Here is a 115343-nt window from a genome sequence, read left to right on the forward strand (position 1 = left end):
CAACGTTAAGCGCAGACTGGGCCGAGGAAGTCCGCGACACGCTTCTTGGCAGCATGAAAGATGCGATCCCCGCAGATGTGATCGTTCTGAACGAAGAGCGCCAAGTTCTGTTCGGGCCCGACGACATCACCGGAAAAACACTCGATTTGCCGAGCATTCGCGCCGCCCGTCCAGGTCATGCCGGCTTTGCCGTCGAACGCTGGCCGGACAACCGTGCTTACGTCACCGGTTTTTCGAAAAGCGACGGCTATCGCTCGTATACGGGTTTGAACTGGATCGTCCTGGTACGCGAGAACCAGCGGCAGGCCTTTGCCCCCGTCCGCAGCCTCCAGCGCACGATTGCCATCTCCGGAACGATCTTTGCGCTTCTTGCAGCGGCGCTCGCCTGGGTCCTGGCCAGCAAACTATCACAACCATTGCTGCAGTTGGCCGACGTTGCCGAACGCCTGAGACGCGGCCAGAAACTCGAATTCCCGCAGGTCTCAGGCTATCAGGAAGCCCGCGTCCTCTCGCAATCGCTGCGATCCCTCGTGAAGGAATTGGACGCCCAGAGATCATCTCTCGCGGCCGCCAACCAATCGCTGGAAAGTCAGGTACGAGAACGCACACAGCGGCTCGCTGAGCAGAACATAGGTCTTGAACGAGCGAAGGCCGCCGCCGAAAGCGCGACCGAAGCCAAATCCCGCTTCCTCGCCGCTGCCAGCCATGACTTGCGCCAGCCCCTCCACGCCCTGACATTGTTCGCACGCGCCCTTTCTCGCCGTGTCAGCGGCAACGAGGCGACGACACTCGTGGCGCAAATGGAAGAAGGCCTGCGCGGGCTAAAAGGCATGTTCGATGCGCTGCTGAACGTATCCCGCCTTGACGCGAAACTCATCGAGCCTACGAAAACGCCAGTTTCCATGAGCGAGCTCATCGAACGCATCTCCGTCGGATCGCGCGTCGAAGCTGAGCAAAACGGCTTGAAATTCCTGAGCCGTGGTCGCGATTGGGTAATCGAGACCGACGCTGCCCTGCTCGAAACGATTATCCGCAATCTCGTCTCGAATGCGCTGAAATTTACCAAACACGGCGGCGTCATTCTGGCTGCCCGCTGCCGAGACGGACAGCGCGTCATCGATGTCTACGATACCGGCCCCGGCCTGTCGGATGATCGCCGAGAACAGATCTTCGAAGAATTCTCGCGTGCGGCCCATCGCGCTTACGGCGCAAACGACGGTCTTGGCCTGGGACTGTCCATCGCGCGCCGCTACGCTGAGCTGCTCGATATGCGAATCGCCGTCACTTCAAGACCCGGATACGGCTCGCGTTTCTCCATTGTTTTACCAAAAAACGCCGTCGAACATGTGCAGCGCCCGCCGGCCCTCACAGCGCTCGAGCCCAGCATCAGCGGCATGCGGATTTTGATATTGGACGACGACCCCCTGATCGTCGCTGCGCTGACGAAAGACTTGGAAGACCGCGGCAACGTTGCTTTCGGCTACCAACGCAACACCGACGCCGAGGCCGCGCTCGACAACGGCCTCGTCATTGACGCTGCCGTGCTTGACTTCGATTTGCGCGGCGCTGAAACCGGACTTGAATTCATCAGACGAATGGCAAAAAAAACGGGCGAAGAGATTCCAAGCATCCTGTTATCGGGAGGCACCGATTCTGCGACGCTGGCGATCCTTGCCAAAGCTGGGCTTCCGTGGCTAACGAAACCAGCCGATCCTGAGCTTATCGCAGCGACCCTCGGCGCTATCTTGAAAGCTCAAACGAATTCAAAGAACGGCTTTGATTCTGAGTTCGGAGCGGAAATGAATGTCGGTTAATCCAGAGAAACTCATGACAAACAATCAGCATGATACGGTTTTGGTCGCCGACGATCACGGACTCTACCGTTCGGGTTTCGGCTTCCTGCTTCGCGATCGCATGGGCTTTCGCTCGGTTATCGAAGCAGCAACCTTCGATGCCGCTTTGGATCGCCTGGCGGAAACACCGAACGTCGAGCTTGCCCTTTTCGATCTCGCGATGCCGGGAATTTCCGGCCCTGAGGGCTTGAGCGTCGTCAAAGAGACCTATCCCGGCATTCGTGTCGCCATCGTCTCGGGATCGGAAGAACGCAACGACGTCGTCAAAGCCGTCGCTATGGGCTTGAACGGCTACGTGCCAAAGTCGCTCGCCGATGACGAAATCGTCGGTGCACTGCAGGATATCCTGGACGGTCGCGTGTTCGTGCCGCGCTTCATGACATCGGGCGCCGCAGCGGCCGCGATTTCGTCCGCAAAACAGCAGATGCGCTCTGAATCGGCCGGAACCGGAAAGGTGGGGGACCCCGGCGGTGGAGCCACCTACAAATCCATCTCACCGCGCCAACGCGATGTGCTGGACTGCGTCCGCCGGGGCCTTTCGAACAAAGAGATTGCACGCGAGTTGGACATTGCCGAAGGTACGGTGAAGATCCATCTCGCGGCTCTCTTCTCGCATTACGGTGCCCGCAATCGCACCGAACTCGCGACGCGCAGCTAACCGCGCCGCGAAACACATCAGCATCGCCCACGCTCAACTCATTGCAGAGCCGACGCGATGCATCAGCCACCGATGCAGAATATCAGGATCGAATGGCTTCCGGATGACCGGAAAGGGCGAGGCGACGGCGGCGTAATCGGCATGCCCGGTCGTGATGATCGTCGGAACGGCATGGCCAATCGTAGCTGCGATCGCCTGCGCGTCACGAATGCCGCGCATCTGTCCGTCTATCTCGATATCCGTGATGATTGCCGCCACTTTGCCCAGCCGATGGCCGAGTGTCCGCACAGCCTCGCGCGAAGATCGTGCAGCTACGCAAGAATACCCCCAATCGTCGATCAGCATCGTCAGTGCCATGGACGACCGGTAATCGTCTTCTATGACGACGACCAACGGCCGCGCGCAAACATCAGATGTCAGCGAAGCACAATCGACTGCCATCTCCCGCATGGGGGTGGTCATCGAAGAGCCTCCTCGTTTTTTGCCTATCCTACAGTGTAATGTGAGGCTCTTTGCCAAGGCGTCGCCATTCAGCGTGAGGCTATAGGCCGCTCGACATAGCCGTGCAGGAGGGAAATTTTCAATGCGTAGAAAACGTTGGTAGTTCCCAGTCAGCTCCATGGTGGCCGTCGCAAAAAATGTTTAAATCGCGCCTCCAGAGCAAGACCTGAACGACATATGAGCGTGAGCGCGAGACATGGCTAACACATTAAAAGCCGGCCCACTGCCGAAGCCGACACGTCGCACTCGCTGGTACAATCCACGTTCGATCGGCCGCTCGATCGTTTTACGACCGCGCGTCGTAATCGGCGCCCTCGTAACAGTTACAGCGCTGTTTCTACTGCCGCCGTCTTTCCGTGGCTCGGTGCGCGAAGCGCTCGCCTGGTGTACTGGCGGCAGCGCCTATCTCGCCATGGCTTTCTATGTCATGCAGGGGTGTCACTCTGACAAAATCCGCACACGGGCCGCGCGTCAGGACGACAGCGGCGTCGTTATCCTTGTCATTGTGCTGATGGCCATGTTCTCAAGCTTCGCAGCGATATTCGGATTGCTCGTCGAGGCCAAAGCAGCATCCAACGAAGGTAAGCTGTTCTTTGCAGCCCTCGCCGCGGCGACCATCGTCATCTCATGGCTCGTGACGCAGGTCTCCTTCACGATGCATTATGCGCATGAGTATTATGCGCCGGACCACTTCATCGACAAGTCAGACGCCGAGAACTCCCTGACGTTTCCGGGGGACACAAGACCTGACTATTGGGACTTCTTCTATTTCGCGACCTCATTCGGCGCCGCATCGCAGACGTCGGATGTCGTCATCAACAGCAAGTCCATGCGCCGCCTGACGACGCTGCACGCCATCGTCTCGTTCTTTTTCAATACGATGGTTCTGGCGCTAACAATCAATCTCGCCGCGAGTCTGGCCTGATCGAAAGCTCCGCGCTTACCGTTTGCGAACGAACACGGTCCCTGCGGAATAACCGGCGCCGAACGAGCAGATCAACCCCGTCTCGCCCACCGCGAAGTCACCGTTCGCTTTATGGAAGGCGATGATGGAACCAGCCGAGCTGGTATTCGCAAACTCATCCAGAATGATGACGTTCTCTTGCGGTGTGGGCACGCGATCCAGAACTTTCCGGCCGATCATATCGTTCATATTGATGTTGGCCTGATGCAGCCATAGCCGCTTCAGTCCTTTCGGATCGACGTCCAGATCCGCAGCATGCGCGATGATCATATCGATCACCATCGGCACGACTTCACGAAAAACTTTGCGGCCTTCCTGCACGAACAATTTGTCGGCGGCGCCGATACCTTCCGGCGCACAGCGATTGAGAAAGCCGAAATTGTTTCGGATATTATTCGAAAACTGCGTCTTGAGACGTGTGCCGAGAACAGACCAGCCGCCCTCCGCTAGCGTTTCGTCCGTGACAACGAGGGCCGTCGCCACGTCACCGAAGATGAAATGGCTGTCTCGGTCGCAAAAATTGAGATGCCCCGAGCAGATTTCCGGATTGACGACGAGCACAGCCTTTGCCGAACCGCTGGATATAAAGTCAGCTGCCGTCTTGATGCCGAACGTCGCCGACGAGCACGCGACATTCATGTCGAAGGCAAAGCCCGACACGCCAAGCGCACTCTGCACTTCGATCGCGATGGCCGGATATGGCCTCTGCATATTCGAAGCCGCACAAATGACCGCCCCGATATCGCGGACATCGCCGCCCCAGCGAGCCAACGCATCCCGGGCGGCCAGGACGGCCATCTCGGCAAGCACGGAAAGCTCGTCATTCGAGCGCTCAGGAATCGCCGGGCGCATCACCTTAGGATCGAGAATACCAATCTTGTCGACGACGTGTCTCGATTTAATGCCAGAGGCTTTCTCGATAAAATCAGCCGACGACGGAAGCAGCGGCGTGAGCTTGCCAGCCGCGATGTCGGCCGCATGGTCCGCGTTGAAAGCTGCGACATAATCATTGAAGGCGGCCACGAGTTCATTGTTCGAAATGCTGTCCGGCGGCACATGAAGGCCCGTCGCAGCGATGACTGGTTGGCTCACGTTCGTTTCCAATGGCACTCCAGGACGCGCGTTGATCCGCACGCCTCTTATAAGTTATGGCGCGCTCGGTGCTGGCAACCGAGCGTCAGCTTGCGAGCGCTTCCCATAGCGCAGCTTGATGCGCTCGCCAATCTCGGCCACGAACTCCCCTCGGCCCGAATGTTCCGCAGGGAACTCAGCGAACAAAATCAAGGCTTAGCACCCATGCGTCTGTTGCAGACGGAACAGCCGTCTGGCATCTGCGAACCTAAAGCTCGTCTCCAGTCCAACGGGAGACGACGCCATGTCCGCAGCCATCTCACCACTTACGACGACGCCACTCCACGAAAACACCCCGACAAAAACCACGTTTCGGATCGCAGGCGGCCGCACGGGCGTACTGCTGATTCACGGCCTCTGTGGTACCCCCGCTGAAATGCGCTTCGTCGCCCTTGGTCTTGCCCGCGCCGGCTACACCGTACACTGCCCGACACTTGCCGGACACGGCGGCACGCGCGCCGATATCGTAGCAACGACGTGGCGCGATTGGCTTCGCAGCGCCGAATCCGCCCTCGAAGAGCTGCGCCGGGAATGCGAGACTGTCATCGTTGGAGGGCTCTGCCTTGGCAGCATCATTGCGCTACATCTGGCGGCAGACCATCCGGAAAAAGTGCAAGGCGTCGCGCTTTTCTCGCCGACGTTTCGGTTGAACGGCTGGGCAATGCCCTGGTACAGCCGATTGTTCTCGCTCGTGCGCAGCCGCCGCATCGCCAGCATGATGCAATTTCCCGACGCAGAGTCTCTCGGCATCAAATGCCCCCGCGTTCGCGATTTCGTCCGCGCAGCTCTTGCAGCGTCCGACGGCTCAGCCCTCGGCACCATTGGAACGCCGGGAGCCGCGCTCTACGAACACCGCCGCCTCGTATCGGCTGTGAAAAAACGAATTGGAAAAATTTGTCAGCCTGCGTTGATCGTGCATTCCCGCGAAGACGACTACGCCGATCTCAAAAATGCGACGTACCTTCAGGCGGCTCTGCATGGCGCCCCCGAACTTCTCGTCCTCGACGATAGCTACCACATGGTCACGCTCGACCGGCAGCGTCATATCGTGGTGGAAAAGACACGCGCCTTCATCGCACGCATCATTGCCGATCAAGCAGCCGTCGCAGGTGAAAGCAACTCAGTTCCTCTGCCCACCAAAGCCGCATAGTAAAATGACGCAAGACGCCAGCAAAACGCGAAACTATCGCTGCGCTGACATCACGACAAATACATCGCGGCCACGCACCGGACATATCGAACTCGAAGGAGCCCGTGCCATCCGCTCAGCGTAGCCGCGTGGGAAACTCCGAATACGCGAAACCTCATTCCGGAGCCCTTATCACCGTAGACGGAAATGGTTGCCATAATGCAAACATCGACAATTATCGTAAAAACGCGCTCCGATCTTAACGCCCGTTTAAGGTATCGGGACGGCGCAACAGCCAATACATCATCGGCACGGTGAGCATGTGAGGCAGAAGCCTCAACGCCACGTAGAAAAACAGATTGGGAATTCCCGGCACGATGACGCGGTTGCCCCACATGAAACCGCGATACGCACTGCGCGCCACGCCTTCAGGTGACATCGGTGGCAGGACATATCGATAAAGCGATCTCTCGGCACCCATCTCTTCATGAAACGCCGTATTCACCGGCCCCGGCAGCAGCGCGCTCATACGCACGCCCTGCCCGGCGATTTCACTCGCGATCGCTTCCGTCAGCGAAACGACATAGGCTTTGCTGGCATAATAAGCAGCTTGGTTGGGACCTGGAATGCTCGCCCCGAGCGAAGCGATATTCAGCACGCCTCCTTGCCCCCGCGCGAGCATGTCGGGAAGCGCCGAGCGCGTCAGTCGCGTCACGGTCTCAACATTGAGAGCGACGAGCTTCGATAGTTCTGCTTCCGACTGATCGACGAATGGCCCCGCGAGGCCTAAGCCTGCATTGTTCACCAAAACATCGAGATAGAAACCGGAACGAGCGAGCGTGGACGAAATCACGTTCATCGCGCTGGCTTCGCTGACGTCGCACAAGATCGCCACGACATCCGCGCCCGTCGCGGCTTTAAGCGCGGCGGAGGCTTCCTCCAGGCCAACTGCATTCCGCGCCACAATCGCTGTGTTGTGTCCGGCCTCGAGAAACCGCTGCGCGAGAGCAAGACCGATGCCGCGCGATCCCCCCGTAACGACGACAGCGGGCTCAAGGCCCGCCACCTCTTCTCGTGATTTGAGCATCTCCGCCCGTCTGCGCGAATGACGCCACGGCAACAGCCGCGTGTACCAGGGCGGCGACGTGTTGTGCATAGTCTGGATACGCTCCGCTGACGGCTCTCCCGACGCCAGCGAAACTACGGAATGGACCGGCGCCTCGCAAGACCGCGAGCCGCAGGACGCCTTCAGGTTGTTCGCACCGACGGCGACAGCACGTTGCGATCGTCCTTCGGTTGCAGCCTCTGCAAGAGATAGTCGAGAGAGATCGGTCCCGGCCCCGCAACGGCAAGCCAGCCGAACAGAGCCATGTATGACATCTCTTCAAACCCGGCGAGCGTTTCGAAGGAATCGACCTGATCCAATTTGGCGCTGATGATCGCGACGATCATGACGACCACGAGCGGCACGGCAGCGATCCGCGTAAAGAGCCCGAGCAGAAGAAAGAGGCCGCCGAAAAATTCCACGCCCGAAACGAATGGCGTCATGATCTCCGGAAACGGAATTCCCCATGACGCAAAATTTGCCGTTATTTGCGGCAGCGCATGCAGCTTCTCCCAGCCGCTCCACATGAAGACCCATCCCACCACGATGCGCGCAAAGAGCGGCGGCAGCCATAAGAAGACCCGAGAGAGCTTCTCCGGAACGTCTATCAACCAGTGCGTGAGAAATTTCATCGGTTTTGCCTTCAGTTGGAGGACGAGGCGGGATTTCCCGCGCAACTGAAAGGCACTTACGAGCCGCCTCGCTTGCTGGTTACAGCCAATCCGGAATAATTTGGCGCGTCGCTAGTGCACCCGTTGTCGTGCGCAAGGACGGGGCCTCAATTTTTTTTCCAAATCCGGAAACATCCCCCGCTGGGCAGCCGTAACCACCCTCGTGACTAGGTTTCGGCCCGGCACAAACGACAGCGTGGAAACACAATACCTTCCAAAGGGAAAACACCATGAAGATCAGTGTAAAGTCTGGTTCGGCCCTCGCAGCCGCAGCAGCATCTCTCATGCTCGCGAATGCCGTTGTCTCGACGGTTGCGTATGCCGATGAAGCGATGGGCCACTGCGTCGGCGCCAACGCCTGCAAGGGTCAGAGCGCCTGCAAGAGCGCAACGAACGCTTGCAAAGGCCAGAACGCCTGCAAGGGTCAGGGCTTCACCGAGACGACCAAGGAAGGCTGCACGACCGGCCATTTCGAACCGGCGAAGTAAGCACGCGAAGGTAAAAAACGCCGCCTCCAGCGCGGCGTTTTTTATCCCGCCGAGACGATCCTCCAAACCACATGACTATGAGAACGAGGCCGATAGATGTCGCTCAGATATATTGCGCAGGCTGCCTTGGCGCTGGCTATGATGACGCTGACCGCAGCCGGCGCGACAGCAGCCGAGCGCAAGACGTTCGATGAAAAAGATTTCGCCGCCGCGCAGGCACAGGGCAAGCCGATCCTCATCGATATCTCGGCGACATGGTGCCCGACATGTCAGGCGCAAAAGCCCATCATCCAAAAGCTGTCCGCCGAGCCGCAATACGAGAACCTCACAATTTTCGATGTCGATTTCGACACCCGCAAGGACGTTTTGCGAAAGTTCGGCGCCCAGGTTCAAAGCACGCTGATCGTTTTCAAGGGTGACAAGGAAACGGGCCGCTCCGTCGGCGCCACTAGTGAAAGCGCGATTGACGGCTTGATGCGCAAGGCTCTCTGAGGACCGTTCCAATGCTGGTATCCTTCGCCTTGGCCTTCGTCGCCGGAATTCTATCCGTCCTGTCGCCGTGCGTTCTGCCCCTCGTCCCGATCGTGATGGCGACAGCGGCCTCGGCCCATCGCCATGGGCCGTTCGCATTGGCTGCAGGCGTTGCGATCTCCTTTGTCGCGATCAGCCTTTTCGTTGCGACGGTCGGTTTCGCGGTCGGCCTGGACGGCACCTTCTTCCGTTTCATTGCCGCTTCGCTTTTGATCGTGATCGGCGCCGTTCTGGTGATCCCCGTCCTGCAGCAACGGTTCGCCGTTGCCGCTGGACCGATCTCGAACTGGGCGGATCAAACACTTGGCGGCTACGCCGGTCCCGGCATTCTTGGCCAGTTCGGCGTGGGCCTCGTTCTCGGCGCCGTCTGGAGCCCATGCGTCGGCCCGACGCTCGGCGCCGCCTCGCTGCTCGCGGCTCAGGGCAAGGACCTTGGCCAGGTCACCATCACGATGCTCGCATTCGGCTTTGGCGCCGTCGTCCCGCTGCTCGTCTTGGGCGCGTTGTCGCGTGAGATCCTCAATCGCTGGCGGGACACGCTGGCCTCCGCAGGCTCAGGCGGGAAATATGTTCTGGGCGGCGTCCTCATTCTAACTGGCCTCGCCATTTTGACGGGCTTTGATAAGACACTCGAAGCCCAGATCGTCGCTGCGTCCCCGGCCTGGCTGACGGCGCTGACCACCAGGTTCTAGGACAAAAGGATTTTTGTCATGCTCGGTGCAACGAAAGCAAAGGCCGCTGCCGATCTAAGGCCCGCGCCCGAGGGAAAGCCACGATACCTTGGCTACGGTCTTGGGCTGCGGTCCCAGCACTATGCCGACATCCTGAACGGCGACCCCGAGCTCGACTGGTTCGAGGTAATTTCGGAAAACTACATGGTGCCGGGCGGCCAACCGCTAAAAATTCTCGATCAAATCCGCGCTCGCTATCCGATCGTCATGCACGGCGTTTCGCTGTCGATCGCATCCACTGCGCCGTTCGACCCCAACTACCTGAAGCAGCTCAAAGCCCTCGCCGATCGTACCGAGCCGGTATTCGTCTCCGATCATCTCTGCTGGACGGGCGTACACGGCGTGAACCTGCATGACCTGCTACCGTTTCCGTATACGCGCGAAGCCCTCGACCACGTCGTCGCACGCATTCAGCACGTGCAGGACTATCTCAAACGGCCGCTGGCGCTTGAGAACGTCTCATCCTACGTCCAGTTCCGAAACTCCGAAATGCCTGAGTGGGAATTCATCGCCGAAATGACGAAACGGACCGGCTGCTGGCTCGTCTTCGACGTCAACAATGTCTACGTCAGCGCCTACAATCACGAATACGATCCGTATGAGTTCATGGCCGGAATTCCGGCCGATCGCGTCGTGCAGTTTCACTTGGCGGGCCATGAGCACAACATGACCCACATTATCGATACCCACGATGCACTCGTGTGCGACGAGGTTTGGACACTCTATAAGGCGGCACTCGAGCGTTTCGGCCCCGTCTCGACGATCATCGAACGCGATGACGACATTCCCCCACTCGACGTAATGCTGGAAGAACTCGGCAAGGCGCGCCTTCTTGCCGAAGACGTATTCTCTGCATAGCTGGAGCGATCGACATCCTCATGCCGCCAACCATCGCTCCAGAGAAACAAACCGAACCTGTTGAGCACGCACCTGCGCCGACGCTCAGCGAAATGCAGGCCGCATTCCAGCGCGCGGTCATGCACGGCGACGACACGGTGCTGAACGAACTCCTGGATAATTCGCGCACGAACCGCAATGTCCTGTTCGGCGTCTATCGCCACGCTTACGCTGCACGTCTTATTGAAGTGCTCCGCAACGATCATCCGCTATTGCACGCCTATCTGGGCGATGAGGCCTTCGTCGAGGTCGCAAAGGCCTACGTGGCGGCCTGCCCCTCACAAAACCAGAATGCGCGCTGGTTTTCTCATCGCCTGCCAGAGTTTCTTTCGGAAGCGCACCCTGATGCTCCCCAGCTCGGAGAACTCGCGGCTCTCGAACGTGCGCTGAACGATGCGTTCGATGCTCTCGACACTGAGCCTCTCGCGCTATCGGATCTCGCCGCAGTCCCGCCCGAACAGTGGTCGGACCTTGTCTTCAGCGCCCACCCTTCCGCCTGTCGCCTCGCCTTGTTCAGCAATGCGCACGCTCTGTGGATAGCGCTGAAAAATGACGAGACACCACCTCCGGTTGAGCTTCGCATGCGGCCAGAAAGCGTCATCGTCTGGCGTCACGAGACGACGCCCAAAGTCCGCCGCATGCCCGACGAAGAAGCCATGATGTGGACGGAAGCGATGAATGGCGTTCCGTTCGGCGGCTTGTGCGAACTCGTCGCCGTCTACGACGACCCTGACACCGCGCCCTTGCGGGCCGCCCAGCATCTTCAGGGCTGGATCCTATCCGGGCTCCTCGCGAAATCTCCGCGCGAAAATTAATTTCACCGGAATACGGCAAACAACCCTGAAGCCGCCTAATCCAAACCAAATTCTTTCGTTCTCTGGCCCGGACTTATAAAGGTCTCACGGGCACGAAACGTTTGAAATGCAGGGAGCCGGACGTCCGGAAGATATCCGGATGTTCCGATCTTATAAAATTGGGGTGGGCGACGTGACATTTGCGGGGTTGGGACTTTACGTGCGCGCATTGGGGCAGCGGCCACTGCAGCGCCTGGCTGGCATCATCGCGCTATTGCTTGTTCTGTGCGTCGGTCCCAGCACCGCGCCGGCAGCAGTGCAGGCCATCGATGACGCCGACGCCGCCCAGCGACCGCCGGTGGCCGTACCGATTTTCTTTTCATCGAACACTGACGATTGCTACAGCAGCGGCATCGTCACCGCGATCAAACGCATAGCAACGCTCGCGCAGAACTATATCAACCGTACCGGCGGCATCGCCGGACGAAAGCTCATCGTCTCCCTTTACGACGACAAAGGCGACACGCAGCGCGCCACCGCAAATCTTGCCGAAGCCATCTCTGATCCTCAAACCGTCGGCATGGTTGGCATGACGAACGCAACGCGCGCCAAGGCAGCGCTCGGCGCCGACGGAAAGGCTCTGAGCGCCAGCGGCATTCCGTTTTTGTCGGACATCTCGGTCACAAGCCTTATCGCCAATTACCCCTCCGTCTTCACGACCCGTCCGTCGGAAGACGAAGAGCGGATGCCGATCATCACTGCCTTCATTAAGGAGATGAAATACACGAAGGTCGCGTTCGTCGGTCTCGACGGGAACGTCTTCAGTGCCAACCTCGGGGATTCGGTGAAGAAGTTTCTTGGCGATGATGCTGTCGTTTCGGATCGCCGCCTCAAGCTCACCGATGACAAGCTCAACCCAGCCGACATCGCCGCAACCGTCGAAGAGCTGAAGGCCAAAGGCCCGGAGCTGGTTTTCCTTTCGGTCGGCGGCAAACGCCTGAAAGATGTTTTCAGCCAACTCAAGGCCGCCGGTTACACGCCGCCCCTCTTCGTCACCGGACGCGCCGACATGCTGACAGCCAAAGGCAACGGCAGCTATCCCAACGACATCTATTTGATGGCGTTCGATGGATTTCCCGACGTCTATAGTGAACGCCTCCGCGACCTGCTGTTGACGTCGATCCATCCCGAGTATTGGGTCTTCGAAGGCGCAAAGAACGACGCTGCGCCCGGTTGGAAGGATGGCACCTGCAAAGTTCGCGACGACGACCTCCCGCCCAATCCGCTTGAAGATGACAACATACGCGCCCTGCAAACAGCGATGCGCTACGCCGACATGATCCGGCTCATCGCCGAGGCTGGGCGCTCAGCGCCTGCGGCGGCCAACGTCTCCGATCTCCGCGAATTTATCGTCAATGAACTCGGCACGACGTATGCTGCCGGTAAGGGCGTTTTCAAAGGCAGGTTTGGCAACTGGTCGTTTAGGCCGGCATCGCGGGCTGCAGCGCGCGCGCCTCTCATCGTCATGTTGCCGCGCGGTCTCGGGCATGCCCAACTGGCCCCGTTCCAATTTCTGCGTCTGCGGAACAACACGATGAAGCGGATAGATACGCTGTACGCCGACATCGACCTTATTCACGCGGACCAGATCGACGACAACAATCAGACGTTCCTCGCCGATTTCTATATTTCGATGAATGACCGGAACGGCGCTTCGATCGACCAGATCGAATTTTCGAACGCCTATCTCGATCCGGGCTCGAACAATCGTGAGATCACGATTCAGCCCATTCATGACGGCGGCAAAAGCGACGCCTACCCGGACCACATGAAAATCTATCAGGTGACGGGCAAGTTCCTCTACTCGCCAAACTTGCGCAACTACCCGTTCGACACCCAGCGCTTTTCAATCGATATTCAGCCCAAGCACGGAAACGCCGCGTTCATCGTCCAGCCGCCACCAGCGAGCCTGCGTGACAAGTCGGTTACCGTCGACGGCTGGGACCCGAAAGATAACTATGTCGGCTATGACGAGGACTTTGTCCGCACCGTCGACGCGCAGACGTTGGAACCGAGCGTCGTGCCTTTCTACAAGGCGAGCTTCGTCTGGCTGATGAAACGGCAAACGACCGACTATGTTCTCCGCGTCGTCGTTCCGCTGGGCTTCATTCTGTTCATCGCCTATCTGTCGATCTTCATTTCGACGCACCACTTCGAGGCGATCGTGACAATCCAGGTGACAGCACTTCTTTCGGCCGTCGCGCTTTATCTGGCGTTGCCGAAACTTGACGCCAATATAGAAACCCTCTCCGACCGTTTGTTCCTATTCACGTACCTCGTGTTAAGCGTCATCATCGCCATCACCATCGCGCGGGTGAACAGACGCATCGAACCAATCGGCTGGCTCAAGAAAGGCTTAGCATTTCTGCACATTGCCCTTATCCCGGTGATGACGGCAGCCATGGCCTACTATGTGTATCAGGCGAGCATCGCCTGATGCTCAGGCCGCGATGGCGTCTGAGCGAATTTTTTCGACGAGCTTTGTAAAAGCGGCGACGGCCGGGTTGCGCGTCTGCGCAGCCCCTGCCCGCCCGCTGCATGCCGCGACGAGATCCCAGGCGATATGGGGCTTTTTCAAAGTCGCGACGCCAAGCTTCGGCGACTTCGCCGCCGCGATGCGCGCACAAGCAAACGTCTTGGGAACCAAGGCGATCCCAAAACCATACGCGACAAGATCGAGCAGCACCTGGATATCGCCGACTTCAAGCACCGACCTGCGTGAAACGTTGGTGCTCGCAAACGCCCGATCGACGATCTTGCGCGTCCCCTTGTCCGGCTGAAAATCGACGAATGTTTCCTCCGCCAGACTTTCGAGCGGCACGTTCTCACGCCCCGCGATCGGGTGCCCCATCGGGTGAACAACAACCAGATGATCCGACGCAATCGGGATGGTGACGATCTCGCGACTCTTCTCGTAGAGCGGAAAAAATCCGATATCGACGCTGCCGTCCTTGACCGACTCCATCAGCTTGGTCGCCGTGCCGTGGCAAAGCTTGATTTCGACGCTCGGATGCAGGGCATGAAATTCGCCAAGGAGCTGCGGCAGATCGAAGAAGGCATGAAGACTGCCGCACGTCCCGACGCTGAGCGTTCCCCGCTCCAGGCCATTGATCGCGGCAACGGCCCGCCGCGCCTCCTTGATCCCGGCAATGATCTCCTGCGCCTTCGCGTAAAGCACGCGGCCCGCGACGGTCAGCTCAACCTTGCGGGTGGTCCGCACGAACAACGGCGCCCCCATCTCCTGTTCCAGCGCGCGGATCGACGCAGACAAACCAGATTGAACAATGTTCACTTTACGTGCAGCGCGCGTAAAATGCTGTTCGTCCGCGGCTGCTACGAAATGTTCGAGCTGTCTGAGGTCCATGGTTCAGCACCATCCACGATTAATCGCTATCAAGAAATAATAGCATCCCAACATACTATTGGACAGATGGCTGGCAATCCCGCAAATCTTAAACTCGGCGTTTGATCGGGCGTCGCCGTGGGGGAGTGGAGTGGCGTCCCGAAGAAAGCGATCCAACCGCGCGACGTGCGGTTTCGTCGCGAGCAGATTTTGCGATCTTACAGACGGAAGCCGTCCGGTCCGACAGTTAAAGGCCGGGGCGACAGCTGGGCTCTACCGGTCAGAGCCAGCGATGTGGAGAATTCGGAACTATGGCTGCACTCGTACGAATCGCGTTGCGGTTGCCGTACACGTTCGTGGTGCTTGCACTGCTCATTCTTCTGACGGGCGGGCTGGCCGCGCTCCGCACGCCGATCGACATCTTTCCGGATATTCGCATCCCGGTCATTGCCACGGTGTGGCAGTATACGGGTCTGCCGCCGGATCAGTTGTCCGGACGCATGGTGACGCCCTTCCAGCGCGCGCTCACGACGACCGTCAACGACATCGATCACATCGAGGCGAATTCCTATAACGGTATCGGCGTCGTCAAAATCTTCTTCCACCCATCGGTCGATATCAGCGTCGCGAATGCGCAGGTGACGGCGATCTCGCAGACGATGCTGCGCCAGATGCCGCCGGGCACCAACCCGCCGCTCATCCTGAACTACAGCGCTTCGACAGTGCCGATCGTGCAGCTTGCGCTTGGCGGCGACGGCCTGACCGAGCAGCGCCTTTTCGATCTCGGCATGAACCAGGTCCGCATCCGTCTGGTGACGGTGCCGGGCGCCGCCATCCCGTTTCCCTACGGCGGCAAGACGCGCCAGATTCAAATCGACCTCGATAACGCGCTACTGCATGCGAAGGGCCTATCGGCGCAAGACGTGCAAGCTGCTCTGGCCGCGCAAAACCTGATCAATCCGGCCGGCACTCAGAAAATCGGCGCAACCGAATACGTGATGCAGCTCAATAACGCGCCGTCCGCACTTAAAGATTTGGGCGACCTACCGATCAAAACCGTCAACGGCGCGATGGTCTACATCCGTGATGTCGCCCACATCCGCGACGGCAACCCGCCGCAACAAAATATCGTGCACGTCGACGGCAATCGCTCAGTGTTGCTGACCGTTTTGAAGAACGGCGCGATTTCCACGCTCGATATTATCCAGGGCATCAAGGACAAGGTGAATGAAATCAAGCCGGGCCTGCCCGATGCTCTGACCTTTTCCTACCTTGGTGATCAATCGGTGTTCGTGCGCGGCGCCGTCACAAACGTTATCCACGAAGGCGTTCTTGCCGCCGTTTTGACAAGCATCATGATCCTGCTGTTTCTCGGCAGTATCCGATCCACGATCATCATCGCGACGTCCATTCCGCTCGCTGTCCTTTCGTCCATCGCCATGCTGTCCGCGCTTGGCGAAACGTTGAACATCATGACGCTCGGCGGCCTCGCACTCGCCGTCGGCATTCTGGTCGATGAAGCGACCGTGACGATCGAAAACATCAACTATCATCTGGAACAGGGAAAAGACGTCGAAACGGCCATTCTCGACGGCGCTGATCAGATCGCGACGCCGGCGTTCGTATCGATGCTTTGTATCTGTATCGTCTTCGTGCCGATGTTCTTCCTCGAAGGCATCGCGCGATTCTTATTCGTACCGATGGCCGAAGCGGTCATGTTCGCAATGGTCTCGTCTTTCATTCTATCGCGAACACTTGTGCCGACGATGGCCAAGTACCTCCTCAAACCGCATGATCACAACGCGCACGAAAGGCCGACGCGCAATCCATTCGTCCTCATTCAGCGCGGCTTCGAACATGGCTTCGAGAAATTCCGCGGGGCCTATCACGGCCTTTTGGAGGGCGCGCTCGCGCATCGCGTGATCGTTCTGATCGTTTCATTCGGCTTCATTGGGTCATCATTCCTGCTGGCCCCGTATTTGGGCAGGAATTTCTTCCCGGCGGTCGATGCCGGCCAGATCCTGATGCACGTTCGCCTCCCGATCGGAACGCGTGTCGAGGAAAGCGCCCATGAATTCGCAAAAATTCAGGATGCCATTCGCGACGTCATTCCTCCCGATCAGATCGAGGTGCTGGTCGACAACATTGGCATGCCCATCAGCGGCATCAACACGACATATAACAACACCGGCATGATCGGCGCTCAGGATGGTGACATCCAGATCGCGCTGAAGGAGGGTCACGGGCCGACGGCCGAATACGTGAAACAACTCCGCAGCGAGCTGCCAAAAGAGTTTCCCGGCGCCACGTTCTCATTCCTGCCGGCTGACATCGTTAGCCAAATTCTGAACTTCGGTGCGCCCACGCCGATCGATCTTCAGATCCGAGGCAAGGATCTCGACGGCGCGTTTGACTATGCGCAAAAAATCTTAAGGCAAATTAAGATGATCCCAGGCGTCGCCGACGCCCGAATTCAGCAGTCGCGCCGCAATCCGGGCTTCGACATCGACGTCGATCGCTCCCGCGCGCAATATGTCGGTGTGACCGAGCGCGACGTGACTGAGAGCCTCGGCGCGAGCCTTGCCGGAACGGGACAGGAAAATCCCGCCTACTGGCTCAACCCGAAAAATGGCGTCCAGTATCCGATCGTCATTCAGACCCCGCAGTACAAGCTTGATACGCTGACGTCGCTGCAAAATCTGCCGATCACCTCATCAAATGACAACGCCGCGCCCCAGATCCTGGGCGCCGTGGCAAATTTCAAACGCTCTGTCATGAATGCGGTCGTATCGCAGTACGACATCCAGCCCATGGTTCAGATTTTAACGACAACGGAGGGCCGTGACCTGGGAGCCGTCGCGAGCGACATCCAGAAAGTTCTCGACGCCACCAAGAGCGAGCTGCCCAAGGGCGCAAGCGCGGTCATGCTGGGCCAGGTTAAGACGATGAATAGCGCCTATGCCGGAATGTTGTTCGGCCTACTAGGCGCCATCGTGCTTATATACCTGTTGATCGTGGTCAACTTCCAATCGTGGGGCGACCCGTTGGTGATCATTATGGCGCTTCCCGCTGCTCTGGTCGGCATCATCTGGATGTTGTTCCTCACTGGAACGACTCTGTCGGTGCCTGCCCTCACCGGCGCGATCATGTGTATGGGCGTCGCGACCGCGAACGCCGTGCTCGTCGTGAGCTTTGCCCGAGAACGGTTGGCCGACCATGGCGATCCGATCCTCGCCGCCCTCGAATCCGGCTTCGTCCGTATCCGTCCCGTCTTGATGACCGCGCTCGCGATGGTCATCGGCATGGCGCCGATGGCGCTCGGACTGGGCGAAGGCGGCGAACAGAATGCGCCGCTCGGCCGCGCCGTCATCGGCGGCTTGATCTTCGCGACGGCCGCGACCCTCTTCATCGTACCGATCATATTTAGCCTGATGCACAAACGCCGGACGTCAAACGCGTCATCGCCGCAAGGCGCCATCCCTGGAGAATTCCATGCTGCCTGAAACGCCCGCGGAGCCGCGCCAGCGCTCACGCTGGAAGATGCCCTTGGCGGCGGTCATCTTCATTGGGGGCGCGGCGTTTCTCGCCTTCACGGGAATTGAGAGTCGCGAACAAAGCGTCGCGCAGCTGACAACCAAAGCCGCCGAACGCGCCGTACCGACGGTCGCTGCCGCCACGCCCGCGGTCGAGCAGAGTGTTGGCGTCCTCGATCTTCCGGGCCGTCTCGACGCCTATTACCAGGCTGCCCTCTTCGCACGCGTCAACGGCTACGTCGCCAGCCGCAACGCCGATATCGGCACGCGCGTGAAGACTGGCGACGTCCTTGCGACGATCGATGCTCCCGATCTCGATCAACAGCTGTCACAGGCTGAATCCGATCTGGTCAACGCCAAAGCCAACGCCGCGCTGGCTAAAGTCACGAATGGGCGATACCAGGCGCTTCTGCCGAGCAACTACGTCACGCATCAGGCGGCGGACGAAAAGAAGGCCGACCTCGACGCCAAGAACGCGCTCGTGAAGTCGGAGCAGGCAAACGTCGATCGGCTCAAGGCGCTAACGGAATATAAGCGCATCGTCGCTCCGTTTGACGGTATCGTGACGGTGCGCAACACCGATGTCGGCAACCTCATCAACACCGGCAGCGCCACGGGCTCAGAGATGTTCGTCGTCGCCGATGTGCACAAGCTGCGCCTCTACGTCAACGTACCCCAAGCTTACGTCCCGATGATCCCAACCGGGACCGTCGGCAGCCTGAGCGTGCCCGAGCGCCCCGGCAAAACGTACGAGGCCAAGGTCGAAGCCTCGTCCGGCGCCGTCGATGCCGCTTCCGGCACGACCCGCATGCAGCTCATCGTCGATAACGCGGCGGGAGAATTGATGCCGGGCGCCTACGCCAACGTCCGCCTGAAGGTCGGCAGCAAGCACAACGTCCTGGTCGTTCCATCAAGCGCCATCATCTTCGACAAGGAGGGTCTGCGCGTCGCAACAGTCGGAACCGACGACAAGGTGAACCTGAAGTCCATCACTATCGGTCGCGACCGCGGCGCCACCGTCGAGATTGCGTCCGGCCTCGCGCCTGAAGACCGTGTGATCGAAAGTCCGCCGGACGGCATCGACGACGGCGATAAAGTCAACGTCAAGGAAAAGCCCAATCCGGCGAACGCGCCCTCGACGTCGAATACCTCCGCGCCATCGAACAAAAAAGGCTGACGCTTAAAGCTCCGACGATCCTTGGGAACACCTTCGTTGCGCCATGCGTTTGACGCGCATGGAACAGCGGAAGGAAAATATATCCATGAGCACGAAACTTCTCATGGCCGCCGCGATCGCGGCGGCCGCGCTCGGAAGTTCGCTGCCGGCCTTCGCAGATGCAGCCAGCAATAGCGCACCGAACGCCGCAAAAACGATCGAGCCCGGCAAAGTCGGCCCCGGCAGCGAAAATAACGCCGTCGTATCGCCCACCTCTCCCGACGTGCCGATCAACAAACAGCCCCCGCCGGAGATCAGCTTGCCAGCTAATTCAGGCTCGGGCAGCAGCACGGGTGAAAAAGGCAGCGGACCGGAAGCGACGACACCGCCCCACAATCCAACGGCACCGGGGCTGCAATAGCCCCGGCTCCTATTCGCCGATCAGCTTGCAGCTTATCTCGACCTGTCCGGCTTGCGCCGCTGCACCTTGATAGATGCCGCAATCGAGCAGGTTGTCGGAAAACACCTTGCGGCTGGTGTAGACGTTGATCAGCAGCATCGGTTGGCCTTCGGATGCCTTGCGAACGTCTGCTTCGGCAATGGAAATCCCGCCGAGGTTGACCGCCGTCGTTCCGCTCGGCAGATCGACAGCTTCGTTCGCGAGCGCGATTTCGCCGTCGTCATCAGCGGAATGTTTCATCGCACTGCCATAGTAGAAAGCTGCAACCCGCACCGTTTCGCCGGATTGCGCGAGTTTGTTTTGGGCCGCTCGCGATAGCGTCAGTTGGACGACGTATTTCGGAACGACTCGGACACCACCGGGCGCGGGTCCCATGGCTGCGCCCATGATCCCGGACGGTATTGCGGCGCACCGCTGATGCGCCTCAACATCCTTGATCCGCTGAACATCGGCTTCTTCCGCGCGCGTAAGCTTGCCGTACGGCGGAAAGCAACCCTTTCCAAATGCAGCTTGTCCTTCGGGACTTTCGAAGCAATAGCCCTTATTGGCGAAAATGGCATTGCGCGCCCGCCAGAGCGCCTCGCAGACGTCGGCGGCTTTCGCGGCGCCGATCCATGCGAACGCCGTAAGCGAAACGGCCATCGCCGTAGCAAACGCTCCTCGCCCGCCAAGGATATAGCGCATCTCAGGACCTCGGAAAAACGCCTCTGCTCGTGACTCAAAAAAGGACACCGCCCCCTGTTTGTCAGGGAAATTTCACGATGTGATTAAAAACGTTCGCATTCACCGACACGGAATTTGCCAAAGCGGCAGTTCCCGATTGCGTTCCCGCGGCAGACGCGCGACTGAACGGCAGGCAACAAATCGAGAGGCTGCAAATGTTGAAGTTTGTAGGCGTCGCAGGCATCGCCTTGGGGCTCACGGCCCTGGCGCCCGCCGCCGAGGCACACCACTGGCATCATCGCCATGACGGATACTTCCGGCTCGGCTACCATCGCGCCGGTCCGCCCCACGGCTACCGCTTCGGCTTCTGGACGTATGCCGGCGACCCATTCGCCCGCGACGACTATTTCGACGGACGCCGCTGCTACTACCTACACCGCCGCGACTTCTGTCGTGGACCACGGGCGTGGGGTTGGATCCGCTAAGCGATAAAAAGAGACAAGGGGCCGAGATGGATCGGCCCCTTAATCGTTTCAGGTGATGCGTAGTCGGCGGCTGCCGCTCACCACGCCGGAGTGCAAACCGTACGCGGGCGCATGTCGTAACCGTTGTCGTAATAGCAGTATGACGACGGATATGCCGGGTAAGCCGGATAAATGGGCGGGGGCACCGCATAGACGGGATAGGCTGGCGGCGGCAGCGCATAATAGCTGCCTGCCGGATAGAACCCGTAAGCCGGATAAAAACCCCAGCCTTGGCGATAGGCGCGGCGGGCCGCACGCCGGACCGCCTTCGGACATCCACGCCAGCTCGGCGGATGATAGCCGTAGGGGTCGTAGCCGCAGCCACGATAAAATGTTGCATCAGCCTCTGACGAGAGTGCAACGAAACTCAATGCTGCGGCCAGAGCGCCGACAACGACCTTCAAACCCGACATGGGACGTCTCCCAAATGCATTCCCTGCCCTCGCGGGCAGGGTCACACTAGGAGACAAATCTTAAATTCGAGCATACCGCGCGAAGTTAGGGTTATCAAAGATTTGCTGGAGCCACTGGCTCCAACCCGTTATTTCGGCAGCTTCGGCGTCAGATTGATTTTTGTTGCAAGCGCCTGCATCTGAGCCAGCGCTTGTTCGTCGATTTCGATGAGCTTTGGCAGCCGCTTCGACATTTTATCCTTGAGGTCGGCCGGACATCCCGCCGGCAAGCTCGCCAGAGTTTTGTCGACCTCCGCTTTGGCCTTCGTCTCGACGTCGACGCGGTCCACCGTGGTGTCGACGCACTCGTAGAGGCTGATGACGTAAGGCGTCGTCTGGCTGTAGAATTTTTCGAGCTTATCGGCCTCGGCATTGAACCCGCAGCGCCGCGCCAGCGCGATCTGCTGGAATTGGTCAGCGACCTGCTCTTTCATCAGCAACGACGTACAGCCGAAGCCGGTGGCTATGCCCGGCTGCTGACGACAGACGCCGATGCGGGTGTTCGGCTTTTCAATCTCGTTCATCGTGCACTCGGCATTTGCCTCCGAGGCGGCGACGGTGAGACCCACGGCCAACAGAAATGAGATCAGTCGCGCATTCACGGCGTTTGGCTCCCCCAAATAACGATTGGTGCTCGGACCGTAGCAAAGAGAATGTGGCAGACCGAGTTCTTGAATAGCCAATGTGACTTTATGCGCGCTGAATCGGCGCCCCGAAGCCGCCACGAGCATTTTTTGTGCGAAGTGTTACGCTGCAGTCACGTTTACTTTCCGCGCCCAATGCTAGCCTCATTCCGAGTCTGTGGTTGGCGCGTAACGCGAGGAAACCGCACAAGAAAAACAGGCGGCATTGCGCACCGCCTTTCCCCGCGATTCAGCACATTGGGATGTGCGCAAACGGGAGCAACGCTTGAGGGCTTTTCTCATGGGGAGAAGCCAACATGGCGAAATTCAAAGTCGTTGTTTGGTGTGATCATTGCCGAAACGATGCCGAAGGCTGCTTCGGCGGCGGCACCGAAACCATCGGCAGTTCCTACGAGACGTGGGAAGATGCCCAGAAGGCCGCCGAGGAATATTGCGGCCACTTGCCTTACGGCTATCGCGTCGAAGAAGAAGACGACTACTAGACAGCGCAGCGAAAACAACGCGAAGGCGTTTTTGTTACGCGCTGTGACACGCTTTGTGAATTGTTCATGACAGCAGCATTAGCTATCGCTGCTGATCTCAGCGGGAAGTGCATCGCTGCCAATCAGGTCGGACGAGCGGGACCGAAACCGGTGGGCGCGAGGGCGGTGCGAATCCTGTAGGCCCTGCCAGTCACATGGCGGGGCCTTCCTGTTTTTCACTCACTCATTCATTCCAACACTCGCCGCTCCAAAGGTGTTGGCTTCAGTTTATTTTCTATACGCAATCATACTAAAACGTATGCTGACCGACGTCGCAGCGAATGGCAGTGTGCAAACTGTTCACTGGCCAAATAACGACGTGGTTTCGTGCAGAAATTTCAAACCCGCATTGCGTTTGTCGAGGCATTACGCTGGTCACCTAACGCCGATTTTCACCACTTGAACTTGGCCCAGAACGTCATTGCGCAACTGGACGCCCGCGCGTTCGTCATGACTCCGGAAGGTCAGCAGGAAATTCGTACGGGCGACTGGTTGGTCAAGGATTCGGCTGGTGCGTTCAGGCCCATGAGCGATGAAATGTTCAGGCAAAAATACGAGCCAATAAAACTGCCCTCCCCTGCAGTCTGACGGCCACCAACGTCCACTCAATCTTTTCTAGCGCGTTTTCCAAACGTTGCCTGTGGCCGCACTGAATGACCGAAACGCGTCGATTGTCCGTCGATGTATTCAACCCCTACCCGATTGGGCGCGGTCCAGGCTTTGCGCACTTCACGCCGCGCATCGGAGGCCATGTCAACGACATGAAAAATATTCGGCAGCGCATCGCCGTCCGGAAAAATCAGCAGCGCACCGCCCTGTGAGAGATTGGCGATCCGCGCCGAAAAGATATTCCCGTCCTCAAGCTCAATCCGCGCCGGATGGCTGACGGCCTGTCGCTCGGATTGTCTGCGCTCTTTTCCCATGCGCGGACCCTGAGGCTGCAAAATCTAACAGCAGGTTACTTCCGCTCATGCAATTGCGGCCTTTGCAAACTCGGCCGCAGCCCTCATCAAAACGCGTTCGACGCCGACAATCGCGCGCTGGTCAGCGAAGCTCCGTTTGACCAAGCAGCCAGCAACAAAAAGCGGCGCACAACCGCACGCGCGGCATCGGTTAGTCGGTTGTGGTGGGAAGAAACATGGTGCCGCTTGTGTGACTCGAACACACGACCCCGTCATTACGAATGACGTGCTCTACCGGCTGAGCTAAAGCGGCTTTTGTTCCGGCGGAGGGGCGTTCCCCCCGAGAAGGCGCGAGGGATACTCTGGGCGGCCGGGAATTGCAAGGGTCGTGGCGTCAAAAGTCATTCCTGCCGCAGAGGCCCGCGCAAACCCAGCACGAGCCAAGACCCTCAACCCGATCAGCGCCTTAGTTGACCGACCGGAAAGTCCGGCGTGCGACGGGTTGCTCAAGCTCTGGCTCCGGCGGCTCCGTGCCCGGATCGTCCGGCGCGCGCGGTGTGACGAAGACAGCCGAATCCCCCCGCCCGGACGGCGAGCGCTCCTGCGGCAACGTCTTGACCGTCGTTGCAACCTCATCGGCGCGTGCCACCGCCGCTGGATGCGCAGCCCCATTGGCGGCACTTGCTGCCGATGCCTTCGGAGCGCTGCCGGAATTCGGCGTCACCGGAACGGTGACTGGCTCGGCGGTCACGACCTCAGGCTCGGCAGCCGCCGTCGCCGTCACGGGCTGGCTTTCGGCGGGGACGGGCGTTGCAGCTTCGTCCTTGCGATCCGGAGCCGCTGGCGCTTCAGCATTGAGTTCCGTCGTCACCGGGGCAATAGCGATCAACTCGTCGATCTTGGTCGCCAGAATTTCACCGCCAGCACTATCGCTTGTTTCAACCGGCACGCGCCATTGGAAGGCATCGAGACGGCCATCGACCGGCGAGATCGGTTCCCAGTGATCGGAGATGACGCCGTCGGCCATCCACACCGGATCGCGCGCAGCGTTCATCGCCCGCGCCAGCCATTCGCGCACCCGGCCCTTCTCTCCGTTCTCGCCGGCTTCGATCCGAGCCATCAACAGCGCAACGCGTTGCGTCAAGCGGTCGGCGAGCAGCGGCTCCAGTGCCCGGCGGGCTTCGTCATACAGTCGGGCCTCCGCCGCGGTCGTCGCCACTGCGATCGGGCTTTCGATCGAATGCGGATTGAGAGCCGCGAGCTGGCGGACGCGATCGAGACGGTCCCGCGTGCTGTCGCCGACACGCGCATGCGCGTAAACTGTCGCGAGATCGGGATGCGGCGCCTTCGTCCAGGTCTTCTGGATGATCTTTGCCGCCTTCGAGGTGTTGCCGCGCGATGCCAGAATGCGACCCGCAACGACGGCAGCCGGCACGAGATCCGGCGCCAAGGCGTGCGCTTCGAGCGCCCAGGCGAGCGCCTTGTCGGGCGTATCGTCCTCGGCTGGGATCGCCTTTGCCGTCAACAGCACGGCGCGCTTGCGATCGGCAGCGGCTTTTGGAATGTGACCGCTCTTGCGCGCATGTTCGAGCGTCGCCAGCGCCGCCGTCCAGTCCTTCTGCTTGCACTGCTGCTCAAAGAGCGCCGTCGACGACCAACCGAGTTTCGGATTGGCCTTGAGCGCCCGCGCTGCAAACTGCCGCGCAGCTTCGCCCGCGCCTTCCCGCTGCGCTTCGAGGAACAGCCCGCGAAGCCCCAGCTGTTCGGTCTCGGGAGACGCCAACATCGCCTCATAAATGCGCCGCGCCGACGCGCGGTCGCCGGAAAGCTCCGCCGATTGCGCGCGCAACAGTTGCGTTAGCGGTTCATGCGGCAGACTCTTGCGTGCCTGCAGCGCATAGCGCGCCGCAAGCGAACTGTCACCCGCACCGATGGCGATCATGCCGCCGGAAAGCGCATCGAGCCCTTTGCGCTCGCGATGCCGCATCAGCCGGCTGCCGATTATCGCCGGGCTGTTCCACAGTGTCTTGAAGACCGACCACAGAAAGATCAGCGAAGCGACCAGCGCCGCCAGGATGACGACGGCACGAAACACCGAGGTCTCGATGTCGTAGCCCTGCCAGACGATTTGCAGCGTGCCGGGCCTGTCGGCAAGCCAGGCAAGGCCGGAGGCGATGAGGGCGATCGTGAGCAGATAAACGACGAGGCGCACCATGACGCAGACCCTTTATCGATTATGGCGACGGCTGTGCCGATTGCTGGGAGACGCCCGCAATGGAAGACTTCAGTTGTGAATTGAGGTTCTGAAGCGCGGTCTCGACGCTGACCCGCGCCGCAACCTTGTCGAGGAAGGGGCGCATCGCATCCTGCGCCTTCGGTGACAATTCCTTGCCCTGGTCGATGACCTCTCCGAGACGACCGTCTGCCAGCGCAACCTGCATGCGCCCGACGACGGCTTCCGTGCTCTTGTCATCGGATTTGAGATCGATCCGGCGAACGCGCACAACCGATTTCGCACCAGCCCAAAGCCGATCGACGACGCTCGCGTCCTGCGGCTCTGAATCGGCGTCGATTGCACGGTCTGCCGCCGTGCGGAATTCCTTGGTCAGCTCGGGCAACGTCGGCACACCCGTGTCCTGAAGCTTCTCCAGCGCTGACAGATCGAACGTCGGCCCCGCAACCTTCTTCACGTCGGCAAGCTGAGCCGAGAAACTCTGCCCGCTGTCGAGCGCGCGCTGCAGGTTCTGCAGTTCAAGCGCGAGGACAACGCGCTTCGCGCTTTCCTTGCGCGCCGCATCGCCTTCGACGACCGCCTGCACGCTTTTATCAAGCGCCGCGATCTTCTGGTCGATCGGCTGCACGGCGGCTGAAATGTCGGCAGGTTTCGCCGCAGCCGCACGCAAACCATCGAGCGCCGTCTTGAGACTTCCGAGCTGATCCTGCGTGACTTTGAGATCGGCGGCGACGTGATCGGTCGTCGACTTCAACGCCGCGATCTCTTCTTCCATCCGCACACCGTCGGTCTTGAGACCGGCGACATCCTTGTCGATACGCTGCGTGCCCGCGCGTGCCGTCTCGGCGGCTTCGGTCGCCGATTGAATGCGGCTCTCGACATCCTTCGTCACGTTCGTCCGCAGCGCGGTCAGCTGCGTCGCAAGGCTCGTTTCGAGATCGGACACTTTGCCCGTCAGCCCCGCGATTTGCTCGATACGCGTCGCATTGGGATCGTTGACGCCCGCATCCGCCATCGCCTTCAGCCGATCCTCGATCTTGCCGATGCGCTCGATAAGTTGCGGCTGCCCAGCGTCGGAGGCGGCCGAGGCCAGCGCCGCTTTCGTCTCGGCGACGAGGCGCGTCTGCCCTTCGATCAGCGACGGAATTTTCTGTGTCGCATTTTCGAGGCCTGCGATCTTCGCTTGAATTCCGCTGAGATCCGGTGGCGGCGGTGCTGCGCTTTCGTTCTTCTCGATCGTCGCGAGACGTTGCGAAAGATCGGCGATCTTTGCATCCGCGCCGTTCTGCATTTCAAGCTGAGGCAAGGCCCACAGCACGGCAGCGAACGCCAGCGCGCCGCCGGCAATCCCGGCCGCCAGATGACTGAAAACGCCGCCGCGTTTTTGCACGACGACGCTCGGCTCTTCCGACTTAGCCGCACGGGCGGCAGAGGCCGCCGACGACGCGGCCGATGCGCCAGGTTTATCGGAGCTGGGCTTATCGTATTTGCCGGCGCCGAACGTCGCCTTGGCGTCGCTCTTCTTCGGCTCCTCAGCATAAGATCCAGCCGCCGCCGGACGCGGAACCTCGCTGCCTGCCGCGCTCTGAGCCGCGGCGCTCGATTTGCCCGGCGACACCTTCACCTCGGTCGCTTTCAGGTCGAGCGTCGCGTAGGGCTTCTTTCCCGCTCCACCGCTTGATCCTGTACCCGATTTCTCATCTGCCATCGGAGCCTAAGCCTCCTTACGAAACTCGCATATGCCATCCGGTCCCGGTTCAGAATCCAGGTGCTCCGGAAAAATCTGTCTATTGAGAGGGCTCAATTGCCGGGGCGACCAGCCGGTCTGTTTTTACGCCTTGTTACTCCGCTTTCGAGCTTGCCGCGAGACGTTTTACGAGTGCAATCATTTCTTCGATGTTAGGTTGCGAAGAAACGAGAGTCATATCGGTTTTTGCAATCGGCCCCAAGGCTTCACCTACGCGCTCGGACAGGCATAAATACGTTATGCCTGAAAGTTGTACCGGCGGCGACAGCGCGGCAACCAACCGTGACCAGATCCGCGCCGTCCGCGGCGACATCAGCGTTACCGCATCGATGCCGCCCGTTTGGAGCGCTTTGATGACATCCGGCGGCAACGCTTCCGCTTCGACTGACCGATACGCCAGCACCGGCACAACGTTAACGCCACTTTCGGCCAACGCGCTTTCAAGATCGAACGCGACGACGTCGCCTCTGAGATAGATCAAACGTTGGCCCGCGGCCCGCGCCCTGAGCATCGGTGCAAGGTCTTCGGCTCGCCCCGGCCCTTCCACGATCCGCGCAAAACCGATGTCCCTCGCCGCAGCTGCAGTTGCCGGCCCGACGACGTAAAGCAGCAGCGGCGTCAGCGTGGCAAGTACAGGCGAAGCGGCAAGCGCCGTCAAAGCGTTACGGCTGGTCGCAACGATTGCCGTCGCATTGGCAAACGCGTCCGCCGGAACATCGTTCGCAACGGTTTCCATAAGTGGCGCCAGCATTACCTCGCACCCAAGCTCTTCGATGCGCGTTTTCAGCGGTTCGGCATCTTGAATTGGGCGCGTAATGATGACGTTCATCAGACGTTCGGCCGGACAAGCAACGCGGCATCCGCCTGGTTTAGAATTTCATCGGCCGCGGACAATCCGAGCTCGTGGGCATCTTTGACGTTTCCGATACGAGAAACGTCATAGCATTTCTTGCCATCCGGCGAGAGCAGTTGCCCGCGAAAGCGCACTTCATCCCCTGCGACGATGCCATGCCCCGCGATCGGCGTCCGGCATGACCCTTCGAGCCGCGCCAGGAACGCCCGCTCGGCAGCGACCGCCCAGGCCGTTGTCTCATCATTCAATGCTGCAACGATCGGCGTCACGAGTTCATCGCCATCGCGAATTTCAAGCCCGATCACGCCCTGCGCCACGGCCGGCAGCATATGCTCCATCGATACTGGCGATGTGATCCGCTCCGTCATTCCCAGCCTCTTGAGACCGGCGACCGCCAGAAAGGTTGCTTCCGCCACACCGTCTTCCAGCTTGCGCAACCGTGTCTGCACGTTGCCGCGGAAATCGACGACGCGCAGATCGGGGCGCGCATGCAGCACCTGCGCCTTCCGCCGAAGCGACGATGTCCCGACGACCGCATTCTGCGGCAGCTTCGAGAACGATTCATGCCGCAAAGAAATGAATGCGTCGCGCGGATCTTCTCGCGGCAGCACCGCGCCGGTCACCAGCCCGTCGGGCAGTACGGTCTGCATATCCTTCATCGAATGGACGGCAACATCGATCTCGTTGGTCAACAGCGCTTCTTCGATCTCTTTCGTAAAGAGACCCTTGCCGCCGATCTCCGACAGCGGCCGGTCGAGCACGCGGTCGCCCGTCGTCTTGATGACCTGAATGGTGACGGCCTCATCGGCCAGACCATGGGCGGCGATGATCCTATCTTTGACTTCGTGCGCCTGGGCGAGGGCCAAAGGCGAGCCTCGGGTCCCGATGCGGATGCGGGTCGCTTGCAAAAAGGTTTCTCCGGATGCTAGGCGGGGCGCTCGAGCCCAAATGCCGATAGATGAATGCCGGTAATTCGGGCGACAGGTATGCTCCAAAGAGGCGCGGATTCCAACCACGCGCCAGCAAGTTCTAAGTTAAGTTCCTGAACAGATGTCTGAGCCTTCCGATACTGCGCCTTCTGCCGCCCTTGTTCTCGGCATTGAGACGAGCTGCGACGAGACGGCCGCCGCCATTGTATCCCGCAACGCCGCGGGAGAAGGGCGAATTCTGTCCAACATCGTTCTGTCGCAGTTCGACAAGCACGCGATCTACGGCGGCGTCGTACCGGAAATTGCCGCCCGCGCCCATGCCGAAAGCCTCGATCTTTTGGTCAAGACCGCCCTCGATAAAGCGGGCGTAACGCTCGGCGACCTGACCGGAATTGCAGCGGCCACCGGCCCGGGACTGATCGGCGGCCTCGTCGTCGGCGCCACCACGGGCAAGGCGCTGGCCCTCGCGACCGGCCGCCCGTTTGTTGCGATCAATCATCTGGAAGCGCACGCCCTGACGGTCGGCCTGACCGATCGGGTCCGGCCGCCTTATCTGATGCTGCTGGTCTCCGGTGGCCATACGCAACTGCTGCTCGTTGAAGGCGTCGGCCAGTATCGCCGGCTTGCGACGACTATCGACGACGCCTTGGGCGAAGCCTTCGACAAAACGGCAAAGCTCCTCGGCCTGCCGATGCCCGGCGGCCCCGCCGTCGAAAAAGCCGCAGCGAACGGTAACGGCACGCGTTTCGACCTTCCGCGCCCAATGAAAGGCCGGAGCGACCCGCACTTTTCATTCGCCGGTTTAAAAACGGCGGTCAGACATGCGGCCATGCAAAGCGCGCCGCTATCCGAGCAAGATATCGCCGATCTCTGCGCCTCCTTTCAGGCGGCCGTGTGCGAGAGCGTCGCTGATCGCGTGCGGCTCGCGATGCGTACGGGCGCATCGCATTTTCCGGACGCCGGGCAGCGGCCATTCGTCGTCGCCGGTGGCGTCGCCGCCAACAAGGCGCTGCGTGCCACCCTTGTAGATGTCGCCCGAGCGCACGACTTCTCGTTCCACGCACCGCCGTTCGAACTTTGCGGCGACAATGGTGCCATGATTGCCTGGGCAGGCGCCGAACGCTTGGCCCGTGATCTTGCCGACCCGCTCGACGCGCCGGCAAGACCGCGCTGGCCGCTTGACGCCGAAGCGCCCAAAGCCATCGGCGCCGGTGTCAAAGCTTAAGCTCATTACGGCTTAAGCCGCCGAAGGCTAGTCTGAATGTGCCATTTGCATTCCAATCGAAGTGCCGTGCTAAGTTGAACGAATGACAGTCCCGGGGGCGGTTTTGCAGATACGTTCGATCAGTGTTGTCGGCGGCGGCGCCTGGGGCACAGCCCTCGCGCAGACGCTATCGCACGGCGGCACGGCGGTGACGCTTTGGGCGCGCGAGCCCGAGGTCGTCGACGACATCAACGCCCGCCATGTCAATCGCACGTTTTTGCCGGGCGTCGATCTCAATCCGGCAATCCGCGCGACCGGCGATCTCATGAGCGTTGCGCATGCTGATGCCATTCTCGCTGTCGTCCCGGCACAGCACCTGCGCGGCGTAATGGCGAAACTCGCGACGCAGATTGCACCCGATACCCCTGTCATCCTTTGTGCCAAAGGCATCGAGCAATCGACCGGCCGCTTCATGGGCGATGTTCTGGAAGAGGTCGCGCCGCGCTTGCTTCGCGTTGTGCTTTCCGGACCGAGCTTTGCCGCTGACGTGGCCCGCGGCCTGCCATCGGCGCTGACGCTCGCCTGTCGCAATGAAGCCGTCGGCCGCGCGCTCGCCGCAACGTTGTCTTCGCGCCAGATGCGCCTCTATTGGTCGAGCGACGTACTCGGAGCCGAGCTCGGCGGCGCCGTCAAAAATGTTCTCGCCATCGCGGCTGGCATCGTCGCCGGACGCGGCCTCGGCGCCAGCGCGCATGCGGCCCTCGTGACACGCGGCTTTGCGGAGCTGCGCCGGTTCGGCGAAGCCTTGGGCGCGCGTCCCGAAACACTTCTCGGACTATCCGGCCTGGGCGATCTCATCCTGACGTGTGGCAGTCCGCAGTCGCGAAACATGTCGCTTGGCCGCGCCCTCGGCGAGGGCCGCACGCTAGCTGAGATTCTGGGTGCCCGTGCCGCCGTCACGGAAGGCATCTATACCTGCAAGGCGCTTGTCCGCTTGGCGCACGAGCATGGCATTGACATGCCGATCGCCGAAGCCGTCAACGATATCATCGAAGGCCGCCTGATGGTCGATGAGGCGATCACGGCGTTGATGCAGCGGCCTTTAAAAGCTGAAGATTGAGCGCCGCGCGATCGACCTTCCAGACGTGATAGATCGCGTGCGGATCAGGTAGCGCCACCGGCACCAGGAAACGCGGCGCCTTGCCATTCGCAAGATCGACCTTCAGCGTTCCCTTCCAGTCCAGACTCGATGCAAGCGGCTTATCAAGACCATCGCAGATCGCAACGTAATCGACATCCTCCTGCTTCAACAGCGCAGCCGCAGTCTTGGCATCGTGCGCTGAAAAAATCAGATGATTGGCGATGATCGCATTCGCAATCCGATGATAGGGCGCCGAGAGCACGCGATGATGCGTTTCGGCGGCGATAAAAGCGCCAACGTCGATATGCGCAGCAACAAGCCCCGCAGGCAGGTCGGCCAATTCGCGGATCGCTTCGGGCTTGGAGCAGGCATCCGCGTCGGCGCGTACCTGTTCCGTCATGGCAGGCGGAGCACCGACCGCCGCATCGACACCACCCGATGCCCACAGCAGCACTGTCTGATTGAACAGCACGATCGCGCCCAATCGTATTGTCGACGCGCCGATATCTCCGACCGGACCCAGGCGGCTGACGACGAGCGCCATCGGCACGATCGAGATAAACGATGCGTAAGAAACATACTTGTATTGCCAGCAGGCTAAACCGATCAACGACACAACCGCGGCAAGCAAAAAGAGGTCAGCCGCGCTGCGCGTCTCTTTCAGTCGATGAACTTGCGCCCAGAGCGCAATGCCATAGAACGCGAGCAGACCGAACGACTGACTGAAATGGCGATGGAAGAAATCCGCAACAATGCTGTTGTTTTCGGCGACCTTGTCCAGCCAGATCTTGATTGCAAGCGGCGGCAGCTGTCCTAAGGGGCCCCCGAGACACTTCGGCTCAAGCCATCCATAGGCTGCAATGCCAACGCCCGCACAGGCCGCAATCGGGGCGATACGCGCATAAAGCTTCCACTCCCGGCCCGGCACAAGAGCGACCAGAACCCCCACGACCCCCGATGCGACCAGCACGACCATGTTGAGCGAAATGGCATCGCATTTGATATCCATCCAGCGCGACGGCGGAATGGTCGCGAAGAAAGCTGCTGCGAACGTCACCGCCAGCGCAATCGAAAACGCCGCCGCACCTTTCTCGACGCGCCGGTCGAAAAGCCCCCACGCAGCAACGAACGTTCCCAGCACAACCGCCGGAGCCAACGCCTCATAGCCAACGGCGAGCGCCAGGCCAACCAGCGCGCCAGCAAAGCGCCAAGCGGCCGTGCGCTGCGGATAGGCCCACATCAATAGGGTGGCGGAAACCGTACAGGCGATCATCACATTATGATGGTCGATGCGGCCAACAGCGAATTGATACCACCCAAGCGGCGTCAGCGCCGCAAATAGCAGTGTCAGACGGCCGATCATATCGCCGCCGACCTTCGCTGTGGTTTTGAACATGACCCACGTGAGGAACCCCAGCGTCAACAGCGGCCACGCAGCATGGGTCAAACGCTCCGCATCTTCGATGGGAAGGAAGAGATTGAAACCCGCGATTAGCGCTGCAATCGGTAGATCGACAAGGCGAGACCAATGCGACAGCATCCCGGCATCGCCGCCGAACTTCATCGTCGTCGTATCGAACCAGTGCCAGGAAGCCATCAGCTCCCGGACCTGAACAAGGCGCGTCGCGTCGTCCGGATCGCCAAAGAAACCGTAAATCCCGACGCCGGTGACATGCCAACTGCGAGCGCCGACGAATGCGAGCGCAATCAGCCACCAACCCCAATTCGGAACATCGCGTAAGCAGGCCCTAATCCCCTGCTCGACCGATACCTTCGATGTAGCGGAATGCATACGCTGGTCCCCGGAAAGGCCGCGAGCCTATCGGACGCCCATTAGGGGACCGTAAACTTCGGCCAGCCGCAGATAAAAAAGACCTGAAATTTTATATTCGGGCTTGCTTCGAATTCTTTGCAAATATCAGCCTTTGTTTACCCATCCTCCCTAGTCTTCCGCTCAAGCATATCCGGCTCCCGGTCGCGAGCTGCTGCCCAAAGCCGTTCTGTTCATGCGTAGGCGCGTTTCATGTCCCATAGCGAAGTGTTCGTCATCGGCGCGGGTCCGGCCGGTCTCACGGCGTCGTATCTTCTGACCAAGCAAGGTATTTCGACGACCGTCATCGAGGCCGATCCGCACTACGTTGGCGGCATCAGCAGAACCGTCAACTACAAGGATTTCCTGTTCGACATTGGCGGCCATCGCTTCTTTTCGAAGTCGAAAGAAGTCGTCGATTTGTGGAAGGAAATCCTGCCGCAGGATTTCATCAGCCGTCCGCGCATGAGCCGCATCTACTACGACGGCAAGTACTATTCTTACCCGCTGAAAGCCTTCGAAGCGCTCGGCAACCTCGGCGTCGTCGAAAGCGCCATGTGCGTGCTCTCGTTCATGTACAAACAAGCCTTCCCGAACGAAAAGCCGGAAACCTTTCACGACTGGGTCGCCAATCAGTTCGGCGAGCGCCTGTTCTCGATCTTCTTCAAGACCTACACGGAAAAAGTGTGGGGCATGAGTTGCGATGAAATCTCGGCCGATTGGGCTGCCCAGCGCATCAAAGGCCTCGATCTCTGGTCGGCGATGGCCAACGCGCTGCGCAACTCCGTCAAGCCGAAGGGCGTCAAGGACGGCACGGGCGCACACGACGGCGAAGTCATCAAGACGCTGATCGAAAGCTTCCAGTATCCGCGCAAGGGCCCCGGCATGATGTGGGATGCGGCAGCGGCCAAGACCCGCGCCCAAGGTGGCAAGATCCACATGGGCACCGAGCTGTCGACCCTCAGATACGACGCTCGCCAGAACCTCTGGACCATTAAGGCCCGCACACCATCGGGCGATCTCGCAACCTTCACCTCGCGCCACGTCATTTCATCGGCCCCGATCCGCGAACTGATGCACGCTTTCGCCGAGGCCCCGAACGCGCTGGCCGCCGCCGACAATCTGCGCTACCGCGACTTCATCACGGTTGCCCTCGTCGTGAATAAGCCGGACCTCTTCCCCGACAACTGGATCTATATCCATGAACCGAGCGTAAAGGTCGGCCGCATCCAAAACTTCCGTTCGTGGTCGCCGGAAATGGTGCCCGACAGCAAACTCGCCTGCCTTGGCCTCGAATACTTCTGCTTCGAGGGCGATGGTCTCTGGGCAGCAGAAGATAAAGACTTGCTGGCGCTCGCCCGCAAAGAGCTTGCGACGATCGGCCTGGCCACCGAAGACGAATGCGTCGACGGCTGCGTCGTCCGTCAGAAGAAGGCCTATCCGGTCTACGATGATGGCTACAAGCGCAACGTCGAAGCCATCCGCTCTGAGCTTGCCGAAAAATACCCGACGCTGCACCTCGTCGGCCGCAACGGCATGCACAAGTACAACAACCAAGACCACGCGATGATGACCTCGATGCTGACGGTCAAAAACATCGCTGCCGGCGAAATGCTCTACGACATCTGGAACGTCAACGAGGACGCCGAATATCACGAAGCCGGCGGCTCAGGCGCGGAAGAAGCGCTAAAGAGCGTCCGCATGGTTCCCGCCAAGCTGCGCAAGGCAGGCTGATCGCATGGCGCTCGCACCGGCTGATGACGTGACGATGCCCGAGAGCGGTCGCGGAGCGAGTCACACCGCCGCGGTCGTTCCGCAGCTATCGCGCTATTCCGTTGTCAGCGTCGCCGCGCTGGCGACCGATGTCGCCATCTACATGTCGCTCTGCGCGCTCGCCATTAACGCTCCGGTAGCAGGTGTCGTCGGATATGGAGTGGGCATGATCGCTCATTACGCATTATCGACCGCCTTCGTCTTCGACGTCGCCCACGCCCGAAAATCGGCGCCGCGACGCCTTGCGGAATTCGCGGCCTCAGGATTGCTCGGCTTGATGCTTACCGGCCTCGTCATTGCGGTGATGACTGACTACTTTGCCGCATCCGCTATTGCGGCCAAAGCCGTCGCGACGATCGCCAGCTTTCTCGTGGTCTTTCTCGTTCGCCGCTGCATCGTCTTCGCGCCGGCCGCCGACAAAAATATCTGGGACGCAAACCTCGTTTACTCAAAATCAGGGTCTTGCGACTAGGTTCAGTCGAACACGTCGTAAGCTGTACCTCCGGCAGCCCGGCGAATTGATTTTCAAGTAGTGTCGCGTCTGAACCTCCGCACTTCGGTGCGGAGGTTCTGTTTTTTCAGCCCTTGAGATCGATCTCGTTCCACGCTAGGCACGCTTATCTCGTGGAACGCGCTATCTCATGCAAACCTGGCTATTCAAATCCGAGCCCGACGTTTTTTCCTGGAGCGACTTAATCGCGCGTGGGACTAAAGGCGAAGCCTGGGACGGCGTCCGCAATTATCAGGCCCGCAACAATATGCGCGCTATGAAGATTGGCGATCTCGGGTTCTTCTACCATTCCAACGAAGGGAAGGAGATCGTCGGCATTGTGCGTGTCATCGCGTCCGCACATCCCGAAGCAAAAGACGAAACCGGCAAATGGGAATGCGTCGACGTCGCAGCTATGGTGCCGGTCCCCTCGCCCGTTGGCCTCGACGCGGTTAAGGCCAATCCGAAACTGTCCGGTATGGTTCTCGTTAACAATTCCCGGCTGTCGGTCCAGCCGGTCGCCGCCGACGAATGGAAAGAAATCTGCAAGATGGGCGGCGTCGACTTGAAGAAGCTTAAGGGATCATGACCGGCGGCAAACTCGATCTCACCGATCCGCGCGACGCCGAGCGTTTCATCCTTGAAAATACCAGACCGATCGCCCCGCCTCTGGTTCCCGAAATCACGCTGCGGCTCGCCGAAGAATCTTTGCCGATCTGGCAGAAGACCGAGGACGAACTGGGCGAATTGAACGTTCCGCCGCCCTATTGGGCGTTCGCGTGGGCCGGCGGCCAGGCCGTCAGCCGGTACCTTCTCGACAATCAGGACGTCTGCCGCGGTTTGCCCGTGCTCGATCTCGGTAGCGGGTCAGGCATCTCGGCGATCGCTGCCGCCAAAGCCGGGGCATCCCACGTCGTGGCAGCAGACATCGACCTGCTCGCGCTCGCGGCATGCGCCGTCAATGCCGCCGCCAATGCGGTGACGCTTTCTACCACCGATCGCGACATGCTGTCGGCGGCGCCGCCCAGAGAAAGCATCGTCATTGTCGGCGATCTTTTCTACGAGCGCGAACTGGCCAGCCGCGTACTGCGCTTCATCGATGACGCCAAGAACGAGGGATGCTCCGTCTACATCGGCGACCCTCGCCGCAGTTACTTTCCGGAAGGAAAGTTTACGCCGCTCGCCGAATACCAGGTACCGGTGACCCGCGAGCTTGAAGACTTCGAAATCAAACGGACCACCGTCTGGCGTGCTTAAGAAAATCATGTCGCGGTGCGAGATTGATTTCGATCATTTTGGTTGCGAACCCCCTTCCCCCACCATCGAGCATGTTGTGGAGCGGGGCTCGTCGCCGCATAATGGCAGTAAATGGCCGCAACTCAGATGGCCAAACGGAGGTGCGCTCTATGTCGGATAAAGTTTATGCCGTCCCCCAGGCGTGGGCGGAGCGGGCTTACGTCAATGATCAGTCTTATGACGCAATGTATCAGCGGTCGATCAGCGACCCTGAGGGCTTCTGGTCGGAAGCTGGTAAGCGGTTGCACTGGATCACACCCTATACGCGCGCCAAGAACACAAGCTTCGCGCCGGGCAACGTTGACATCCGCTGGTTCGAAGACGGGACGCTGAATGTCTCGGCGAACTGCATCGACCGTCACGTTGAATCGCGCGGCGATAAGGTTGCCATCATCTGGGAAGGCGACAACCCAAACGAGAGCGAGCAAATCACCTACCGTCAGCTCCACGAGCGGGTTCAGCGTTTCGCCAATGTCTTGAAGAAGCTCGGCGTCAAGAAAGGCGACCGCGTCACCATCTACCTGCCGATGATCCCTGAAGCAGCCTATGCCATGCTCGCCTGCACGCGGATCGGCGCCATCCATTCAATCGTGTTCGGCGGCTTCTCGCCCGACAGCCTTCAGAACCGGGTCGAAGACGCAGAATCGAAGCTCATCATCACGGCCGACGAAGGCCTCCGCGGTGGCAAGTCCGTTCCGCTCAAAAAGAATTGCGACGCGGCGCTGGCGAAATGCAAGGGTGACGAGAAAGTTCTCGTTGTCCGCCGCACCGGCAATCCCGTGCCTTGGACGCCGGGCCGCGATTTCTGGCTGCACGAAGAACTCATCACCGTCCCAGCCGAGTGCGAGCCGGAGGAAATGCGCGCCGAGGATCCGCTGTTCGTGCTTTACACGTCGGGCTCGACGGGTAAGCCGAAGGGCGTCGTCCACACGACGGGCGGCTATCTCGTCTACGCTTCGATGACGCATCAATATGTGTTCGATTGCCGCGACGACGACGTTTACTGGTGCACCGCCGACGTCGGCTGGGTCACCGGCCATAGCTACATCGTCTACGGCCCGCTCGCCAACGGCGCCACAACGCTGATGTTTGAAGGCATCCCGACCTACCCCTCGGCTTCCCGCTTCTGGGACGTTGTCGACAAGTGGAAGGTCTCGATCTTCTACACCGCGCCAACCGCTATTCGCTCGCTGATGGGCGCGGGCAACGATCTTGTAAACAAATCGAGCCGTGCCTCGCTGCGTCTGCTGGGATCGGTCGGCGAGCCTATCAACCCGGAAGCTTGGGAATGGTATCATAACGTCGTCGGCGAAGGCCGCTGCCCGATCGTCGATACGTGGTGGCAAACGGAAACCGGCGGCATTTTGATTGCGCCGCTTCCCGGCGCAACGCCGCTAAAACCTGGCTCCGCCACGAAGCCGTTCTTTGGTGTGAAACCGGCGCTTGTCGATGACAAAGGCAAGATCCTCGACGGCGACACGCAAGGAAACCTCGTCATCCTCGATAGCTGGCCGGGCCAATCGCGCACCGTCTACGGCGATCACGATCGCTTCGTGCAGACCTACTTCTCGGCTTATCCCGGCATGTACTTCACAGGCGACGGCTGTCGCCGCGACGCCGACGGCTATTATTGGATTACCGGCCGCGTCGACGACGTCATCAACGTGTCGGGCCATCGCATGGGCACGGCCGAAGTCGAAAGCGCACTCGTTTCGCATCCAAAGGTCGCCGAGGCGGCCGTCGTGGGCTACCCGCACGACCTCAAGGGCCAGGGCATCTACTGCTATGTCACGCTCAACACGGGCGAAAATGGCGATGACGCTTTGAAAAAGGATCTGGTCGCTCACGTTCGCCGGGAAATCGGCCCGATCGCATCGCCCGATCTCATCCAGTTCTCACCTGGTCTGCCGAAGACGCGCTCGGGCAAGATCATGCGGCGGATCCTCCGCAAGATCGCCGAAGACGATTACGGTAGCCTGGGAGACACATCGACCCTCGCCGATCCAGCCGTGGTCGACGACCTCATCACAAACCGTCAGAACCGGCGCATGATCTGACCGCGAACGTTAACCCTATCGTCCTGGGCTTCGGCGCTTTCCGGCGCCCAGGATGTTGTCGCGTTCGCCGGCACCTCGATTTCACTGACGCCGAACAAGCGGCTGACGGTCATCGCGACCGTCCCTTTCGCGCCCACTGTAACTGTATGAGCTTCACGGTCGATCCGGATGGTCGGCGGATCGATTGTCCCAACATGACGAGCGAACGTCACGTCCTTGTCGAAATGGGACAACGCCATTGTCTCGATCTGGACATCCTCCGGCGTGCCATCGCGCACCGCTCCGGCGCCTGCCTCGGACGCAGCCCGGACTGCACCTTCGACACCTTCCCGCATGTTCGCAACCCGCGCGTAGTCAAGCGCAGCGCCTGCTGCCAAGACCAGGGCGACGATCATCGATACGAAGATGACAATTGCTGAATATTGTTCACCGCGGTCGAACGGTAGAACGGCCGCGGTTCGTCGCTTGAGCATCTGTCCCTCCTTGAAACACCCCTTCCCGATTACGAGTGCGGTCATGCAACTCGGATGCCGGAATAAAGGCGTTCCGTGGGCGGACAGTTCGATCAACACGTAATTAAAAAACGCACCGCCCGGAACGGCGGTAGGGCCAGGGAAATCGCGCTCAGAAATCGGACGTAATGCCGCCCTTCTCCCAGTCGCCGAAACGCGTCGGTTCCGGCCCCTCGCGACCGCCGACTTCGGCAGGGCGTGCCTGCGCAGCCTTGCGCCCCTTTCGACGCGCCTCGGCCTCGGCAAGCGCCCGCTGTGCCTCCGGCGTCAGGACGCGCGGAAGAGGCTCGTTGTCGGTCACAGTGTCATCTTTGGCGGTCATCGCACGTCGGGGCTCCGGGAGGGCAATCGCTACCTTTTTCGGCGCGTCACCTTTATGAATGGTTGGGATACCATATATACGCGGCTGTAAGGTTGCAGACCAGTTGATGGACCACGTGTCGCGAGTAACCCCATGCCCATGAACTACCTCAAGACCGCAATGCTGCTTGCATTGCTGACCGGCATCTTCCTTGTGCTCGGTGCGCTTGTTGGCGGCAAGACCGGCCTCGTGTTCGCGTTTTTCATCGCGCTTGCGACGAACGCGTTCAGCCTCTGGAAGTCCGACAGCGTCGTCTTGCATATGTTCGGCGCGCAGGAAGTGACTGACGCCACTGCGCCCGAACTCGTCGGCATCGTCCGCGATTTGGCACTCCGGGCCGAACTACCGATGCCCCGCGTCTACATCATGAACAATCCGCAGCCGAACGCCTTTGCGACCGGCCGCAGCCCATCGCACGCCGCCGTCTGCGCCTCGACTGGCCTGCTGGAATCTCTCGACCGGCGAGAATTGTCCGGCGTCATCGCGCACGAACTCTCGCACATCAAAAATCGCGACACGCTGACAATGGCAGTTGCAGCGACCATCGGCGGCGCTGTTTCGATGTTTGCGCAATACATGCAGTTCGGCATGATTTTCGGTGGCAATCGCGATGGCGACCGCGGCGGTCTCGGCATGATCGGCACGCTTGCAGCGATCATCATCGCGCCGATGGCCGCAGGCCTCGTGCAGATGGCAATCAGCCGTTCACGCGAATATCAGGCCGACCACATGGGCGCGATGATCTGCGGTAATCCGCTTTGGCTTGCATCTGCGCTTCATCAGATTGATGGCGCCGCCCGCCGCATTCCGAACGAAGAAGCCGAAGCGATACCGGCCGCGGCGCATATGTTCATCATCAATCCGTTGAACGGCCACGGCGTCGATAACCTGTTCTCGACCCACCCGAACGTCGAAAACCGCATCGCGGCGCTCGAAGCGTTGGCGCGCGAGATGGGAGTCAGTAGCGGAAATTCCGGTATGACGAGTGCGCCGGGTTCCGCGCCAAGTGGCGGCGCGACAGGAGAAGTCTGGATCGGCGGCAAAAACTATACTAAGCCTCCGAGCCCCTGGGGCTAACGTGCAAGATCGTACAAAATCCAAAAATTCCGCGCCGCGACCGCCTCGTGCGCGCGCCGGCGGCCCGTCGTCTCCCCGAGGCGGCGCATCCCGTCCACGACCGGCGCAAAGCCCGGACGGGCTGAAAACGCGCGACGTCGCCGTCTCCGCGCTCTACACTGTGCTTGTCGAGCGGCGCCCGTTTGACGACGCCTTTGCGAGAGCCGCCGCCGCGCGCGATCTCCCGGGCCGCGACCGCGCTTTCGCGCGTCTCATCGCCACCACGGCGCTCCGGCATCGCGGATCGCTGCAAGCCGTCCTCAACACCTATCTCGCCAAGCCGCTGCCCGAACGCATGGGCCGCCTCGACGAGATTTTGCTCGCAGCCGTGGCGCAGCTTCTGCTGCTGCAGACGCCGCCGCACGCGGCAATCTCGCTCGCCGTCGATCAATGCCGTGCCGACAGCTCCGCCAAGCGCTTCGCCAACCTCGCCAACGCCGTTCTGCGCCGCGTCAGCGAAAGCGGACACGGCCGCTTGGCCGACCTCGATAATATCGCGCTGACCTTTCCCGATTGGCTGCTGTCGCGTTGGAGCGACGCCTATGGCGCGGCCGCCGCCCGCCAGATCGCCCGCGCGTCCCTCGCTGAGCCCGCCCTCGACCTGACGGTCAAATCCGATCCCGAACGGTGGGCAAAAGAGATTGGTGCCGTTGTCCTGCCGACCGGCTCGATCCGTTGCGCGCAGGCCGGACGCATCGAAGAGCTGCCCGGCTATCTCGACGGCGCCTGGTGGGTGCAGGACGCCGCCGCCGCGCTCCCCGTCAAGCTGATGGGCGACGTCGCCGGATTGTCGGTGCTCGATCTCTGCGCCGCGCCCGGAGGCAAAACGGCCCAGCTTGCGACCGCCGGGGCCAATGTCACCGCCGTCGATAAATCCGCGGGCCGTCTCGGCCGCTTGAGCGAAAATCTTACACGCCTCGGGCTGACCGCGACCACCGCCGTTTCCGACGCCTTGACCTTCAGCGCCGACCGGCAGTTCGACGCCGTCCTTCTCGATGCCCCCTGCACGGCGACCGGCACGATCCGTCGTCATCCCGATATTCTCTATCTGAAACGGCCCGAGGATGTCGGTGCCCTGGCAGCCCTCCAGAAACGGCTCCTCGACCACGCGGCTAGCCTTGTGAAACCCGGCGGCATACTCGTCTACTGCACTTGCTCGCTCGAACCGGAAGAGGGCGAAATGCAGGTCGAAGCCTTCCTCGAGAGCCACCCCGATTTCGCGCGTCGCCCGATTGCCCTCGACACCGACACGATCCCGATGACGTGGCGCACGCCCGCCGGCGACCTGCGGACGCTGCCGACGCAATTTGCCGATTTACCGGAAGGACTTCAGGGCCTTGACGGATTTTTCGCGGCATCTCTGGTGAAGACCTGTTGAGCGCCGGCGCGTGTGACGCCTGTCCGCCTTGTTTTGACTGAGGTCGGGGGCTAGTCCATTCTGAGGTGGTAAGACCATCTCTGGACGGGGAGCCAGACTTTGAGTCTCAATGTTTCGGAACGACTGAAAATCCGCTCGCTCTCGGTCGAGCGATTGCGTCGTCGCGCCGTGACGTTGACGCTCTCATCCCCGTTCCTGCGGTGGCGATACGCCGGCAACGGCGCCGATCAGATCCTGATCGTGCCCCAGGAACTGCGCGCTGCCGATCCAAGCTTCTGGACCGAGGTTTCACACGGTTACTTCGGACTTGCCGCCGAGATCGCCGATCTCAAAGGCGCATCCGTCTTTCGCGTCACGCCGCCCAGCGTCGCTTGGGAACGTGAACTGCATGGCTTCGGCTGGCTTCGTCACCTCGCCGCAACCGAAGAGGACGAAGCCGCAGCCGCCTCACGTGAGCTCGTCCTCGAATGGATCGCCCTCAAGCGCATCTCTCACGGCGTCGCCTACGAGCCCGAGGTCGTCGCTCGCCGTCTGATCTCCTGGATCTCGCAAGCGAACATGCTGCTCGAAGACCTCGACGCGCGCGCTTACACCCAGATCATGTCCAGCATCGGCCAACAGATCGGCGCGCTGCGGACGACGTGGCGCAACGCGCCTGACGGCGTACCGCGCATGGTCTGCCTGATCGCGCTCGTGCTGACAGGTCTCGCTGTCTCTGGTCACGACAAACAGTTGAAGGATGCCGAGGCCGCGCTCATCATCGAGTTGAAGCGACAAATCCTCGAAGACGGCGGCCACATCAGTCGCAGCGCCAGCGTGCTCGAAGATGTCGTTCTCGATCTACTGCCGCTCGGTCAGTGCTTCGGCTCGCGAGCCCTCGTCGCGCCGGACGAGATCAACGCAGCGGTACGAAAATCGCTGCGTTTCTTGCGTTTCATGCGTCTTGGAGATGGCATGCTGGCCCGCTTCAACGGCGTCAGCACGGGTTCACCAGCCGCGCTCGCTACGGTGCTGGGCTACGCCAGCGACGGCGATTTCGATATCATGCCGGTGGCCCGCGCCTCCGGTTACGCCCGCCTCGACCGCGGCACCACGATCGTTATGACTGATGTCGGCTCGCCGCCACCGCTCGAACTTTCAACGGAAGCGCAGGCAGGCGCGCTGTCTTTTGAAATGACGTCACGCCAGTACCTGATCTTTGCCAACGGTGGTTTTCCCGGTCCAGCCGATCACGACTGGGATTCGGTCGCCCGCGCCACCGCCAGCCACAACACACTCTGCCTCACCGAGACGTCATCCTCGCGCCTGATCCGCCACGAGCAATTGGAATCGATGGTCGCCGGCCTGCCGATCCGCGGCCCTGACGCCGTTTCATTCGAATTCCACGACGGCCCGACGCAGGCAGAAATCAACGCGACGCACGACGGCTATCTGAAACGCTTCGGCTTGATCCACGGCCGACGCTTGGCGCTTGCGCCCAAAGGCGACAAACTCGAAGGCGTCGATACGCTCGAACCGCCCAAGGGAACGCTGCGACTGAAGCAGGACCTCCCCTACGCCATCCATTTTCATCTGCATCCTGATTGTCGTTGTCAGTCCGCGGGCCACGGTCAATGCCGCCTCACCCTTCCCGACGGCGAGGTCTGGATTTTTGCCGCCGACGAGACGGCACAGATGTCGATTGAGGAAAGCCTTTACTTTGTCGACAGCGCCGGACCGCGTCCAAGCCTGCAAATCGTGCTGCGCGGCACGACATTCGGCGAGACGTCTGTTCACTGGTCCGTGCGAGCCGAAGCGGCTGAGTCCGCTCCGAATTCGTAAATAACAAATCTTGCGCGTCACAATCGCGCGCTCGTCCTGACGCGGGATGGCCACGCCCGGCGCGCCGTGATAACGGCCAAACCGAAAAAAGCTGGGGTGAACATGGCTGACCAACGCATACGCCGAGCGCTTCTCTCGGTCTCCGACAAAACCGGGCTCATCGACTTCGCCGCCGCGCTGAAAGGCCGTGGCATTGAACTCGTCTCGACCGGCGGCACCGCTGCGGCGCTGAAAGCCGCAGGCCTCTCGGTGATGGACGTCTCGGAACTGACCGGCTTCCCCGAAATGATGGACGGCCGTGTGAAAACGCTGCATCCAAAAGTCCACGGCGGGCTCCTCGCCATTCGCGGCAACGCGGTCCACGACAAGGCGGCAAGCGAGCACTGCATCCTGCCCATCGATCTGCTGGTCGTGAACCTCTACCCCTTCGAAGCAAGCGTCGCCAAAGGCGCAACGTATGACGATTGCGTCGAAAACATCGACGTCGGCGGCCCGGCGATGATCCGCGGCGCTGCGAAAAACCACGACAGCGTCACGGTGGTCGTCGAGCCTTCGGATTACGAACGTGTGCTGAGCGAAATTGCAGCTAACGATGGCGCAACGAAGCTCGCGACCCGCAAAGCGCTTGCCGCCAAGGCGTTCGCCCGCACCGCCGCTTACGATGCCGCAATCAGCAACTGGTTCGCCCGCGAGCTTGACAACAATGCTCCGGAATGGCGCGCCTTCGGCGGCCACCTGGGGCAAGCGCTGCGCTATGGCGAAAACGCCCACCAGACGGCGGCGCTTTACCTCTCAGCGGACACGCGCGTCGGCGTCGCGACAGCGAAACAGCTTCAGGGCAAGGAATTGTCCTATAACAACATCAACGACACCGACGCCGCTTTCGAGCTTGTCTCAGAATTCGATCCGAAGACGCCCGCGGTCGCCATCATCAAGCACGCCAATCCGTGCGGCGTCGCAGTGAATGCCTCTCTCGCCGAAGCCTACCGCCAGGCGCTCGCCTGCGATCCGGTCAGCGCCTTCGGCGGCATCATCGCGTTGAACAAAACGATCGACGCCGCAACCGCCGAGGAAATGACGAAGATCTTCACTGAGGTCGTCATTGCGCCCGACGCAACCGATGAAGCCAAAGCCGTCTTCGCCGCGAAGAAAAACCTGCGCCTTCTTCTGACGGGCGGGCTTGCCGATTCACGCGCACCGGGCCTCAACTTCAAATCGGTGGCGGGCGGCTTTCTCGTCCAGTCGCGCGACGCCAGCAACGCCGACGATCTCGATCTGAAGGTCGTCACCAAGCGCGCCCCGAGCGAGCAGGAACTGAAAGACCTGCGTTTTGCGTTCAAGGTCGCAAAGCACGTCAAGTCAAACGCCATCGTCTACGCCAAGAATGAATCAACCGTCGGCGTCGGCGCTGGCCAGATGAGCCGCGTGGAATCATCGCGCATCGCGGCGTGGAAAGCCACCGAAGCCGCCAAAGCGCTTGGCCTCGACAAGTCGCTGACGATCGGTTCTGTCGTCGCCTCCGACGCCTTCTTCCCGTTTGCCGACGGCTTGATTACGGCGGCGGAAGCAGGCGTTACGGCGGTCATTCAGCCGGGCGGTTCGATGCGCGACGACGAGGTCATCAAAGCCGCTGACGAACGCGGCCTCGCGATGGTCTTCACCGGCGTCCGCCACTTCCGCCACTGAGGCAGCCACCCGTCAGCGAGCCGGACGCGTCCGCACGAACATCATCATCACGACGCCGATAGCAAGGAAGGCGAGAACGGCGGCCATGCCGACCCGCTGGCTGCCGGTCTCCTGCGTGATGATCGCGACGCAGAACGGCGCCAGGAATGCCGTCACTTTGCCCGAAAAGGCAAACAGCCCGAAGAACTGCGTGATCTTGTCGGCAGGCGCGATGCGCGCCAGCAGCGACCGGCTGGCGGCCTGAACCGGGGCCGACACGACGCCGACCAAAATCGCAAACGCTAAAAATACCTGCTCGCCCGGCGCTGAGAACGGCTTCGACCCGACAATCTTTTCTGCCACCTCGGTCGTGAAAAAGATGTGCGTCTTGTCGACAGAAAGAATACCGAGCGCGCCGACAATCAAAGCCAGAAGCGCCAGGATGATCACCGCTTTCGGGCCGATGGCGTCGTCAAGCCAGCCGCCGAACAGCGCACCAAACGCGCCGACCAGAGTGAGGATGATGCCGAACATGCCGAGTTCGAGCGGCCCCCATCCGAACACCGATGCGCCGTAGATACCACCGAACGCGAAAATCGCCGACAACCCGTCCGTAAACAGCATCCGCGCGACGAGAAAGATCAACAGGCTCGGCATCGAAGGTAGCGACTTGATCGTCTCCCAAAGTTCCGCCGCCGCGGATCGCTCCGGGTGTGCCGTCGATGCGCGGTGCCGGTCCGGCACGAACAGGAAGAACGGAATAATGAAGATCGCAAACCAGATTGCCGCAAACGGCCCGGTGATGCGATCGCTCTGATGCGTCGCGCCGTCGAGATGCAGAAGCGGCTCAAGCCCCAGCAGAGTTTTTGGCTCACCCGGCATCGGCACCAATAGTCCCGCGACCACCGCCAAGCTGACAAGGCCGCCGAAATAGCCGACGGCCCATCCGGTGCCGGAAAGCCGCCCAAGTTCCTCCTTTGGCGCCAGACCCGTCATGATGGCGTTCGAGAAGACGCTCATCAATTCGGCGGCGAGCGTCGCACCGACGAACCCAGCAAGCACGATGAGGATCGTCGTCATGTTGGCATCGGGAACGCCCAGCCACAGGCTCGAAAGGCTTGCGAGAAAGAGCAGCGACAGCATCGCCATCCACGGCTTGCGCGATCCGCGTCCGTCGGCCGCCGCGCCAAGTAGCGGACTGATGATCGCAATCAGAAGGCCCGCCACCGCAGCCGCATAGCCCCACAGGGCCTGCCCGCAGGCTGCTTTCTCACTTCCGACAGCAAGTCCGCAAACCGAATTCTGGACGACGGCGTTGGCGAAGTAGGGGCCGAACAGAAAGGTCTGCACCAGCGTGTAGTGCGGCTGCACCGACCAGTCGAACAGCATCCACGAGACGCGAGCGCGGAGCGGCGCGCGCTTGACGGCGCCGTCGGTCGCCATCGCGGCCTGCTCGGCCCCCTCGCCGATGTCCAAGGTCGACATGCCTTCCCCCTTTTCGTGTGACCGTCTCGTCGCTCGCGCGAGATAATCAGCTTCGCAAGACGATAAGATGATCGGGCAATTCGTTGGGATCGACAGCGCCCGGCGGGAAGTGCTGCGCGAGCAAATCCCCGATCCGCGCAATCGCCCGCTCGAAACCGTCCGCCACTCGCCCCGCGCCGATATCGGCCGTAAAATCGTTGACGATCTTCTGCCAGACGCCTTTTTCAACGAGCGCGTCGATGCCGCTGTCGGCGATGATCTCGACGCGCTTTTCCGCAACGGAGACGAAAATCAACACGCCCGTTCGCCCGGTTGTCGTATGTAAATTCTGCGCAAGAAATTGCTCGCTGGCACGCCGCCGCGTGTTGGCATGAAGGATCGACTTCGGAACGAGAGACAGTCGCATCTTCGGATGCCAGGCGAGCGCCAACAGCCCGAGGAAGACCAAAAGCTGGATGAGAAAGATCCACTGCACTTTCATCCACGTGAAGTGGATGAGCGGCCACGGAATGACCAGCGCCAGCAATGCCGCCCACATAAACGGAATGTGCTGATACCGGCTGCTCTGATCGGCGACGACGGCCACGATCTCGCCTGAGGTATTGCGCTCGGCCTTCGTGATCGCCGCCGAAATCCGTTCGGCGTCCTTGGCGCTGATGAAGCTCATCGTTGCGTGCTGCCTGCTTGCGTTGATCTCGACATTGCTACCACCCTCCCGATGCGCCACCGCCGCCGAAGTCCCCGCCGCCGCCCGACCAGCCTCCGCCGCCGCTATCGCCGCCACCACCGGACCACCCACCGCCCCAGTCGCCCGATCCGCCCGGAATAACGACGATGCCACCCCGGCGTCGTGGCGCACCCGGCATGCCGGCCCGCATGGCCTGCGCATTGCGATAATTGACCCAGATGATGAAGGCCACGATCGCGAGAAACAGAATGATGTGAAAGATCACCGTCGGATCGTTTTCCGGCGTGCGCGGTCCGGCAGCGCGCCGCTTCACCTCCTCGGCATCGCCAAGCACCACCGACTTGATATCGCGGACGCCATCCTTGATACCGCCCGCATAATCGCCGCGCCGAAACTTCGGCAAAATGGCATTCTGAATGATGAGCGCCGCCATCGTATCGGTCATGAACGGCTCAAGCCGACGCCCGACTTCGATGCGCACCTTGCGATCGTTCGGCGCGACGATCAGCAGAATGCCGTTGTCCTTGCCCTTCTGACCGATGCCCCATTTGCGCGCGAGGCCGATGCCGTAATCCTCGATGGAATAGCCCTGCAGCGACTTGACGGTGACGACCGCAAGTTGATCGGTCGATGTCTGCTCAAGCGACGCAAGATCGCTTTCGATATCGGCCTTCTCGGCAGGCGTCAGCAGGCCCGCTTCATCCGTGATGCGGCCGGCCAATTCCGGATAGACGGGATCTGCAAAAGCTACTGAGAAATGCGCCGACAGCACAAGAACGAGCGCCGCCAGCAAGCCCGGCAGCGCCTGCACCATGCCACGCCATGGCGAAACCCGAGCGGCGTTGATGACGCCAGCCATTTCAAAGGCTCCCGGCCAAAAGCGATGCGCGCCGCGGTTCAAGGCTTGCTGAAATCGACTTTCGGCACCTTCTGCTCTTCAGGCGAAATGTCGAACGTCGCCATGTCTTTGGCCTGCGGATAAAGCACCATCTTCCAAAGCCGGCCAGGGAAGGTGTTGATCTCGGTATTATACGACTGCACCGCCGTGATGTAGTCGCGCCGCGCAATGGCGATGCGGTTCTCGGTGCCCGCAAGCTCACTTTGCAGCGCCAGGAAGTTCTGCCCGGACTTGATATCGGGATACCGCTCGACGACCGCCATCAACCGCCCGAGCGCGCCCGAAAGCGTCGCCTGCGCATCCTGGAATTTCTTCATCGCATCGGGGTTCGTCAGAATATCGGGCGGCAGTTGAATGTTCGTCGTCTGCTCGCGGGCTTTCGTAACTTCCGTCAGCACGCTTTTTTCCTGATCGGCAAAACCCTTCACCGTCTCGACGAGATTGGGAATGAGATCGGAGCGGCGCTTGTACTGATTCAGCACCTCGCTCCAAGCGGCTTTCGCCTGCTGCTCCTTCGTCGGAATTGTATTGACGCCGCAGCCCGCCATCGACAGGGCAGCGACGACGATCGCAAGAAATGCGATCGGGCGAACAATGAGAGTTTGCATGCTGGCGGTCATGGCGCTGGCGATCCTCATGTCTGGTCCGTAAGCGGTGCAGGATTGGAAAGCGAAGAGAGAGGCCTCAGGAATCGGACGTCTGTGGTATGATTTTCATCTGTGACGTTCAAGCGACGCCTTCGCCGTTCGTCGCAATTCGGGTGGCCAACCAACCGCGATCTCATGGCTGATCGATTTCGATCAGAGGAATTGCCGGCCGGAATTTTTCCGCGCGAAATGGAATTGTTGTGAAGAGATAAACGCCTCATTCACCTGGCGTTCATCTTGTCGGCAAGTGTTAAAAATTTCCGACTGCGAATTTGGTTTGCGCTGCGCATACAAACGTATCGAATCCGTTCGTATTCGTACTTACGATCTGACGCAAAACGTCCTTCCAAAGACCAAATCCCGGCGTGACCTCGCTTGCAAAATGCCGGGGCGAAAGCTGCCCCAAGTGCATAAAAATCCCATGAAATGCGGTCTTTTTTAAAAGACGGCCTACCGCTCCGCGATCAGTGTTTGCACCGCACACGCGGCCGACCAAGCGGCTGCAAAAGGGCTCGGGCCTGCCATGCGCAATTGACAGGATGACATTGGAAACGATGTTTAGTGACACCACGTTATAGCCACCGGCGGTCGCGCAGAGAGACGCGATTTTGTTTCGTATGGAGCACAAAATGCAGAAATGGAAAAATGCGGTGGTGGGCGCTCTCGCAGCCTTAGCCGTGGGCGGCTTCTCCGCAGCCGCTGAAGCTCATGGTGGCGGCGGCTTTCATGGTGGCGGCGGCTTCCACGGTGGCGGCGGCTTCCACGGAGGCGGCTTCCACGGTGGTGGTTTTCATGGTGGCTTTGGTGGTGGCGGCTTCCGCGGCGGTCACTGGGGTGGAGGCCACTTTGCGGGCGGTCACTGGGGTGGTCGCGGATGGCACGGCGGCGGATGGCATGGCCACGGTCGTCACTGGCGCGGCGGCGGCTACGGATGGGGCTGGGGTCCCGGCTTCTACTACGGCGGCCCGTACTATGATGATTACTACGCCTACGACGACGGCTACCTCTGCAACGACTATTGGTATCGCCGCCATCATCCCTATTGCTACTACTGACAAATGACCTGACACCGGCCCCGTGAGGGGCCGGCTTCGTTTTAAGATCACGGCAGGAGCGGTGCGGCCGTGCTGTCCGCATGCTGCGGCCCGGCTAGCAGACGGTCCGGATGAGAGAACGAAATGCCGAGGTGGATTGGCGTCGAAGCCATGACAACCGGAATGCTGAAGATCAGAGCTACCAGGATTGTGCAGGCAAGTGCCGCCTGAAGAAACTGCACGAAGCGTTTCAAGTGAGTTGCACCCTTTCAAAGTCCCAGCCGGGTGCAATTATTTTCCCTCCCGATGGCAGCATCGAGTCTGAAGCGCGGCGGCGCTGAGTCAAAGGCCGCAGAATGTGATACGGCGCCGCTTGGGCGCCGTAAGACACTTCACCACCAGCGGCAGAAGCGATGGCCGTGCCGCCACCAGCAATGGCGGTGACGATGATGCCAACGGCGCCAATAAACGTCCTGTGCTGCTGACGAATGAGCCGTAAGCAACTTCAGCGCATGCACGTCGCTGCTGACCGTTGCGGCGTTTGCGAAGCCAGCGCCGAGAACCACCGCCGCAGCGGCGATGGCCACTCTCAATGTCGTTTTCATGAGGTCTCCCCCCCTTGCTTGTGAGAACAAAAGTCACGCCAAGTGAGGGCACACCTATAATCGGGGCTAATCGGGCGCCGTCCATACCATTTCGTAAAGACTGGGGTCCACGCCATATAGGCGCGTCGAGTGTTGCGGAGAATCCGCCGCGTCACCGATCTTAAGAAGGAATGGCCAGCCCGCCGAAGCGGCTTTTGGCCGAGACGATTTCAGGAGGTAACTGAAATCCGATTGGTGCCTGGAGCGGGCGAAGGGATTCGAACCCTCGACCCCGACCTTGGCAAGGTCGTGCTCTACCCCTGAGCTACACCCGCATGTCCAGAAAGCTTACGCCGCCTTGCGGCGGCGGAAGACCCGCCTTATGGCGCAAGTGATCGCCCAATGCAAGCCCCTCAATCACAAAGGCGAAAATGTCCAATCGCCCTTATATATCAGGGGCGGCCAGGGTATGGATGCGCCGCCCCCGACAGGAAAGCCGGAGAAAAGCCTCGACCGATGCCCGTAACGCGCCAACAGCTCTTTCAGACCCTCGCCGATCTTGGAATTGAGACGGAAACGATCGACCATCCGGCCGTTTTTACCGTCGCGGAAAGCGACAAGGTCGAAATTTCCCTGCCGGGCGCCCACACCAAGAATTTGTTCTTAAAGGACGACAAGGGCGCGCTTTTCCTCGTCATCGCCAACACCGAAACCCGCGTCGATCTCAAAGCCTTGTCGAAACGCCTTGGCGCCGGGCGATTTTCCTTCGGCAAGCCCGAGTTGCTGATGGAATCGCTTGGTGTGACGCCGGGCTCCGTCACAGCCTTTGCAACGATCAACGACACCGGAAATCGCGTGAAGATCATCTTCGACGAGGCTCTGATGGCCGCCCCCTCGGTCAACTGTCATCCACTTGAAAACACAGCAACAACAAACATTGCACGTGACGGCCTTTTGCGGTTCATTCGGTCCACCGGCCATGAGCCTCAGGTCATGGTATTGACCGCATCTTGAGGTTCGAGCGGCGAGGAGATTGGTTCAATGGAATTTGGCGCTAAAGGCACGGAGTTCGGTGCACCCGGTGCCGCCGACATGATCAAGGACGCGACCACCGCATCGTTCAAGGCTGACGTTCTGGATGCCTCGAAGACGGTTCCCGTCATCGTCGATTTCTGGGCGGCCTGGTGCGGCCCCTGCAAGCAACTCACGCCCGTTATCGAAAAGGTCGTGCGCAGCTACAGCGGCAAGGTCCGCCTGGTGAAAGTCAACGTCGACGAGAATCAGGCGATCTCGGCACAACTTCGCATCCAGTCGCTGCCGACCGTCTACGCCTTCCGCGATGGCCAGCCGATCGACGGTTTCGTCGGCGTGCAGCCGGAAAGCGCGATCAAAGCTTTCGTTGATCGCCTCGTGGCCGACGATGCTGAGATGGGCATCGCCGAAGTTCTCAAAACCGGCGAAGAACTGCTGGAGCAGGATGACCTGCAAGGAGCAGCCGAAGTTTTCGCGAGCATCCTCCAGGAAGATCCGGCCAACGCCGAAGCCATCGCCGGTCTGACATCCTGTTACATGAAGAGCGGTGACATCGCCCGCGCCAAGCAGACACTGGCGCTCGTGCCGCCGGATAAGCGCGAGCTTGCTGCCGTCAAAAGCCTCGAAGCAGCGATCGAGCTTGCGGAAAAAGGCGCTGACACTGGCGAACTCGATGCGCTCCAAAAACGCGTCGCCGAAAACCCTCAGGATTTTCAAGCTCGTCTCGATCTCGCCGTCGGCCTCGGCGCGACCGGCGACCGGCAGGAGGCGCTCGAGCTTCTCCTCGATCTCATCAGGGCGGACCGCAAATGGAACGACGAAGCCGCACGCAAGCAGCTTCTGCAGTTCTTCGACGCCTGGGGCCCCAAGGAACCCCTGGTGGCCGAAGGGCGCCGGAGGCTATCATCCATCTTGTTCAGCTGATCCAGAAACGATCCTTAGCGGAGATTTTTTTTGATACTCACGGAGCGCTATCGACGCCCGGCCGATTTGCCCCCGAGGATTCCCGTTTTTCCTCTTCGCGGCGCGATTCTCTTGCCGCGCGCCACATTGCCCCTGAACATCTTCGAACCTCGCTATCTCGAAATGATCGATCATGCGATGTCAGGCGCGCGCATCATCGGCATTTTGCAACCTGTCGTATCGGGCGATGACGATCAGGAAAGCCCGATCGAAAAAACGGCCGAGTTGCGCTCCGTAGGCTGTGCCGGGCGCATCACATCATACCAGGAACTGGACGACGGCCGATTGATCATCACGTTGACGGGAGTCACGCGCTTCGAGTGCGTCGGCGAAGCCGAAACCGATATGCCTTACCGCATCATGACTGTGAGCTACGACAAATTCGCCAGCGATCTGACCGAAGGTCTCGGCGAAGAGCTGGTCGATCGGCAAAATCTCTTGCGCGTCTTGAAAACCTATCTCGAAGCCAACCGCCTGAAAACCGATTGGTCGACAATCCAGCGCGCATCGAACGAATTTCTCATCAACGCTCTGTCGGTGATGTGTCCTTACGGACCGGAAGAAAAGCAGGCACTGCTCGAAGCCAAGGATCTGCGGTCGCGCGCCGAAGTTCTCGTTGCGCTCGCCGAGATCGATCTGGCGTCGAACGGCAGCAGCGGCACGACACTTCAGTAATATCGGAAAAAGCCATGACCGATGACGCTGACGATAGCTCTCCAGACGACGCCAACGCCGTCGATCCGAAGCTGCTTGAGCTGCTCGTCTGTCCTTTCACCAAGACACGTCTGGTCTACGATGCGAGCAATCGCGAATTGTTGAGCAAAGCTGCAGGCTTGGCATTTCCGATCCGCAATGGCGTACCGTTGATGATCGAAGATGCAGCTCGAAAGCTGACCGACGAAGACCTACGCCGGCTGTAATGAACATCTGAGCGGCCTGCTATTGCGACAGTAGATTTGATCGACGCCGCTGTGCGCTTAACCACGTCTCTTTAGACTCTGTAAAAGTGCACTGGCCGACTGTGCCCCGGCATTTAGGGGCCAAAGAAATTGTTTCGAAAACTGATTTACTCGCGACCTGTCGGGGAGCGTATGGACATGCAGCCATCGCCCGGCGACAACAGGCGAGCGACTTGGACATGGCGCGTGTGCGCGTCAACGGCGGCTATCATCGGCACGCTTTTGCTTGTCCTTGGCCTTGTCTCGAGCGCCGTGACATTCGATAGCGGCCTCACTGCCGCTTTTGTTGGCGTCGCGGTGCTGACCGCGGCCACGATCTTTTGCGTCACGCCGCCCTGGAAATTGTGGCGTCAGAAAACGCCCGTCGCTCAACGTGATGCAAGGCGTGCTGACGATGACATCGAAGACCTCAAGGATGCGCATTGGCGCCTATCCGACAACGCCGTCCGCTATCGCCAATTTTTGGATTCGCAGCGCGACTTCATCGTCCGCCGCGCGAAAGACGGTCGTCTTGTCTTTGCGAATACGGCATTCCTTGAAGCCTTCGGGGTGCGAAGCGAGGACATTCTCGGCTCGCGCTTCCGGCCGCATATCCTGCGCAGCGAATCCACGGTCGGCATATCGGCCACCAACTTGCGAACGATTGAGCTTCTGCCGACGCGGCGCGGCAAACGCTGGATCGCCTGGGACGAAACGGAAGTCTTAACCCAGGACGGCGCCATCGAAATCCAGAGCGTCGGCCGCGACATCACCGTCGAGCGTGAAATCGAAGAGCGGCTGCGCGGCGCCCGCGATCGCGCCGAGACGGCCAACCGCGAGAAATCCCGCTTTCTCGCCGCCATGAGCCACGAAATCCGCACACCGATGAACGGCATCATCGGCATGATCAGCCTACTGCGCGATACTCAGCTTGATCCCGAGCAGAGAACCTATGCGCGCGTTGCGGAAGATTCCGCTCGCGCCCTTCTCGGTCTGATCGACGGCATTCTCGATCTCTCCAAAATCGAGGCGGGAAAATTCGAACTGGCGAACGAGATCTTTTCGCTCCGGAACTGCATGACCCAGATGATGCAGCTCATGGCGCCAGATGCTGCCGCCAAGAAGTTGACGTTGACTTTGGCGATATCTGACGCAGTGCCTGAGTGGGTTCGGGGGGACGAAATCCGTCTGCGCCAGATCATCCTCAACCTGTTGTCGAACGCCATAAAGTTTACCGACACGGGCGGCATCTCCGTCAGCATCTCCATTGCGAATGATCCCCCTGCCAATCCCGACGCCGTGCGCATCGCTATCGAAGTCGCCGATTCCGGCATCGGTTTCTCGCCCGACGCGGCCCGCCGCCTTTTCAACGAGTTCGAGCAAGACGCAAGCGCGATGAACCGCAATCCGGCAGGCACCGGCCTCGGCCTCGCGATTTCAAAACGCATCGCCCAGGCCATGTCCGGCGACATCGTCGCTTCGGCCGGCCCCGACAAGGGCGCCGTCTTCACCGCTCGGGTGGAACTCCATGCTGCCGGCGCGCCGCCGCTCACGGCCGGTTCGCTCGTGCCAGAGGAAAGCGGACGAGACGGCTCCGAAACTGCCCTCCGCCGCGCTCCTTGCCCGCCGTTTCGCGTTCTGGTCGCCGAGGACAACCAGATCAATGCCCTCCTCGCCTGCAAAATCATCGAACGCGCCGGCGGCACGGCGACCGTGGTCGAGGACGGACGTTCCGCAATCACGGTGATGTGGGAAGTGCTGGAGCGCAAACGTCCTGCTTTCGACCTCGTGCTGATGGACGTCCTGATGCCCGAGATCGACGGCATCATGGCCACCAAATCGATCAAAGCGCTCTATCGGGAACGCAAGGACGCGGCCCTTTCCTGTCCGCCGATCATCGCGCTGACGGCGAACGCCTTCGCCGAGGACCGCGACCGTTGCCACGCCGCCGGAATGGACGACTACCTCGCCAAACCCTTCGACGCCCGCAATCTCCACGACCTGCTTCTCAGGTGGGCACCCCAGCCCCTTCGCGCCGCCCCACCTGCGGCTTGATCAGCGGACGTTTCGATCTAAAAACTGTCACGGAATCGTGCTAGCGGCGTGTGCTAGAGCACCGTAGGGATTTCCATCCGATGTGGCAGGCAATTGCAGACCGAAGCAAACGTAAGCCCGGCCGTCTCGGAAAGCTCCCGGCGGGCCTTGCCGCCATTGAAGCGCTGAGCGCTCCCGCCCGCCGCCTCAAGGGCTTCGCCCGCGACATCGAGCCAAAGGTGTACGGCCGCGTCGGCAATCTGGAAGTGCGGTTGGCCCGCACCTGGACCGAGATCAAGCTTGCGCAACGTCTGCGCTATCAGGTCTTTTTCGAAGAAATGTCGGCGGTGCCGAGCCGCCTCGCGCAATTTCGACGTCGCGATGAGGACGCCTACGACGCGCTCTGCGATCATCTTCTTGTCGTCGATCTCGATAAGACAATGCCCGGACGCGCCGGTCGTCCTGAACGTCCGAAAGTCGTCGGCACTTACCGCATTCTTCGCCAGGAAATCGCCGAGCAAGGCCCCGGCTTTTATTCCGCCGGCGAATACGACATCGCCCCTCTTCTCAAAAGCAAGGCGGCGACCCACCGCTTCATGGAGCTTGGCCGCTCGTGCGTGCTCGCCCCCTATCGCAGCAAGCGATCGGTCGAACTGCTGTGGCACGGCCTTTGGACTTACGTCCGCGAAAATCGCATCGACGTGATGATCGGCTGCGCCAGCTTCGAAGGCATCGACCTCGAAGACCACAAGATGGCGCTGAGCTACTTGCATCACAAAGCCCTGGCGCCGCTCGAATGGCGCGCCAGTGCCCGCGATCCGCTCGGCGTCTCGATGAACCTGATGCCGATGGCCGACGTCGATCAGAAGGCAGCGCTGAAAGCCATGCCGCCGCTGATCAAGGCTTATCTGCGCTTAGGGGCCTATTTCGGGGACGGCGCCGTGATCGACCGGCAGTTCGGCACGACCGACGTGCTCGTCATCATGCCGGTCGCAAAAATCGATCCGCGCTACTTCGACCACTACGGCGCCCCGGCCGAAACCAAGAGCCGCATTGCCGTCGACGCCTGATCGCCTCCGACCTGAAAATTCCCTCGCCCTGTTGGGAGAGGATCAGTGTGAGCGGCCAGAAATAGCCCGCTATTCCTTCCCCGCACCATACGCGGCCAGCGCCGCCATGTTGACGATGTCCGCGTCCGTCGCACCGAACGTGCAGATCTGCACCGAATGCGACAGCCCGGTAACAATCGGCCCAATCAGCGTTGCACCCGCAAGCTCCTTGATCATCTTCGTCGAGATCGACGCGGCGTGGAACGCCGGCATCACCAGAACGTTTGCAGTGTCCGACAACCGGCAGAACGGATAGTGCTCCATCAGGCTGCGATTGAGCGCGACGTCGGCCGCCATGTCGCCGTCGTACTCGAAATCAACGAGACGCTCGTCGAGAAGCCGCACGGCTTGGCGCACCTGCTCCGAACGCTCGCTTTTCGGCTGCCCGAAGGTTGAGTAGGCAAGCAACGCCACTCGCGGCTCGATGCCGAAATAACGCGCAGCCCGCGCCGCTTCGACGGCGATATCTGCAATCTGCTCGCCTGTCGGCAAATCGTGAATGCTCGTGTCGGCGATGAGCACGGCGCGGCCGCGGATCAGCACCAGCGACACGCCGATCACATGGCGGCCGGGCTTCTCGTCCATGACCCGGTGGATGTCGGCATAGACGCTTGTCCAGTTGCGGGTCACGCCGGACACCAGCGCATCGGCATGCCCGTGCACGACCATCAGCGCGGCGAAAATATTTCGCTCATTGGTGACCAGACGCTCGCAGTCGCGCTTCAAATACCCGCGCCGCTGCAATCGCGCATAAAGAAACTCGGTAAACTCATCGAGGAACGGCGACTCGCTCGTGTCGATCAACTCGAATTCCCGGCGAAGCGGAATGCCGAGTTCGCGGAAGCGATCGGTGACGACTTTCTTCCGCCCGATCAGGATAGGCTGTCCATAGCCCTGCTGGAAGAACGTATGCGCCGCACGGATAACGGCAGGCTCCTCGCCTTCGGCAAACACCACGCGCTTGGGATCGTTACGAACTGCGTCGAACGTTGATTGCAACCAGCCCTGCACCGGATCGAGCCGCGCATTGAGGCGTGCAACGTAGCCTTCCATATCGACGATCGGATTGCGCGCAACGCCCGAATCCATTGCCGCTTTCGCGACAGCGGCGGAGACGTGCGGCAGCAGGCGCGGATCGAACGGCGCCGGAATGATGTATCCAGGACCGAACGTCGGGCGCTCGCCAAGAAACGCCGCCGCAACCTGATCGGGAACCTCGGCCCGCGCCAGCGCCGCAATCGCTTCGGCAGCCGCGATCTTCATCGCGTCGTTGATCGTCGTCGCATGCACGTCGAGCGCGCCGCGGAAGATGAATGGAAAGCACAGAACGTTATTGATCTGGTTCGGGTAGTCCGAACGGCCGGTCGCCATGATGGCATCGGTACGTACCGACCTCACCTCTTCCGGCGTGATCTCAGGATCCGGGTTGGCCATCGCAAAGATGAGCGGCTTTGGCCCCATCTGCGTAACCATCTCTCGCGACAGCACGCCGGCCGCCGACAGTCCGAGGAAAATATCGGCGCCGCCGATGACGTCACTCAACGTCCGAGCGTTCGTCTTCTGAGCGAAAGGCGCCTTATAGGGGTCCATCAGCTCCTTGCGACCCTCGTAGACGAGACCTTTGATATCGCAGACGTAGATGTTCTCGCGCTTGAGACCTATCTTCACGAGCAAATTGAGACAGGCGAGCGCCGCAGCACCCGCGCCGGCGCACACGAGCTTCACGTCGCCGATATCCTTTTCGACGACGCGCAATCCGTTCAGTACGCCTGCTGCAACGACGATGGCCGTCCCGTGCTGATCGTCATGAAAAACGGGAATATCGAGCAGCTCTTTGAGCTTCTCTTCAATCACGAAGCAATCGGGCGACTTGATATCTTCGAGGTTCATGCCGCCGAACGACGGCCCGAGATAACGCACCGAATTGATGAATGCATCCGGATCGGGCGTATCGACGAGCAGGTCGATGGAATCGATGTCAGCAAATCGCTTAAACAGCGCCGCCTTGCCTTCCATCACCGGCTTCGCTGCCAGCGCCCCGAGATTTCCAAGCCCCAGAATGGCGGTGCCATTCGACACCACGGCAACGAAATTGCCCTTGCTCGTGTAGGCGTAGGCATCGCGCGGATTTTCGGCGATGGCCTGAACTGGAATGGCAACGCCCGGAGAATATGCCAAAGACAAATCGCGCTGCGTCGCCAACGGCTTCGTTGGCGTAATTTCGAGCTTGCCGGGCTTGCCGTTGGCATGGAATGCAAGCGCTTCTTGAGCCGTCACGTGGGCTGCGCGGTGAAGGGAGGGCATGATGTTGACCGTTCAGGATTTCGTGCGCCAGGGCAGTGTTGCCCAAACACACATCAGGGGATAAGGGCCGGCACGATAGGTTGCGGGAGCCGGGACGGCAACCTATGCATATCCAGCGCTTGGATGGGGCGGCGAGACGTTCCTTTTCGCGCCTTTCGTAAAGCCGAACAGGGCAATTTGAAACGTAATCTCTTGATGTCCAGAACCGACGAGCCGCGCAAGAGCAGGCGGCCAGAATCGGCGCCGTCGGCGCCTGCCGAAGTGTCGCAGAGCAGCACTACGCCCGCGACGCCCGAGGCCACGCCCTCCATGGCCCAATACCTAGAAATCAAAGCGGCCAATCCCGATAGTCTCCTTTGGTATCGGATGGGCGATTTTTATGAGCTTTTCTTTGACGATGCGGTCATCGCCTCCGAGGCGCTTTCGATTGTTCTGACCAAGCGCGGCAAACATCGGGGCGAGGACATCCCAATGTGCGGCGTCCCCGTGCACCGCGCCGACGAATATCTGCAAAGGTTGATCAAGCAAGGGCACCGCGTCGCGGTTTGCGAGCAGCTCGAAGACCCAGCCGAGGCGCGGAAACGCGGCGCCAAGGCCGTCGTCAAACGTGACGTCGTCCGCCTCGTAACCCCCGGCACGCTGACCGAGGAAGCCCTGCTCGACGCCAAGGCGCGCAATTACCTGACGGCCGTTTTCCTCGCCACCCCGGCTGAGTTGGGTCTCGCATTCCCGGACGCCCGCGTCGCGCTCGCCTCGATCGATATTTCGACCGGCGAATTCGAGGTCTCGGAAGTGTCAGGCGTCGATCTTTCCGGCGAGCTGATCCGCCTGGCGTCGAGCGAAGTTCTCGCCGCTGACACGCTCATCGGCATGGAAACCTTCACACGGACGGTCGATTATTCCGGCGGCAAGACGACGCCCATTCCATCCGCCTATTTCGATAGCGCTTCCGGCGCACGCGATCTCAAAGAATGCCTTGGCGTCGCCGATCTCGCCGGTTTCGGTTCGTTTTCACGCAGCGAACTCGCCGCCGTCGGCGCCGTTCTGAAATACGTCGACCTGACGCAGATGGGGCGAAAGCCGCTGCTGCAAGCCCCGCGCCGGTCGGGGAGCGAGGCCCTCTTCATTGATGCCGCCAGCCGCGCCAGCCTCGAACTCGTGAAATCGACGTCGAGCGACAAATCCTCGACCTTGCTTGCCGCGATGGACCGCACCATTACCGGCGGCGGCGCACGTGAACTGCAAGCCCGAATTGCGAGCCCACTGATCGCGCCCGCGGCCATCGAAGCTCGGCTCGACGCTGTGTCCTTTCTCGTCGACAACCGGCGTCTGACGGACGAACTTCGTGACTGTCTGCGCGGCACGCCCGATCTCGCGCGTGCCCTTCCGCGACTGACGTTCGGCCGTGGCGGCCCGCGCGATCTTGCCGCCGTGCGCGACGCCATAGACGCAGCATCCAACGCCGCGAATATGCTGAACCGCGCCGCAACCCCGCTCCCGTTGCCGCCCGAGCTGCAATCCATCAGCACGCGTCTTGAGGCCGTTCCGGCAGCCCTTGCTCACGCGTTGAAGAATGCCCTTGTCGACGATCCGCCGCTGCTTCGCCGCGACGGCGGTTTCATCCGCGAAGGCTACAATTCCGATCTCGACGCGGCACGCGCTCTGCGTAACGACAGCCGCCGTGTCATGGCTGAGCTTGAGACCCGCTACATCGAGGAAACGGGCATCAAGACGCTCCGCGTGCGCCATAACAACATTCTCGGCTTCTACATCGAGGTGACGCAACTCAACGCCAAACCGCTGATGTCGCCGCCGCTATCCGAGCGATTCCGTCACCGCCAGACGATGGCAAATGCGGTACGCTTCGCGACCTCCGAACTGCTCGAAACCGAAGGCCAGATTGCATCCGCCAGCGAACGCGCACTCAATCTTGAGCAAGAAATCTTCACGTCGCTGACGGAAGACATCTCAACCGCAACAGACGCGCTTGGCGCAGCGGCCGCCGCGCTTGCCGAACTCGACGTTTACGCGTCTCTGGCATCGCTCGCGCTGGAACAGGGCTATGTGCGCCCATCCATCGACGAAACGTCCGCCTTCGAAATTCGCGGCGGCCGCCATCCCGTCGTCCAGCAGGCACTTGCGAAGCAAGGCGGATCGGCATTCATCGAAAACGATTGCATTCTCGGACGTAGCGGAACGCCGCAAGCACGGGACGACGAAAACGAACTCCCCGATGCCCGCATCTGGCTTGTAACCGGTCCGAACATGGCCGGCAAATCGACGTTCCTGCGCCAAAACGCACTCATAACTGTGATGGCGCAAATGGGCTCTTACGTGCCCGCGCGCGCAGCCCACATCGGCGTCGTCGACCGGCTGTTCTCGCGCGTCGGCGCCTCCGACGATCTGGCGCGCGGCCGATCGACTTTCATGGTCGAAATGGTCGAAACGGCTGCGATACTCAATCAGGCGACGAAACGCTCGCTCGTCATCCTGGACGAGATCGGCCGCGGCACCGCAACCTTCGATGGGCTTTCGATTGCGTGGGCGACAGTCGAATATCTCCACGGCGTAACGAAGGCCCGCGCCCTCTTTGCCACACACTACCATGAGCTGACCGTACTCGCCCGCCGTCTCGACGACATCGCCAACGTCACGATGGACGTCGCCGAATGGCACGACACCATCGTTTTCCTGCACAAAGTGAAGCCCGGCGCGGCCGACCGCTCCTACGGCATCCAGGTGGCAAAGCTCGCAGGCCTTCCCGATCCTGTCGTCGCCAGAGCGCGCCAAGTGCTCGCCCGCCTTGAAAAAGCCGACCGCCGGCCCAAAGCCGGGGACGAAAGCATCGATGATCTGCCGCTATTCTCCGTGGCGCGGCCCAAAGGCGCATCAGGCGGCGCGTCGGCCAATGATGAGCCTTCTGCCGTTGAAAAGCTGCTCTTGAACATGCATCCTGACGATCTCTCGCCCAAAGCGGCGCTCGAGAAGCTCTATGAACTCAAGGCTCTGGCCGAAAATTTGAAGAAGACGAAGCCTTGACCGACGATACCGTGAACGTCCTTACCCCGCCGCCCTATTTTGACCGGCTCGCCGCCCGCCGCGAGTTGACGGGGCATTTCAATGCCAGCAACGCCTCGCACGCGGAAGCGCGCCCCAAGGTGCTGGAAAGCCTCAAAGGCCTCGTCAAGAATGCGCGCGAATCTGCCCGCACGGCGCTTGAAGCCGACGGCAACGGTCGCCGCTGCGCCGCGGGCCTGAGCTTGTTTCAGGACGAGTTGCTGCGCCTCATTTACGATTACACGGTGACGCATGTTTATCGCGCCACCAATCCCTCCGACGCCGAACGTATGGCGATCGTGGCGACAGGCGGCTACGGCCGCGGACTGCTGGCGCCGGGCTCCGACATCGACCTGCTGTTTCTGCTTCCTTACAAGCAGACGCCGTGGGGCGAGAGTGTCGTCGAATACATGCTCCTGATGCTCTGGGATCTGGGCTTCAAGGTGGGGCATGCGACGCGTACGGTCGATCAATGCCTGAAGCTCAGCCAGGCCGACATTACCATCCGCACTGCACTGCTCGATTCCCGATTGATCCTCGGCGACACGCAACTCTTTGCCGAATTCGAGGATCGCTTCCGCGCCGAAGTCGTGAAAGGCACCGCGCGCCAATTCATCGACGCCAAGATGGCCGAGCGCGATGAGCGCACGCGCCGGGCCGGCGAAAGCCGCTACAAAGTCGAACCCAACATCAAGGACGGCAAGGGCGGCTTGCGCGATCTCCACACGCTGCAATGGCTGTCGAAATACATCTTCAACCAAGAAGTCGGCGCCGCCGCCGTCGAAGCTGGCATTTTCACGCCGGAAGAAGTCCAGACGTTTCGCCGCTGCGAAGATTTTCTGTGGCGCGTGCGCTGCTTTCTGCATTTCCTCACCGGCCGCGCCGAAGAGGTTTTGTCGTTCGAAGTTCAGCCCGCGATGGCGAAGAACCTCGGCTATACGTCGCGTGAAGGTCTCCGCGCTGTCGAACGCTTCATGAAGCATTACTTTCTGATCGCAAAGGACGTCGGTGACTTGACGACGATTCTATGCGGTGCGCTGGAAATGCAGCAGCTGAAAACATCGCCCGGCTACAAGCGCCTGTTGAGCCCGCTAAGCTGGAAAACGCGCCGCGAAGTCCGCGAAAAAACCGATTTCCGCATCGACAACGATCGGCTCAACGTCACCGACCGCGAGGTTTTCGCGCGCGATCCGGTCAATCTCATTCGCTTCTTTGCGCAGGCCGCGAACACCGGCGCGTATCTTCATCCCGACGCCATCCGGCTGCTGCGTAGTTCGCTGCGCCTGATCGACGACAAGCTGCGCCACGACCCCGAGGCCAACGCCATTTTCCTTTCGCTGCTGACGGCGAAGGGTAATCCCGAAGCCTCGCTCCGGCACATGAATGACGCTGGCGTCCTCGGCCGCTTCCTGCCGGAATTCGGTCGCATCGTCGCAATGATGCAGTTCAATATGTATCATCACTACACGGTCGATGAACATCTGCTGCGCACGCTCGGCAACATCGTTGCTATCGAGCGCGGAGAGCTTGCATCCGAACTGCCGCTTTGCACGGCCATCTTCTCGTCGATCCAAAACCGCCGCGCCTTGCTTGTCGCCGCGTTCATCCACGACATCGGCAAGGGCCGGAAGGAAAGCCACTCGATCGTCGGCGCCCGCATCGCGCGCAAGCTATGCCCGCGGCTCGGGCTGACGGCAGCCGAAACCGATCTCGTCGCCTGGCTGCTCGAAGAGCATCTGACGATGAGCAACTTTGCGCACTCACGCGACATTTCAGATCCCGACACCATCCGCGCGTTCGCCGACATCGTACAAAGCCCGGAGCGCTTGAAGCTTCTTCTGCTGCTGACCTGCGCCGACATTCGCGCCGTCGGCCCCGGCGTCTGGAACGGCTGGAAAGGCCAGCTTTTACGCACACTTTATCATGAAACCGAACCGCTCGTGGCGGGCGGCCACACCCAGATTCCGCGCGACGAACGCATCGACAAAGCGCAGGCGGCACTCCGTCAGGCACTCGTCGATTGGCCAGCAGACGTCGTCGACGACTTTATCGACCGGCATTATCCGAACTATTGGCTTCGCACCGATCTTTCGACGCAGATCGCGCATGCGAATGTCCTGCGCGATGCCATGCAATCGCGCGGCAAGTTCGCGACCAACATCAAGACCGATGCCTTCACTGCCATCACCGAGCTGACGGTCTTCGCGCCAAACCATCCCCGTCTTCTCTCGCTGTTTGCAGGTGCATGCGCCGCCGCGGGCGCCAACATCGCCGGCGCTCATATCACGACCACCCGCGACGGCTACGCGCTAGATACCTTCCTGCTCAATCGCGAATTCCAGGACGACGAGGATGAGCTGCGCCGATCTCGCCGCATCATCAACACCATCGAAAGCCTGCTCAACGGCAAAGAACGGCTATCGACGTTGCTCAAGAAAAAACGCATCGGCACGCGCGGCGTCGAAGCCTTCACGGTGGAACCCGAAGTCGTCATCAACAACGCGCTGTCGGATCGCCTGACCGTGCTCGAAGTGTCCGGGCGCGATCGCCCCGGTCTTCTCTATGAGTTGACGTCGGCACTGTCGGACCTTTCGCTCGACATTTCCTCCGCACACGTGACGACGTTCGGCGAAAAAGCTGTCGACGTCTTCTACGTCACTGACCTCCTCGGCAAGCAGGTCGTCAACGAGACCAGGCAGGCCACATTGCGGTCGCGCCTCAGATCAATCCTCGATCCGGCCCGCCCGAAAAGCGCGACCGAGCCCGCCAGAGTTTGATGCTTGTGCCGGCGCGTGACTTCACGGCCACGGCCCACAAGGCAGCCGCCGGGCCATCAAATTGCCGGATGTCTACGGCCTGAAGCCGGTTTAAGAGGGCAAATCTGCTTTGTGGCACGACGCGAACCTTTTCGATGAAACTTTATAAATCGTTTGCCACCGTCGGCGGCTTGACGCTGCTAAGCCGCGTCTTCGGCTTCATGCGCGATATCCTGATCGCCGCCACGCTTGGATCGGGCTGGGTCGCGGACGCCTTCGTCGTCGCCTTTCGTTTCCCCAATCTCTTTCGCCGCCTCTTCGGCGAGGGCGCATTCAATTCGGCGTTCGTGCCAATCTTCGCAAAAAAACTCGAAGGCGACAGCCCCGAAGCTGCCCGACGCTTCGCCGAAGACGCGATGGCGGGCCTCCTGTTCGTGCTGCTGATCGTTACCATCGTCGCTGAAATTGCGATGCCGTTTCTGATGTACGGGTTGGCGCCCGGCTTCGACGCCCGACCAGAGAAATTCGATCTCTCCGTGCTGCTGACCCGCATCACGATGCCGTACCTGCTCTGCATGTCGCTTGTCGCGCTGATGTCGGGTGCATTGAACTCGGTCGGCCGCTTCGTCGAAAGCGCATCCGTCTCGATCGTGCTCAACGGCGTGATGATGGTCGCGACGCTGGTCTCGATGTGGATGGGCTACAAGGCCGAACCGGAAGCCGGCATCATCCAGGCTTGGGCCGTCTTCGTCGCCGGTTTTCTGCAGCTCGCCGTGCTGATATGGGGCATGCACCGGGCTGGGATGCGTCTCGGCATCCGCCGGCCACGACTGACGAACGACGTTCGCCACCTTGTCCGGCTCGGCATCCCAGGCGTCATTTCCGGCGGCGTAACCCAACTCAACATCGCCATCGGAACGATCATCGCATCGCTTCAGCCGGGCGCCGTGTCCCACCTCTATTACGCCGATCGCATCTATGAATTGCCGCTCGCAATTGTCGGCATTGCGGTCGGCATCGTGCTGCTGCCCGACGTCGCGCGCCAACTCAGAGCCGGTAACACGGCGGCCGTAATGGACAGCCAAAACCGCTCGCTCGAATTCGCACTGCTGCTGACGGTACCCGCAGCATTTGCACTCGCCGCGATCCCGACCGACATCGTCCGCGTGCTGTTCGAGCGCGGCGCTTTCGGCCCGAAAGATACCCACGTCACGGCGTCTGTGCTGGCGATGTTTGCACTCGGCCTGCCCGCATTCGTGATGATCAAAGTATTTTCACCGGCCTATTACGCTCGCGAAGACACCAAGACGCCGATGCGCTACGCCGTGATCAGCCTGACGGCAAATACCATCGGCTCGATCGGACTGTTTTTCCTGTTCCGCCATCTCGGCATGCTGCCGCAGCTCGGCATCGCCATTGCAACGGCAATAGGTGGCTGGCTCAACGCCTATCTGCTGTGGGCCACACTGAGCCGCCACAGCGATTTCGTCGCCGACAGCCGCATCAAGCGCAACCTCCCCCTGATCCTGTTGGCCAGCGCGGTCATGGTGGCGGCCCTCCTCGCCATCAGCCACTGGCTGTCGCCCCATTACGGGCATGACACGGGGTTTTTGGTAAAAGCCTCGATTCTCGGGATCGAGATCGGCGCCGGCCTGATCATTTACGCCCTAATCATCTTGGCAACCGGCGTCATGACGGTCGGTCAACTCGGCCGTCTGGTGCGCAAGCAACGTTAGGCAATGCGCAAGACTTGCGCGGCGGCCGCATGCACGCGATAAGGCCGCCAAATCATTTCAACACCGGTACGGATCCCATGAAAATCACGCCGCGCGTCTTCTCGGGCATGCAGCCGACAGGCAGCCTGCATCTCGGCAACTATCTCGGCGCGATGGTCAACTGGATCAAAATGCAGGACACCCACGAGTGCATCTATTGCGTCGTCGATCTGCATGCGATCACGGTAGCGCAGGACCCCGCTGAGCTGAGAACGGCAATCCGTCAGGTCACGGCCGCCTACATCGCCGCCGGTCTCGATCCGAAGAAGAGCATCCTCTTCAACCAGTCGCAGGTCTCCGCCCACGCCGAACTCGCCTGGATCTTCAATTGCGTCGCCCGCTTGGGTTGGCTCAACCGCATGACGCAGTTCAAGGAGAAGGCCGGCAAGGATCGCGAGCAGGCCTCCGTCGGCCTGTATGCCTATCCCAACCTGATGGCCGCCGATATTCTCGCCTATCGGGCGACGCACGTTCCCGTCGGCGAAGACCAGAAGCAGCATTTGGAACTCGCTCGCGATATCGCACAAAAGTTCAACAACGACTATTCGGCTTCGATCATCGAGAACGGCTTCGCCGACGGCATTTTCTTCCCCCAGCCGGAGCCCGTCATCACCGGGTCGTCGACGCGCGTCATGAGCCTGCGCGACGGCACGAAAAAAATGTCGAAGTCCGACCCATCCGACCTCTCGCGCATCAACATAACGGATGACGCCGATACGATTGCGAAAAAGGTCCAGAAAGCCAAAACCGATCCCGAACCGCTGCCAAGCGACGAGACAGGTTTCGCAGGCCGCCCGGAAGCCGAAAACCTGATCGGCATCTACGCGACGCTTGTCGATAAGCCCGTTGATGCCGTTCTCGCCGAGTTCGGCGGTCAGCAGTTCTCGTCGTTCAAGAAGGTCCTGGCGGACGTGCTCGTCGCCCGCATCGAACCCATTGCTATCGAGATCAAGCGGCTGTCAGCCGATCCTGCCGAGATCGACCGCGTCCTGGGTAACGGCTCGGCGCGCGCCCGCGAAATCGCGTCGCCGATCATGGACAAGGTCAAGGATATCGTCGGCTTCATCCGCAGCTGATCGCTTACCCACACGTTCCCTGAAGTTGCATATGGCGGCAGCACTTGCCGCCATTGCGGCCGCAGGGCGGGAGTGGCAGCATCCGGACCATGAAACCGCGTCGCTCATTCGAAGAAGGCCATCGCCGCAAGTTCCTGATCGTCGTCGACGAGAGCCAGGAAGTCGAAAGCGCGCTCTATTACGCTGCGAGCCGCGTCCAGCGCTCTTCGGGCATGATCATCATGCTCTACGTCATCGAGCCGAGCGAGCTGCAGAACTGGGCGGGCGTCCGTCAGATGCAGATCGACGAAGAGACGACGAAAGCCAAGGCCCTGTTCCGCCTCTTCCGCCGCAAACTCGCCCACGCTGGTTTCGAGGCTGTCGAAACCGAAGATGTGATCCGCGAAGGCCGCACGCCCGAAGAGGTCAACAAGCTCATCGCCGAAGACGAAGACATCGCGATCCTGGTGCTCGGCGCGTCTATCGACGCCAAAGGCCCCGGACCCCTTGTCGCATCCCTGGCGGCAGGCCGTGCGGGCGGCGGATTTGCGGTTCCCGTAACGGTCGTGCCGGGCCAACTTTCACTCGCGGAAATCAAGGCATTGGCCTAAATTGGCCACAAATCCGAGCCGGGCGATAACCTCGACACGGCGATTTGGCGTACCTATATTAGAAGCGTTCCAATCACCCGCCGGCGGGCGATGCTCATTCGGCATCGGACACGAAGTGAGGCCAGCATGTTTATTCAGACCGAAGCGACGCCAAACCCGGCAACGCTGAAGTTCATCCCCGGCCGTGACGTCCTCGCTGACGGCACCGCCGATTTCCGCTCGAAAGGCGACGCTGTAGCCTCACCGCTTGCGGCCCGGCTTTTCGCGATCGACGGCGTCAACGGCGTGTTCCTTGGCTCAGACTTCATCTCGGTGACCAAAGGCAACATCGAGTGGCAGCACCTGAAGCCGATGGTCCTCGGCGCGATTATGGAACACTACATGTCCGGCGCCGCGGCAACGGACGAGGAAGACGCTAACGACAGCAGCGCCGAAAACTATGATCCGCAGGACGAATCGATCGTCGCCACGATCAAGGAGCTGCTCGAAACCCGTGTGCGCCCCGCTGTCGCACAGGACGGCGGCGACATCACCTTCTCAGGCTTCCGCGACGGTGTCGTCTACCTGCACATGCGCGGCGCCTGCTCAGGCTGTCCAAGCTCGACCGCGACCCTGCGGCACGGCATCGAAAATCTCCTGAAGCATTTCTTGCCGGAAGTGCAGGCCGTAGAACCGATCTAAACTGAGAATTTCTTCCTTTGAACCCCGCCTCGGCGGGGTTCTTCGTTTCTGGACCTAAAAACAACCACGGAAATGGAAATGACCACACCACTCGATCATGCCGCATTCGATCAATTGTTTGATAAGGCACGCACAAACAATAAATGGCAGCCGCGCGACGTGCCTGACGATCTATTGAAGCAGATTGTCGAGCATATGAGATGGGGTCCGACGAGCGCCAACTGTTCGCCCGCTCGAATTGTTTTCGTGAAATCGCCAGAAGCGAAAGAGCGTCTAAAACCGCACCTCAGCCCTGGAAATGTCGATAAAACAATGGCCGCACCCGCGACCGCGATTATCGCCTACGACTTGAAATTCTACGAATATCTGCCGCGCCTCTATCCGCCGGCAGACGCCAAAAGCTGGTTTGTCGGCAAAAAAGAGCACGCCGATACGACGGCATTTCGAAATGGCAGCCTGCAAGGCGGCTATTTTATTCTGGCGGCCCGCGCGCTTGGCTTGGATTGCGGGCCAATGTCAGGCTTTAACAATGCCGCCGTCGACGCCGAGTTCTTCGCTGGAACCGACATAAAGGCGAATTTCCTATGTAATCTGGGATATGGCGACCCGGCGGGTGTTTATCCACGTTCGCCACGATTTAGCTTCGACGAAATGGCATCAATCGTATAAAAAGCCGCCCGGAATGAATATTCTTTCGCTCGATACCTGTTTTGATGCCTGCTCCGTCGCGGCGGGCCGGGGGCTTCGTTCGCTCACCCCCGGCATTTCGTTCGCATTCGAGGGTATGCAGCGCGGCCATTCCGAGCGATTGATGCCCATGATCGAAATGGTCATGGCCGAAGCATGCCTGAAATTCAAATCGCTCGACCGCATTGCGGTCACGTTTGGACCGGGCACATTTACAGGCACGCGCATTTGCGTTTCTGCAGCGCGCGCGCTTGCTCTCGCGACGGACGCTCAATTCGTCGCGATTTCGAGCCTCAAGCTTATGGCGATGAGTCCGAGAATACCCGCAGCACCGACTCGCAATGTCGCTATCGCGACCGACGCTCGGCGTGACGAAGTTTATATTGAGGTTTTCGATCGCCATTCGCTGCAAAGCCTTGCCGCTCCGCAATGCCTTGCAATCACCGACGCGGTAAAAGCCTTAGGGACAGCGCCCATCGTCGTCGCCGGTTCCGGTGCTGAAGCGCTTGCCGCAGCCGCCAACCGCGAAGGCATCGAAGCAACGGCGATCCTGCCGGACCTGCTGCCCGATGCCCTCGATCTGCTGTTTCCGGCCTGCGAGATGCCGGTAACGGATAGCCTCCGCCCGCTTTATCTCCGCCCGCCCGATGCCAAGCCGCCTGCCCCAAGCCCGTTCCTCGGAGCCGGTGCATGACGAACGTCACGCCGTTTCGGAACGTGAAACACGCAAGCATGCTTTGGGCGTCGCCGGATCGAGCGGAGGAAATCGCGGCGCTGCACGCTAAACTCTTCAATCCGGCCTGGGACACCGATGCGATCAAGGGCCTGCTCGAACACCCCGCCGCCACTTCGTTGATCGCCGTCGCCGGCGGCCAGAAAAAATCCGTCATTGCCTTTGTCATCGGCCAGCTCGCCGCCGATGAAGCCGAAATCCTTTCCATTGGCGTCTCGCCCGATTGGCAGCGGGTCGGCCTTGCCACCGGTCTGCTGGAGGGCTTGAGCCGGGCGGCCCGCCGTGGCGGCGCCAAACGCATCTTCCTTGAAGTTGCAGAGGACAACGAAGGCGGCATCGCGCTTTATCGCAAACTCGGCTTTACCGAAGCCGGACGCCGCAAGCGTTATTACGAACGCCCCGGCAGCACAGCCGTCGATGCTTTGACGCTCGTTCTCGATCTCGACGCCGCGAAAGCCTAGCGTCGATATAGACGCGAAGCCTTGCCACAGCCTATATGGCCGCCATACTCGGGCGATGAGGAATCGTCTTCAGCCAAAGCTTGATCGTCATGACCGCACCTTCGGCGAAGTCCGAGACATCCATCGAAAAACGATGCACGGAGTATGGCCTGCGCATGACCGGCCAGCGGCGCGTCATCGCCCAGGTCTTATCGGCAGCAACTGATCATCCCGACGTCGAGGAGGTGCACCGGCGGGTCGTCGCCGTCGACGCACGCATTTCGCTTTCGACGGTCTACCGCACGCTGAAGCTTTTCTCGGAAAAGGGCATCCTGGAACGCCACGACTTCGGTCATGGCCGCGGCCGCTACGAACCGGCGCCCAGAGAGCACCACGACCATCTGGTCGATATCGAAACCGGCCGCGTGATCGAATTTTCCAACTCGGCGATAGAGGCGCTACAGGAGCGCGTCGCGCGTGAGCTGGGCTTCGAGCTTGTCGGCCATCGACTGGAGCTCTACGGCGTGCCGCTCGGAAAAAAGAAGTCGTCCGCCCGGAGAGGCTAGGCCAGATGGCACAGGGATCGCTCCGCGCTTCGGCTGTTCTTACAGGCTTCTTCGGCTTCACGCTGCCGCTGATGCCGGTGCAGGCGCTGCTGCTTAAGGTTTCGCCCGCCGCCGCCCGCCGCTTTCCCAATTGGTATCATCGCAACGTCTGTCGGATTCTCGGCGTCAAACTGAAAATCGAAGGACAGGTCGTTGACGACAAGCCGGTGCTGCTCGTCTGCAATCACACCTCCTGGCTCGATATTCCGGTGCTCTCTGCCGTCGCGCCGGTATCGTTCGTCGCCAAGCTCGAAGTCGGTAGCTGGCCGTTCGTCTCGGCGCTCGCGCGGCTTCAGCGCTCCGTCTTCGTCGATCGCACGCGACGACAAGCAACCGGCGACGCCGCAATCGAAATCATGAAACGGCTGAAACTCGGCGACACCATCGTACTGTTCGCCGAAGGCACATCGAGCGACGGCAATCGCGTACTGCCCTTCAAGACATCTCTGTTCGGTGCAGTCTCGGGCCAAGGCGCGACGGGCAACGGCGACGCCGTCGTACAGACCGCGGCCGTCGTCTACACCCACCTCCGCGGTGTCCCCCTGACCCGCGCCGACCGCCCGCGCATCGGTTGGTACGGTGACATGGAAATGACCTCGCATGCCTGGGGGGTGCTCAAATCCGGGCCGATCACGGCAACGATCAAGATCAGCCCGCCCGTCCCGCTTTCGGAATTCAAGGATCGCAAGGACCTGGCGCTGAAGACCGAACGCGCCGTACGTTCCGCCGTCCTCGGCATTCTCCGCGGCCGCCCCGGCGACCCCGGTCTCGTTCCCGTCGAGCCGAGCCAGGAAATCCGCCGCCAGAAACTGGGCTTGCCCGCGGCCCGCAGCGAGAAATGGACATAACCGGACTATTCTGTGCTATGCGCTTGCCTCTCAGGAAGCCTGAGGCAAAACCCCAATCCTAATTGGCATATCGACGTGCAGCGCCCGAACACCAAAAGCTATTTTCTGAAGACCTTCGGTTGCCAGATGAACGTCTACGACAGCGAGCGTATGACGGAGGCGCTGGCGCGCGACGGCTATGCCGCAACGGACGACATAGCTAGCGCCGATCTCGTCATCCTCAATACCTGCCACATCCGCGAGAAAGCCGCTGAGAAAGTCTATTCCGATCTCGGCCGCATTCGTGACATGAAGGATGCGCGAAAGCGCGACGGCAAGGAAACCGTGATCGCCGTGGCAGGCTGCGTGGCGCAAGCCGAAGGCCGCGAGATTACAACCCGTCAGCCTGCGGTTGATCTCGTCATCGGTCCGCAAAGCTATCATCGTTTGCCCGAACTGATCGAACGCACCGCGAATACCCGCGAGCACATCGTCGAAACCGAATTTCCCGGCGACGAAAAGTTCGAGCGCATGAAAGCGCCGCGCCGCGTGTCGTCGCCATCCGCATTTCTGACCGTGCAGGAAGGCTGCGATAAGTTCTGCACCTTCTGCGTCGTACCCTACACACGCGGCGCTGAGTTTTCGCGCTCTCTCGCGAAGCTCGAAGCCGAAGCCCGAGAGCTGATCGCGGCAGGAGCCAAAGAGCTTGTGCTGCTTGGCCAGAACGTCAACGCCTATCACGGCGAAGGCCCTGGCGGCCGCACGATCGGCCTCGCCGAATTGATCCGCAGGCTGGCGGATATCGAAGGCATCGAACGCATCCGCTACACCACAAGCCACCCGCGCGACATGGACGCCGATCTGATCGCCGCCCATACCGAAGTTCCCCAGTTGATGCCGTTCCTGCACTTGCCCGTGCAGTCGGGCTCCGACCGCATGCTCACTGCCATGAACCGCAAGCATCGCGCCGAGGAATATTTGGACCTCATCGGCCGCCTGCGCTCCGCCCGCCCCGACCTGGCCCTGTCGAGCGATTTCATCGTCGGCTTTCCCGGCGAAACCGACCAGGATGCCGAGGACACCCTTTCGCTCATCAGGGCAGTCGGTTTTGCTCAGGCCTTTTCTTTCAAATACAGCCCCCGCCCCGGAACCCCGGCTTCAACCCACGAGGATCAGGTCCCCGAAGAGGTCAAATCCGAACGTCTCCAGCGCCTTCAGGCGTTGCTGGACGACCAGCAGGCCGACTTCAACGCCCAGGCCCTCGGCACGATTGTTCCGGTGCTGTTTGAACGCCGTGGCCGCCAGCCGGGTGAATTTGTCGGCCGGACACCCTATCTACAGCTCGTTCACGTGGCCGCCGAGGGCGACCTCGTGGGGTCCACGGCAAACGTGGCCGTGACCGATGTTCGCCGCGTCAGCCTGTCGGGTGTCATCGCGGCAGCATAATCGGAAGATAGGGGTGAACCGCGCTTGTTGTGCGTTAACCACACCTCGCTGTGCCGAAGGCATATTCCGCATGCTAACGTTGCTTCTACGGTCGATTCGATTTTGACTTCTGCGCGTAGAAAAATCGCAACCAAAGGAGAGTCAGGATTGGCAGCATTCCGCGGGTCCTCCGCGTCAGCATCGAGACGGCCCAGCCCCGCCGGCAAGGCCGAACTTGAAACTGCTCGCGTCGTTGTACCCTTTGAAGACAACCGGCTGCTCACGCAGCTGCTTGGGGAATACGATAGCCACCTGGCCCTTATTGAAGATCGATTAGGCATTGATGCCCACGCTCACGGCAACGTCGTCATCCTGACTGGCCCGGCCGCCGCCTGTGACATCGCCCGAAACGTTCTGGAACGCCTCTACGCCCGCATCCGCAAAGGCGAGGCGGTCGGCGCCGGCGATATCGACGGCCTGATCCGCCACGCCCGGACCGAAGGCTCTGACAGCGACGGGCAGGCCCAGATCGCGACGCGCCGCAAGGTCGTTAAAGCCCGCACCCCGACGCAAAGCGAATACATGCGCGCGATCCAGAAGAAGGATCTCGTGTTCGGCGTCGGCCCTGCCGGTACCGGCAAAACCTATATCGCCGTGGCATTCGCCGCCCATTGCCTCGAGCGCGGTCTCGTCGAGCGCATCATCCTGTCTCGCCCCGCCGTTGAAGCCGGTGAGCGTCTGGGCTTCCTGCCCGGCGACATGCGCGACAAGGTCGACCCTTATCTTCGCCCGCTTTACGACGCCCTGTACGACGTCCTGCCGCCTGAAAAGGTCGAACGCGACATCGAAACCGGCGTCATCGAAGTGGCGCCTCTCGCCTTCATGCGCGGCCGTACGCTGTCGAATGCCTTCGTCATCCTCGATGAAGCGCAGAATACGACCAGCATGCAGATGAAGATGTTCCTGACCCGTATCGGCGAGGGCTCGAAAATGATCGTGACGGGCGACCCGTCCCAGGTCGACCTGCCGTTCGGCACCAAGTCCGGCCTCGTCGAAGCTGTCGAGCTGCTCGCAGGAGTTGACGATATTTCCATCATCAACTTCATGGCTGGCGACATCGTCCGCCGCGACCTCGTCGCCAAGATCGTCGACGCCTACGAAAAGCCGAAGTGAACCAATGCCTGCGTCACCAAATGCGGCTAAGCCCGTCTTCGAGGTCGAAATCGTTGAGGACGACGGGGACTGGTCGCAGATTTCTGATCTCGATCATTTGATCGAGACCGCTGCCCAAGCTGCCGTTGCGGCAGCCGAGGGACAAATACCGGGTTTTGTTTCCGTCGCCCTGTCTTCCGACGCGATCGTCACCGACCTCAACGGCCGCTTCCGCGGCAAGCCTAAACCCACGAATGTCTTATCTTTTCCGGCTGGGGACGGGGCGCCCGACGGTCAGATTGGCGACATAATCCTCGGGCTTGAAACGGTCGAGCGAGAAGCCGCCGAGCAAGGCGTCCCAATCGCGCATCATCTGCAGCATTTGGTCGTCCATGGCGTGCTGCATCTTTTAGGCTATGATCACGAAACCACGGCAGATGCGGAACGCATGGAAGCCATTGAAATAGATATACTTTCTAAATTAGGCATCGCAAATCCCTACACGGGCGAGCTGGAAACCGGTACAAGTGAGTGACCGGGTTTCAACCCATGACCATGACTGACAACACACAAGATAAGCCTCTGTCCGATAGTTTAGCCGATGAGGCGCGGGCATTCGGTTCCCTGGGCTGGCTTCACCTGCTGCGGTCGAAGCTGGGCTTGGTGGTCCCGCAGAACGTTCGCGACGCGCTCGAAGGCGCGTTGAAGACCGGCGGCACCGACAATTTCACGGAAGCCGAACGCAAGATGTTGGAGCGGCTGCTCCAGTTCGGCTCAAGCCGCGTCGCTTCACTGATGGTGCCGCGCGCCGACATCACGGCGCTCGATGAGAACGAGCCGATCTCGGAGCTGCTGCAGACCTTCAACGAGGCAGGTGTCTCGCGCATCCCGCTGTTCCGCGAAACGCTCGACGATCCGCGCGGCATGATCCACATCAAGGATGTGCTGCGCTGGCTGATGGCCGAAGCAACCGGCCAGTCGTCAAAAAACGGCAAAGTCGATCCCGACGCTCCGGCGCCGGTGAACCTGTTCGATCTGCGAGCGATCGACCTCAACAAGCCGATCACGACGGTGAAGATCCGTCGGCAGATCCTCTACGTGCCGCCCTCGATGCCGGCCGTGGATCTTCTCATCCGCATGCAGTCGACACGCATCCACATGGCGCTTGTCGTCGACGAATACGGTGGCACCGATGGCCTCGTCACCATTGAGGACCTAGTCGAGCAGGTCGTCGGCAACATCGAAGACGAACATGACGACGACGACGAAACGAACATCATCGTCGATCCGAAACTCGGCATCGTCGCCGTCGCCCGCACGCCCATCGAGGAACTCGAAAAACACCTTGGCGTGAAGCTTGTTCCGGACGACGAAGAAACCGACGTCGATACGATTGGCGGCCTCATCTTCTCGATGCTTGGCCGCGTACCGGCGCGCGGTGAGTTGATTCGCCACCCGACCGGCGTTGAGTTCGAAGTTCTCGACGCCGACCCGCGTCGCGTCAAAAAACTGAAAATCCATCCGCCGCGTCCGCCTCTGACCAACACCAAGTCGTTGCCCGAAGCGCCGAAGGCGTGATGGACGCCGTACCAGCCATCGCGCCGGAACAACCGCCGCTCATCGCGCGCATGCGCGTGAAAATCATCGCGCTCCGCGGCTGGCGGCGCGTGCTACTTGCAATAGCGGCAGGCGGCCTTTCGGCCTTGGCGTTCGCGCCGATGTTCGTGACGCCCATTCTATTTCTGACGCTTCCCGTCTTCATCTGGCTGATCGACGGCAGCGCGAATTGGCGACGTGCCTTTGGCGCCGGCTGGCTGTTCGGCTTCGGATATTTCTTCTGCAATCTCTTTTGGATTGGAGAAGCGTTCCTCGTCGAAGCCGATAAGTTTGCGTGGCTCTTGCCCTTCGCGATTACGCTCCTGCCTGCCGGGCTTGCGCTGTTCTGGGGCATTGGCGGTGCAGCGGCGCGACTGTTTTGGAGCGACGGCCTTTCGCGTGTTTTCGTCTTTGCCATCGCACTCTCAATCGTCGAATGGCTGCGCGGACATATCCTGACAGGCTTCCCCTGGGACCTGCCGGGCTACGCGCTGACCTATCCGTTGCCGCTGATGCAGGGCGCGGCACTGTTTGGCGCCTATGGATTGACGGCGATTGCGTTGTTTGTCTTTCCCGCCCCGCTCGTCGCCCTGAGCGACAAGCGCAAACGCCCGCCCCTGCGTACCGTCTCAACCGCCTTGCTTCTCGCCGTCGGGCCGATCGGCCTGCTGTGGGCTTACGGTGTCTGGCGTCTGCAATCGCCGCAAGAGTTCGTCCCGAATGTAAAAATGCGCATCGTACAGCCGAGCGTTCCCCAGCGCGAAAAATGGATGGCGGAGTACCAGCGCCGCATCTTCGATGATCACGTCGCGCTGTCGCTGACGAACCCCTCCGGCAAAATGGATTCGCTTCAGGGCATCACCCACGTCATTTGGCCCGAAGCGGCGATGCCGTTCTTCCCCCTTGAAGCCCCTGTCGCGCTCGACATTCTCGCGAATATCCTGCCTCCCGGCACGACGCTGATCACCGGTGCGCTCCGTCACGATCCGACGCTGCCTCCCGGTTCGCCAATCACGCCTGAGACGCGCACGCTCAACAGCATTCTGGTGCTGAACGAGAAGGCCCAGCCGATTGCGACCTACGACAAAACCCATTTGGTGCCGTTCGGCGAGTACCTGCCCTATGAGAAAACGCTCTCCGCCATCGGCATCGAAAAACTGACGCAGGGCCGCGGCTCCTTCGCCACCGGCCCCGAACCGCGCCCGCTGATGCACATTCCCGGCCTGCCCCCGGTTTTAGGCCTCGTTTGCTATGAAGCGCTCTTTCCCGGGAATGTCGTTCAGGGCCACGAGCATCCCGGCGTCATGATCAACGTGACCAACGACGGCTGGTTCGGCGAGACGACCGGGCCGTATCAGCATTTCCATCAGGCCCGCGTCCGAGCCGTCGAAGAAGGCGCTCCGCTCGTCAGGGCCGCCAATAATGGGATATCGGGCGTCGTCGATCCCTTCGGCCGTGTCCTGGCGTCCCTTGGCCTCGATGTCCGTGGCCAGATCGACAGCACCCTGCCCAAAGCCGTGCCGCTACCCCCCTATGCGCGCCTCGGTGACTGGCTCCTTGCCGCCATTCTCGCGCTTTTTGCCCTCTTGGCTGCCGGGCTCAGGAAAAAAGGCCGTTAATCAAAGTCTTGAAGTCAACTTGTCGCGGAAGCGCTCGGTCATTGACGCCTTGCGCCCGTGCACCTACGAAGTGCAAAGCCTTTGCCTTTGGAACTGCTGGCTGTACGAGTGATGGTGGATCAAATCTCTATCGAAGACGATTCGAGCGAAGAGGCCCCGAAGGGATCTCGCCGCGCTAACCCCATGGATGTCCATGTTGGATCACGCGTCAGGTTGCGGCGCATGCTTCTCGGCATGAGCCAGGAAAAGCTTGGCGAGCATCTGGGACTGACGTTCCAGCAGGTTCAGAAATACGAAAAAGGCGTCAATCGTATCGGCGCCAGCCGCCTCTTCGACCTCGCCAAGGTCTTGGGAGTTCCGGTTCAATTCTTCTACGACGAAGCCCCTTCCGGCGCCCAAAGCGCCGGCGCTGCAGCGCCGGGCTTCGCCGAGCAACCCGACGAAAGCTACGTCGTCGATTTTCTCGGCACCCGCGAAGGCCTCGAGTTGAACAAGGCTTTTGCCCGTGTCACCGATCCGAAAGTTCGCCGTTCGATTGTCGAACTCGTTCGCGCGCTTGCTGGCGAGGAAAGCTGAAGCCTTGCTGTTTTGTGACGGATTGGCTCGCCTCCGATAAAACGGAAGGGCGCTAGGTCGCGGCCCATTTCGCGTCTCTCGGCGCACCTCGGCTTGACCGGGCGCAACAAGATTGCGACAACCCGGCGCCTTTCGTCGGTTTGAAATCCGCACAGTGTTGCGGCGTTCGTCCCGCAAATCTTCAAAACATGGGGGCCAAAGTGGCGCGCAAGTCCTTCCTTTTCACAAGCGAATCCGTCTCCGAAGGCCATCCCGATAAAGTCTGCGATCGTATTTCCGATGAGGTCGTCGATGCGTTCTATCGCGAAGGCGCGAAGGAAGGGCTCGATCCCTGGACGATCCGCGCCGCTTGCGAAACGCTGGCAACGACCAACCGCGTCGTGATCGCCGGTGAATCGCGCGGCCCCAAGGGCATCACTGTCGCAGCCATCGAAGACCTGACCCGCAACGCGATCAAGGATATCGGCTACGAGCAGGACGGCTTCCACTGGGCCAACTGTAACATCGAAGTTCTGCTGCACTCGCAGTCGGCCGATATCGCAGCCGGCGTCGATGCCCAGCAGCCGACGAACCAGGAAGAAGGTGCGGGCGACCAGGGCATCATGTTCGGTTATGCCTGCAACGAGACGCCGGAACTGATGCCGGCGCCGATCTACTACGCGCACAAGATCCTGTTCGATCTTGCGGCCGCACGTAAAGGCAAGGTCGGCGACGCCGCAAAGCTCGGCCCCGACGCCAAGAGCCAGGTCACCGTCCGCTACGAAAACGGCAAGCCGGTCGGCGTGACGCAGATCGTCGTCTCACACCAGCACATCGTCGAAGACCTGAGCTCCCGCCAGGTTCGCGAGATCATCGAGCCCTACGTCCGCAAGGCACTTCCTGAGGGCTGGATCGGCAAAGACTGCATCTGGCACATCAACCCGACGGGTAAGTTCTTCATCGGCGGCCCTGACGGCGACACCGGTCTCACCGGCCGCAAGATCATCGTCGATACCTACGGCGGCGCGGCTCCCCACGGCGGCGGCGCGTTCTCCGGCAAGGACCCGACCAAGGTTGACCGCTCAGCAGCTTACGCAGCCCGCTATCTCGCCAAAAACGTTGTGGCGTCCGGCATTGCCGATCGTTGCACGATCCAGCTCTCTTACGCCATCGGCGTCGCCAAGCCGTTGTCGATCTACGTCGACACCTACGGCACCGGCAAAGTCGATGAAGCCGTCATCGAGAAGGCTCTCGGCGAGGTCATGGATCTGACGCCGCGCGGCATCCGCAATCAGCTCGACCTCAACAGGCCGATCTACGCGCGCACTGCGGCTTACGGTCATTTCGGCCGCCACGCCGAAGCTGACGGCGGCTTCTCGTGGGAGCGCACCGACCTCGCCGATAAGATCGCGAAGGCCGTCGGCTAAAGCCGCACGCACGAATTGAGTTTCGGAAAACGGCTGCGAAAGCGGCCGTTTTCTTTTATCGGATTTTGTTTCAACTAGCGCCCCATCGACGCGGAGTGCGTATCGCCAATGCCGACGCAAAAGCCCGCAAAACCCGCTGTTTTCTTCTGGTAACACATCATGTCTGACAGCGAACACGAGCTGAGATCGTTTGGACGGCGCCGCGGCCGCAAACCGAGCGCGCGTCAATCGGCACTGCTTCTCCATGATCTTCCGCGCCTCTCGTTCGATCCTGCAGCCCCGCCCGAAGGCTTCGCGCAAACATGGCTCGAAATCGGCTTCGGCGGCGGCGAACACTTGCTCTGGCAGGCGCGGCACAATCCGGGTGTTGCGCTGATCGGCTGCGAGCCGTTCGAAGACGGCATGATCAAAGTCCTGACGGCCGTCACCGAAGAGAATTTGAAAAATATTCGCCTGCACATGGACGACGTGCGCGACATCCTGCGCGCCGCTCAGTCAAACAGCATAGATCGCGCCTTTATCCTGTTTCCGGACCCTTGGCCGAAACGAAAGCACCGGAAGCGCCGCTTGGTTAATGCTTCGTTACTGGCGCTGCTCGCGAACGTGATGCGCCCCGGCGCTGAGCTGCGCATCGGCACGGACATTGGCGACTATGCCCGCACGATGCTTGAAGCTTTCGCCCACGAACCGCGCTTTCTCTGGCAGGCCGCAAGCCCCGAAGACTGGCGCATTCGCCCCGCCGACTGGCCCGAGACACGTTACGAAGCAAAGGCCGTTCGCGAAGGCCGCAAACGCTATTATTTCCGATTTCTGCGGGCCTGACGCCGCCGAAGCCTTGCGCAAAAGGCCAAAGTCGCCTATTTAGCTGCTATTCCAATAACACGACGCACTGATTGGAGAGTGGACCGCAGGGCCCGCTCCGAACGGACTTTAAACTCAGGAACGCCATTGCAAGACACGGTTGCCAACGATCAGGATCAGGCTTCGCCTGCAGAAAACGCCGATACGACGCGTTTTTTGCGCGAGACCGGCATTGCGGCTGAAATTGCTGCCATTGTCGAGCCGGTGCTTGCCGATCTCGGCTTTCGCTTGGTGCGCGTGAAAATTCAGGGCGACGGCCGCGACCGCATCGTGCAGTTGATGGCGGAACGGCCAGACGGCTCGATCACGGTCGATGATTGCGAGGCGATCTCCAAGGGCGTTTCTCCGGTCCTCGACGTCGCCGACCCGATCTCCGGCGCCTACCGGCTGGAAGTCTCCTCGCCTGGCATCGACCGACCGCTGGTCCGCCCGAGCGACTTTGAAGACTGGTCCGGCCACGAAGCCAAGATCGAGCTGAAAGAAGCCGTTGACGGCCGCAAGCGTTTCAAGGGCATCCTTGAAGGCTTCGAAGACGGTGAGGTCCGCATCAAAGCCGATACCGGCGAACAGGGCATTCAGCACTTAGGGCTGCCCGTTCATCTCATTTCGGATGCCAAGCTCGTTTTAACCGACGAATTGATCCGCGAAGCGCTGCAACGCGCCAAAGAGCGCCATTCAACCCGGCCCGGCGACGGCGCCGAACTCGACGAAGACGATCTGGAGGATTGATCCCATGGCCATGGCAGGCATCAGTGCCAACCGCCTTGAGCTTCTGCAAATTGCAGACGCCGTCGCCCGCGAAAAGACGATCGACAAGAAGATCGTTATCGAGGCGATGGAAGACGCCATCCAGAAAGCCGCGAAGTCGCGTTATGGCGCGGAAAACGACATCCGCTGCGAAATCGATCCGAAGACCGGCGAAGCCAAGCTCACGCGCGTGCTCGCCGTCGTCGATGAAGTCGAGAACGACGCCACACAGATTACCGTCGAAGACGCCAAGAAGCGCAACCCCGATGCTAAAGCCGGCGACATGATCGCCGAAACGCTGCCGCCTCTCGAATTCGGCCGCGTTGCCGCTCAGAACGCCAAGCAGGTTATTGTCCAGAAGGTGCGTGAAGCTGAGCGCGACCGCCAGTTCTCCGAATTTAAGGACCGCACCGGCGACGTCATCAACGGCACCGTGAAGCGCGTCGAATACGGCAACGTCATCGTCGATCTGGGCCGCGCCGAGGGCATTATCCGCCGCGATGAGATGATCCCGCGCGAAAACGTCCGCCTCGGCGATCGCATCCGCGCCTACATCTACGAAGTCCGCCGCGAACAGCGCGGACCGCAGATTTTCTTAACGCGCGCCCGCCCCGAATTCATGTCGATGCTGTTCCGCTCCGAAGTGCCGGAAATCTACGATGGCGTGGTCGAGATCAAATCGGTTGCCCGCGACCCTGGCTCCAGAGCGAAAATCGCCGTCATATCCAAGGATTCCTCGATTGATCCGGTCGGCGCCTGCGTCGGTATGCGCGGCGCTCGTGTCCAGGCCGTCGTCAACGAATTGCAGGGCGAGAAAGTCGACATCATCCAGTGGAACCCGGATGCTGCGAGCTTCATCGTCAACGCGCTTGCCCCGGCCGAAGTCACCAAGGTCGTGCTTGACGAAGATTCAAATCGCATTGAAGTCGTCGTTCCCGAAGCCCAGCTTTCGCTCGCGATCGGCCGTCGCGGCCAGAACGTGCGGCTGGCCTCTCAACTCACCGGCTGGGATATCGACATCCTGACCGAACAGGAAGAAAGCGAACGCCGCCAGAAGGAATTCGCCGAGCGCACGCAGCTTCTCATGGATTCGCTCGACGTCGACGAGGTCATCGCACAGCTTCTCGTCACCGAAGGCTTCGCGACGATCGAAGAAGTTGCCTACGTCGACATCGCGGAAATCGCACACATCGAAGGCTTCGACGAGAACACCGCCGAGCAGATCCAGAGCCGCGCCCGCGAATACCTCGAACAGCAGGAAGCCGAACGCGATGCCAAGCGCCGCGAGTTGGGCGTTGCCGACGACATGGCCGAGATTCCGGGCATCACGACCGCGATGATGGTTGCGCTCGGCGAGAACGGCGTCAAAACCGTCGAAGACTTTGCCGACTGCGCGACCGACGAACTGATCGGCTGGACCGAGCGCAAGAAGGAAAAAGATTCGGAGCCGGTTCGTCACAAGGGTTATCTCGACGGCTTCGAGCTGTCGCGGACCGACGTCGAAAGCATGATCATGGCGGCGCGCGTGCACGCGGGCTGGATCAAGGCCGAAGATCTCGAACAGCCTGCTGAGGCTGAAGGCGAAGCTGAAGCTGCTGATGCCTCCGGCGTCAGCGCCGAAGGCTAATAGGAATGACCGGAAGGACGACAAACGCGCGTGATGGCGAAGCGACAACAACGGTCGATGCTGGACGACACGGAACAGGGTTCCGGCGTTGGTCCCGAGCGCCTGTGCGCCGTCACGCGGGAAAGCCGTGATTCGAGCGAACTGATCCGGTTCGTCTTGTCGCCGGAAGGCATTGTCGTTCCTGATCTCGACCGGCGGTTACCCGGACGTGGCGTCTGGATCGGTTGCGACAGAAAGTTGGTGGAAAAGGCCATCTCGACGCAGGCCTTTTCAAAAAGCCTTAAAACGAAGGCCGAAGCACCCAAGGATCTTGCAGATCTCGTTGACGCTCTTATCCTTAAGCGCGTGGCGGGAACGCTGTCGCTGGCCAATAAGGCCGGTCTCGCAGTCGCCGGTTTCGAAAAGGTTTTTGCGGCTCTCGAGAAAGGGCCGGTCCGCGTCATCCTGCATGGCGCCGATGCTGCCGCCGACGGCTGCTCGAAAATTGATCGAAAATACAAGGCTATTCAGGCAGATCGTGGCCAACCGGCTGCCATCGTCAATGTTCTGACGATCGCGCAAATGAGCTTGGCCATTGGGCGCGGAAGTGTGGTACATGCTGCGCTCATACCCGGAGGACTGTCGGATCGGTTTCTGGAGGAAGCGGAGCGGCTTATCCGCTACCGGCGCTCCACGATTGAAGCCGCCCCCGAAACCGCCCCTGGGGCGGCCGATGATATTTCTGAACTTTCTAGTGAAGGCTGAACGGACAACGCATGACGGATTCGAACGACCAGACCGATAAGACCATCCGGGTCGGAGCGCGAAAGCCGCTATCGCTGCAGCGAACGGTCGAGTCTGGCCACGTGCGGCAGAACTTCAGCCACGGGCGATCCAAGTCCGTTGTGGTCGAGAAAAAGAAGACCAGGCGATTGGGATCCGAGGGCGAGGGCGCTGCGCCTCCCGCTCCGAGCGCCGTAACGATCGAGAAATCGCAGGCACCGCATCGCGTGCCCCCGGCACCGCCGAGTCAATCGTCAGGTGACCGTTCCGCTGGCCGCGTCCTTTCGAATGAGGAACGCGCCGCTCGCGAACGCGCGCTTGCTGCAGCCCGCGCCGAGGATACGAACCGTGCGCCGGAAGTCGAACCGGTTCGCTTCGAGCCTGTCGCTCGACCGCCCGAGCCGCAGCCGCGCGCTGAAGAACGGCCGCAGCCGACGGCAACGGAGCCTGCAGTTGCCGCAAGCGCTGCTCCCGCTGCGCAACCGCCCGAGCAAGCAGCGCCGCAGGCCTCGGCTCCGGCATCCGCTCAGCCTTCGTCTGCTCCGACACCGCCGCCTGCCGGACGTGGAAACGCCCCGCAGCGTGAGCCGCGCCACGAAGGACGCCATGAAGGCCGCCGTGATGGCGGTCGCGACGCCGGTCATGCGCCGCGCGGCGATGGCGGCCGTCCGCAATTCAACCGCGGTCCACGTCCGTCGGGCAACACTGCATTCATGCCGCGTGAAGCCGGTCGCCCGCGCGAGATCGAGCTGCCGATCCCGGCCCGCCGTGGCGCGTCCGCAGGACCGGCCGATGCGACGACGATTGAAAAGCCGTCCCGCCCGGTGCGTCCCCCGGTCGTTCGCGAGCAGGTCGAAGAGGATGATGCTCGCAAGCGCGGCCCCGGCGGCGTCAAGGTTCCGCGCCCGGCCGTCAAAACCAACGATGATGGCCGCCAGCGCCAGAAGCTGACGATCACGAACTTCGATCGCGAAGCTCAGGTCCGCTCGCTCGCATCCTTGAAGCGTAAGCGCGAGAAAGAAAAGCTGAAAGCCATGGGCATTCAGCAGACGCGCGAAAAGATCGCCCGCGAGGTCGTCATTCCTGAAGCCATCACGATTCAGGAACTCTCCAACCGTATGGCCGAGCGCGCCGTCGACCTCATCAAATACCTGATGCAGCAAGGCGCGATGCATAAGATCACCGACGTGCTCGACGCCGACACGGCTGAGCTGATCGTCCAGGAATTCGGCCACACATCGAAGCGCGTTTCTGAATCGGACGTCGAAATCGGTTTCGTCGGCGAGAAAGACGTTGACGATTCCTCGCTCGAATCGCGCGCGCCGGTCGTCACGATCATGGGTCACGTCGACCACGGCAAAACGTCGTTGCTCGACGCCATCCGTCAGGCTAACGTCGTCTCGGGCGAAGCTGGCGGCATCACCCAGCATATCGGCGCTTACCAGGTGACTGCGCCCGACGGCGACAAGATCACGTTCATCGATACGCCAGGCCACGAAGCGTTCACCGCCATGCGTGCACGCGGTGCCAAGGTGACAGATATCGTCGTGTTGGTCGTTGCAGCTGACGACGGCGTCATGCCGCAAACGGTTGAAGCCATCAATCACGCCAAGGCTGCGAACGTGCCGATCATTGTTGCCATCAACAAGATCGACAAGCCGCAGGCCGATCCTAATCGCGTCCGCACCGAGCTTTTGTCCTACGAGATCGTGGTCGAAAGCATGGGCGGTGAAACGCTCGAAGTGCCGGTCTCGGCGCTGAAGCACACCAACCTCGATAAGCTGCTCGAAGCGATCCGCCTTCAGGCCGAAATTCTCGACCTCAAGGCCAACCCGAACCGCACGGCCGATGGCGTCGTCATCGAAGCCAAGCTCGAGCGCGGCCGTGGTCCGGTCGGCACCGTCCTTGTTCAGCGCGGCACGCTGCACGTCGGCGATATCATCGTCGCCGGTACGGCCTGGGGTCGCGTCCGTGCACTCCTCAACGATCACGGCGCCAACATCCAGGCGGCTGGTCCCTCGGTTCCCGCCGAGGTCCTGGGCTTTGACTCTGCACCGGAAGCTGGCGATCAGTTTGCGGTCGTGGAAAACGAAGCCCGCGCACGTGAGCTGACGGATTACCGCGTCCGCAAACGCCGCGAGACGCTTGGCTCTGCTGGCACCAAGAGCACGCTTGAGCAAATGATGCAGCAGCTCAAGGATGCTGGCCGCAAAGAATTCCCGCTCGTCGTCAAAGGCGACGTGCAGGGTTCTGTCGAAGCCATCGCCGGTGCGCTGAAAAAGGTTGGCAACGACGAAGTCGAAGCCCGTCTCGTGCACTCGGGCGTCGGTGGCATCACCGAGTCTGATATCGCGCTGGCAGCTGCCGCCAAGGCCGTCGTCATCGGCTTCAACGTCCGCGCCAACGCGCAGGCGAAGCAGGCCGCCGACACAGCGGGCGTCGAAATCCGCTATTACAACATCATCTACGATCTCGTAGACGAAGTGAAAGCGGCGATGTCGGGGCTTCTGGCTCCGACCCGGCGCGAGATCTTCCTCGGTTACGCCACGATCAAGCAGGTCTTCAATATTTCGAAGTCAGGCAAAGTTGCCGGTTGTATTGTTACCGAAGGCAAGGTCGAACGCGGCGCCAAGGTCCGTCTGCTCCGCGACAACGTCGTTATTCACGAAGGCACGCTTGCGATCCTCAAGCGCTTCAAGGATGACGTCAAAGAAGTTGTCTCAGGTCAGGAATGCGGCATGTCTTTCGCCAACTACCAGGACATCCGTGAAGGCGACCAGATCGAGTGCTTCCAGGTCGAGACGATTGCTCGATCGCTCTAAGCATTTAACCCAAGCGATCCCGCGCGAATATTCATCGCGCGGGCTTGCGCGGATGTGAGACGATCCGCTACTCCCTCGACCCAGTAACCTATTTCTATCAAGAGGCCGCGCGCGGTCCCATCCCGCGGCGGATAACAAATGGCAAAGAAACCGGCCCCATCGGGCGCCAAAGGCCCGTCGCAACGCATGTTGCGCGTTGGCGAACTGATCCGTCACAAACTTTCCGAACTGCTGTCTCGCGGAGAAATCCACGACGACGTGCTGGCTTCCCACGTCATCACCATTCCGGAAGTGCGTCTCTCGCCGGACCTGAAGCTCGCAACGGTCTACGTCATGCCGCTTGGCGGCAACGATGTGAAACCCGTCATCGAAGCCCTCACGCGGAACAAGAAATACATCCGCGCCGAAGTCGCGCACACGCTGAACCTGCGTTATGCGCCCGACCTTCGCTTTCGCGAGGACGAAACCTTCGAAGAAGCGACCCGCATTGACCGTCTTCTCGATAGCGAGCGCGTTCAGCGCGACATCAAGAAATAACGAACATGGCACGACGCAAAAAAGGCAACGCCGTTCACGGCTGGCTCATTCTCGACAAGCCGATCAACATGACCTCGACGCAGGCTGTTGGTGCGGTTCGCCGCGCCTTCAACGCGCAAAAGGCCGGACATTCCGGCACGCTCGATCCGCTCGCAACAGGCATCCTCCCGATCGCGCTCGGCGAAGCGACGAAGACCGTATCGTTCGCGGTCGATGGCGAAAAAGCCTATCGCTTCGCCGTGCGTTGGGGTGCTGAGACCGAGACGGACGACACCGAAGGCGCCGTCTCAAAAACGAGCGACAAGCGACCCGAGCGCGCGGAGATCGAAGCTCTGCTGCCGCGCTTTCACGGCGAGATCATGCAGGTGCCACCCGCCTATTCGGCGATCAAGATCGACGGCAATCGCGCCTACGATCTGGCACGCGACGGCGAAACGGTCGTCCTTGAACCGCGCCCCGTCGTGATCGAGAGCCTGAAGCTTGTCGACATGCCGGATGACGCGACAAGCGTATTCGAAGCCCGCTGCGGCAAGGGCACCTACGTCCGCGCACTGGCCCGCGATCTCGGCCGGCTGATGGGCTGCTATGGCCACGTCATCGCGCTCCGGCGTACCGAAGTCGGCCCCTTCGACGAAGCTCGCGCCATCAGCATGGACACGCTCCTCGCGGCCGCGCGGTCGGAAGATCCGGGAGAGATCGCCAAGTTGCTGCTGCCCGTTGAGGCGGCCCTCGCCGATCTCCCCGAGTTGCTCGTCTCCCAAAGCGACGCCGCCACGCTGGCGCGCGGCCAAACGGTAATCATTCGCGGCCGTGACGCGCCGATCATGACCGGCCCCGCCTACGCGACCTCGAAGGGTCGCCTAATCGCGCTCGGCGAGCTTGCCAAGGGCGCGCTGCACCCGACGCGCGTCTTCAATCTCGGCTAATTTTCGTTAATTCATTGAAGAAAATCACGAAATTTTCCACGAAATCCGCCTCGCCTTTGGCTGAGGTTCGTGTATAAGTAGCGCACCCGCGCGGGCCTCGTTCCCGCGCGGCTTTCGTTTGCGACCCCGCTGGACGACATCCCGGCCGTGGCCGCTGATCTCAAACTCCCAATTTCGAAAGGAGCATTCGATGTCGCAGATCGCACCTCACCGCCGTGAGGCCAAGACGGCTATCATCAAGGACAACGCCACGAAGGCCAACGACACCGGCTCGCCAGAAGTCCAGATCGCCGTCCTGACGCATCGCATCAACGAGCTGACCGAGCACTTCAAGGCGCACAAGAAAGACAACCATTCGCGCCGTGGCCTGCTCAAGATGGTCAGCCAGCGCCGCCAGCTCCTTGACTACGTCAAGGCCAAGGACAACGCCCGCTATCAGAAGATCATCGAGAAAAACGGCATCCGCCGCTAATTGCGCGCTCGCAAGAGCGTCCAAGACAGGACGGGCCCCGATGGCCAGTCACGCGATCTACTGAACAAGAAGAACGTCGGCGCCCCGATCGGTGCCGGCGCGATACGCGCTCTCCCGGCATGAGGCCGTTTGAGCTGACCGACCGAACAGAAAAAGCGAAAACGAAAGATCAAACATGTTTGACATCCATCGCGTCGAAATCGACTGGGGTGGCCGCAAGCTGAAGCTTGAAACTGGCCATTATGCCCGCCAGGCGGACGCCGCCGTCATGGCGCAATATGGCGACACCACGGTGCTCGCAACCGTCGTCGGCGCCCGCTCCGCCAAGCCCGGCATCGACTTCTTCCCCCTGACCGTGAACTATCAGGAACGCACGTACGCAGCCGGCAAGATCCCCGGCGGCTATTTCAAGCGCGAAGGCCGCCCGAGCGAAAAGGAAACGCTCGTCTCGCGCCTGATCGACCGTCCGATCCGTCCGCTCTTTGTTGATGGTTTCAAGAACGAAACCCAGGTCGTCGTGACGGTCATGTCGCACGATCTCGAAAACGATCCCGACATTTTGGGCATGGTCGCGGCCTCCGCCGCACTGACGCTCTCGGGCCTGCCCTTCCTCGGCCCGATCGGCGCCGCCCGCATTGGCCTCATTGGCGGTGAGTTCGTCTTGAACCCGATGATTGACGAGATGGCGGAAACCTCCCTCGACCTCGTCGTCGCCGGCACGACCGACGCCGTGATGATGGTCGAATCGGAAGCCAAGGAACTTCCGGAATCCCAGATGCTCGAAGCCGTCATGTTCGGCCACAAGCACATGCAGCCGGTGATCCAGGCGATCATCAAGCTGGCCGAAAAAGCCGCGAAAGAACCGTGGGATATCAAGATCGCCGACAAGGCGAAATACGCCGCCGACGTCAAGAAGATCGCCGAAACGAAGCTGAAGGAAGCCTTCTCGACCAAGGAAAAGGGCAAGCGTCAGGACCTCGTTTCGGAAGCCAAGAAGGCGATCACCGAAGGAATCGCCATTCCGGCTGACGACCCGAACGAGAAAGTCCTGCTCGGGGACGCGTTCAAGTCGCTCGAAATGGACATCATGCGTGGTGACGTCCTGAAGACGAAGCGGCGCATCGACGGCCGCGATCTCAAGACGGTTCGTCCGATCCTTTCCGAAGTCCACGTTCTGCCGCGCACGCACGGATCTGCGCTCTTCACCCGCGGTGAGACGCAGGCGCTGGTCGTCGCGACGCTTGGCACAGGCGAAGACGAGCAGTTCATCGACAGCCTCGAAGGCACGAAGAAAGAGCGCTTCCTGCTGCACTATAACTTCCCGCCCTACTCGGTCGGCGAAGTCGGCCGCATGGGGTCTCCGGGCCGCCGCGAAATCGGCCACGGCAAGCTCGCATGGCGCGCGATCCATCCCATGCTGCCGAGTCAGGAAGAGTTCCCCTATACGCTCCGCGTTGTGTCCGAAATCACCGAATCGAACGGCTCCTCGTCGATGGCGACGGTCTGCGGTTCGTCTCTCGCTCTGATGGACGCCGGCGTGCCGCTGAAGTCTCCGGTGGCTGGTATCGCGATGGGCCTGATCAAGGAAGGCGATGACTTCGTCGTCCTCTCCGACATCCTGGGTGACGAAGACCACTTGGGCGACATGGACTTCAAGGTGGCCGGCACCGACAAGGGTGTTACGTCGCTGCAGATGGACATCAAGATCACCGGCATCACCGAGGAAATCATGCGCGTGGCTCTCGAGCAGGCGCATGAGGGCCGTATCCACATCCTCGGCGAAATGTCGAAGGCGATCACGGGTGCGCGCACCGAACTCGGTGAGTTCGCCCCGCGCATCGAGACGATCAAGATCCCGGTCGACAAGATCCGCGAAGTCATCGGCTCGGGCGGTTCGATCATCCGTGAAATCGTCGCGGAATCCGGCGCTAAGATCGACATCGAAGACGATGGCACCGTGAAGATCGCTTCCGCCAACCGTGAATCGATCGAGAAAGCCCTCGACCGTATTCGCGGCATCACGTCGGAGCCCGAGGTCGGCCACATCTACAAGGGCAAGGTCGTGAAGGTCATGGAGTTCGGCGCGTTCGTGAACTTCTTCGGCGCGAAGGACGGCCTAGTCCACATCTCGCAGCTCGCGCAGGGCCGTCCAGAGACGGTCGGCGAAGTCGTGAAGGAAGGCCAGGAAGTCTACGTGAAGCTTCTGGGCTTCGACGATCGCGGCAAGACGCGTCTGTCGATGAAGGTCGTCGATCAGGCGACCGGCCAGGAAATCCCGCGCGCTGAAGGCGAGCCGGAAGAAGTCTTCGAGAGCCGTCCGCCGCGCCGCGAAGGTGGCCGTGGCGGTCGCGGTCCGCGCCGTGAGCGCGGCTGAGCCCTCGCCTCACTGCTGAAATGACGAAAGCCGCCGGAACCCGCAGTCCGGCGGCTTTTTTTACCCCGCCTGATTTCTCAAACGGCCATCCTGGCGATACCGCTTGCGGGCCTAGAACTCGTAGGAGAAGCCTCTTCCCCGCTGCATCGAGCTCCCGCTCGCGACACCTCGTCCGAGATGACAACTGCGCCGGATCAATACCAGCGGCAGCGGCGAATACCCCAGCTATTGCGCCAGCATTTGCGCGCCGTGCATTGCACGCGTCCGACGCCCGGCACCCACTTGTGATAGCCGCCGATGCCCCATCGGCAGCGATTCCAGTAGCCCACTTTTTGAACTGTAGTCCCCTGAGCAGCAGCCACGGTCTTCAGGCTGCCGACGGCGACGCTCGTATTCGCAATGCTTGGTCCGCTTGCAAACATCAGCCCCGCAGCGATCACCATGGCAGCGAACGAAAACTTTGTTGTCATCGGGCCTATCCCTCTCCCCTATGCCTTCGGCACCCCGCCGGAGTTGTAGACACCATGACGTCTACCAGCGGGGAACTCTTCCGCCAACGGATCAATGACAAATAACCAGCGAAAATGTCGCAGCGTTGCACGGACGCTTCAGGCCTTGGCGAAGGCAGGGACGTCGGGCCAGAAAACCCGGGCTTTCTCGCTGACGTCCTGAGGGTCGCCTGTTGTCAACAGCGTGAGCTTTCCCCGTTCATTGCCGCTGAGGTAATTCGACCGCCGCGCCAAGTAATCCTCGAAACTGTCGGTCACGACCTCGGGCTGAGAAAGAATGCGCGTAAACGGCGGCAGGTATTTCCGGAACAGATGCTCAACGAGCGGAAAATGCGTGCAGCCGAGAATGGCGCGATGCGGCGGCATGTTGCCGTTGCTGGCAAGCATCGCCTCGACGCCCTCGCGAACGAGCGCATCAAGCTCCGCTTCCGGCCGCTTCTGCTCGATGGCGCCCGCAAGCTCCGAGCAGATCTGCTGCACGACCGTGACCTTCGGACAGCGCTTGCGGATCTCTTCCGGATAGACGCCCGACGTGATCGTCCGCGTCGTGCCGAAAACGGCAATCGTGTCGGTGTTGTACTTCTGTGGATATTGCGGCGACGTCACCGCCCACGGCGTCTGCGTTGCGCCTTCGACTGTTGGCGCGACGATGCCGAGCACATTGTGTCCGCCGGCCCAGCGACTACCCGGCAGCCACTCCTGCTGCAATCGCCGAAGCGCCACCGCCGTCGCCGTGTTGCAGCCCAGAAGCGCGAGCTTGGCGCCGCGCGCAAACAGCTCTTCGACACAGTCGCGCGTATAGCCGACGATGGCTTCAGACGCCTGATTGCCATAGGGGACGTGGGCGTGATCGGCGAGATAGACGAAATCGACCGTGTCGAAACGCGCAACAAGCGCGCGAAGCACCGTCAGTCCACCCAGCCCTGAATCAAACACCCCGATCATGGCCGGAGTGTTTGCGACGGCGAATTGTGGACGTCAACCGGGCTAGACGATCGCCCGACGCCAGACGGGCCGGATTTTACTCCGCCGCAGCCGACGGCGATGCGCTGGCGGGCTTGGCTTCCGCGTCCTGCTCTTTCAGGCTCTGCAGCGACGGCATCGACACGGTGTTATAGCCGCAATCGACGAAGTGAACTTCGCCCGTCACTGCGCCCGACAGCGGCGACAGCAAATAAAGCGCCGACCCCGCCACTTCATCGAGCGTCGGCGTACGCTGCAACGGCGAGTTATCGCGCTGGAAATTGAAGATCACGCGCGCATCCGAAACGCCAGCGCCCGAGAGCGTGCGCATCGGACCGGCCGAGAGCGCATTGACGCGAACGCCCTGCGGTCCAAGATCGGCTGCGAGATAGCGCACCGAAGCCTCAAGCGCGGCCTTCGCAACACCCATGACGTTGTAGGACGGCACCCAGCGCGTCGCACCGCCATAGGACAGCGTAATGAGCGAGCCCCCGTTCGGCATCAGCGCCGACGCGCGCTTCGCGATCTCAGTGAACGAAAAGCACGAGATCACCATCGAGTTGATGAAGTTTTCGCGCGTCGTGTCGGCGTAGCGGCCAGCAAGCTCTTTGGGATCGGAATAGGCCAGCGCGTGCACGACGAAGTCGATGCTGCCCCACTCGTCCTTGATGCGATTAAAAACGCGATCGACGCTTTCAAGATCGAGAACGTTGCATTCCTCAATGATCTTCGAGCCCATCGACTGCGCCAGCGGCACAGCGCGGCGACCGAATGCACCACCTTGATAGGTGAATGCCAGCTCAGCGCCTTGACCGTGAAGGACACGGGCGATGCCCCACGCGATCGAACGGTCGTTGGCAACACCCATGATGAGGCCACGCTTGCCGGCCATGATTGGGCCGGGCTTAGCGATATCGATGTCGGTCATAGGAAGCCTCGTTTTGTCACCAAAGGTACGCCCGCGTACGTCAAACCAGCCTGAACCACGCTTATATACTCTCATCGCTCTCAACCGTTCGCCGCTGAGCAGTCCTAGCGGCGACCAGGAAAGCATCGGTTAATCAGGCATCATGCCGGCAGAAAATGAGAGTGGCATTGGTGCCGCCAAAACCGAAGCTGTTCGACATCACACAGTTAAGGCTGGCGTTGTCGATACGACTGCGAGCGATTGGCACATCAGCGAACGCCGGGTCAAGCTCGTCGATATTTGCACTTTCGGCGATGAAGCCATTGTTCATCATCAGCAGTGAGAAAATCGCCTCTTGCACACCAATAGCGCCGAGCGAGTGCCCCGTTAACGACTTGGTAGCCGAGATCGGCGGGATTTTATCGCCGAAGACGGCCCGGATGGCGTCGATTTCCTTGGCGTCGCCGACCGGTGTGCCGGTTCCGTGCGGATTAATATAATCGATCGTGGGCAAGCCCTTACCGTCGAACCCTTTCATGGCCAAACGCATGCAGCGCTCCGCACCTTCGCCGGACGGTGCGACCATGTCATAGCCGTCGGATGTCGCGGCGTAGCCCTTGAGTTCGCCGTAAATCTTGGCTCCGCGAGCCTTGGCTCGTTCGAGCTCTTCAAGCACGACGACGCCCGCGCCGCCCGCGATCACGAAGCCGTCCCTGTTCTTGTCGAACGGCCGGCTGGCCCGCTCCGGCGTGGCGTTGAAGCCGGTGGACATCGCACCCATGGCGTCGAACAGGTCCGACAGCGTCCAATCGAGTTCCTCGCAGCCGCCTGCGAACATGATGTCCTGCTTGCCCCACTGGATCATTTCGGCAGCATTACCGATGCAGTGCGAGCTTGTCGCGCACGCCGACGCGATCGAATAGTTAACGCCCTTGATCTGGAAGGCGGTCGCAAGCGCGGCCGACGGTCCCGAGCACATGCCTTTGGGTACCTCGAACGGGCCGATCTTCTTCGGACTGCCGGTCCGGAGCGTCGTCTCCGCCGCCTCGACGATGGCCTTCGTAGAAGGTCCGCCCGAGCCCAGAATAACGCCCGTGCGCTCATTCACCACATCCGACGGCTCAAGGCCCGCATCGCGAATGGCCTGATCCATCGCAATCCAGTTCCAGCCGACGCCCGCGCCCATGAAACGCTTCGGCTTGCGCGGCACCATGCTTTCCCAGTCGATATGGGGCGCGCCATGGACCTGACACTTGAAGCCAAGCTCAGCGTATTTCTCGGCGCGAGAAATGCCGGACTTCGCCTCTCTCAGCGAAGCAAGAACTTCCTGGGTGTTGTTCCCAATCGAGGACACAACACCCATCCCAGTCACAACTACGCGCCGCATGCGCTCCTTCACTCCTGCGGTTCCTGCTGCCGCCCACCCTGGCAACCGGGCGCTAGGCCCACGCTTAAGGGCCTTCGCTCGACTTGAGTAGGACCCTCAGGTCCTTGGCTGTGTATATCACTTCGCCGTCGGCTTTCAGGACCCCGTCAGCCTCGGCGAGTTTCAGCTTTCGAGCAATAACCCGCTTAATGTCTATGATATATTCAAGCTGCTTCACGTCCGGCGTCACTTCGCGCGTGAACTTTACCTCGCCGACGCCTGATGCCCGGCCCTGCCCCGTAAGTCCGAGCCAGCCCAGAAAAAATCCGGTCAATTGCCACAGCGCATCCAGACCGAGACAGCCCGGCATGACCGGATCACCCTTGAAGTGGCAGGCAAATAACCAATCCAGACGCTCGTTTCCGGCGACTTTAAGTTCGGCGACGATCTGGCCCTTGCCATGTGCGCCGCCCGTCTCCGAAATCGACGCGATCCGGTCGACCATCAGCATTGGCGGCAGCGGCAATTGGGCATTTCCCGGCCCGAACAGCTCCCCACGGCCGCAAGCGAGCAGATCATCGAATTCGTAGCTAGAACGGCGTTCTGCCATGTATCCCCTCGTTTCATGGCCGATGGTGTCGTGTACGTGCACAATATGCTCCGGCCGTTCAAGATCAGCGGGTCCTAACACACGCTTGGCCGAGCGCCTAGCATGACCAGCCGGTGCGTGTAACAGGCCAAATCCCCGCCTCAAAGCCGTTTTGACCGCAAGTTGCGGGTTTTCCGGCAAGTGACTATACTCAGATCTTCGAAGCACGTTGCATCACGGGCGATTCTTGCGATCGAACGTGGTGACGCCAACACGGTTCTGCAAACGGAAATGTCCGAGAAATCTCCGCTCGATATGGAAACCGGGATGCCGGCAAACACCTCCGACCTCCTCCGAAAGGCGGGTCTGCGGCCAACGCGCCAGCGCATGACGCTCGGCCGTTTGCTGTTCGAAGGCGGTGACCGCCACGTGACGGCAGAACAGCTTCATGCCGAGGTTGCAGGTCTCGGAGAGCATGTCTCGCTCGCGACCGTGTATAATACCCTGCATCAGTTCAAGCGCGCGGGTCTACTGCGCGAGTTGGCGATCGAAGGCTCGAAAGCCTACTTCGACACCAACATCTCCAATCACAATCACTTCCTGCTCGAACCCAATGGCGAGCTGATGGATATTCCCGGCGACGCGATTTCGGTCGAAGGCCTGCCCGAACCGCCGGAAGGCATGAAGATCACGCACGTCGACGTCGTCGTGCGCCTCGCGAAAATCTAACTGCGACGAATAGCCTGCAAAGCCCAACCGCGCTGGCGGCGCTTGGGCTTTTGCATCAGCGCGTCCTTTATTTGAAGGTCTCGCCCTCGTAGACGCCCCAGAGCTTCTTTTGCTCTATGTAGCCGCTGTACTGATCGACGGTCACGCGGCACCAGCGGCCGTCGCAGGAATGCAGATCGGCGATCACGCCGGCTTCCACCTTGGCGACGACGCCCGACCGTGAGCTGTCGCTGGCCATGATCGGCACGAGCGGCGACGATCCGGATTTTCGCTCCCAAGGCAGCACGAGCCCGGTTCTCCGACCCGACAGCAGCGACTGCAGCACCCAGCCCGTGACGCCGTCCGAATCGCGAACCTCGCGCCACGTCTCGAATTCCTTGATCACTTCGACCGGCAGCCCGGCCCGGCGATAGACCCAGCCAGTAGGATAGTCCGTCCCTGGGCCGTTCCTGAGGTTTACGCGATCCGATTTCAAACTGACGAAACGCGGAACCGGCAGGCCGCTGCCGGTCACAGGCGGCGAATCATCGGCCTTTGCCGGTACGACGGCCGACATTGCCGCAATCGCCACGGATATGGCCGCAACGACGAACCTAACCCACGAGACCGCAAGCAAAATTCTTCCGCGCGTCGGATTTGTGATGGCGAATTCAGTCATTTGGAATAGCTCGTAGCCCCCGCGTTCGAGCATGGATCGATGCATGCCCGGCAGTGGGGCGTCTGCTATTTGATTTCAGGACTTTGTCTTAGCAAAGGCCATCTGATAGACACGGGGCCGCACTTTCTCAAGCGGCCGAGTCATCTCGTCCAAAGCCGCATTTTTCAAGCAATGGGAAACGAATGCCGACGTCCCCCAAGAAACCTGTTGTCGTTGTTACGCGAAAACTCCCCGATGTCGTCGAGACACGGATGTGTGAATTGTTCGATACGCGCTTGAATGTCGACGACAAGCCGATGAGCCATGCTCAACTCGTCGAAGCTGTAAAAACCGCCGACGTTCTCGTCCCGACCGTCACCGACCGCATCGACCGCTCGGTTCTGACCCAGGCCGGACCAAAATTGCGCCTGATCGCAAACTTCGGCACCGGCGTCGACAATGTCGATCTCGACACCGCGCGCAACCGGGGCATCCTGGTTACGAACACCCCGGGCGTGCTGACCGAAGACACGGCCGACATGACGATGGCCCTGATCCTCACGGTTCCCCGCCGTCTCGCGGAAGGCGCTGCCTACATGCGCGATCCCGCAACGACATGGACGGGCTGGTCGCCGACCTGGATGCTCGGACACCGCATTTATGGCAAGCGCCTCGGCATCATCGGCATGGGCCGCATTGGTCAGGCGGTCGCCCGCCGCGCCAAGGCGTTCGGCTTGCAGATCCACTATCACAACCGCCGCCGTGTCATGGAAGAGGTCGAGGAAGAACTTGAGGCCACCTACTGGGAAAGCCTCGATCAGATGCTGACACGAATGGACATCATCTCGATCAATTGCCCGCACACGCCTGCGACGTACCATCTGCTTTCGGCGCGCCGTCTGAAGTTGATGAAACCATCGGCTTATCTCGTGAACACCGCGCGCGGCGAAGTCGTGGACGAGAACGAGCTGGTCCGCCTGCTCGAATCGGGCGCCATCGCAGGCGCCGGTCTCGACGTGTTCGAGCATGAACCGGCCGTCAATCCGCGTCTGCTCGCATCGAACCGCGTCGTCGCGCTTCCGCATATGAGTTCGGCAACGATCGAGGGCCGCATCGACATGGGCGAGAAGGTCATCATCAATATCAAGGCCTACTCCGACGGCCACGCACCGCCCGACCGCGTCCATCCGGCGATGCTCTGACGCAATCCCTGTCTCGCGGGCGGCTTCAAGAACCGCCCGCGACGAGCGGCGTATTCCAGGTGCGCTCCGCCACACCGATGTAAAAAAGTAATGTCGCGCCGTAGCCGCAGACGAGCCACGCCATCTCCCGGCGTGTCAGTGGCATCACCTGGTTGAGCGCATACGTCTGCTTCGACAAAACGCCGGGCGCAATCAGCAGAATGAGCGCCATCAAAAGGTAGTCGCCGAACCAGGCGGCAAGTCCGACACCGACGAGTAGCAGTGCGCCATGAATGGCACGTGCCCCGCGCGGCGACAGGCGCGACGTCAACGCCTGCAATATCCGGCCGCCGTCGAGCGGCAGGATTGGCAGCAGGTTCAAGCCGTTCACCACCGCACTCAACAACACCAGGTCTGCAAGAAACGGATCGTCGTTCTGCAACGACAGCCAGAAGAAAATTCCCGTCGTCAGCATGCTGCCCGCCGGTCCCATCAGCGCCACGAAACCGCGCACCGCTTCGCTTTTGCCGAAACCCTCGCCGACCGCCACACCACCGAAAAACGGAATGAAATAAATTCCGCGCACGGGAATGCCGACCCAGCGCATGGCCAGCACATGCCCAAGCTCATGCAGCAACACCACGAGCAGCAAAATCACGGCGGTCGACATATCGAAAAGCGCTGAGAAGCTCGCAAACGTCAGCGCCCCGGTAATAGCCGCGCTCGTCAGTTGATCGCCAAAATTGCGCCCGTGCCGTCCCGCGCGAGCCTCCGCAGTTCGCTTCAGGCTGTAGAGACTGCGCAAGACCGTCAGCGGCATTAACAGCCGCGTCGAAATCCTGGTGTGCGTCAGCTCGCAACATTCCGTGATGACCGATTGCCGGTCGTCGCCCGCAACGGCGACAGCGCCGATGTAATCGTCGCCGACCTGGTAGATCGGATCGCATTCATCCGCCAGCAGACGCAACGTCATCGCTTCGCCCGGTGTCTCCGCCAGGATCTGGTAAGCGAATTTGAGCCGCTTGTCGTTGTACTGACAGGTTCCCGTAAACACGCCCGGACGCGCCGGATCGGGCTCGGTATCGAGCTCCATCGGCGGCGGCCCTTCGAGCTTGATCTTGTGCGCCGAGACGACATTCCACGCCACTGTCTTCGGCGCATCGACGAAGCGCGAAACCTCATAGATCCGCCGCTTCGTGCCGACGACAAGATCGAACGGCACCCTGAGCAGTTCTATGATCAGAAAGAGAAGATTCTGCAGAAGAGGCAACACACTGCGACCTCGCAATTGATGCTGGATCTTTTATCGCGAGCCACGCCGGGTACGCAAACGATTGGAAGGAACGGGCCTTTAATTGCGCGCGACAGTGGTCGGCACAGAGACGGGGTCACTCGGCGGCGCAGGCCGAATTCTGCGATGCCCGGTGCGAAGACAGATCGACAATCGTCGGCTGCTTGCCTGACAGCGGATTGTCCGGATCCCAGGCGATGGTGACGACCTCGAAGCGCGCCGCGAGTGCGTCATAGATCAGCAGTCGCCCTGCCAGACTTTCACCGAGACCAAGAATTTCCTTCACCACTTCCGTCGCCTGCAGCGTGCCGACGACGCCGGCAACCGGCCCGAGTACGCCCACTTCTTCGCAGTTGGCGACAAGCCCTTGCGGCGGTGCCTCTGGAAAGAGACAGCGCAGTGTCGGATAAGGCTCGCCCTCGGCGTTCCGCTCATACGGCTTGAACGTCGAGACATAACCGTCGAACGACCCGAGCGTCGCATAGACGAGCGGTCGCTTGGCAAAATAACACGCGTCCGCCACGAGATAGCGTGTCGCGAAGTTGTCCGAGCCGTCAGCAACGATGTCGTAGTTGGAAATCAGCGCAATCGCATTATCGGCATTGATGCGCTCCGCATGCGTCTCGACCGTGATGAGTGGATTAAGACGCAGCATCGTATCGCGTGCGCTCTCGACTTTCAGTCGCCCGGCGTCATCGGTGCGATGCGCGATCTGACGCTGCAGGTTGTCGATCGAAACGGTGTCGTCGTCGACGATGCCGATGGTGCCGACTCCCGCCGCCGCAAGATAGGTGACGACCGGCGAACCAAGTCCGCCGGCACCAATAACGAGAACACGCGCGCCCTTCAGCTTCTGCTGTCCAGGCGCACCAACATCACGCAGCACAAGGTGACGCTTGTAACGCTGCACCTCTTCGGACGTGAGTGTCGCCATAAGAACCTCTTGCGCGTTTAGCTCCGCGGTTGCGGATCGACGAACAGCTCGCTGGAATAATACCGCTCCGCCGAGGACGGTGCGAATGTCACGATCGTTTTGCCTGCGAATTCCGGCCGCTCGGCAACCGTGATCGCGGCGGCAACGTTGGCACCCGTCGAGATGCCGCCCGGAATGCCTTCCACCTTCGCGACCATGCGCGACACATCGAATGCCGTCTCGCTCGAAACCGTCACAACTTCGTCAATCAGGCCTTTATCGAGAATGCTCGGAATGAAACCGGCGCCGATGCCCTGGATCTTGTGCGGACCGCGCGGCTGCCCCGACAGTATCGCACTCGTCGACGGCTCGACGGCAATGACCTTGAGGCCTGGAATGCGCTTCTTCAGCGCCCGGCCGACACCGGTCAGCGTGCCGCCTGTGCCGACGCCAACCACGAGCGCGTCGACCTTGCCGTTGGTGTCGTTATAGATTTCTTCCGCCGTCGTCTTTTCGTGAACGAGCGGATTCGCCGGATTATCGAATTGACCCGGAATGACAGCGTCCGGCAGCGTCTTCGCAAGCTCTTCCGCGCGCGTGACCGCCGCCGGCATGCCGCCCGGTCCAGGCGTCAATTCAAGCTCGGCACCGAGATGTGCCAGAATTTTTCTGCGCTCGATCGACATCGTCTCTGGCATGACGAGGATGAGGCGATATCCGCGCGCCGCTGCAACGAACGCAAGACCAATACCCGTGTTGCCCGACGTCGGCTCGATCAGAACGGTCTTACCCGGCTTGATGCGGCCTTCCGCTTCGAGCACGTCGATCATCGCCACGCCGATACGATCCTTGACCGACGACAGCGGATTGAAAAATTCGAGCTTCAGCAGAATGTCTGCCTTGAGCTTCGCAGCCTCTTGGATTTTCGAAAGGCGCACTAGCGGCGTATGACCGATGGTCTCGGTGATGCTGTCATAGACGCGGCCGCGCCCCCAGCTCTTTGTGGCGTCCAGTGTCTTGATCTCAAGCGTCTCTGTCATGGCCTGTCTCGGTTTGAGAAGTCTCGGGTTGCGTTGGCGCGTGTCTGCACCAGATACATCTGAATGTAGGGTCGTTTCTCGCAGGTTCGAGCACCGCTCTCAAGAGGCGATGCACAGCCGTAGGCGTCGATAAGCATTGCATTTTTTGTGCTTACGACGAGTGTCCCCGCTTTTGAGAGCCGGATTTTGTTTGCGCCGCCTCCCCCTCGCCGGAAACGGATTTCTCCTTGCGGGACTTCGGTTGGGATGTCGCCTCACCTACGCCCGTCGAGCCGAAACCGCCGGCGGCTCTTTTCGTCTTCGAAAGTTTTTTGACCTCGCGCAATTTTACGCGGGCAACGGGCGCGATAACCATTTGCGCGATGCGCTCGCCCCTAGTCACGACGAACGGCTCTTTGCCGAGATTGATCAAAATGACTGCGACTTCGCCGCGATAATCGGCGTCGATCGTACCGGGACTATTGAGAACCGTCACGCCATGCTTGATGGCAAGACCGGAGCGCGGTCTCACCTGAGCTTCCATCTTCTTCGGAATCTCGAAGATTAACCCCGTCGGAATGAGCACGCGGGCGCCCGGCAGGATCGTCACTGTCGTATCGGGAGCGACCGCCGCCACAAGATCGAAACCGGCCGCGTCGGGTGTTTGATAATCGGGAAGCGGAAGACCGTCGGCGTGCGGCAGCCGCTTGATTTTCACTTTCATTCTGCAGCCGTCCGCTTGCTGTGAAGCTCTCCGGCCGCACGCTCCATGAGCTTTCGCGCCACCTTGGCTTTGCTCATCTCCGGCCAACTCTCGACGCCGCTCGCCGTTATCACGTGCACAGTATTGTTCTCTCCTCCCATCACGCCGGACGACGGCGAAACATCATTCGCAACGATCCAGTCCGCGCGCTTTGTCTTCAGTTTCTTTTGCCCGTACGCCAGCACGTCCTGCGTCTCGGCCGCAAAGCCAATGACGAGCGATGGCCGCATCTGACCGGATTGAGCAATCGTTTTCAAAATATCGGGGTTTTCCGACAGCGTCAGCATCGGCGCGCTTTTGCCTTCGGCCTTTTTGATCTTTTCCGTTTGCGGCCGGTCGACACGCCAATCGGCAACGGCTGCCGCAAAGACGGCGATATCGGCGGGAAGCGCCGCGCGCACCGCCGCAAGCATTTCATCAGCCGTCTTGACCCGCACGACCGTGACATCGCGCGGCTCAGGTAAGGACACGGGCCCAGTAATCAGCGTTACGCGGGCGCCAAGTTCGCGCGCGGCCGCCGCGAGTTCAAAACCCTGCTTGCCGGATGACCGGTTCGCCAGATAGCGGATCGGATCGATAGGCTCGTGCGTCGGCCCGCTTGTAATAACGACATGCCGCCCTGCGAGCGGACCAACGGCATCCGTGTTCAGTTCCAGCACACTCTCAATCGCTTCAATGAGCTGCGGAACCTCGACGAGACGGCCAGGGCCAGCTTCGCCGCGTTCCGCCATCTCGCCAACAGCCGGTCCGACGAAGCGAATGCCGTCTTCTTTGAGTTGCGCCACGTTTCGTCGCGTCGCCGGATTGAGCCACATCGCCGGGTTCATCGCTGGCGCGACCAGCACCGGCCTGTCGGTTGCCAGTAGCACCGCCGTCGCGAGGTCATCCGCATGCCCGCCTGCCATCCGCGCCATCAGATCCGCTGTCGCGGGCGCGACGACGATCACATCACTGTCGCGCGCCAGCCGGATGTGGCCGATCTCGCGCTCCTCGTCGAGATCGAAGAGATTCGTTAGTACGCGCTCATTCGTCAGCGCTCCAACCGATAGCGGCGTCACGAAGTGATGCGCGGCCTTGGTCATCACCGCCCGGACGCTGTGGCCGCGCTCCTTGAGCCGGCGGATCAGTTCTAGGCATTTGTAGGCCGCGATACCGCCGCCGATGATCAATAAAATGCGTTTAGCCGATGCCACAGCGTTCAATCCATTTCCTGGCCAGTTGCTGGCCGATCGAAACCAAGTTTAGCACGTCCTGGCGTGCGGGGCGTTAAACGGCTCTGAATACCGGTCAGTCAGACACTCTTGGCGTCCCAGGAAGCCAGGGGCGGCATAAGTTGCACAGGCTCGACGGCACCTCACGATGGCGATTTCCACGCTCTGAGGGCAGGCGAAACCCGCCTGCTGCTGCGGCACGCATTTCCTCCCGCCAATTCGCCATAATCGAGCAATAACCGAGCGCGGTGCACCCCTCCGAGGCAACAAAATTGACCATCGATTAGGCAGTCACAAAATCGAAATTATTTATGTCGCGCGGTGACTTGACGCAGAAGACACAATGGTACATGGTGCGCCCACTCAGCGATGGTTGGGACCGGTCGCAGGGATAAAAACGAATAAAGGTCCAAGTCTAGGGACGAAACTATTGGGGTGGTTCGCCAGTCGAGCCGCCCCAATTCAATTCCGGCATTCGAACGAGCGAAACAACGTTCGTTCTGGCCCGCCATTCCGCCGCCACCGGCATTTTTCTGATCTTAGTTCAGAAGCTCTCATCGGTAATGTTCCCCGCCTTGATCGGAACGCCTTTCTGACGCCAATAGCGCGCGTTCGATGCTAAGCGGGGATGGAAGAGGTTTTCAGAATGAGTTTGGGGGATATCGCAGGCGCCAGCCGGCCGTCGGGCCGCCTTTTGCTCGCAAGCTTGATGCTATGGCTGATCTTGGCTGTGGCTCTGCCGCTGTGCGCGCTGACGCTCAATCTCTTCCACTTCGCCGGCTTCCCGCTCGGCTTCTGGATCGCAGCCCAGGGCGCCATCATCGGGCTCGTTGCACTCGTCGCATTTTACGCTTGGCGCGCAGGCGGCACGTCGGCGCGCGAAGGCATCGGCCCGGCGCTCGTCTTTGCCGGTGAATGCGTCGGCGCGGTCGCGCTGTTAGGCTTCACCGGTTATATCGCGGCCATGGGATATGACGGCTTGGCGCTGCCTCTTGGTATGGTCGCCGGCATCGCGCTTCTCGCCATTCTCGTCGCGCCGCGCTTCGTGCTCTATCCGGTACAATCGATCAGCGGCTTTTTCGCCATCCGCTACGGCAGCAATGTCGTGCGCCGTCTCGCATTCCTGATTGCCTTCGTCGGCTGCGTGCTTTTGCTGGCAGCCGATATCCGCGCCGGATCGCTGGCCTTTCAAAGCTTATCGAACCTGCCGCTGCCGCAGGCGATCCTCGTTCTTACCCTCGCGATCACAGCCATCTGGTTGGCCAGCTCTCTGCTGCCCGGCAAGAAGATCAACGGCATCGGCTTTATCATCATCTGCGGCGGCTTGCTCGCAACGCTGACAGGCCTTGCGTTTTACGCCGACGGCTCGGCCATGCCCCATCTGACGCTCGGGGCCGCCCTGCAAAGTCATGCCAGCATCAGCCAGAAACTGATCATCAATCGCCTCTCGGACTTCCAATCGCTGAAGCCGATGGCGTCGCCATTCCTGCAGCTGTCGATGAAAAACTTCGCCGGCCTGCTACTGGCAGTCGCGTTCGGCATTGTCGTCGCGCCGCATCTTCTCGGCCGCCACGTCTCGCAATCCTCCGTTGCACCAGGCTCTGCCGTAAAGCGCACCGCCGCTGCACTTTTCGCGGTTGCCATCATCATCGCGAGCTTGCCGCCGCTCGCCGTCTATAGCCGCCTCGGCTTCGAACAGGCGATGTCGAAAGGCATCGAGATTGCCGCCATTCCGCAATCGCTGGCCGAGGCCAGCGCGCTCGGCTGGGTGAAGGTCTGCGATCGCAATTCCGAAGCGCCAACCGAACTGACGGCGGCCTGCCAGAAGGCCTCAGGCCAGCGCGGCTTCGTCCGGCTGCAAGACCTCGCGTTTACGACGGACGGTTTCGTCGTCGCCGCACCGAAGATCTCGGGCCTCGATCCTTGGCTGCAATACCCACTGCTGATCGGCGCCGTGCTGGCCTCGATCCTTATGGGCAACGCGCTCATCTCCGGCATCGTCGTCGCGGATGGCGAAATCCGCGCGAACCGCGACGCCAACGAGGTCGTAAACCTCGATTTCCGAGCCGTGACAGTCGGCGGCACAATGCTTGTCGCAGGTGCGCTCGGCGCACTTTATGCGGCGATGAGCACGGGCCTGCTCGCCGCTGAAGGATTTGCGATCCTGGCCGCAGGGCTCTTCCCCGCACTCGTTTTAGGCTTGCATTGGCGGCACATGAACAAGGTCGGCGCCATCGCCGCGATGTTCGTCGGCATTGCCATCACCGGCATCTACCTTCTCGGCGTCCACCTCTGGCCGGTGGAACTGTTCAGCCTGAGCGGCAGCCTGTCGAACGCCATGCCCGAAGCCGCCGACCGTTTCGCAGAGTTGCAAGCCGCACTTGCTGCAGCGACGACACCGGAAGCTCAAGCTGCCGCTCGCGCCGCGCTCGTCGCCCATGTCACGACCATCGCCAACTGGGGCGGACTGCAACCGGCGGCCATCACGCTGGTTTCGGTACCCGCGGGCTTCATCGCCGGATTGGTTTTCAGCCTGCTGTTCCGCAGCCGCAAAGCCGGCGGCCCGACAAAAAGCTGATCCTTCGCGCTTCTGAGCGAGTCGCCTAGAATCCCGCAACGACCAACGTCGCGGAGCGGGTTCCCCATGGGTTTTGCATGACCGATGAAGTCTACGACTTGCTCGTGATCGGCGGCGGCATCAACGGTGCCGGGATCGCCGCCGACGCCGCGTCACGCGGCCTGTCGGTTCTGTTGGCCGAAGCCGAAGACCTGGCAGGCGCAACGTCGTCAGCAAGCTCCAAGCTGATCCACGGCGGCCTCCGCTACCTCGAACACTTCGAATTTCGCCTTGTCCGAGAAGCGCTCGCCGAGCGAGAAGTCCTGCTGGCGAAAGCCCCGCACATCGTCCGTCCGCTGCGTTTCGTGCTGCCGCAAGTCGAAGGCATGCGACCGGCTCTGATGATGCGCGCCGGACTTTTCCTTTACGACCACCTCGCCACGCGCCAATCGCTCGGCGCCTCGCACGCGATTGATCTGCGGCGCGAACCGGCGGGCAAACCGCTTCAGCCAGAGATCGCGTCTGGCTTCACGTATTGGGATTGCGCCGTCGACGATGCCCGCCTTGTCGTTCTGAATGCACTCGCAGCCCGCAATGCCGGAGCCCGAATTCTGACGCGCACCGCCGTCGCAGCGCTCACAACTGAAAATGATCTATGGATCGCTTCGCTCGGACGCGATGGCCAACGCTGCGCTGCCCGCGCCATAGTCAATGCGGCTGGTCCTTGGGTCGCTGATGTCGCGAAGCTCGCAACGACGACACAACCGCCGGCAAACGCGATTGTCATTCGCCTCGTCAAAGGCAGTCACATCGTCGTCCCGCGCATCGCCGGTGCTGATGACGCTTACACGTTCCAGAACAGCGACGGCCGCGTCGTGTTTGCAATACCGTTCGAAGAGGATTTCACGCTGATCGGCACGACGGAAGAAAAACTGTCGGGCGATCCACGCAATGCCACGCCGACCCGCGTTGAAGAAACATATCTTCTCGACGTCGCGAGCCGCTTTTTTCGGAACGCTCCGAAGCAGAGCGACATCGTCTGGAGTTTCGCAGGCGTGCGCCCACTCGACGACGATGGCGCGCTAAGCGCATCCGCCGTCAGCCGCGATTACCGGCTCGACCTGGAAGCCAAGCAATCGCCGCCGATCCTTCACGTCATCGGCGGCAAGATCACGACCTATCGCAAGCTCGCCGAAGCCGCTCTTAGCGCGCTCCATCCCTTCTTCCCGAACATGCCCCGCGGAACGACCGCGACGACGCCATTGCCGGGAGGCGACCTTGGTGGACAATCGTTCGAACAGTGGTTGGCAGACTTCGTTCGAGCGAACAGCGGTTTTGCGCCAACTCGTCTCCGCCGTCTCGCTCGCCGCTATGGCGTGCGCGCGCAAGACCTCATCGCCGGAGCGCGATCGGAACAAGACCTTGGCGAAGACTTAGGCGGCGGTCTAACAGCCCGCGAAATCGCCTATCTCAAATCGGAGGAATGGGCCGTGACCGCGGACGATATTCTTTGGCGGCGCACGAAAGTAGGCCTGCACTTGGCGCTCGGCGAGCGCGCGATGGCCGCCGAACGCATTCAGAACGATCTCGATAAAGCGTAGGCCGCTGTGATTACATCAACCGCCGGCGCGACGCGCGAAGACCGCACGTGGCCGGGCAGATCGAATCCGCATCGAGCATCTGGTTGGTCTTGCGCAACGCCGCTGCCAGCGCCTGCGCACCGTTAAGCGTATCGCCGATATCGCCCGAACCGATCAGCGCTTCAGCCGCAGCCGTCAGCGCCTGACGCTCATCATGCTGACACGCAGCGATAATCGAGATCGCGAGGCACTCGTCGCGGCAGAAGCTGCGGCAGCCTGCCGGCGAAATCTCGATGTCGCGCTGCGCATTGGCTTTGACGGCGCGAACGAACTTCGAAAGGTCGAGCAACAACGCCTTGGCATTGTCCGGGCCGAGCATGCCCGAAAACGTGTTCCACGCGTCTTCCCAGCATTTGATATCGCCGGTCGACAATCCGGCGAGCCAGCAGCGGAAGCCGACGGCAACCAGCCGCTCAGGTGCACGCGCGGGCAAGGGTACGACCTTCGCCGAACGCGTCGATTGTCCTAGAGAGGAATTGGATGCCGAATTAGCCATTGTGCGAACCCTCCGACGAGAGGCTCACGAGCGCGGCGACGACGCCGGAGTCGAGACCTGATGAAACGAGTGCTGATGATTGAGAAAGTGCGCAATGAATAGCGCTGGAGAAAAAGTCCATTGTCCGCTCCAATAATCGAGGTTCAAGGCCCCGGTATCGGTTGACGCCAGCAACTGACGAGTGACTGACGCGCGATGTCGCCGATGACATCGTCATCTGAGCTAACGCGACGATAGCGACTCGGTCAACACTTACTAAGTCGCATCGCTCACATTAGAATTTTTATAATTTTCAACTAGCTATGGCGTGCTTCCGACGCCCTCACCGGATCACTTGAAACGGCGTGCGAAGTCGCCGAACAGGATCGTCGCCGCCGTCCCTTTCTGAGGCGCGCTCTCGATTTCCATCTCCGCCCCCATGTCGCGCACCAGCGATTCGACGAGCGGCAGTCCGATGCCGTTGCTGCGTGCCCACGCGGGCTTCAATTCGCTGGCCGATATCGATCCCGCCGCCGCACCGACGCCGCTCATCCCACCGCCGGTATCACGGACCGTGAGAAACACGCGACCGTCGTCCAGGTGTCCGGTCGCGACGTGGACATCTCCGCCCCGCGGGGTGAATTTGATCGCGTTGGTCAGCAGATTGAGCAGGATCTGCCGCAGCGCCGTCGGATTGGCGACGACATGCGGCGTGCTTCCATCGGAGTCGAATGAAAGGTTCAATCCACACGATTCCGCCAGCGCCTTCACGCTCGAAACCGTGCGGTCAACGATGGCATTGAGATCGATTGCGATGAGACGCGACGCGGCCGTCGCGGGCTTGGCGCGTTCTGCGAGCAGCGACGTGATGACGTCGAGGGCGTGCGTTGCGCTTTCATGAATGTCCGCAGCGTAGCTCAAGTAACGCTGGTTCTTCATCTCGCCGAGCCGTTCGTCGCGCATGATCTCGGCAGCCGCCGCAATCGCCGTCAGCGGCGTTTTGAGCTCGTGCGCGAGCTTGGCGATGGTATCGACGTCGAGACTGGCGGCTATAGACGCCGCGACCGGCTGGGCTGCGACCGGTGCGCTCGCCGGCGCGTCCGGCAGCTTTTCGACCGCGCCGGCCGAAGTGCCCGCGCGGCGGGACGGCGGATAGCTATCGTCCGGAGCCTCGACCATCTCGATGTGAAGCAGCAAAACCTTCGAACCCTTGCCGCCGCGTTGCGCAACCTTGCATTTCACGCGTTTCAGCCGACCGCTGTTCCAGAACAGCAAGGTCTCAGGCGTCCCCTTGCCGAGGTTCGTCGCCGCCGCAATCTGCCGAAGGCGCGCAACGGCAGGCATCGCCGGATCAAGCGCGATCGGAAAGGTTGCATAAGGGAAAAGCCCGAGCGCAGACCGCCCGCGCGCGTTCGCGGCGAGAATTTCCGCAGCCTCAGTGTCGATGACGACAGTGGGTTGCGCGTCCTGCTCGGCATCGAGCGGCGCTGCATCGTCACGGCCATTCGGGAGTACGGGTTTAGCCGCGACAGCCATCGTGAAAGTTCGCCCGTTCCAAAGGCTTATTCGCAACGCACCACGTCAACGTACGTGATTTGCGGACACCTAGAACGGCGAAACGCACGATTTTCCACTGCCAACCGCGGGACGGGCGCGATCGCCTCGCTGCACCGCGGGTGGAACCACATCAACCGATTGAACGAAAACGCAGAATGACAACCTAGGCGCGCACCGACCTCGTCGGTTTACGCAGCCTTGGTCAGAATGGCCTCGCGGAGCTTCTCCGGGTCGCGTTCGCCGCGATCGGCCAGGTCGTAGAGTTTCTCGATAATGTCCTCATCTGGAATATTGAGCGACATCTGGTGTGCTTCGTCGATGATGCTTTTCAGCAATTGCTGAAGCTCATCGAGCTCTTCCGAGCTGTAATGACAAAGGGTCATGATTTTCCGTTTTCCCCCGAAAACAGTCCCTACGGTTTCCCCACTAGCGCACTATACTCGCGTCGGGGGACCGAGTTCCATGCGTTCATGCAAAGTTAATATTCGATCGTGTAGGCCCCCCGAAAATTCGGGGCTGACAGCGCAAAGAGCGATAAGTCGCCCTTGACCCTTGCCCCAGGCTGTGATGGAACCAGCGCTCGCCGAGCGCACCTTCGGGGCCGCTCGACAATCGGGGATCTCCGGCGCGACGGATGAGGCGTTTGCAGATGCACTGCGCCAGCCAACCGCGCTAAAGTTACCCTGAAAAACGGCTTGTGCCGCCTTAGCTCAGTTGGTTAGAGCGCTAGATTGTGGATCTAGAGGTCCCCGGTTCAACTCTGGGAGGCGGTACCATTTCCGATTGCGTAGGCGGATCATCTGCTCGACCGGAACGTATCAGGGCGAAACTGGCATGACCTCCGACAACACGCCCGAGCCGAAACCCAAGCATGATCTGACCTCGCGCCGCGCGTGGCTGCTCGCCATCTATATTTTCGTACTCGTCGTCCTTGTGCGGCTCTACTGGCCGGGCTGGCCATTTCCCGACAAGCCGCATCCCGCGCCGCAAGCTCCCGTATCCGGCCCGCAAATCCCGCAGAACTAAACGCCCGCTACGAAGGCCTCGCTTCAGTCCTGGCTCGGCGCTTCGCTGGGCAGCGGAAGATTGGAGTCCGGATCGGCGCTCGGCCCGGTGAGCACATTGACGTTATCGTCAACCGTCATGCCGTCGGCCTGATCCTGTTCGTCATCGGATTGCTGATCGCTCTGCGCGTCGTCCGCCGGCAGTGCCATCGGATCTTCATGCTTCGTCGCATAGGCCTGACAGCCCGCAATGAAGTCGGCGGAATTTCCTCCGCATTCCGAGGGATCGTCAATGCCGAGTTCCTTGCCCCAGGCATAACCGGCGTCGCGGCTCACGCAATCGACATCGCACGGCGGCGTCCGATGCGCTTCTTTCGTTTCTGCAAAGCCGACTGCAATAAGCAGCGTCAATCCCATCACTCCGACAAACGTCGTCGACTGATGAAAGGAAACCGAACCGCTGCGCATGATGCAAAACCCCTCCGCTCGCTGATGTTAAGCTAGCAGAACAGGATTGCGGCGACAGCTATTTTACGCGCCGTTTTTCAAGCTTCCGCGCCAGCGTCCGCCGATGCATGCCAAGCCTCCGCGCCGCCTCGGAAATATTGAAATTCGTCTCAACCAGGATCTGATGAATGTGCTCCCACTCGACCGTCTTGATCGACGTCGGGCGTTCCGTGAGCGCAACACCGGGATCGCCTTGGGCGCGCTCGAACGCATCCTCGATATCGTCCGTACTCGACGGCTTCACGAGGTAATGCCGCGCGCCGAGCTTGATCGCCTCGACCGCGGTGGCGATGCTCGCAAAGCCCGTTAGCACGACGATTACGGTCGACGGGTCATGCGCATGCAGGGCTTCGACGCATGTCAAACCGGAAGCCCCAGCAAGCTTCAGGTCGACGACGGCAAAGCCCGGCGTGCGGACCTGCAGGATGTCGTGAAGTTGCTCGGGGCCTTCGGCGTGATCAACCTTGTACCCGCGCCGCTCGAACGAACGCTTGAGCGTCGCGGCGAAAGAGGCATCGTCTTCGACGATCACCAGCGTTGGGTTGGCATCATCCATGTCTAGCGGGCTCCAAGGGCAAGGGCCGAAAGCGGCAGCTTGAGCGTCACGGACGCGCCGCCTTCGGGACGGTTGGCCGCCATGACGCTGCCGCCGAGTTTGCGGACTACATTCACAACCAGAAACAATCCAAGCCCGCCTCCCGGCTTCCCCTTGCTCGATTGATAGGGCTTTCCGAATTGCGCAAGCATTTGCGGCGCAAATCCTGGACCGCGGTCCAGCACGCGCAGAATAAGCATGTCGCCATCACGCGAAATCGAAACGCCGACCCAGTCGGGAGATGAATCGTAAGCATTGTCCAGCACGTTGAAGATGATCTGCTTCAGCGTCGAATCGGAAACGATCGACAGATCGGCACCGAACGCGTTGCTATAATCGAGATAGTTTGGAGTTCGCGCTTCCCGCCACTCGTTGATCAGAGCGTTAAAGAAGGTCGTCACCGTGGTCACGCTCGGGGCTTCGCCGCGTGCCTCTCCGGCCGACAGCAGCACGCCCGTCAAGATCGATTTGCAGCGCTTCACGGCTGCTTGCATTTCATCGACTTCCTGCAACAGCTCGGGATTGCCTGTGATGACCGGCATCCGACGCCAATCGCCGAGAATGACCGACAGCGATGCCAATGGCGTGCCAAGTTCATGCGCAGCACCCGATGCCAAAAGCCCCATGCGCACGATATGATCCTCTTCGGCGGCATGCTGCTTCAGCGCTGCAAGGCGCGCATCGCGCTCCCTGAGATTGCGCGTGATGCGCGTGACAAACACGAACAGCAAGGCCGCATCGACCACGAAACAGACCAGCATGCCGATAACATGCAGGGTAAAGAGGTCGATCTCTCCGGCCGGAATTTCAAGTGGTCGATAAAACCGCGTAAGCAAAAGGAAGCTCGCGCACGTCGCGGCCAACACCACCGACGTCAGCCGTACATTGAGCAGCACCGCTGCCAGCGTGACCTGAAGGAGATAAAGGAAGGCAAACGGGTTCATCGCCCCGCCGCTGAGATAGAGCTGTGCCGTCAGACCGGCAACGTCGAGCAGCAGCGCGATGAGCAAGCCCACAGCGCTGACGTCACGGCCGCGCCGCAGCCACCAGAGGCTCGCGAGATTGAGAACCACCAACGACGCCGCAACGAGACCCATCGGCACGAGCGGAAGATTGACCCCCAGGACGGTCCAGACGAACACAATCGTCGCCACCTGGCCCGCAACCGCGATCCAGCGAAGCTGGACCAGCAGCAGCATGTTTTCCACGCCAATGGCATCGGCTCCATTGGCAGGCGATGCCGCGAGTTCGTCGCTCTGAAAAGGGAACTGGTGGTCACTGAACTTTGACATACCGGGCGCACAGACTAGCGATCGGAGGACCTCAATCCGGAGCCACACCGCCGGCCCCCTGCGGCGTTTGCCGGATGCGAATCTCTTCGCGCAGGAACCGGACGAAGGCAGCCGCGAGCATCAGCGCCAGCGCAAACCACGTCAACGCGTAAACGAGGTGATTGTTCGGGAATTTGATCACCGTCAGACCACCGACCGGATAGCCGCCAGGATTGGGCGTTGCATCGGCGTCGATGAAGTAAGGCGCATAATTGTCGAGCCCGCGCTTGATCGCGATGGCGTCAACGTCGCGGGAATACCAGCGATCGGCCGAGATATCGTTGCCGCGCAGAAAAGCGCCCTTCGGCTCCGTCATGCGCAGTAGACCCGTAACGGTTACGTTGCCGTCGATCTCTCCCGCAAGCCGCGTCTCACGCTCCTTCTTTTCGGTCGGTACGAAACCGCGATTGACGAGCACTTCGAAACCCGTCGCGGTCTTGAGCGGCGTCATCACCCAATAGCCACCGCCCTCGTCGGTGACGGCCATGACGAGCGTCTCGCGATCATGAAGAAAGTGGCCGGAAACCGTGACGCGTCGATACTCGTCGTTATTGGCGGTGATCGAAGGCCAATCGGTCGGACCGGGCGCGGGCACCGGAGTTGCGTGAACCCGGCTCTCGACGCGGGAAATCAAATCGAGCTTCCAAGCCCGCCGCTCAACCTGCCAAATGCCAAGCCACATGAGACCGGCAATGCCGAACAACGCCACGAGGCTGATGACTGCCAGAGAAGACAGCGAACGAGGTGTGCGCGCACCCGGCGCATCCGCATCGAACTCCGTTGCGCCCGATGGCGCCGCTTCTTGTCCCCCGCGCCCGCCGGCGTCGGATGTCACGGCAGTTGGCTCGGATCCATCGGCATCATGTTGGTCGTCAGGTGATACATCACCCACAGCGAGCCGGTCAGCGTGATCACGACCATAACAACCGTGAAGATCAGCGCCATCAGCGTCCAACCGCCCTCCGAACTCGGCGACATGTGCAGGAAGTAGATCATGTGGACGACGATCTGGACCGCACCGATAGCCAGGATCGAGATAGCCGTCGCTTCCTTGCTTCCGAGCGCGCCCGACATCACGAGCCAGAACGGAATGGCCGTCAGGATGACGGAAAGAACGAAGCCCGTCAGATAGCCGCTGAGCGTCGACTCGGGATGGCCGCTGCCATGCCCGTGATCGTCATGACCGCCGCCAGGAGCAATATGCCCATGCGCGGCATGTCCGTGATTGGCGTGCGCGTCCGTGCTCATCGCAGCACTCCCATAAGATAAACGAAGGTGAAAACGCCGATCCAGACGACGTCGAGGAAGTGCCAGAACATGCTGAGGCACAGGATACGACGCTTGTTCGGCTCATTCAGGCCGAACCTCGTCACCTGAACCATCAGCGTGATCATCCAGATGATGCCGAACGTCACGTGCAGGCCGTGCGTGCCGACGAGCGTGAAGAACGACGACAGGAACGCGCTTCTCTGAGGCGTCGCGCCTTCGAGGATCATGTGCGTGAATTCAAACAGCTCGATGCCGATGAACGCAGCGCCGAAAGCCATCGTAATCGCCAGCCACATCAGCATGCCCTGCTTGCGGTTCTTCTGCATCTCAAGCACGGCGAAGCCATAAGTGATCGACGAGAACAGCAGCATCGACGTGTTGACTGCTA

At 60.8% G+C, this 115343-nt stretch carries 109 protein-coding genes and 3 tRNA genes (2 of these 112 only partly in view); 67 read left to right on the forward strand and 45 right to left on the reverse strand.

The window, feature by feature from the left end:
• On the forward strand, nt 1-1814 hold the 3' portion of the coding sequence (locus tag RLW55_RS04315; protein WP_423415698.1) for an ATP-binding protein. Its footprint begins 547 nt before the window's first position; the window shows 1814 of its 2361 coding nt (coding positions 548-2361); its start codon lies off the left edge, out of view; the stop codon is at nt 1812-1814.
• Nucleotides 1815-1827: 13 nt separating this feature from the next.
• Nucleotides 1828-2511, forward strand: a complete 684-nt coding sequence (locus RLW55_RS04320; RefSeq protein ID WP_409561723.1) for a response regulator — start codon at nt 1828-1830, stop codon at nt 2509-2511.
• A gap of 33 nt (nt 2512-2544) precedes the next feature.
• On the opposite strand, the gene RLW55_RS04325 is transcribed toward RLW55_RS04320, so the two are convergent.
• Nucleotides 2545-2973 carry a response regulator gene (locus tag RLW55_RS04325; RefSeq protein WP_409561722.1) on the reverse strand — a complete coding sequence of 143 codons (429 nt, stop codon included), beginning with the start codon at nt 2971-2973 and terminating at the stop codon, nt 2545-2547.
• Nucleotides 2974-3208: 235 nt separating this feature from the next.
• Here RLW55_RS04325 and RLW55_RS04330 point away from each other — a divergent pair, with 235 nt between their 5' ends.
• Complete coding sequence (locus tag RLW55_RS04330; RefSeq protein ID WP_409561721.1) at nt 3209-3937, forward strand: DUF1345 domain-containing protein; 729 nt, start codon at nt 3209-3211, stop codon at nt 3935-3937.
• 15 nt (nt 3938-3952) lie between these two features.
• On the opposite strand, the gene RLW55_RS04335 is transcribed toward RLW55_RS04330, so the two are convergent.
• Complete coding sequence (locus RLW55_RS04335; RefSeq protein WP_423415699.1) at nt 3953-5068, reverse strand: beta-ketoacyl-ACP synthase III; 1116 nt, start codon at nt 5066-5068, stop codon at nt 3953-3955.
• Nucleotides 5069-5351: 283 nt separating this feature from the next.
• Here RLW55_RS04335 and RLW55_RS04340 point away from each other — a divergent pair, with 283 nt between their 5' ends.
• Nucleotides 5352-6257, forward strand: coding sequence for an alpha/beta hydrolase (locus RLW55_RS04340; protein ID WP_423415700.1), 906 nt, complete (start codon nt 5352-5354; stop codon nt 6255-6257).
• A 238-nt stretch (nt 6258-6495) separates the two neighbouring features.
• Here the strand turns inward: RLW55_RS04340 and RLW55_RS04345 are convergent, their stop codons facing one another.
• Nucleotides 6496-7392 (reverse strand): SDR family NAD(P)-dependent oxidoreductase, encoded by an 897-nt coding sequence (locus RLW55_RS04345; protein ID WP_423415701.1) that lies wholly within the window; start codon nt 7390-7392, stop codon nt 6496-6498.
• A gap of 92 nt (nt 7393-7484) precedes the next feature.
• Nucleotides 7485-7973 carry a DoxX family protein gene (locus RLW55_RS04350; RefSeq protein ID WP_409561717.1) on the reverse strand — a complete coding sequence of 163 codons (489 nt, stop codon included), beginning with the start codon at nt 7971-7973 and terminating at the stop codon, nt 7485-7487.
• Between the two features lie 269 nt (nt 7974-8242).
• On the opposite strand from RLW55_RS04350, the gene RLW55_RS04355 reads away from it, so the two are divergent.
• The 6 genes from RLW55_RS04355 to RLW55_RS04380 all read left to right on the forward strand — a co-directional run bounded on the left by RLW55_RS04355 (nt 8243) and on the right by RLW55_RS04380 (nt 13950).
• On the forward strand, nt 8243-8500 hold the full coding sequence (locus RLW55_RS04355; protein WP_013950437.1) for a hypothetical protein: 258 nt from the start codon (nt 8243-8245) through the stop codon (nt 8498-8500).
• Between the two features lie 96 nt (nt 8501-8596).
• Nucleotides 8597-8992, forward strand: a complete 396-nt coding sequence (locus RLW55_RS04360) for a thioredoxin family protein (protein WP_423415702.1) — start codon at nt 8597-8599, stop codon at nt 8990-8992.
• A gap of 11 nt (nt 8993-9003) precedes the next feature.
• Nucleotides 9004-9723: a cytochrome c biogenesis CcdA family protein gene (locus tag RLW55_RS04365; protein WP_423415703.1), complete on the forward strand. Its 720-nt coding sequence runs from the start codon at nt 9004-9006 to the stop codon at nt 9721-9723.
• 18 nt (nt 9724-9741) lie between these two features.
• Nucleotides 9742-10620 carry a DUF692 domain-containing protein gene (locus RLW55_RS04370; protein ID WP_423415704.1) on the forward strand — a complete coding sequence of 293 codons (879 nt, stop codon included), beginning with the start codon at nt 9742-9744 and terminating at the stop codon, nt 10618-10620.
• A gap of 20 nt (nt 10621-10640) precedes the next feature.
• Nucleotides 10641-11474: a putative DNA-binding domain-containing protein gene (locus RLW55_RS04375; protein WP_423415705.1), complete on the forward strand. Its 834-nt coding sequence runs from the start codon at nt 10641-10643 to the stop codon at nt 11472-11474.
• A gap of 172 nt (nt 11475-11646) precedes the next feature.
• The gene (locus tag RLW55_RS04380) at nt 11647-13950 is read left to right on the forward strand and encodes an ABC transporter substrate-binding protein (RefSeq protein ID WP_423415706.1); all 2304 of its coding nucleotides are present in this window, start codon (nt 11647-11649) and stop codon (nt 13948-13950) included.
• A 3-nt stretch (nt 13951-13953) separates the two neighbouring features.
• On the opposite strand, the gene RLW55_RS04385 is transcribed toward RLW55_RS04380, so the two are convergent.
• Nucleotides 13954-14877, reverse strand: coding sequence for a LysR family transcriptional regulator (locus tag RLW55_RS04385; RefSeq protein ID WP_409561710.1), 924 nt, complete (start codon nt 14875-14877; stop codon nt 13954-13956).
• A 290-nt stretch (nt 14878-15167) separates the two neighbouring features.
• Between RLW55_RS04385 and RLW55_RS04390 the strand changes: the two genes are divergently transcribed.
• The 3 genes from RLW55_RS04390 to RLW55_RS04400 all read left to right on the forward strand — a co-directional run bounded on the left by RLW55_RS04390 (nt 15168) and on the right by RLW55_RS04400 (nt 19966).
• Nucleotides 15168-18359 carry an efflux RND transporter permease subunit gene (locus tag RLW55_RS04390; protein WP_423415707.1) on the forward strand — a complete coding sequence of 1064 codons (3192 nt, stop codon included), beginning with the start codon at nt 15168-15170 and terminating at the stop codon, nt 18357-18359.
• Complete coding sequence (locus tag RLW55_RS04395) at nt 18349-19566, forward strand: efflux RND transporter periplasmic adaptor subunit (RefSeq protein WP_409561708.1); 1218 nt, start codon at nt 18349-18351, stop codon at nt 19564-19566. Before RLW55_RS04390 ends, RLW55_RS04395 begins: the two co-directional genes overlap by 11 nt.
• A gap of 85 nt (nt 19567-19651) precedes the next feature.
• A complete protein-coding gene (locus tag RLW55_RS04400) occupies nt 19652-19966 on the forward strand; it encodes a hypothetical protein (protein ID WP_155831106.1) in 315 nt (104 codons plus the stop codon).
• Between the two features lie 9 nt (nt 19967-19975).
• Here RLW55_RS04400 and RLW55_RS04405 read toward each other — a convergent pair whose 3' ends face one another.
• On the reverse strand, nt 19976-20689 hold the full coding sequence (locus RLW55_RS04405; RefSeq protein WP_423415708.1) for a YARHG domain-containing protein: 714 nt from the start codon (nt 20687-20689) through the stop codon (nt 19976-19978).
• 194 nt (nt 20690-20883) lie between these two features.
• Here RLW55_RS04405 and RLW55_RS04410 point away from each other — a divergent pair, with 194 nt between their 5' ends.
• A complete protein-coding gene (locus RLW55_RS04410; protein ID WP_409561705.1) occupies nt 20884-21153 on the forward strand; it encodes a hypothetical protein in 270 nt (89 codons plus the stop codon).
• A gap of 77 nt (nt 21154-21230) precedes the next feature.
• Here the strand turns inward: RLW55_RS04410 and RLW55_RS04415 are convergent, their stop codons facing one another.
• Both RLW55_RS04415 and RLW55_RS04420 read right to left on the reverse strand, forming a co-directional pair.
• Nucleotides 21231-21605, reverse strand: a complete 375-nt coding sequence (locus tag RLW55_RS04415) for a hypothetical protein (protein WP_013950424.1) — start codon at nt 21603-21605, stop codon at nt 21231-21233.
• 128 nt (nt 21606-21733) lie between these two features.
• The gene (locus RLW55_RS04420) at nt 21734-22246 is read right to left on the reverse strand and encodes a hypothetical protein (protein WP_409561704.1); all 513 of its coding nucleotides are present in this window, start codon (nt 22244-22246) and stop codon (nt 21734-21736) included.
• A 338-nt stretch (nt 22247-22584) separates the two neighbouring features.
• On the opposite strand from RLW55_RS04420, the gene RLW55_RS04425 reads away from it, so the two are divergent.
• Nucleotides 22585-22770, forward strand: a complete 186-nt coding sequence (locus RLW55_RS04425) for a hypothetical protein (RefSeq protein ID WP_013950422.1) — start codon at nt 22585-22587, stop codon at nt 22768-22770.
• 366 nt (nt 22771-23136) lie between these two features.
• Nucleotides 23137-23397 carry a hypothetical protein gene (locus tag RLW55_RS04430; protein WP_423415709.1) on the forward strand — a complete coding sequence of 87 codons (261 nt, stop codon included), beginning with the start codon at nt 23137-23139 and terminating at the stop codon, nt 23395-23397.
• A 17-nt stretch (nt 23398-23414) separates the two neighbouring features.
• Here RLW55_RS04430 and RLW55_RS04435 read toward each other — a convergent pair whose 3' ends face one another.
• The 6 genes from RLW55_RS04435 to hemC all read right to left on the reverse strand — a co-directional run bounded on the left by RLW55_RS04435 (nt 23415) and on the right by hemC (nt 29452).
• A complete protein-coding gene (locus RLW55_RS04435) occupies nt 23415-23732 on the reverse strand; it encodes a PilZ domain-containing protein (RefSeq protein WP_423415710.1) in 318 nt (105 codons plus the stop codon).
• Nucleotides 23733-23948: 216 nt separating this feature from the next.
• Nucleotides 23949-24024: transfer RNA gene (locus RLW55_RS04440), tRNA-Thr, on the reverse strand.
• A 153-nt stretch (nt 24025-24177) separates the two neighbouring features.
• On the reverse strand, nt 24178-25926 hold the full coding sequence (locus tag RLW55_RS04445) for a heme biosynthesis protein HemY (RefSeq protein ID WP_423415711.1): 1749 nt from the start codon (nt 25924-25926) through the stop codon (nt 24178-24180).
• 19 nt (nt 25927-25945) lie between these two features.
• The gene (locus tag RLW55_RS04450; protein WP_423415712.1) at nt 25946-27652 is read right to left on the reverse strand and encodes a COG4223 family protein; all 1707 of its coding nucleotides are present in this window, start codon (nt 27650-27652) and stop codon (nt 25946-25948) included.
• 133 nt (nt 27653-27785) lie between these two features.
• Nucleotides 27786-28520 carry a uroporphyrinogen-III synthase gene (locus tag RLW55_RS04455; protein ID WP_423415713.1) on the reverse strand — a complete coding sequence of 245 codons (735 nt, stop codon included), beginning with the start codon at nt 28518-28520 and terminating at the stop codon, nt 27786-27788.
• Nucleotides 28520-29452 (reverse strand): hydroxymethylbilane synthase, encoded by a 933-nt coding sequence (gene hemC / locus RLW55_RS04460; RefSeq protein ID WP_423415714.1) that lies wholly within the window; start codon nt 29450-29452, stop codon nt 28520-28522. Before hemC ends, RLW55_RS04455 begins: the two co-directional genes overlap by 1 nt.
• A 142-nt stretch (nt 29453-29594) precedes the next feature.
• On the opposite strand from hemC, the gene tsaD reads away from it, so the two are divergent.
• Both tsaD and RLW55_RS04470 read left to right on the forward strand, forming a co-directional pair.
• The gene (gene tsaD / locus RLW55_RS04465) at nt 29595-30698 is read left to right on the forward strand and encodes a tRNA (adenosine(37)-N6)-threonylcarbamoyltransferase complex transferase subunit TsaD (RefSeq protein ID WP_414464462.1); all 1104 of its coding nucleotides are present in this window, start codon (nt 29595-29597) and stop codon (nt 30696-30698) included.
• 82 nt (nt 30699-30780) lie between these two features.
• Nucleotides 30781-31797: an NAD(P)H-dependent glycerol-3-phosphate dehydrogenase gene (locus RLW55_RS04470; protein ID WP_423415715.1), complete on the forward strand. Its 1017-nt coding sequence runs from the start codon at nt 30781-30783 to the stop codon at nt 31795-31797.
• On the opposite strand, the gene RLW55_RS04475 is transcribed toward RLW55_RS04470, so the two are convergent.
• A complete protein-coding gene (locus RLW55_RS04475) occupies nt 31757-33610 on the reverse strand; it encodes a hypothetical protein (protein ID WP_423415716.1) in 1854 nt (617 codons plus the stop codon). The genes RLW55_RS04470 and RLW55_RS04475 overlap by 41 nt on opposite strands.
• A 231-nt stretch (nt 33611-33841) precedes the next feature.
• On the opposite strand from RLW55_RS04475, the gene RLW55_RS04480 reads away from it, so the two are divergent.
• The 5 genes from RLW55_RS04480 to acs all read left to right on the forward strand — a co-directional run bounded on the left by RLW55_RS04480 (nt 33842) and on the right by acs (nt 39244).
• Nucleotides 33842-35362, forward strand: a complete 1521-nt coding sequence (locus RLW55_RS04480) for an NAD(P)/FAD-dependent oxidoreductase (protein WP_409561694.1) — start codon at nt 33842-33844, stop codon at nt 35360-35362.
• Nucleotides 35363-35366: 4 nt separating this feature from the next.
• Nucleotides 35367-35873, forward strand: coding sequence for a GtrA family protein (locus RLW55_RS04485; protein ID WP_409561693.1), 507 nt, complete (start codon nt 35367-35369; stop codon nt 35871-35873).
• 169 nt (nt 35874-36042) lie between these two features.
• On the forward strand, nt 36043-36480 hold the full coding sequence (locus RLW55_RS04490; RefSeq protein ID WP_414464459.1) for an EVE domain-containing protein: 438 nt from the start codon (nt 36043-36045) through the stop codon (nt 36478-36480).
• Nucleotides 36477-37148, forward strand: coding sequence for a class I SAM-dependent methyltransferase (locus tag RLW55_RS04495; RefSeq protein ID WP_414464458.1), 672 nt, complete (start codon nt 36477-36479; stop codon nt 37146-37148). Before RLW55_RS04490 ends, RLW55_RS04495 begins: the two co-directional genes overlap by 4 nt.
• Nucleotides 37149-37297: 149 nt before the next feature.
• On the forward strand, nt 37298-39244 hold the full coding sequence (acs, locus tag RLW55_RS04500) for an acetate--CoA ligase (protein ID WP_423415717.1): 1947 nt from the start codon (nt 37298-37300) through the stop codon (nt 39242-39244).
• Here the strand turns inward: acs and RLW55_RS04505 are convergent.
• Nucleotides 39223-39717 (reverse strand): hypothetical protein, encoded by a 495-nt coding sequence (locus RLW55_RS04505; protein ID WP_409561689.1) that lies wholly within the window; start codon nt 39715-39717, stop codon nt 39223-39225. The two genes, acs and RLW55_RS04505, sit on opposite strands and share 22 nt — an antisense overlap.
• Before the next feature lie 151 nt (nt 39718-39868).
• The gene (locus RLW55_RS04510) at nt 39869-40078 is read right to left on the reverse strand and encodes a DUF1674 domain-containing protein (RefSeq protein WP_423415718.1); all 210 of its coding nucleotides are present in this window, start codon (nt 40076-40078) and stop codon (nt 39869-39871) included.
• Between the two features lie 132 nt (nt 40079-40210).
• Here RLW55_RS04510 and htpX point away from each other — a divergent pair, with 132 nt between their 5' ends.
• From htpX to purH, 4 genes are all read left to right on the forward strand, one after another.
• A complete protein-coding gene (gene htpX / locus RLW55_RS04515; RefSeq protein ID WP_423415719.1) occupies nt 40211-41194 on the forward strand; it encodes a zinc metalloprotease HtpX in 984 nt (327 codons plus the stop codon).
• Between the two features lies 1 nt (nt 41195).
• Entirely contained in the window at nt 41196-42611 is a 1416-nt protein-coding gene (locus tag RLW55_RS04520; RefSeq protein ID WP_423415720.1) for an RsmB/NOP family class I SAM-dependent RNA methyltransferase, read from the forward strand.
• 99 nt (nt 42612-42710) lie between these two features.
• Nucleotides 42711-44432 carry a heparinase II/III family protein gene (locus RLW55_RS04525; RefSeq protein ID WP_423415721.1) on the forward strand — a complete coding sequence of 574 codons (1722 nt, stop codon included), beginning with the start codon at nt 42711-42713 and terminating at the stop codon, nt 44430-44432.
• Between the two features lie 102 nt (nt 44433-44534).
• The gene (purH, locus tag RLW55_RS04530) at nt 44535-46118 is read left to right on the forward strand and encodes a bifunctional phosphoribosylaminoimidazolecarboxamide formyltransferase/IMP cyclohydrolase (protein ID WP_423415722.1); all 1584 of its coding nucleotides are present in this window, start codon (nt 44535-44537) and stop codon (nt 46116-46118) included.
• A gap of 12 nt (nt 46119-46130) precedes the next feature.
• Here purH and RLW55_RS04535 read toward each other — a convergent pair whose 3' ends face one another.
• The 4 genes from RLW55_RS04535 to RLW55_RS04550 are packed head-to-tail and all read right to left on the reverse strand — an operon-like array spanning nt 46131 to nt 49788.
• Nucleotides 46131-47582 (reverse strand): MFS transporter, encoded by a 1452-nt coding sequence (locus RLW55_RS04535; RefSeq protein WP_423415723.1) that lies wholly within the window; start codon nt 47580-47582, stop codon nt 46131-46133.
• A gap of 46 nt (nt 47583-47628) precedes the next feature.
• Nucleotides 47629-48249, reverse strand: a complete 621-nt coding sequence (locus RLW55_RS04540; RefSeq protein WP_423415724.1) for a TPM domain-containing protein — start codon at nt 48247-48249, stop codon at nt 47629-47631.
• A 37-nt stretch (nt 48250-48286) separates the two neighbouring features.
• Complete coding sequence (locus RLW55_RS04545) at nt 48287-49129, reverse strand: TPM domain-containing protein (RefSeq protein ID WP_423415725.1); 843 nt, start codon at nt 49127-49129, stop codon at nt 48287-48289.
• Between the two features lie 38 nt (nt 49130-49167).
• Nucleotides 49168-49788, reverse strand: coding sequence for a LemA family protein (locus tag RLW55_RS04550; protein WP_024275055.1), 621 nt, complete (start codon nt 49786-49788; stop codon nt 49168-49170).
• 656 nt (nt 49789-50444) lie between these two features.
• On the opposite strand from RLW55_RS04550, the gene RLW55_RS04555 reads away from it, so the two are divergent.
• Nucleotides 50445-50870 carry a hypothetical protein gene (locus tag RLW55_RS04555; protein ID WP_423415726.1) on the forward strand — a complete coding sequence of 142 codons (426 nt, stop codon included), beginning with the start codon at nt 50445-50447 and terminating at the stop codon, nt 50868-50870.
• 47 nt (nt 50871-50917) lie between these two features.
• Here RLW55_RS04555 and RLW55_RS04560 read toward each other — a convergent pair whose 3' ends face one another.
• The 3 genes from RLW55_RS04560 to RLW55_RS04570 all read right to left on the reverse strand — a co-directional run bounded on the left by RLW55_RS04560 (nt 50918) and on the right by RLW55_RS04570 (nt 51768).
• Nucleotides 50918-51091, reverse strand: a complete 174-nt coding sequence (locus RLW55_RS04560) for a hypothetical protein (protein ID WP_423415727.1) — start codon at nt 51089-51091, stop codon at nt 50918-50920.
• 150 nt (nt 51092-51241) lie between these two features.
• Nucleotides 51242-51454 (reverse strand): hypothetical protein, encoded by a 213-nt coding sequence (locus RLW55_RS04565; protein ID WP_013950392.1) that lies wholly within the window; start codon nt 51452-51454, stop codon nt 51242-51244.
• Between the two features lie 239 nt (nt 51455-51693).
• Nucleotides 51694-51768, reverse strand: a tRNA-Gly gene (locus RLW55_RS04570).
• A gap of 181 nt (nt 51769-51949) precedes the next feature.
• Between RLW55_RS04570 and RLW55_RS04575 the strand changes: the two genes are divergently transcribed.
• The 6 genes from RLW55_RS04575 (at nt 51950) to RLW55_RS04600 (ending at nt 57470) form a co-directional block, all read left to right on the forward strand.
• Nucleotides 51950-52447 carry a prolyl-tRNA synthetase associated domain-containing protein gene (locus RLW55_RS04575; protein ID WP_423415728.1) on the forward strand — a complete coding sequence of 166 codons (498 nt, stop codon included), beginning with the start codon at nt 51950-51952 and terminating at the stop codon, nt 52445-52447.
• 27 nt (nt 52448-52474) lie between these two features.
• Nucleotides 52475-53389, forward strand: coding sequence for a thioredoxin (gene trxA / locus RLW55_RS04580; RefSeq protein ID WP_409561678.1), 915 nt, complete (start codon nt 52475-52477; stop codon nt 53387-53389).
• Nucleotides 53390-53419: 30 nt separating this feature from the next.
• A complete protein-coding gene (locus RLW55_RS04585; RefSeq protein WP_423415729.1) occupies nt 53420-54103 on the forward strand; it encodes an LON peptidase substrate-binding domain-containing protein in 684 nt (227 codons plus the stop codon).
• Nucleotides 54104-54117: 14 nt separating this feature from the next.
• On the forward strand, nt 54118-54348 hold the full coding sequence (locus RLW55_RS04590) for a Trm112 family protein (RefSeq protein ID WP_409561676.1): 231 nt from the start codon (nt 54118-54120) through the stop codon (nt 54346-54348).
• 177 nt (nt 54349-54525) lie between these two features.
• Nucleotides 54526-56421, forward strand: coding sequence for an ATP-binding protein (locus tag RLW55_RS04595; RefSeq protein ID WP_423415730.1), 1896 nt, complete (start codon nt 54526-54528; stop codon nt 56419-56421).
• Nucleotides 56422-56501: 80 nt separating this feature from the next.
• Nucleotides 56502-57470: a GNAT family N-acetyltransferase gene (locus RLW55_RS04600; protein ID WP_423415731.1), complete on the forward strand. Its 969-nt coding sequence runs from the start codon at nt 56502-56504 to the stop codon at nt 57468-57470.
• A gap of 69 nt (nt 57471-57539) precedes the next feature.
• Here RLW55_RS04600 and RLW55_RS04605 read toward each other — a convergent pair whose 3' ends face one another.
• Entirely contained in the window at nt 57540-59813 is a 2274-nt protein-coding gene (locus RLW55_RS04605; protein ID WP_409561673.1) for an NADP-dependent malic enzyme, read from the reverse strand.
• A gap of 309 nt (nt 59814-60122) precedes the next feature.
• Between RLW55_RS04605 and mutS the strand changes: the two genes are divergently transcribed.
• The 27 genes from mutS to pnp all read left to right on the forward strand — a co-directional run bounded on the left by mutS (nt 60123) and on the right by pnp (nt 91942).
• Nucleotides 60123-62852 carry a DNA mismatch repair protein MutS gene (gene mutS / locus RLW55_RS04610; protein ID WP_423416379.1) on the forward strand — a complete coding sequence of 910 codons (2730 nt, stop codon included), beginning with the start codon at nt 60123-60125 and terminating at the stop codon, nt 62850-62852.
• Nucleotides 62849-65647 carry a [protein-PII] uridylyltransferase gene (locus RLW55_RS04615; RefSeq protein WP_409561671.1) on the forward strand — a complete coding sequence of 933 codons (2799 nt, stop codon included), beginning with the start codon at nt 62849-62851 and terminating at the stop codon, nt 65645-65647. The genes mutS and RLW55_RS04615 overlap by 4 nt, the downstream gene beginning before the upstream one ends.
• Nucleotides 65648-65781: 134 nt before the next feature.
• Nucleotides 65782-67362 carry a murein biosynthesis integral membrane protein MurJ gene (gene murJ, locus RLW55_RS04620; RefSeq protein ID WP_423415732.1) on the forward strand — a complete coding sequence of 527 codons (1581 nt, stop codon included), beginning with the start codon at nt 65782-65784 and terminating at the stop codon, nt 67360-67362.
• Between the two features lie 77 nt (nt 67363-67439).
• The gene (gene trpS, locus RLW55_RS04625) at nt 67440-68477 is read left to right on the forward strand and encodes a tryptophan--tRNA ligase (RefSeq protein ID WP_409561669.1); all 1038 of its coding nucleotides are present in this window, start codon (nt 67440-67442) and stop codon (nt 68475-68477) included.
• Nucleotides 68478-68566: 89 nt separating this feature from the next.
• Nucleotides 68567-69067: a universal stress protein gene (locus tag RLW55_RS04630; protein WP_409561668.1), complete on the forward strand. Its 501-nt coding sequence runs from the start codon at nt 68567-68569 to the stop codon at nt 69065-69067.
• A 126-nt stretch (nt 69068-69193) separates the two neighbouring features.
• The gene (locus tag RLW55_RS04635) at nt 69194-69748 is read left to right on the forward strand and encodes a NifU family protein (protein WP_423415733.1); all 555 of its coding nucleotides are present in this window, start codon (nt 69194-69196) and stop codon (nt 69746-69748) included.
• 78 nt (nt 69749-69826) lie between these two features.
• Nucleotides 69827-70417: a malonic semialdehyde reductase gene (locus RLW55_RS04640; RefSeq protein WP_409561666.1), complete on the forward strand. Its 591-nt coding sequence runs from the start codon at nt 69827-69829 to the stop codon at nt 70415-70417.
• A 13-nt stretch (nt 70418-70430) separates the two neighbouring features.
• Nucleotides 70431-71129: a tRNA (adenosine(37)-N6)-threonylcarbamoyltransferase complex dimerization subunit type 1 TsaB gene (tsaB, locus tag RLW55_RS04645; RefSeq protein WP_423415734.1), complete on the forward strand. Its 699-nt coding sequence runs from the start codon at nt 70431-70433 to the stop codon at nt 71127-71129.
• Nucleotides 71126-71629 carry a ribosomal protein S18-alanine N-acetyltransferase gene (rimI, locus tag RLW55_RS04650; RefSeq protein WP_409561664.1) on the forward strand — a complete coding sequence of 168 codons (504 nt, stop codon included), beginning with the start codon at nt 71126-71128 and terminating at the stop codon, nt 71627-71629. The genes tsaB and rimI overlap by 4 nt, the downstream gene beginning before the upstream one ends.
• A gap of 89 nt (nt 71630-71718) precedes the next feature.
• A complete protein-coding gene (locus RLW55_RS04655) occupies nt 71719-72174 on the forward strand; it encodes a Fur family transcriptional regulator (protein ID WP_024275044.1) in 456 nt (151 codons plus the stop codon).
• A 5-nt stretch (nt 72175-72179) separates the two neighbouring features.
• Nucleotides 72180-73061 carry a lysophospholipid acyltransferase family protein gene (locus RLW55_RS04660; protein ID WP_409561663.1) on the forward strand — a complete coding sequence of 294 codons (882 nt, stop codon included), beginning with the start codon at nt 72180-72182 and terminating at the stop codon, nt 73059-73061.
• A gap of 75 nt (nt 73062-73136) precedes the next feature.
• Entirely contained in the window at nt 73137-74486 is a 1350-nt protein-coding gene (miaB, locus tag RLW55_RS04665) for a tRNA (N6-isopentenyl adenosine(37)-C2)-methylthiotransferase MiaB (protein ID WP_423415735.1), read from the forward strand.
• A gap of 147 nt (nt 74487-74633) precedes the next feature.
• The gene (locus RLW55_RS04670) at nt 74634-75638 is read left to right on the forward strand and encodes a PhoH family protein (protein WP_423415736.1); all 1005 of its coding nucleotides are present in this window, start codon (nt 74634-74636) and stop codon (nt 75636-75638) included.
• Nucleotides 75639-75642: 4 nt separating this feature from the next.
• On the forward strand, nt 75643-76152 hold the full coding sequence (ybeY, locus tag RLW55_RS04675) for an rRNA maturation RNase YbeY (protein ID WP_423415737.1): 510 nt from the start codon (nt 75643-75645) through the stop codon (nt 76150-76152).
• A 14-nt stretch (nt 76153-76166) separates the two neighbouring features.
• A complete protein-coding gene (locus RLW55_RS04680; RefSeq protein ID WP_409561660.1) occupies nt 76167-77195 on the forward strand; it encodes a hemolysin family protein in 1029 nt (342 codons plus the stop codon).
• A complete protein-coding gene (gene lnt / locus RLW55_RS04685) occupies nt 77195-78832 on the forward strand; it encodes an apolipoprotein N-acyltransferase (protein ID WP_423415738.1) in 1638 nt (545 codons plus the stop codon). Before RLW55_RS04680 ends, lnt begins: the two co-directional genes overlap by 1 nt.
• A 183-nt stretch (nt 78833-79015) precedes the next feature.
• On the forward strand, nt 79016-79408 hold the full coding sequence (locus RLW55_RS04690) for a helix-turn-helix domain-containing protein (protein ID WP_409561658.1): 393 nt from the start codon (nt 79016-79018) through the stop codon (nt 79406-79408).
• Between the two features lie 188 nt (nt 79409-79596).
• The gene (gene metK / locus RLW55_RS04695) at nt 79597-80814 is read left to right on the forward strand and encodes a methionine adenosyltransferase (RefSeq protein WP_029670708.1); all 1218 of its coding nucleotides are present in this window, start codon (nt 79597-79599) and stop codon (nt 80812-80814) included.
• A 159-nt stretch (nt 80815-80973) separates the two neighbouring features.
• A complete protein-coding gene (gene trmB, locus RLW55_RS04700) occupies nt 80974-81636 on the forward strand; it encodes a tRNA (guanine(46)-N(7))-methyltransferase TrmB (RefSeq protein WP_423415739.1) in 663 nt (220 codons plus the stop codon).
• A gap of 126 nt (nt 81637-81762) precedes the next feature.
• The gene (gene rimP / locus RLW55_RS04705) at nt 81763-82404 is read left to right on the forward strand and encodes a ribosome maturation factor RimP (protein ID WP_013950365.1); all 642 of its coding nucleotides are present in this window, start codon (nt 81763-81765) and stop codon (nt 82402-82404) included.
• Nucleotides 82405-82408: 4 nt separating this feature from the next.
• Nucleotides 82409-84049: a transcription termination factor NusA gene (nusA, locus tag RLW55_RS04710; RefSeq protein WP_409561656.1), complete on the forward strand. Its 1641-nt coding sequence runs from the start codon at nt 82409-82411 to the stop codon at nt 84047-84049.
• Between the two features lie 33 nt (nt 84050-84082).
• On the forward strand, nt 84083-84793 hold the full coding sequence (locus tag RLW55_RS04715; RefSeq protein WP_423415740.1) for an RNA-binding protein: 711 nt from the start codon (nt 84083-84085) through the stop codon (nt 84791-84793).
• 11 nt (nt 84794-84804) lie between these two features.
• Nucleotides 84805-87633 (forward strand): translation initiation factor IF-2, encoded by a 2829-nt coding sequence (infB, locus tag RLW55_RS04720; protein WP_414464433.1) that lies wholly within the window; start codon nt 84805-84807, stop codon nt 87631-87633.
• Between the two features lie 138 nt (nt 87634-87771).
• Complete coding sequence (rbfA, locus tag RLW55_RS04725; RefSeq protein WP_013950361.1) at nt 87772-88170, forward strand: 30S ribosome-binding factor RbfA; 399 nt, start codon at nt 87772-87774, stop codon at nt 88168-88170.
• 5 nt (nt 88171-88175) lie between these two features.
• Complete coding sequence (truB, locus tag RLW55_RS04730; protein WP_423415741.1) at nt 88176-89096, forward strand: tRNA pseudouridine(55) synthase TruB; 921 nt, start codon at nt 88176-88178, stop codon at nt 89094-89096.
• A 118-nt stretch (nt 89097-89214) separates the two neighbouring features.
• A complete protein-coding gene (rpsO, locus tag RLW55_RS04735) occupies nt 89215-89568 on the forward strand; it encodes a 30S ribosomal protein S15 (protein WP_409561653.1) in 354 nt (117 codons plus the stop codon).
• 175 nt (nt 89569-89743) lie between these two features.
• Nucleotides 89744-91942, forward strand: coding sequence for a polyribonucleotide nucleotidyltransferase (gene pnp, locus RLW55_RS04740; RefSeq protein ID WP_423415742.1), 2199 nt, complete (start codon nt 89744-89746; stop codon nt 91940-91942).
• A gap of 194 nt (nt 91943-92136) precedes the next feature.
• Here pnp and RLW55_RS04745 read toward each other — a convergent pair whose 3' ends face one another.
• From RLW55_RS04745 to fabA, 5 genes are all read right to left on the reverse strand, one after another.
• Entirely contained in the window at nt 92137-92412 is a 276-nt protein-coding gene (locus RLW55_RS04745) for a hypothetical protein (protein WP_409561651.1), read from the reverse strand.
• A gap of 138 nt (nt 92413-92550) precedes the next feature.
• Nucleotides 92551-93396 (reverse strand): glutamate racemase, encoded by an 846-nt coding sequence (locus RLW55_RS04750; RefSeq protein WP_409561650.1) that lies wholly within the window; start codon nt 93394-93396, stop codon nt 92551-92553.
• A gap of 76 nt (nt 93397-93472) precedes the next feature.
• Nucleotides 93473-94342: an enoyl-ACP reductase FabI gene (gene fabI, locus RLW55_RS04755; protein ID WP_423415743.1), complete on the reverse strand. Its 870-nt coding sequence runs from the start codon at nt 94340-94342 to the stop codon at nt 93473-93475.
• A gap of 133 nt (nt 94343-94475) precedes the next feature.
• Nucleotides 94476-95708: a beta-ketoacyl-ACP synthase I gene (gene fabB, locus RLW55_RS04760; RefSeq protein ID WP_013950353.1), complete on the reverse strand. Its 1233-nt coding sequence runs from the start codon at nt 95706-95708 to the stop codon at nt 94476-94478.
• 64 nt (nt 95709-95772) lie between these two features.
• Complete coding sequence (fabA, locus tag RLW55_RS04765) at nt 95773-96297, reverse strand: bifunctional 3-hydroxydecanoyl-ACP dehydratase/trans-2-decenoyl-ACP isomerase (RefSeq protein WP_013950352.1); 525 nt, start codon at nt 96295-96297, stop codon at nt 95773-95775.
• Nucleotides 96298-96603: 306 nt separating this feature from the next.
• Between fabA and irrA the strand changes: the two genes are divergently transcribed.
• Nucleotides 96604-97005, forward strand: coding sequence for an iron response transcriptional regulator IrrA (gene irrA / locus RLW55_RS04770; protein WP_414464430.1), 402 nt, complete (start codon nt 96604-96606; stop codon nt 97003-97005).
• A gap of 67 nt (nt 97006-97072) precedes the next feature.
• Here the strand turns inward: irrA and RLW55_RS04775 are convergent, their stop codons facing one another.
• On the reverse strand, nt 97073-97663 hold the full coding sequence (locus RLW55_RS04775; protein WP_409561646.1) for an SH3 domain-containing protein: 591 nt from the start codon (nt 97661-97663) through the stop codon (nt 97073-97075).
• Between the two features lie 182 nt (nt 97664-97845).
• Here RLW55_RS04775 and RLW55_RS04780 point away from each other — a divergent pair, with 182 nt between their 5' ends.
• Nucleotides 97846-98844, forward strand: a complete 999-nt coding sequence (locus RLW55_RS04780) for a 2-hydroxyacid dehydrogenase (RefSeq protein WP_414464429.1) — start codon at nt 97846-97848, stop codon at nt 98842-98844.
• Nucleotides 98845-98869: 25 nt separating this feature from the next.
• Here the strand turns inward: RLW55_RS04780 and RLW55_RS04785 are convergent, their stop codons facing one another.
• The 5 genes from RLW55_RS04785 to coaBC form a co-directional block, all read right to left on the reverse strand.
• Nucleotides 98870-100096 (reverse strand): metalloprotease, encoded by a 1227-nt coding sequence (locus tag RLW55_RS04785; protein ID WP_423415744.1) that lies wholly within the window; start codon nt 100094-100096, stop codon nt 98870-98872.
• Nucleotides 100097-100211: 115 nt separating this feature from the next.
• Nucleotides 100212-101048: a HesA/MoeB/ThiF family protein gene (locus RLW55_RS04790; protein WP_423415745.1), complete on the reverse strand. Its 837-nt coding sequence runs from the start codon at nt 101046-101048 to the stop codon at nt 100212-100214.
• Between the two features lie 17 nt (nt 101049-101065).
• Nucleotides 101066-102067 (reverse strand): cysteine synthase A, encoded by a 1002-nt coding sequence (gene cysK, locus RLW55_RS04795; RefSeq protein ID WP_013950346.1) that lies wholly within the window; start codon nt 102065-102067, stop codon nt 101066-101068.
• Nucleotides 102068-102218: 151 nt separating this feature from the next.
• The gene (gene dut, locus RLW55_RS04800) at nt 102219-102770 is read right to left on the reverse strand and encodes a dUTP diphosphatase (RefSeq protein WP_423415746.1); all 552 of its coding nucleotides are present in this window, start codon (nt 102768-102770) and stop codon (nt 102219-102221) included.
• Nucleotides 102767-104002, reverse strand: a complete 1236-nt coding sequence (gene coaBC / locus RLW55_RS04805; protein WP_414464425.1) for a bifunctional phosphopantothenoylcysteine decarboxylase/phosphopantothenate--cysteine ligase CoaBC — start codon at nt 104000-104002, stop codon at nt 102767-102769. Before coaBC ends, dut begins: the two co-directional genes overlap by 4 nt.
• 664 nt (nt 104003-104666) lie before the next feature.
• On the opposite strand from coaBC, the gene RLW55_RS04810 reads away from it, so the two are divergent.
• Both RLW55_RS04810 and glpD read left to right on the forward strand, forming a co-directional pair.
• Nucleotides 104667-106598, forward strand: coding sequence for a sodium/substrate symporter small subunit (locus tag RLW55_RS04810; protein WP_423415747.1), 1932 nt, complete (start codon nt 104667-104669; stop codon nt 106596-106598).
• Between the two features lie 77 nt (nt 106599-106675).
• Nucleotides 106676-108178, forward strand: coding sequence for a glycerol-3-phosphate dehydrogenase (glpD, locus tag RLW55_RS04815; RefSeq protein WP_423415748.1), 1503 nt, complete (start codon nt 106676-106678; stop codon nt 108176-108178).
• A 10-nt stretch (nt 108179-108188) separates the two neighbouring features.
• Here glpD and RLW55_RS04820 read toward each other — a convergent pair whose 3' ends face one another.
• The 3 genes from RLW55_RS04820 to RLW55_RS04830 all read right to left on the reverse strand — a co-directional run bounded on the left by RLW55_RS04820 (nt 108189) and on the right by RLW55_RS04830 (nt 110632).
• Nucleotides 108189-108713 (reverse strand): hypothetical protein, encoded by a 525-nt coding sequence (locus RLW55_RS04820; RefSeq protein ID WP_414464422.1) that lies wholly within the window; start codon nt 108711-108713, stop codon nt 108189-108191.
• Nucleotides 108714-109043: 330 nt separating this feature from the next.
• The gene (locus RLW55_RS04825) at nt 109044-110228 is read right to left on the reverse strand and encodes a sensor histidine kinase (RefSeq protein ID WP_423415749.1); all 1185 of its coding nucleotides are present in this window, start codon (nt 110226-110228) and stop codon (nt 109044-109046) included.
• 209 nt (nt 110229-110437) lie between these two features.
• Entirely contained in the window at nt 110438-110632 is a 195-nt protein-coding gene (locus RLW55_RS04830; protein WP_013950339.1) for a hypothetical protein, read from the reverse strand.
• Between the two features lie 316 nt (nt 110633-110948).
• On the opposite strand from RLW55_RS04830, the gene RLW55_RS04835 reads away from it, so the two are divergent.
• Both RLW55_RS04835 and RLW55_RS04840 read left to right on the forward strand, forming a co-directional pair.
• Nucleotides 110949-111025, forward strand: a tRNA-His gene (locus RLW55_RS04835).
• Between the two features lie 58 nt (nt 111026-111083).
• Nucleotides 111084-111275 carry a hypothetical protein gene (locus RLW55_RS04840; RefSeq protein ID WP_024275031.1) on the forward strand — a complete coding sequence of 64 codons (192 nt, stop codon included), beginning with the start codon at nt 111084-111086 and terminating at the stop codon, nt 111273-111275.
• A 23-nt stretch (nt 111276-111298) separates the two neighbouring features.
• Here the strand turns inward: RLW55_RS04840 and RLW55_RS04845 are convergent, their stop codons facing one another.
• The 6 genes in view from RLW55_RS04845 to cyoC are tightly spaced (at most 58 nt apart) and all read right to left on the reverse strand, a layout consistent with a single transcriptional unit that may run on beyond the window.
• Complete coding sequence (locus RLW55_RS04845) at nt 111299-111721, reverse strand: hypothetical protein (RefSeq protein WP_423415750.1); 423 nt, start codon at nt 111719-111721, stop codon at nt 111299-111301.
• Nucleotides 111722-111779: 58 nt separating this feature from the next.
• On the reverse strand, nt 111780-112316 hold the full coding sequence (locus RLW55_RS04850; protein WP_013950333.1) for a response regulator transcription factor: 537 nt from the start codon (nt 112314-112316) through the stop codon (nt 111780-111782).
• A 2-nt stretch (nt 112317-112318) separates the two neighbouring features.
• Nucleotides 112319-113647: an ATP-binding protein gene (locus tag RLW55_RS04855; RefSeq protein WP_423415751.1), complete on the reverse strand. Its 1329-nt coding sequence runs from the start codon at nt 113645-113647 to the stop codon at nt 112319-112321.
• A gap of 31 nt (nt 113648-113678) precedes the next feature.
• Entirely contained in the window at nt 113679-114521 is an 843-nt protein-coding gene (locus tag RLW55_RS04860; protein ID WP_423415752.1) for an SURF1 family protein, read from the reverse strand.
• Complete coding sequence (gene cyoD, locus RLW55_RS04865) at nt 114518-114934, reverse strand: cytochrome o ubiquinol oxidase subunit IV (protein ID WP_013950330.1); 417 nt, start codon at nt 114932-114934, stop codon at nt 114518-114520. Before cyoD ends, RLW55_RS04860 begins: the two co-directional genes overlap by 4 nt.
• Nucleotides 114931-115343 carry the 3' portion of a cytochrome o ubiquinol oxidase subunit III gene (gene cyoC / locus RLW55_RS04870; protein ID WP_024275028.1) on the reverse strand. Its footprint extends 229 nt past the window's final position, so 413 of the gene's 642 nt are visible here — the last part of the coding sequence; its start codon lies beyond the right edge, outside the window; its stop codon occupies nt 114931-114933. The genes cyoD and cyoC overlap by 4 nt, the downstream gene beginning before the upstream one ends.

The organism is Hyphomicrobium sp. B1, from assembly GCF_049532635.1.
Classification (GTDB): Bacteria; Pseudomonadota; Alphaproteobacteria; order Rhizobiales; family Hyphomicrobiaceae; genus Hyphomicrobium_B.

Coding starts and splice junctions, on each gene's coding strand:
- RLW55_RS04320 (WP_409561723.1), top strand. CDS start 1,828: ATGACAAACAATCAGCATGATACGGTTTTGGTCGCCGACGATCACGGA.
- RLW55_RS04325 (WP_409561722.1), bottom strand. CDS start 2,973: ATGACCACCCCCATGCGGGAGATGGCAGTCGATTGTGCTTCGCTGACA.
- RLW55_RS04330 (WP_409561721.1), top strand. CDS start 3,209: ATGGCTAACACATTAAAAGCCGGCCCACTGCCGAAGCCGACACGTCGC.
- RLW55_RS04340 (WP_423415700.1), top strand. CDS start 5,352: ATGTCCGCAGCCATCTCACCACTTACGACGACGCCACTCCACGAAAAC.
- RLW55_RS04345 (WP_423415701.1), bottom strand. CDS start 7,392: ATGCACAACACGTCGCCGCCCTGGTACACGCGGCTGTTGCCGTGGCGT.
- RLW55_RS04350 (WP_409561717.1), bottom strand. CDS start 7,973: ATGAAATTTCTCACGCACTGGTTGATAGACGTTCCGGAGAAGCTCTCT.
- RLW55_RS04355 (WP_013950437.1), top strand. CDS start 8,243: ATGAAGATCAGTGTAAAGTCTGGTTCGGCCCTCGCAGCCGCAGCAGCA.
- RLW55_RS04360 (WP_423415702.1), top strand. CDS start 8,597: ATGTCGCTCAGATATATTGCGCAGGCTGCCTTGGCGCTGGCTATGATG.
- RLW55_RS04365 (WP_423415703.1), top strand. CDS start 9,004: ATGCTGGTATCCTTCGCCTTGGCCTTCGTCGCCGGAATTCTATCCGTC.
- RLW55_RS04370 (WP_423415704.1), top strand. CDS start 9,742: ATGCTCGGTGCAACGAAAGCAAAGGCCGCTGCCGATCTAAGGCCCGCG.
- RLW55_RS04375 (WP_423415705.1), top strand. CDS start 10,641: ATGCCGCCAACCATCGCTCCAGAGAAACAAACCGAACCTGTTGAGCAC.
- RLW55_RS04385 (WP_409561710.1), bottom strand. CDS start 14,877: ATGGACCTCAGACAGCTCGAACATTTCGTAGCAGCCGCGGACGAACAG.
- RLW55_RS04390 (WP_423415707.1), top strand. CDS start 15,168: ATGGCTGCACTCGTACGAATCGCGTTGCGGTTGCCGTACACGTTCGTG.
- RLW55_RS04395 (WP_409561708.1), top strand. CDS start 18,349: ATGCTGCCTGAAACGCCCGCGGAGCCGCGCCAGCGCTCACGCTGGAAG.
- RLW55_RS04400 (WP_155831106.1), top strand. CDS start 19,652: ATGAGCACGAAACTTCTCATGGCCGCCGCGATCGCGGCGGCCGCGCTC.
- RLW55_RS04405 (WP_423415708.1), bottom strand. CDS start 20,689: ATGCGCTATATCCTTGGCGGGCGAGGAGCGTTTGCTACGGCGATGGCC.
- RLW55_RS04410 (WP_409561705.1), top strand. CDS start 20,884: ATGTTGAAGTTTGTAGGCGTCGCAGGCATCGCCTTGGGGCTCACGGCC.
- RLW55_RS04415 (WP_013950424.1), bottom strand. CDS start 21,605: ATGTCGGGTTTGAAGGTCGTTGTCGGCGCTCTGGCCGCAGCATTGAGT.
- RLW55_RS04425 (WP_013950422.1), top strand. CDS start 22,585: ATGGCGAAATTCAAAGTCGTTGTTTGGTGTGATCATTGCCGAAACGAT.
- RLW55_RS04435 (WP_423415710.1), bottom strand. CDS start 23,732: ATGGGAAAAGAGCGCAGACAATCCGAGCGACAGGCCGTCAGCCATCCG.
- RLW55_RS04445 (WP_423415711.1), bottom strand. CDS start 25,926: ATGGTGCGCCTCGTCGTTTATCTGCTCACGATCGCCCTCATCGCCTCC.
- RLW55_RS04450 (WP_423415712.1), bottom strand. CDS start 27,652: ATGGCAGATGAGAAATCGGGTACAGGATCAAGCGGTGGAGCGGGAAAG.
- RLW55_RS04455 (WP_423415713.1), bottom strand. CDS start 28,520: ATGAACGTCATCATTACGCGCCCAATTCAAGATGCCGAACCGCTGAAA.
- tsaD (WP_414464462.1), top strand. CDS start 29,595: ATGTCTGAGCCTTCCGATACTGCGCCTTCTGCCGCCCTTGTTCTCGGC.
- RLW55_RS04470 (WP_423415715.1), top strand. CDS start 30,781: ATGACAGTCCCGGGGGCGGTTTTGCAGATACGTTCGATCAGTGTTGTC.
- RLW55_RS04475 (WP_423415716.1), bottom strand. CDS start 33,610: ATGCATTCCGCTACATCGAAGGTATCGGTCGAGCAGGGGATTAGGGCC.
- RLW55_RS04480 (WP_409561694.1), top strand. CDS start 33,842: ATGTCCCATAGCGAAGTGTTCGTCATCGGCGCGGGTCCGGCCGGTCTC.
- RLW55_RS04485 (WP_409561693.1), top strand. CDS start 35,367: ATGGCGCTCGCACCGGCTGATGACGTGACGATGCCCGAGAGCGGTCGC.
- RLW55_RS04490 (WP_414464459.1), top strand. CDS start 36,043: ATGCAAACCTGGCTATTCAAATCCGAGCCCGACGTTTTTTCCTGGAGC.
- RLW55_RS04495 (WP_414464458.1), top strand. CDS start 36,477: ATGACCGGCGGCAAACTCGATCTCACCGATCCGCGCGACGCCGAGCGT.
- acs (WP_423415717.1), top strand. CDS start 37,298: ATGTCGGATAAAGTTTATGCCGTCCCCCAGGCGTGGGCGGAGCGGGCT.
- RLW55_RS04505 (WP_409561689.1), bottom strand. CDS start 39,717: ATGCTCAAGCGACGAACCGCGGCCGTTCTACCGTTCGACCGCGGTGAA.
- RLW55_RS04510 (WP_423415718.1), bottom strand. CDS start 40,078: ATGACCGCCAAAGATGACACTGTGACCGACAACGAGCCTCTTCCGCGC.
- htpX (WP_423415719.1), top strand. CDS start 40,211: ATGCCCATGAACTACCTCAAGACCGCAATGCTGCTTGCATTGCTGACC.
- purH (WP_423415722.1), top strand. CDS start 44,535: ATGGCTGACCAACGCATACGCCGAGCGCTTCTCTCGGTCTCCGACAAA.
- RLW55_RS04535 (WP_423415723.1), bottom strand. CDS start 47,582: ATGTCGACCTTGGACATCGGCGAGGGGGCCGAGCAGGCCGCGATGGCG.
- RLW55_RS04540 (WP_423415724.1), bottom strand. CDS start 48,249: ATGAGCTTCATCAGCGCCAAGGACGCCGAACGGATTTCGGCGGCGATC.
- RLW55_RS04545 (WP_423415725.1), bottom strand. CDS start 49,129: ATGGCTGGCGTCATCAACGCCGCTCGGGTTTCGCCATGGCGTGGCATG.
- RLW55_RS04550 (WP_024275055.1), bottom strand. CDS start 49,788: ATGACCGCCAGCATGCAAACTCTCATTGTTCGCCCGATCGCATTTCTT.
- RLW55_RS04555 (WP_423415726.1), top strand. CDS start 50,445: ATGCAGAAATGGAAAAATGCGGTGGTGGGCGCTCTCGCAGCCTTAGCC.
- RLW55_RS04565 (WP_013950392.1), bottom strand. CDS start 51,454: ATGAAAACGACATTGAGAGTGGCCATCGCCGCTGCGGCGGTGGTTCTC.
- RLW55_RS04575 (WP_423415728.1), top strand. CDS start 51,950: ATGCCCGTAACGCGCCAACAGCTCTTTCAGACCCTCGCCGATCTTGGA.
- trxA (WP_409561678.1), top strand. CDS start 52,475: ATGGAATTTGGCGCTAAAGGCACGGAGTTCGGTGCACCCGGTGCCGCC.
- RLW55_RS04590 (WP_409561676.1), top strand. CDS start 54,118: ATGACCGATGACGCTGACGATAGCTCTCCAGACGACGCCAACGCCGTC.
- RLW55_RS04595 (WP_423415730.1), top strand. CDS start 54,526: ATGCAGCCATCGCCCGGCGACAACAGGCGAGCGACTTGGACATGGCGC.
- RLW55_RS04600 (WP_423415731.1), top strand. CDS start 56,502: ATGTGGCAGGCAATTGCAGACCGAAGCAAACGTAAGCCCGGCCGTCTC.
- RLW55_RS04605 (WP_409561673.1), bottom strand. CDS start 59,813: ATGCCCTCCCTTCACCGCGCAGCCCACGTGACGGCTCAAGAAGCGCTT.
- mutS (WP_423416379.1), top strand. CDS start 60,123: ATGGCCCAATACCTAGAAATCAAAGCGGCCAATCCCGATAGTCTCCTT.
- murJ (WP_423415732.1), top strand. CDS start 65,782: ATGAAACTTTATAAATCGTTTGCCACCGTCGGCGGCTTGACGCTGCTA.
- trpS (WP_409561669.1), top strand. CDS start 67,440: ATGAAAATCACGCCGCGCGTCTTCTCGGGCATGCAGCCGACAGGCAGC.
- RLW55_RS04630 (WP_409561668.1), top strand. CDS start 68,567: ATGAAACCGCGTCGCTCATTCGAAGAAGGCCATCGCCGCAAGTTCCTG.
- RLW55_RS04635 (WP_423415733.1), top strand. CDS start 69,194: ATGTTTATTCAGACCGAAGCGACGCCAAACCCGGCAACGCTGAAGTTC.
- RLW55_RS04640 (WP_409561666.1), top strand. CDS start 69,827: ATGACCACACCACTCGATCATGCCGCATTCGATCAATTGTTTGATAAG.
- tsaB (WP_423415734.1), top strand. CDS start 70,431: ATGAATATTCTTTCGCTCGATACCTGTTTTGATGCCTGCTCCGTCGCG.
- rimI (WP_409561664.1), top strand. CDS start 71,126: ATGACGAACGTCACGCCGTTTCGGAACGTGAAACACGCAAGCATGCTT.
- RLW55_RS04655 (WP_024275044.1), top strand. CDS start 71,719: ATGACCGCACCTTCGGCGAAGTCCGAGACATCCATCGAAAAACGATGC.
- RLW55_RS04660 (WP_409561663.1), top strand. CDS start 72,180: ATGGCACAGGGATCGCTCCGCGCTTCGGCTGTTCTTACAGGCTTCTTC.
- ybeY (WP_423415737.1), top strand. CDS start 75,643: ATGCCTGCGTCACCAAATGCGGCTAAGCCCGTCTTCGAGGTCGAAATC.
- RLW55_RS04680 (WP_409561660.1), top strand. CDS start 76,167: ATGACCATGACTGACAACACACAAGATAAGCCTCTGTCCGATAGTTTA.
- lnt (WP_423415738.1), top strand. CDS start 77,195: ATGGACGCCGTACCAGCCATCGCGCCGGAACAACCGCCGCTCATCGCG.
- RLW55_RS04690 (WP_409561658.1), top strand. CDS start 79,016: ATGGATGTCCATGTTGGATCACGCGTCAGGTTGCGGCGCATGCTTCTC.
- metK (WP_029670708.1), top strand. CDS start 79,597: ATGGGGGCCAAAGTGGCGCGCAAGTCCTTCCTTTTCACAAGCGAATCC.
- trmB (WP_423415739.1), top strand. CDS start 80,974: ATGTCTGACAGCGAACACGAGCTGAGATCGTTTGGACGGCGCCGCGGC.
- nusA (WP_409561656.1), top strand. CDS start 82,409: ATGGCCATGGCAGGCATCAGTGCCAACCGCCTTGAGCTTCTGCAAATT.
- RLW55_RS04715 (WP_423415740.1), top strand. CDS start 84,083: ATGGCGAAGCGACAACAACGGTCGATGCTGGACGACACGGAACAGGGT.
- infB (WP_414464433.1), top strand. CDS start 84,805: ATGACGGATTCGAACGACCAGACCGATAAGACCATCCGGGTCGGAGCG.
- rbfA (WP_013950361.1), top strand. CDS start 87,772: ATGGCAAAGAAACCGGCCCCATCGGGCGCCAAAGGCCCGTCGCAACGC.
- truB (WP_423415741.1), top strand. CDS start 88,176: ATGGCACGACGCAAAAAAGGCAACGCCGTTCACGGCTGGCTCATTCTC.
- pnp (WP_423415742.1), top strand. CDS start 89,744: ATGTTTGACATCCATCGCGTCGAAATCGACTGGGGTGGCCGCAAGCTG.
- RLW55_RS04745 (WP_409561651.1), bottom strand. CDS start 92,412: ATGACAACAAAGTTTTCGTTCGCTGCCATGGTGATCGCTGCGGGGCTG.
- RLW55_RS04750 (WP_409561650.1), bottom strand. CDS start 93,396: ATGATCGGGGTGTTTGATTCAGGGCTGGGTGGACTGACGGTGCTTCGC.
- fabI (WP_423415743.1), bottom strand. CDS start 94,342: ATGACCGACATCGATATCGCTAAGCCCGGCCCAATCATGGCCGGCAAG.
- fabB (WP_013950353.1), bottom strand. CDS start 95,708: ATGCGGCGCGTAGTTGTGACTGGGATGGGTGTTGTGTCCTCGATTGGG.
- fabA (WP_013950352.1), bottom strand. CDS start 96,297: ATGGCAGAACGCCGTTCTAGCTACGAATTCGATGATCTGCTCGCTTGC.
- irrA (WP_414464430.1), top strand. CDS start 96,604: ATGCCGGCAAACACCTCCGACCTCCTCCGAAAGGCGGGTCTGCGGCCA.
- RLW55_RS04775 (WP_409561646.1), bottom strand. CDS start 97,663: ATGACTGAATTCGCCATCACAAATCCGACGCGCGGAAGAATTTTGCTT.
- RLW55_RS04780 (WP_414464429.1), top strand. CDS start 97,846: ATGCCGACGTCCCCCAAGAAACCTGTTGTCGTTGTTACGCGAAAACTC.
- RLW55_RS04790 (WP_423415745.1), bottom strand. CDS start 101,048: ATGGCGACACTCACGTCCGAAGAGGTGCAGCGTTACAAGCGTCACCTT.
- cysK (WP_013950346.1), bottom strand. CDS start 102,067: ATGACAGAGACGCTTGAGATCAAGACACTGGACGCCACAAAGAGCTGG.
- dut (WP_423415746.1), bottom strand. CDS start 102,770: ATGAAAGTGAAAATCAAGCGGCTGCCGCACGCCGACGGTCTTCCGCTT.
- RLW55_RS04810 (WP_423415747.1), top strand. CDS start 104,667: ATGAGTTTGGGGGATATCGCAGGCGCCAGCCGGCCGTCGGGCCGCCTT.
- glpD (WP_423415748.1), top strand. CDS start 106,676: ATGACCGATGAAGTCTACGACTTGCTCGTGATCGGCGGCGGCATCAAC.
- RLW55_RS04820 (WP_414464422.1), bottom strand. CDS start 108,713: ATGGCTAATTCGGCATCCAATTCCTCTCTAGGACAATCGACGCGTTCG.
- RLW55_RS04825 (WP_423415749.1), bottom strand. CDS start 110,228: ATGGCTGTCGCGGCTAAACCCGTACTCCCGAATGGCCGTGACGATGCA.
- RLW55_RS04830 (WP_013950339.1), bottom strand. CDS start 110,632: ATGACCCTTTGTCATTACAGCTCGGAAGAGCTCGATGAGCTTCAGCAA.
- RLW55_RS04840 (WP_024275031.1), top strand. CDS start 111,084: ATGACCTCCGACAACACGCCCGAGCCGAAACCCAAGCATGATCTGACC.
- RLW55_RS04845 (WP_423415750.1), bottom strand. CDS start 111,721: ATGCGCAGCGGTTCGGTTTCCTTTCATCAGTCGACGACGTTTGTCGGA.
- RLW55_RS04850 (WP_013950333.1), bottom strand. CDS start 112,316: ATGGATGATGCCAACCCAACGCTGGTGATCGTCGAAGACGATGCCTCT.
- RLW55_RS04855 (WP_423415751.1), bottom strand. CDS start 113,647: ATGTCAAAGTTCAGTGACCACCAGTTCCCTTTTCAGAGCGACGAACTC.
- cyoD (WP_013950330.1), bottom strand. CDS start 114,934: ATGAGCACGGACGCGCACGCCAATCACGGACATGCCGCGCATGGGCAT.